The sequence below is a fragment of the Methyloceanibacter sp. genome (assembly GCF_050726195.1).
Classification (GTDB): Bacteria; Pseudomonadota; Alphaproteobacteria; order Rhizobiales; family Methyloligellaceae; genus Methyloceanibacter.
Genome location: NZ_JBOHJC010000011.1, coordinates 1 through 115,343, shown reverse-complemented (window position 1 = coordinate 115,343; position 115,343 = coordinate 1). Strand labels below are relative to the sequence as shown.

The 115,343-nt window shown below is 64.0% G+C and carries 103 protein-coding genes, 6 tRNA genes and 2 pseudogenes (1 of these 111 running past the window's edge); 34 read left to right on the top strand and 77 right to left on the bottom strand.

From position 1 onward, the window contains the following. Positions 1-1,306, bottom strand: partial view of a pyruvate dehydrogenase complex E1 component subunit beta gene (locus ACRECX_RS09685; RefSeq protein WP_431558626.1) — the 5' portion only. Its footprint begins 215 nt before the window's first position; 1,306 of the gene's 1,521 nt are visible here — the first part of the coding sequence; its start codon is at positions 1,304-1,306; the stop codon falls past the left edge of the window. A 15-nt stretch (positions 1,307-1,321) separates the two neighbouring features. Continuing rightward, the gene (pdhA, locus tag ACRECX_RS09680) at positions 1,322-2,242 is read right to left on the bottom strand and encodes a pyruvate dehydrogenase (acetyl-transferring) E1 component subunit alpha (RefSeq protein WP_431558630.1); all 921 of its coding nucleotides are present in this window, start codon (positions 2,240-2,242) and stop codon (positions 1,322-1,324) included. Between the two features lie 374 nt (positions 2,243-2,616). Here pdhA and ACRECX_RS09675 point away from each other — a divergent pair, with 374 nt between their 5' ends. Continuing rightward, positions 2,617-4,803 carry a phosphotransferase gene (locus ACRECX_RS09675; protein WP_431558625.1) on the top strand — a complete coding sequence of 729 codons (2,187 nt, stop codon included), beginning with the start codon at positions 2,617-2,619 and terminating at the stop codon, positions 4,801-4,803. Here the strand turns inward: ACRECX_RS09675 and ACRECX_RS09670 are convergent. Next, complete coding sequence (locus tag ACRECX_RS09670) at positions 4,800-5,123, bottom strand: FtsB family cell division protein (RefSeq protein WP_431558624.1); 324 nt, start codon at positions 5,121-5,123, stop codon at positions 4,800-4,802. The genes ACRECX_RS09675 and ACRECX_RS09670 overlap by 4 nt on opposite strands. Positions 5,124-5,274: 151 nt before the next feature. Next, entirely contained in the window at positions 5,275-6,555 is a 1,281-nt protein-coding gene (gene eno / locus ACRECX_RS09665; RefSeq protein ID WP_431558623.1) for a phosphopyruvate hydratase, read from the bottom strand. Positions 6,556-6,647: 92 nt separating this feature from the next. Between eno and ACRECX_RS09660 the strand changes: the two genes are divergently transcribed. The 8 genes from ACRECX_RS09660 (at position 6,648) to ACRECX_RS09625 (ending at position 12,965) form a co-directional block, all read left to right on the top strand. Further along, positions 6,648-7,007 carry a GFA family protein gene (locus ACRECX_RS09660; protein ID WP_431558622.1) on the top strand — a complete coding sequence of 120 codons (360 nt, stop codon included), beginning with the start codon at positions 6,648-6,650 and terminating at the stop codon, positions 7,005-7,007. 3 nt (positions 7,008-7,010) lie between these two features. Continuing rightward, entirely contained in the window at positions 7,011-7,745 is a 735-nt protein-coding gene (gene queC, locus ACRECX_RS09655; RefSeq protein WP_431558621.1) for a 7-cyano-7-deazaguanine synthase QueC, read from the top strand. Positions 7,746-7,863: 118 nt separating this feature from the next. Further along, the gene (locus ACRECX_RS09650) at positions 7,864-8,145 is read left to right on the top strand and encodes a hypothetical protein (protein WP_431558620.1); all 282 of its coding nucleotides are present in this window, start codon (positions 7,864-7,866) and stop codon (positions 8,143-8,145) included. A 165-nt stretch (positions 8,146-8,310) separates the two neighbouring features. Next, positions 8,311-9,771: an SLC13 family permease gene (locus ACRECX_RS09645; RefSeq protein ID WP_431558619.1), complete on the top strand. Its 1,461-nt coding sequence runs from the start codon at positions 8,311-8,313 to the stop codon at positions 9,769-9,771. A 672-nt stretch (positions 9,772-10,443) separates the two neighbouring features. Beyond that, positions 10,444-11,079, top strand: a complete 636-nt coding sequence (gene queE / locus ACRECX_RS09640) for a 7-carboxy-7-deazaguanine synthase (RefSeq protein WP_431558618.1) — start codon at positions 10,444-10,446, stop codon at positions 11,077-11,079. Positions 11,080-11,135: 56 nt separating this feature from the next. Beyond that, positions 11,136-11,516 (top strand): 6-pyruvoyl trahydropterin synthase family protein, encoded by a 381-nt coding sequence (locus tag ACRECX_RS09635; protein ID WP_431558617.1) that lies wholly within the window; start codon positions 11,136-11,138, stop codon positions 11,514-11,516. Positions 11,517-11,520: 4 nt separating this feature from the next. Beyond that, positions 11,521-11,982 carry a preQ(1) synthase gene (gene queF, locus ACRECX_RS09630; RefSeq protein WP_431558616.1) on the top strand — a complete coding sequence of 154 codons (462 nt, stop codon included), beginning with the start codon at positions 11,521-11,523 and terminating at the stop codon, positions 11,980-11,982. Next, positions 11,979-12,965 carry a hypothetical protein gene (locus tag ACRECX_RS09625; RefSeq protein ID WP_431558615.1) on the top strand — a complete coding sequence of 329 codons (987 nt, stop codon included), beginning with the start codon at positions 11,979-11,981 and terminating at the stop codon, positions 12,963-12,965. Before queF ends, ACRECX_RS09625 begins: the two co-directional genes overlap by 4 nt. Positions 12,966-12,988: 23 nt before the next feature. Here ACRECX_RS09625 and kdsA read toward each other — a convergent pair whose 3' ends face one another. The 6 genes from kdsA to tpiA form a co-directional block, all read right to left on the bottom strand. Then, positions 12,989-13,849: a 3-deoxy-8-phosphooctulonate synthase gene (gene kdsA / locus ACRECX_RS09620; RefSeq protein WP_431558614.1), complete on the bottom strand. Its 861-nt coding sequence runs from the start codon at positions 13,847-13,849 to the stop codon at positions 12,989-12,991. A gap of 48 nt (positions 13,850-13,897) precedes the next feature. Beyond that, positions 13,898-14,323 (bottom strand): GFA family protein, encoded by a 426-nt coding sequence (locus ACRECX_RS09615; protein ID WP_431558613.1) that lies wholly within the window; start codon positions 14,321-14,323, stop codon positions 13,898-13,900. A gap of 15 nt (positions 14,324-14,338) precedes the next feature. Beyond that, on the bottom strand, positions 14,339-15,967 hold the full coding sequence (locus ACRECX_RS09610) for a CTP synthase (RefSeq protein WP_431558612.1): 1,629 nt from the start codon (positions 15,965-15,967) through the stop codon (positions 14,339-14,341). Positions 15,968-16,051: 84 nt separating this feature from the next. Next, positions 16,052-16,408, bottom strand: a complete 357-nt coding sequence (secG, locus tag ACRECX_RS09605) for a preprotein translocase subunit SecG (RefSeq protein ID WP_431558611.1) — start codon at positions 16,406-16,408, stop codon at positions 16,052-16,054. Continuing rightward, the gene (locus ACRECX_RS09600; protein ID WP_431558610.1) at positions 16,405-16,989 is read right to left on the bottom strand and encodes a hypothetical protein; all 585 of its coding nucleotides are present in this window, start codon (positions 16,987-16,989) and stop codon (positions 16,405-16,407) included. The genes secG and ACRECX_RS09600 overlap by 4 nt, the downstream gene beginning before the upstream one ends. Before the next feature lie 94 nt (positions 16,990-17,083). Continuing rightward, positions 17,084-17,857 (bottom strand): triose-phosphate isomerase, encoded by a 774-nt coding sequence (tpiA, locus tag ACRECX_RS09595; RefSeq protein ID WP_431558609.1) that lies wholly within the window; start codon positions 17,855-17,857, stop codon positions 17,084-17,086. Between the two features lie 202 nt (positions 17,858-18,059). Here tpiA and ACRECX_RS09590 point away from each other — a divergent pair, with 202 nt between their 5' ends. The 9 genes from ACRECX_RS09590 (at position 18,060) to lexA (ending at position 27,239) form a co-directional block, all read left to right on the top strand. Then, a complete protein-coding gene (locus ACRECX_RS09590; protein ID WP_431558608.1) occupies positions 18,060-19,961 on the top strand; it encodes a peptidyl-prolyl cis-trans isomerase in 1,902 nt (633 codons plus the stop codon). Beyond that, positions 19,958-21,523: an anthranilate synthase component I gene (gene trpE, locus ACRECX_RS09585; RefSeq protein WP_431558607.1), complete on the top strand. Its 1,566-nt coding sequence runs from the start codon at positions 19,958-19,960 to the stop codon at positions 21,521-21,523. The genes ACRECX_RS09590 and trpE overlap by 4 nt, the downstream gene beginning before the upstream one ends. A gap of 17 nt (positions 21,524-21,540) precedes the next feature. Continuing rightward, entirely contained in the window at positions 21,541-22,062 is a 522-nt protein-coding gene (locus ACRECX_RS09580; RefSeq protein WP_431558606.1) for a SixA phosphatase family protein, read from the top strand. A gap of 48 nt (positions 22,063-22,110) precedes the next feature. Next, positions 22,111-22,731, top strand: a complete 621-nt coding sequence (locus tag ACRECX_RS09575; RefSeq protein ID WP_431558605.1) for an anthranilate synthase component II — start codon at positions 22,111-22,113, stop codon at positions 22,729-22,731. After that, positions 22,721-23,776, top strand: a complete 1,056-nt coding sequence (gene trpD / locus ACRECX_RS09570; protein ID WP_431558604.1) for an anthranilate phosphoribosyltransferase — start codon at positions 22,721-22,723, stop codon at positions 23,774-23,776. Before ACRECX_RS09575 ends, trpD begins: the two co-directional genes overlap by 11 nt. A 4-nt stretch (positions 23,777-23,780) precedes the next feature. Next, entirely contained in the window at positions 23,781-24,599 is an 819-nt protein-coding gene (gene trpC / locus ACRECX_RS09565) for an indole-3-glycerol phosphate synthase TrpC (RefSeq protein ID WP_431558603.1), read from the top strand. Further along, positions 24,596-25,075, top strand: coding sequence for a cyclic pyranopterin monophosphate synthase MoaC (gene moaC, locus ACRECX_RS09560; RefSeq protein ID WP_431558602.1), 480 nt, complete (start codon positions 24,596-24,598; stop codon positions 25,073-25,075). Before trpC ends, moaC begins: the two co-directional genes overlap by 4 nt. Before the next feature lie 6 nt (positions 25,076-25,081). After that, positions 25,082-26,278 (top strand): molybdopterin molybdotransferase MoeA, encoded by a 1,197-nt coding sequence (locus ACRECX_RS09555; protein WP_431558601.1) that lies wholly within the window; start codon positions 25,082-25,084, stop codon positions 26,276-26,278. A gap of 259 nt (positions 26,279-26,537) precedes the next feature. Further along, entirely contained in the window at positions 26,538-27,239 is a 702-nt protein-coding gene (gene lexA / locus ACRECX_RS09550) for a transcriptional repressor LexA (protein WP_431558600.1), read from the top strand. Positions 27,240-27,255: 16 nt separating this feature from the next. Here lexA and ACRECX_RS09545 read toward each other — a convergent pair whose 3' ends face one another. Beyond that, the gene (locus ACRECX_RS09545) at positions 27,256-29,406 is read right to left on the bottom strand and encodes a ComEC/Rec2 family competence protein (RefSeq protein ID WP_431558599.1); all 2,151 of its coding nucleotides are present in this window, start codon (positions 29,404-29,406) and stop codon (positions 27,256-27,258) included. A gap of 115 nt (positions 29,407-29,521) precedes the next feature. Between ACRECX_RS09545 and gltX the strand changes: the two genes are divergently transcribed. Both gltX and gltA read left to right on the top strand, forming a co-directional pair. After that, the gene (gene gltX, locus ACRECX_RS09540) at positions 29,522-30,952 is read left to right on the top strand and encodes a glutamate--tRNA ligase (protein ID WP_431558598.1); all 1,431 of its coding nucleotides are present in this window, start codon (positions 29,522-29,524) and stop codon (positions 30,950-30,952) included. A 161-nt stretch (positions 30,953-31,113) separates the two neighbouring features. Beyond that, positions 31,114-32,433, top strand: a complete 1,320-nt coding sequence (gene gltA / locus ACRECX_RS09535) for a citrate synthase (protein ID WP_431558597.1) — start codon at positions 31,114-31,116, stop codon at positions 32,431-32,433. A gap of 9 nt (positions 32,434-32,442) precedes the next feature. Here gltA and ACRECX_RS09530 read toward each other — a convergent pair whose 3' ends face one another. The 19 genes from ACRECX_RS09530 to mce all read right to left on the bottom strand — a co-directional run bounded on the left by ACRECX_RS09530 (position 32,443) and on the right by mce (position 54,413). Next, the gene (locus ACRECX_RS09530) at positions 32,443-33,327 is read right to left on the bottom strand and encodes an LpxI family protein (protein WP_431558596.1); all 885 of its coding nucleotides are present in this window, start codon (positions 33,325-33,327) and stop codon (positions 32,443-32,445) included. 17 nt (positions 33,328-33,344) lie between these two features. After that, positions 33,345-34,151: an acyl-ACP--UDP-N-acetylglucosamine O-acyltransferase gene (lpxA, locus tag ACRECX_RS09525; RefSeq protein WP_431558595.1), complete on the bottom strand. Its 807-nt coding sequence runs from the start codon at positions 34,149-34,151 to the stop codon at positions 33,345-33,347. An 11-nt stretch (positions 34,152-34,162) separates the two neighbouring features. After that, entirely contained in the window at positions 34,163-34,636 is a 474-nt protein-coding gene (fabZ, locus tag ACRECX_RS09520) for a 3-hydroxyacyl-ACP dehydratase FabZ (protein ID WP_431558594.1), read from the bottom strand. A 31-nt stretch (positions 34,637-34,667) separates the two neighbouring features. Continuing rightward, positions 34,668-35,738 carry a UDP-3-O-(3-hydroxymyristoyl)glucosamine N-acyltransferase gene (gene lpxD, locus ACRECX_RS09515; protein WP_431558593.1) on the bottom strand — a complete coding sequence of 357 codons (1,071 nt, stop codon included), beginning with the start codon at positions 35,736-35,738 and terminating at the stop codon, positions 34,668-34,670. 66 nt (positions 35,739-35,804) lie between these two features. Continuing rightward, entirely contained in the window at positions 35,805-38,138 is a 2,334-nt protein-coding gene (gene bamA / locus ACRECX_RS09510) for an outer membrane protein assembly factor BamA (protein ID WP_431558592.1), read from the bottom strand. A gap of 195 nt (positions 38,139-38,333) precedes the next feature. After that, entirely contained in the window at positions 38,334-39,479 is a 1,146-nt protein-coding gene (gene rseP / locus ACRECX_RS09505; RefSeq protein WP_431558591.1) for an RIP metalloprotease RseP, read from the bottom strand. Positions 39,480-39,528: 49 nt separating this feature from the next. After that, positions 39,529-40,734 (bottom strand): 1-deoxy-D-xylulose-5-phosphate reductoisomerase, encoded by a 1,206-nt coding sequence (gene dxr / locus ACRECX_RS09500; protein ID WP_431558590.1) that lies wholly within the window; start codon positions 40,732-40,734, stop codon positions 39,529-39,531. A gap of 23 nt (positions 40,735-40,757) precedes the next feature. Beyond that, positions 40,758-41,549: a phosphatidate cytidylyltransferase gene (locus ACRECX_RS09495; protein WP_431558589.1), complete on the bottom strand. Its 792-nt coding sequence runs from the start codon at positions 41,547-41,549 to the stop codon at positions 40,758-40,760. Between the two features lie 68 nt (positions 41,550-41,617). Further along, entirely contained in the window at positions 41,618-42,364 is a 747-nt protein-coding gene (locus tag ACRECX_RS09490) for an isoprenyl transferase (RefSeq protein ID WP_431558588.1), read from the bottom strand. Between the two features lie 62 nt (positions 42,365-42,426). Continuing rightward, complete coding sequence (frr, locus tag ACRECX_RS09485; protein WP_431558587.1) at positions 42,427-42,984, bottom strand: ribosome recycling factor; 558 nt, start codon at positions 42,982-42,984, stop codon at positions 42,427-42,429. A 78-nt stretch (positions 42,985-43,062) separates the two neighbouring features. Then, positions 43,063-43,809, bottom strand: coding sequence for a UMP kinase (gene pyrH / locus ACRECX_RS09480; RefSeq protein ID WP_431558586.1), 747 nt, complete (start codon positions 43,807-43,809; stop codon positions 43,063-43,065). 76 nt (positions 43,810-43,885) lie between these two features. Continuing rightward, entirely contained in the window at positions 43,886-44,815 is a 930-nt protein-coding gene (tsf, locus tag ACRECX_RS09475; RefSeq protein ID WP_431558585.1) for a translation elongation factor Ts, read from the bottom strand. A 47-nt stretch (positions 44,816-44,862) separates the two neighbouring features. Next, positions 44,863-45,762 carry a 30S ribosomal protein S2 gene (gene rpsB, locus ACRECX_RS09470; protein ID WP_431558584.1) on the bottom strand — a complete coding sequence of 300 codons (900 nt, stop codon included), beginning with the start codon at positions 45,760-45,762 and terminating at the stop codon, positions 44,863-44,865. A 201-nt stretch (positions 45,763-45,963) separates the two neighbouring features. After that, on the bottom strand, positions 45,964-49,431 hold the full coding sequence (gene dnaE, locus ACRECX_RS09465; RefSeq protein WP_431558583.1) for a DNA polymerase III subunit alpha: 3,468 nt from the start codon (positions 49,429-49,431) through the stop codon (positions 45,964-45,966). A gap of 167 nt (positions 49,432-49,598) precedes the next feature. Then, complete coding sequence (locus tag ACRECX_RS09460; RefSeq protein WP_431558582.1) at positions 49,599-50,291, bottom strand: ABC transporter ATP-binding protein; 693 nt, start codon at positions 50,289-50,291, stop codon at positions 49,599-49,601. Positions 50,292-50,323: 32 nt separating this feature from the next. Then, positions 50,324-51,589: a lipoprotein-releasing ABC transporter permease subunit gene (locus ACRECX_RS09455; protein WP_431558581.1), complete on the bottom strand. Its 1,266-nt coding sequence runs from the start codon at positions 51,587-51,589 to the stop codon at positions 50,324-50,326. Then, positions 51,586-52,935: a proline--tRNA ligase gene (gene proS, locus ACRECX_RS09450; protein ID WP_431558580.1), complete on the bottom strand. Its 1,350-nt coding sequence runs from the start codon at positions 52,933-52,935 to the stop codon at positions 51,586-51,588. The genes ACRECX_RS09455 and proS overlap by 4 nt, the downstream gene beginning before the upstream one ends. 789 nt (positions 52,936-53,724) lie before the next feature. After that, a complete protein-coding gene (locus ACRECX_RS09445) occupies positions 53,725-54,003 on the bottom strand; it encodes a DUF1467 family protein (RefSeq protein ID WP_431558579.1) in 279 nt (92 codons plus the stop codon). A 5-nt stretch (positions 54,004-54,008) separates the two neighbouring features. After that, positions 54,009-54,413 (bottom strand): methylmalonyl-CoA epimerase, encoded by a 405-nt coding sequence (gene mce, locus ACRECX_RS09440; protein WP_431558578.1) that lies wholly within the window; start codon positions 54,411-54,413, stop codon positions 54,009-54,011. 241 nt (positions 54,414-54,654) lie between these two features. Here mce and ACRECX_RS09435 point away from each other — a divergent pair, with 241 nt between their 5' ends. Further along, complete coding sequence (locus ACRECX_RS09435) at positions 54,655-58,080, top strand: class I SAM-dependent DNA methyltransferase (RefSeq protein ID WP_431558577.1); 3,426 nt, start codon at positions 54,655-54,657, stop codon at positions 58,078-58,080. 138 nt (positions 58,081-58,218) lie between these two features. On the opposite strand, the gene ACRECX_RS09430 is transcribed toward ACRECX_RS09435, so the two are convergent. From ACRECX_RS09430 to ACRECX_RS09300, 27 genes are all read right to left on the bottom strand, one after another. Further along, on the bottom strand, positions 58,219-59,832 hold the full coding sequence (locus tag ACRECX_RS09430; RefSeq protein WP_431558629.1) for a ribonuclease J: 1,614 nt from the start codon (positions 59,830-59,832) through the stop codon (positions 58,219-58,221). Between the two features lie 86 nt (positions 59,833-59,918). Then, the gene (locus ACRECX_RS09425) at positions 59,919-60,689 is read right to left on the bottom strand and encodes a biotin--[acetyl-CoA-carboxylase] ligase (protein WP_431558576.1); all 771 of its coding nucleotides are present in this window, start codon (positions 60,687-60,689) and stop codon (positions 59,919-59,921) included. Continuing rightward, positions 60,690-62,120: an NADH-quinone oxidoreductase subunit NuoN gene (gene nuoN / locus ACRECX_RS09420; RefSeq protein WP_431558575.1), complete on the bottom strand. Its 1,431-nt coding sequence runs from the start codon at positions 62,118-62,120 to the stop codon at positions 60,690-60,692. 12 nt (positions 62,121-62,132) lie between these two features. Then, a complete protein-coding gene (locus tag ACRECX_RS09415; protein WP_431558574.1) occupies positions 62,133-63,647 on the bottom strand; it encodes an NADH-quinone oxidoreductase subunit M in 1,515 nt (504 codons plus the stop codon). After that, complete coding sequence (nuoL, locus tag ACRECX_RS09410) at positions 63,644-65,569, bottom strand: NADH-quinone oxidoreductase subunit L (RefSeq protein WP_431558573.1); 1,926 nt, start codon at positions 65,567-65,569, stop codon at positions 63,644-63,646. The genes ACRECX_RS09415 and nuoL overlap by 4 nt, the downstream gene beginning before the upstream one ends. A gap of 13 nt (positions 65,570-65,582) precedes the next feature. Further along, positions 65,583-65,891, bottom strand: a complete 309-nt coding sequence (gene nuoK / locus ACRECX_RS09405) for an NADH-quinone oxidoreductase subunit NuoK (protein WP_431558572.1) — start codon at positions 65,889-65,891, stop codon at positions 65,583-65,585. Further along, the gene (locus tag ACRECX_RS09400) at positions 65,888-66,496 is read right to left on the bottom strand and encodes an NADH-quinone oxidoreductase subunit J (protein ID WP_431558571.1); all 609 of its coding nucleotides are present in this window, start codon (positions 66,494-66,496) and stop codon (positions 65,888-65,890) included. The genes nuoK and ACRECX_RS09400 overlap by 4 nt, the downstream gene beginning before the upstream one ends. Positions 66,497-66,711: 215 nt before the next feature. Next, on the bottom strand, positions 66,712-67,203 hold the full coding sequence (nuoI, locus tag ACRECX_RS09395) for an NADH-quinone oxidoreductase subunit NuoI (protein ID WP_431558570.1): 492 nt from the start codon (positions 67,201-67,203) through the stop codon (positions 66,712-66,714). 13 nt (positions 67,204-67,216) lie between these two features. Then, positions 67,217-68,239, bottom strand: coding sequence for an NADH-quinone oxidoreductase subunit NuoH (gene nuoH, locus ACRECX_RS09390; protein ID WP_431558569.1), 1,023 nt, complete (start codon positions 68,237-68,239; stop codon positions 67,217-67,219). Further along, positions 68,232-70,340: an NADH-quinone oxidoreductase subunit NuoG gene (gene nuoG / locus ACRECX_RS09385; RefSeq protein WP_431558568.1), complete on the bottom strand. Its 2,109-nt coding sequence runs from the start codon at positions 70,338-70,340 to the stop codon at positions 68,232-68,234. Before nuoG ends, nuoH begins: the two co-directional genes overlap by 8 nt. After that, on the bottom strand, positions 70,333-70,788 hold the full coding sequence (locus tag ACRECX_RS09380; protein WP_431558567.1) for a hypothetical protein: 456 nt from the start codon (positions 70,786-70,788) through the stop codon (positions 70,333-70,335). The genes nuoG and ACRECX_RS09380 overlap by 8 nt, the downstream gene beginning before the upstream one ends. Before the next feature lie 26 nt (positions 70,789-70,814). After that, on the bottom strand, positions 70,815-72,113 hold the full coding sequence (nuoF, locus tag ACRECX_RS09375) for an NADH-quinone oxidoreductase subunit NuoF (protein WP_431558566.1): 1,299 nt from the start codon (positions 72,111-72,113) through the stop codon (positions 70,815-70,817). Beyond that, positions 72,113-72,865 (bottom strand): NADH-quinone oxidoreductase subunit NuoE, encoded by a 753-nt coding sequence (nuoE, locus tag ACRECX_RS09370; protein ID WP_431558565.1) that lies wholly within the window; start codon positions 72,863-72,865, stop codon positions 72,113-72,115. Before nuoE ends, nuoF begins: the two co-directional genes overlap by 1 nt. Positions 72,866-72,981: 116 nt before the next feature. Then, the gene (locus tag ACRECX_RS09365) at positions 72,982-74,208 is read right to left on the bottom strand and encodes an NADH-quinone oxidoreductase subunit D (protein WP_431558628.1); all 1,227 of its coding nucleotides are present in this window, start codon (positions 74,206-74,208) and stop codon (positions 72,982-72,984) included. After that, positions 74,208-74,645, bottom strand: a complete 438-nt coding sequence (locus ACRECX_RS09360) for a thioesterase family protein (RefSeq protein ID WP_431558564.1) — start codon at positions 74,643-74,645, stop codon at positions 74,208-74,210. The genes ACRECX_RS09365 and ACRECX_RS09360 overlap by 1 nt, the downstream gene beginning before the upstream one ends. Next, positions 74,642-75,268, bottom strand: coding sequence for an NADH-quinone oxidoreductase subunit C (locus tag ACRECX_RS09355; protein ID WP_431558563.1), 627 nt, complete (start codon positions 75,266-75,268; stop codon positions 74,642-74,644). Before ACRECX_RS09355 ends, ACRECX_RS09360 begins: the two co-directional genes overlap by 4 nt. A gap of 28 nt (positions 75,269-75,296) precedes the next feature. Then, positions 75,297-75,854: a NuoB/complex I 20 kDa subunit family protein gene (locus ACRECX_RS09350; RefSeq protein WP_431558562.1), complete on the bottom strand. Its 558-nt coding sequence runs from the start codon at positions 75,852-75,854 to the stop codon at positions 75,297-75,299. After that, a complete protein-coding gene (locus ACRECX_RS09345; protein WP_431558561.1) occupies positions 75,845-76,210 on the bottom strand; it encodes an NADH-quinone oxidoreductase subunit A in 366 nt (121 codons plus the stop codon). Before ACRECX_RS09345 ends, ACRECX_RS09350 begins: the two co-directional genes overlap by 10 nt. 41 nt (positions 76,211-76,251) lie before the next feature. After that, positions 76,252-76,328, bottom strand: a tRNA-Asp gene (locus ACRECX_RS09340). Between the two features lie 127 nt (positions 76,329-76,455). Further along, positions 76,456-78,006 (bottom strand): phytoene desaturase family protein, encoded by a 1,551-nt coding sequence (locus ACRECX_RS09335; protein ID WP_431558560.1) that lies wholly within the window; start codon positions 78,004-78,006, stop codon positions 76,456-76,458. A gap of 157 nt (positions 78,007-78,163) precedes the next feature. Beyond that, positions 78,164-78,239 (bottom strand) — tRNA-Val (locus ACRECX_RS09330). A gap of 120 nt (positions 78,240-78,359) precedes the next feature. Further along, positions 78,360-78,635 carry an HU family DNA-binding protein gene (locus tag ACRECX_RS09325; RefSeq protein WP_431558559.1) on the bottom strand — a complete coding sequence of 92 codons (276 nt, stop codon included), beginning with the start codon at positions 78,633-78,635 and terminating at the stop codon, positions 78,360-78,362. A gap of 205 nt (positions 78,636-78,840) precedes the next feature. After that, the gene (gene lon / locus ACRECX_RS09320) at positions 78,841-81,270 is read right to left on the bottom strand and encodes an endopeptidase La (protein WP_431558558.1); all 2,430 of its coding nucleotides are present in this window, start codon (positions 81,268-81,270) and stop codon (positions 78,841-78,843) included. Positions 81,271-81,536: 266 nt separating this feature from the next. Then, on the bottom strand, positions 81,537-82,802 hold the full coding sequence (gene clpX, locus ACRECX_RS09315) for an ATP-dependent Clp protease ATP-binding subunit ClpX (RefSeq protein WP_431558557.1): 1,266 nt from the start codon (positions 82,800-82,802) through the stop codon (positions 81,537-81,539). Between the two features lie 310 nt (positions 82,803-83,112). Further along, complete coding sequence (gene clpP, locus ACRECX_RS09310) at positions 83,113-83,763, bottom strand: ATP-dependent Clp endopeptidase proteolytic subunit ClpP (RefSeq protein ID WP_431558556.1); 651 nt, start codon at positions 83,761-83,763, stop codon at positions 83,113-83,115. 127 nt (positions 83,764-83,890) lie between these two features. Beyond that, entirely contained in the window at positions 83,891-85,342 is a 1,452-nt protein-coding gene (tig, locus tag ACRECX_RS09305) for a trigger factor (protein ID WP_431558555.1), read from the bottom strand. Between the two features lie 72 nt (positions 85,343-85,414). Next, positions 85,415-85,499, bottom strand: a tRNA-Leu gene (locus ACRECX_RS09300). 245 nt (positions 85,500-85,744) lie between these two features. Between ACRECX_RS09300 and ACRECX_RS09295 the strand changes: the two genes are divergently transcribed. From ACRECX_RS09295 to metC, 3 genes are read left to right on the top strand one after another with little or no spacing between them, the layout of a single operon-like run. Next, positions 85,745-86,782, top strand: a complete 1,038-nt coding sequence (locus tag ACRECX_RS09295; protein WP_431558554.1) for a cysteine synthase A — start codon at positions 85,745-85,747, stop codon at positions 86,780-86,782. 42 nt (positions 86,783-86,824) lie between these two features. Continuing rightward, the gene (gene sseA / locus ACRECX_RS09290) at positions 86,825-87,655 is read left to right on the top strand and encodes a 3-mercaptopyruvate sulfurtransferase (RefSeq protein WP_431558553.1); all 831 of its coding nucleotides are present in this window, start codon (positions 86,825-86,827) and stop codon (positions 87,653-87,655) included. Between the two features lie 39 nt (positions 87,656-87,694). Continuing rightward, positions 87,695-88,870 (top strand): cystathionine beta-lyase, encoded by a 1,176-nt coding sequence (metC, locus tag ACRECX_RS09285; RefSeq protein ID WP_431558552.1) that lies wholly within the window; start codon positions 87,695-87,697, stop codon positions 88,868-88,870. On the opposite strand, the gene ACRECX_RS09280 is transcribed toward metC, so the two are convergent. After that, entirely contained in the window at positions 88,867-89,772 is a 906-nt protein-coding gene (locus tag ACRECX_RS09280) for an SMP-30/gluconolactonase/LRE family protein (protein WP_431558551.1), read from the bottom strand. The two genes, metC and ACRECX_RS09280, sit on opposite strands and share 4 nt — an antisense overlap. 398 nt (positions 89,773-90,170) lie before the next feature. Between ACRECX_RS09280 and ACRECX_RS09275 the strand changes: the two genes are divergently transcribed. Further along, positions 90,171-90,830 (top strand): sulfotransferase family 2 domain-containing protein, encoded by a 660-nt coding sequence (locus ACRECX_RS09275; protein WP_431558550.1) that lies wholly within the window; start codon positions 90,171-90,173, stop codon positions 90,828-90,830. 61 nt (positions 90,831-90,891) lie between these two features. Here ACRECX_RS09275 and ACRECX_RS09270 read toward each other — a convergent pair. From ACRECX_RS09270 to ACRECX_RS09250, 5 genes are all read right to left on the bottom strand, one after another. Next, positions 90,892-90,967: transfer RNA gene (locus ACRECX_RS09270), tRNA-Arg, on the bottom strand. A 36-nt stretch (positions 90,968-91,003) separates the two neighbouring features. Next, the gene (locus tag ACRECX_RS09265; protein WP_431558549.1) at positions 91,004-91,309 is read right to left on the bottom strand and encodes an ETC complex I subunit; all 306 of its coding nucleotides are present in this window, start codon (positions 91,307-91,309) and stop codon (positions 91,004-91,006) included. A 31-nt stretch (positions 91,310-91,340) separates the two neighbouring features. After that, positions 91,341-91,417 (bottom strand) — tRNA-Pro (locus ACRECX_RS09260). A gap of 99 nt (positions 91,418-91,516) precedes the next feature. After that, complete coding sequence (locus ACRECX_RS09255; RefSeq protein WP_431558548.1) at positions 91,517-91,999, bottom strand: DUF192 domain-containing protein; 483 nt, start codon at positions 91,997-91,999, stop codon at positions 91,517-91,519. Positions 92,000-92,010: 11 nt separating this feature from the next. Next, complete coding sequence (locus ACRECX_RS09250; protein ID WP_431558547.1) at positions 92,011-92,583, bottom strand: cold-shock protein; 573 nt, start codon at positions 92,581-92,583, stop codon at positions 92,011-92,013. Positions 92,584-93,045: 462 nt separating this feature from the next. Here ACRECX_RS09250 and ACRECX_RS09245 point away from each other — a divergent pair, with 462 nt between their 5' ends. After that, entirely contained in the window at positions 93,046-93,465 is a 420-nt protein-coding gene (locus ACRECX_RS09245) for a VOC family protein (RefSeq protein WP_431558546.1), read from the top strand. A gap of 6 nt (positions 93,466-93,471) precedes the next feature. Here ACRECX_RS09245 and ACRECX_RS09240 read toward each other — a convergent pair whose 3' ends face one another. The 8 genes from ACRECX_RS09240 to ACRECX_RS09205 form a co-directional block, all read right to left on the bottom strand. After that, the gene (locus ACRECX_RS09240; RefSeq protein WP_431558545.1) at positions 93,472-94,533 is read right to left on the bottom strand and encodes a GNAT family N-acetyltransferase; all 1,062 of its coding nucleotides are present in this window, start codon (positions 94,531-94,533) and stop codon (positions 93,472-93,474) included. Further along, a complete protein-coding gene (locus tag ACRECX_RS09235) occupies positions 94,530-95,426 on the bottom strand; it encodes a hypothetical protein (protein ID WP_431558544.1) in 897 nt (298 codons plus the stop codon). Before ACRECX_RS09235 ends, ACRECX_RS09240 begins: the two co-directional genes overlap by 4 nt. A gap of 107 nt (positions 95,427-95,533) precedes the next feature. After that, positions 95,534-95,608 (bottom strand) — tRNA-Glu (locus ACRECX_RS09230). 37 nt (positions 95,609-95,645) lie between these two features. Further along, entirely contained in the window at positions 95,646-97,556 is a 1,911-nt protein-coding gene (recJ, locus tag ACRECX_RS09225; protein ID WP_431558543.1) for a single-stranded-DNA-specific exonuclease RecJ, read from the bottom strand. A 6-nt stretch (positions 97,557-97,562) separates the two neighbouring features. Then, positions 97,563-98,552, bottom strand: a complete 990-nt coding sequence (gene glpX, locus ACRECX_RS09220; RefSeq protein ID WP_431558542.1) for a class II fructose-bisphosphatase — start codon at positions 98,550-98,552, stop codon at positions 97,563-97,565. Between the two features lie 60 nt (positions 98,553-98,612). Further along, entirely contained in the window at positions 98,613-99,935 is a 1,323-nt protein-coding gene (locus ACRECX_RS09215; RefSeq protein ID WP_431558541.1) for a homoserine dehydrogenase, read from the bottom strand. A gap of 8 nt (positions 99,936-99,943) precedes the next feature. Then, positions 99,944-101,176 carry an LL-diaminopimelate aminotransferase gene (locus ACRECX_RS09210; protein WP_431558540.1) on the bottom strand — a complete coding sequence of 411 codons (1,233 nt, stop codon included), beginning with the start codon at positions 101,174-101,176 and terminating at the stop codon, positions 99,944-99,946. Between the two features lie 114 nt (positions 101,177-101,290). Beyond that, complete coding sequence (locus ACRECX_RS09205; RefSeq protein ID WP_431558539.1) at positions 101,291-101,521, bottom strand: hypothetical protein; 231 nt, start codon at positions 101,519-101,521, stop codon at positions 101,291-101,293. Between the two features lie 164 nt (positions 101,522-101,685). Between ACRECX_RS09205 and ACRECX_RS09200 the strand changes: the two genes are divergently transcribed. Both ACRECX_RS09200 and ACRECX_RS09195 read left to right on the top strand, forming a co-directional pair. Beyond that, the gene (locus tag ACRECX_RS09200) at positions 101,686-103,506 is read left to right on the top strand and encodes a PHA/PHB synthase family protein (RefSeq protein ID WP_431558538.1); all 1,821 of its coding nucleotides are present in this window, start codon (positions 101,686-101,688) and stop codon (positions 103,504-103,506) included. Positions 103,507-103,627: 121 nt separating this feature from the next. Further along, positions 103,628-104,596, top strand: a complete 969-nt coding sequence (locus tag ACRECX_RS09195) for a hypothetical protein (RefSeq protein WP_431558537.1) — start codon at positions 103,628-103,630, stop codon at positions 104,594-104,596. 60 nt (positions 104,597-104,656) lie between these two features. Here ACRECX_RS09195 and argC read toward each other — a convergent pair whose 3' ends face one another. The 3 genes from argC to rplM form a co-directional block, all read right to left on the bottom strand. Next, a complete protein-coding gene (gene argC, locus ACRECX_RS09190) occupies positions 104,657-105,706 on the bottom strand; it encodes an N-acetyl-gamma-glutamyl-phosphate reductase (RefSeq protein WP_431558536.1) in 1,050 nt (349 codons plus the stop codon). 122 nt (positions 105,707-105,828) lie between these two features. After that, positions 105,829-106,305 carry a 30S ribosomal protein S9 gene (gene rpsI, locus ACRECX_RS09185; protein ID WP_431558535.1) on the bottom strand — a complete coding sequence of 159 codons (477 nt, stop codon included), beginning with the start codon at positions 106,303-106,305 and terminating at the stop codon, positions 105,829-105,831. A 5-nt stretch (positions 106,306-106,310) separates the two neighbouring features. Beyond that, positions 106,311-106,775 (bottom strand): 50S ribosomal protein L13, encoded by a 465-nt coding sequence (gene rplM, locus ACRECX_RS09180; RefSeq protein WP_431558534.1) that lies wholly within the window; start codon positions 106,773-106,775, stop codon positions 106,311-106,313. Between the two features lie 207 nt (positions 106,776-106,982). On the opposite strand from rplM, the gene ACRECX_RS09175 reads away from it, so the two are divergent. The 4 genes and pseudogenes from ACRECX_RS09175 to ACRECX_RS09160 all read left to right on the top strand — a co-directional run bounded on the left by ACRECX_RS09175 (position 106,983) and on the right by ACRECX_RS09160 (position 110,071). Next, on the top strand, positions 106,983-107,801 hold the full coding sequence (locus ACRECX_RS09175) for an enoyl-CoA hydratase (RefSeq protein WP_431558533.1): 819 nt from the start codon (positions 106,983-106,985) through the stop codon (positions 107,799-107,801). Between the two features lie 38 nt (positions 107,802-107,839). Further along, entirely contained in the window at positions 107,840-108,364 is a 525-nt protein-coding gene (locus ACRECX_RS09170) for a CoA-binding protein (RefSeq protein ID WP_431558532.1), read from the top strand. Then, positions 108,361-108,771, top strand: coding sequence for a hypothetical protein (locus tag ACRECX_RS09165; protein ID WP_431558531.1), 411 nt, complete (start codon positions 108,361-108,363; stop codon positions 108,769-108,771). The genes ACRECX_RS09170 and ACRECX_RS09165 overlap by 4 nt, the downstream gene beginning before the upstream one ends. Before the next feature lie 14 nt (positions 108,772-108,785). Beyond that, positions 108,786-110,071 (top strand): annotated as a pseudogene (locus ACRECX_RS09160) (O-acetylhomoserine aminocarboxypropyltransferase). Here the strand turns inward: ACRECX_RS09160 and ACRECX_RS09155 are convergent. Then, positions 110,050-111,159 carry a COX15/CtaA family protein gene (locus ACRECX_RS09155; RefSeq protein WP_431558530.1) on the bottom strand — a complete coding sequence of 370 codons (1,110 nt, stop codon included), beginning with the start codon at positions 111,157-111,159 and terminating at the stop codon, positions 110,050-110,052. The pseudogene ACRECX_RS09160 and the gene ACRECX_RS09155 overlap by 22 nt on opposite strands. An 84-nt stretch (positions 111,160-111,243) precedes the next feature. Between ACRECX_RS09155 and ACRECX_RS09150 the strand changes: the two genes are divergently transcribed. Next, a complete protein-coding gene (locus tag ACRECX_RS09150; RefSeq protein WP_431558529.1) occupies positions 111,244-111,450 on the top strand; it encodes a DUF2842 domain-containing protein in 207 nt (68 codons plus the stop codon). Between the two features lie 3 nt (positions 111,451-111,453). Here the strand turns inward: ACRECX_RS09150 and ACRECX_RS09145 are convergent, their stop codons facing one another. Beyond that, on the bottom strand, positions 111,454-112,515 hold the full coding sequence (locus ACRECX_RS09145; protein WP_431558528.1) for a polysaccharide deacetylase family protein: 1,062 nt from the start codon (positions 112,513-112,515) through the stop codon (positions 111,454-111,456). 157 nt (positions 112,516-112,672) lie between these two features. Between ACRECX_RS09145 and ACRECX_RS09140 the strand changes: the two genes are divergently transcribed. Then, positions 112,673-113,932 (top strand): GNAT family N-acetyltransferase, encoded by a 1,260-nt coding sequence (locus ACRECX_RS09140; protein ID WP_431558527.1) that lies wholly within the window; start codon positions 112,673-112,675, stop codon positions 113,930-113,932. On the opposite strand, the pseudogene ACRECX_RS09135 reads toward ACRECX_RS09140, so the two are convergent. Beyond that, positions 113,906-115,343, bottom strand: a pseudogene (locus ACRECX_RS09135) (hypothetical protein); the annotation flags it as partial. The gene ACRECX_RS09140 and the pseudogene ACRECX_RS09135 sit on opposite strands and share 27 nt — an antisense overlap.

Below are 115,343 nucleotides of genomic sequence, written 5' to 3'. Positions count from 1 at the left end.
TGCGGTTGGTCTTCTTGACCGACGCGATCACGGTGGCGATGTCGAGCGGCCGCAAGGTGCGCAAGTCGATCACCTCTGCCGCGATGCCCTCCCCGGCAAGCCGATCGGCGGCGTCGAGCGTGTAGGCAAGCCCGCGCGAATACGACACCAAGGTCACGTCGCGACCGGCGCGGGCGATGCGCGCTCTGCCGATGGGCAGCACGAAGTCGTCCAACTTCGGCACCTCGAAGCTCTGGCCGTAGAGGATCTCGTTCTCCAGGAACACCACCGGGCTGTTATCGCGAATGGCCGCTTTCAGCAGCCCCTTGGCGTCGGCGGCTGTGTAGGGCGCGATCACCTTCAATCCCGGCACATGGGCGTACCACGCCGAATAGTCCTGGCTGTGCTGCGCGGCAACGCGCGCCGCCGGGCCGTTGGGTCCGCGAAACACGATGGGGCAATGCATCTGTCCGCCCGACATATAGAGCGTCTTGGCGGCGGAGTTGACGATGTGGTCGATGGCCTGCATGGCGAAGTTCCACGTCATGAACTCGACGATGGGCCGCAAGCCGGCGAAGGCCGCGCCGACGCCGACGCCGGCAAAGCCGTATTCGGTGATCGGCGTGTCGATGACCCGGCGCGGGCCGAACTCTTCGAGCAGACCTTGGGTCACCTTGTAGGCGCCCTGATATTCGGCGACCTCCTCGCCCATGACGAACACGTCGGGATCGCGCCGCATCTCCTCGGCCATGGCGTCACGCAGCGCCTGGCGCACCGTGATGGTGACCATCTCGGTGCCCGGCGGCACCTCAAGCTCGGGACCAGGCTCCGGCGGCGGGACTTGCGGGCCTGCCGGCGCCTCCTCGACCAGGGGCGGCGCCTCGCCGAGGTCCGGCGGCGGCTCTGCGTCGCGGAATACCCCCTCTCCCCATTGGGGAGAGGGTTGGGGTGAGGGGGTTCCAAAGCCGGTTTGAGTCCCCTCACCCGTGTCGCTTCGCGCGTCGACTCCCGGGTCGTGGCCCGGGGGCTGGCTCTCTCCCCAATGGGGAGAGGTGGAGGATGCTGCTGCTCCTGGCGTATCCTCGCCGTCCGTCAGAAGCAGAGCGATGGGGCGATTGACGGGGATGTGCTCGGTGCCTTCGGGCACCAGGATCTTGCCAAGCCTGCCGTCGTCGCTCGCCTCGACCTCCATGGTGGCCTTGTCGGTCTCGATCTCGGCGATGACGTCGCCGGCCCGCACCTCGTCGCCTTCGCTGACATGCCACTTGGCGAGCTTGCCCTCCTCCATCGTGGGGGAGAGCGCGGGCATCAGGATTTCAGTCGGCATGGTTCAACGGCCCGCCTACGCCGTCACGTCGGTGAACAGTTCGGCCGGGTCCGGCTCCGGCTCGGCTTGCGCGAACTCCGCCGCCTCGCCGATCTGCGCCCGCACGGCGCGGTCGATCTCCTTCAGCTCGTCGTCGCTGCGGCCGGCCTCCAACAGGCGTTTGCGCGCGAGCTCGATCGGGTCGCGATGCTCGCGCATGCCCTGCACCTCTTCGCGCGTGCGGTACTTGGCGGGGTCGGACATGGAGTGTCCGCGATAGCGATACGTGAGCGCCTCGAGGATCATCGGCCCCTTGCCGCTGCGTGCATGCGCAAGAGCGCGCGCGCCGGCCGCCTTCACCTCGGCCACGTCCATGCCGTCGACCTGCTCGCCGGGAATGCCGAAGGCGAGCCCGCGGAGATACAGCTCCTCGGCCTGCGCGCTGGCGCGCTCGACCGCCGTGCCCATGGCGTAATGGTTGTTCTCGATGATGTAGACCACGGGGAGCTTCCACAACGACGCCATGTTGAAGCTCTCGTAGACCTGGCCCTGATTGGCCGCCCCTTCGCCGAAGAAGGTCAGGCACACACGGTCGTTCTCGCGGTATTTGTTGGCAAAGGCGATGCCGGAACCGAGCGGCGCCGGGGCACCGACGATGCCGTGGCCGCCATAGAACTGCTTCTCCACCGAGAACATGTGCATGGAGCCGCCCTTGCCCTTGGAGTAGCCGCTGCGGCGGCCGGTCAGCTCGGCCATGACGCCTTTGGGGTCCATGCCGGTCGCCAGCATGTGGCCATGATCGCGATACGCGGTGATGACCTGGTCGCCCTCCTCCATGGCCATGAGCATGCCGACCACCACCGCCTCCTGGCCTATGTAGAGGTGGCAGAAGCCGCCGATGGCGCCCATGCCGTAGAGCTGCCCCGCCTTTTCCTCGAAGCGGCGGATGAGCAGCATCTTGCGGTAGGCGGCGAACTCCTCGTCGGGCGAGAGGCTCGGCTTTCTGGCGCTGGCGAGCTGCCGCTCGCGCGCTTGGTCCAGCCAGAAATTTGTGGCTCCCGGCGTCAGACTTGGGCTGGTCACTCCTGGCCTCCTTCGACTCGTCCTCGCGCGCCCGCGGAAAAGCTAGCACGGCGGGAAAGGCCGCCAAAAGGTTCGGAATTGGTCTTGGTGTGCGGTTCCCTGAGCAAAGAAACTTCTGCCGGTGTCCTTGTAAGGCCGCCGAATAGTCTTGAGGGCCATGTCACAAAGCTGCGATAATTCGTGTCACTACCAGCGGCTGCAAGGTTTCGGCCTTGGGCTTACTGCTCCGAGGTCAAGGCTAAGTGCGCTTGAAATTCGTCATAGCGCGGACATGGATGGCGGTTGCAGCCTATCGCGCCGCTGTCGTCTGGGACGATGGCAACGCCGAGTGGCACCACCGGCTTGGGAGCGCGCGGGGAGCACGCGGGGACTGGAAAGGTGCCGCGTCAGCCTTTGAGGCCGCGCTTGCCCGGGACGACCGCAACGCTGCGTGGCATCAGCGGCTGGCCGCGGCGCGGGCGAAGCTTGAAGACTGGCGGGGGGTGGCGTCCGCCTACGAGGCGGCGCTTGCCCGGGACGGCAGCAATGCAGAGTGGCATCGACAGCTCGCCGCGGTGCGGGCGAAGCTTGAAGACTGGCCCGGGGTGGTGTCGGCCTACGAAGCGGCACTCGCGCGGGACGGCAGCAGTGCCGTGTGGCACCAGCGGCTGGCCGAGGCGCGGGCGAAGCTTGAGGACTGGGCCGGAGTGGCATCAGCTTACGAGGCGGCGCTCGCCCGGGACGGCAGCAACGCCATGTGGCACCAGCGGCTGGCCGAGGCGCGGACGAAGCTTGAGGACTGGCCAGGAGTGGTGTCGGCCTATGAAGCCGCACTTGCCCGGGACGGCAGCAGTGCCGTGTGGCACCAGCGGCTGGCCGGGGCGCGGACGAAGCTTGAGGACTGGCCCGGAGTGGCATCCGCCTATGAAGCGGCGCTCGCCCGGGACGGCAGCAGTGCCGTGTGGCACCAGCGGCTGGCCGAGGCGCGGGCGAAGCTTGAGGACTGGCCCGGAGTGGCGTCAGCTTACGAGGCGGCGCTCGCCCGGGACGACAGCAGTGCCGTCTGGCACCAGCGGCTGGCCGAAGCGCGGACGAAGCTTGAGGACTGGCCCGGAGTGGCATCAGCTTATGAAGCGGCGCTCGCCCGGGACGACAGCAATGCCGTGTGGCACCAACGCCTGGCCGGGGCGCGGGCGAAGCTTCGGGACTGGCGCGGTGTGGCGTCGGCCTATCAAGCGGCGCTCGCCCGGAACGCGCTCAAGCCCTATTGGCATGCACGGCTCGCGGATGCCCGCGCAAGGATGCACGATTGGCAGGGCGCGGCTGCTGCTTATGAGGCAGCCCTCAACCTAGATGCCTCGAACGCGAACTGGCATGTCCAGCTGGGGATTGCGCGAATGAGGTTGGAGGACTGGTCGGACGCTGCGAAGGCGTACAACGCGGCTCTCACCCTCGATCCAAGTCTCGATCGTTGTCGCTACAGGCTCGGGGTATGCCTGTCGCGCGCCGGTCGAGAAACGGAAGCGTGCGATGTCGTGGCGCCGTTGATCGCCAACGGCGAAACGCAGTTGGACCAGTTCCTTTCGCTTCGGGGTCTTGATCGGCGCCTACTGGAGGAAAAAGTGCAGTTTGTGATCGGCGCCCACACACGATTAGCACGCCGCATCACCGTGGCGCACGGTTCCGAGCGAAGCGTCTATTTTGAGCATTCCAGAGTTGGCGCCGAGAGCTGCAAGCGCGTGGCTGCGTTCTATGCGTCAGTGCAACGGGAGCATGGGAACGAAGTCCCGGCCTTCCTGCCGCGCCTCCACTACCATCTCCTCGATGACGAACATGGGTACTTTTTATACGATTACTTGGAGTCCCTGCCGCCTCCCCTGTCCGACAGCGCGATCGAAGGAGTTAATGCGCAACTGGGAAAGCACATCGTAGACTGTCTCATCGAGATCAGCACCCAGCTCCATGGCCTTTTCGATCGCAGTATCAAGGCCCGCGGTTTCATCCCGGCGAGGCTTTCGACCTGCGACGGACAGGCTCATCTGGAAAGCCAACTCCACAAGTTCCACGAGGATCGGGAGCACATTGATCTGCTCAAGACCGTCGTCGAGAAGTGGGATGTGAACTATGCGAAATCGCTGCCGACCGCGTTCGCGCACGGCGACCTCAACACAAGGAACCTGATGCTTTCGAAACACGGGAGGATCGGCATTGTGGATTGGGAGAATTACGGCCAGGCGCCGATCGGGTTTGATCTCGTCCGCTTCTTCTACGATCGGCTGGGGTGTTCCGCGTTCGCGCCGCTCATGGAGCGGTACTTCGACGGAGTCGCCCCGCGGACCACGCCACTCCAAAGAAAGTACTCGGTCGCGGTGCTGGCGGTCATTGTCGGGACCGTCTTGAATCGGCCCATACCAAAAAAGATGATCCGCGACCTTGCAAATTGCCTTGAGACTTAGCGCGGCGTCAGGGGGCCGGTCGGGTCGGGCTCGCGGCGCTTCCTCATCACGAGGTCGTCGGGATGAGCGAGGTTCAGAATGGCGCGGGCCCGCTCGTCCAGCATGTCAGGGTCGAGGCTCTCAGGCCGCAGCAGCGCCACGTCGCGCTCGATCCTCTGCTTCACCTCGCGAAGCCCGGCCAGCTCGCCTTCGAGCACGTCCTTGCGCCGCTCGAGGTCGGCGCGCGCCGTCAAGCCATGGTCGCCGTTCTGGAGGTGGTAGCCGAAATAGCCGCCGACGCTCAACGCCACGATTGGAAAGATGAAAGCCCGGAACCGCACGGTTTCCCCCGTAGTAGTTGTCATTCCCGCGAAAGCGGGAATCCAGTAACCCAGGACGTCGATGATCTGGGATGCAGGGGTTACTGGATTGCCCGGTCAAGCCGGCAATGATAAGGCTCGAGAGAATCGCCGACAGACGGTTAAGCTGAAGTTACTGCGGGCGCTTCAGCACCGCGGCGCCGGCGTAGCGCGCCTTTGGACCCAGCTCCTCCTCGATGCGGATGAGCTGGTTGTACTTGGCGACCCGGTCGGAGCGGGCGAGCGAGCCGGTCTTGATCTGCCCGCAATTGGTGGCCACGGCGAGATCGGCGATGGTCGCGTCCTCCGTCTCGCCGGAACGATGCGACATCACCGCGGCATAGTGCGCTTCTTGCGCCATGCGCACGGCGTCGAGCGTCTCGGTCAAGGTGCCGATCTGGTTGACCTTGACGAGGATGGCGTTGGCGATGCGCCGCTCGATGCCTTCTTTTAGCCGCGCAATATTGGTCACGAAAATGTCGTCGCCGACGAGCTGGATGCGGTCGCCGAGCGCCTCCGTAAGCCCGCGCCAGCCGTCCCAGTCGTCCTCCGCCATGCCGTCCTCGATGGAGAAGATGGGATAGTTGGTCACGAGCTCGGTGTAGTACGAGGTCATCTGGTCGGCGGTCAGGCTCCGCTTCTCGCCTTTGAGGAAATAGCGATCCTCGCCGTAAAGCTCCGTCGCCGCCACGTCGAGCGCGAGGTAGATGTCCTCGCCAGGCCGGTAGCCGGCCGCGGCGATCGCCGCCATGACGAAGTCGAGCGCCTCGCGGGTCGAGGCGAGATTGGGCGCGAAGCCGCCCTCGTCGCCGACATTGGTGTTCTGGCCGGCGCCCTTCAACGCGTGGCGCAGCGCGTGGAACACTTCGGCGCCCATGCGCACCGCCTCGGCGATGCTGGTCGCGCCGACCGGCACGATCATGAATTCCTGGAAGTCGATGGGGTTGTCGGCGTGCACGCCGCCGTTGACGATGTTCATCATCGGCACCGGCAGAAGAGTTGCGTCCTCGCCGCCAAGATAGCGGTAGAGCGGCTCCTCCTTGGAAGCAGCCTCGGCCTTGGCCGCCGCCAGCGACACGCCGAGAATGGCGTTGGCGCCGAGCCGCTTCTTGTTGTCGGTGCCGTCCAGCTCGCACAACAGCTTGTCGAGCCCCTTCTGGTCGCCGGCGTCGAAGCTCTTGAGCGCCTCGCGGATCTCGCCGTTGACCGACTCGACCGCGCGCCGCACGCCCTTGCCGCCGTAGCGCTCGCCGCCGTCGCGCAATTCGTGCGCCTCATGCGCGCCAGTGGAGGCGCCGGACGGCACGGCGGCGCGGCCGTGATGGCCGTCCTCCAGCACGACGTCGACCTCGACGGTCGGGTTGCCGCGGCTATCGAGGATTTCCCGGCCGACGATGGTGGCGATGGCGGTCATGAGTGCGTTGCCCTCAAAATGTGCGGCCGTCTTAGCCTAGGCGGCCGGGAAGCGAAAGGCGTATATAGGCGCATCTGCGAAGGGAGGTTCTAGTGACGGAAACGGCAAGCTACAGCGGCGGGTGTCACTGCGGGTGCGTGCGCTACGAGGTGGAGACCGACCTTGCGGCGGTGATGTCCTGCAACTGCTCGATCTGTCAGAAGCGCGGGGCGCTGCTGACCTTTTTGCCCACCGGGCAATTCACGCTGCTGTCGGGCGAAGAGGGCCTCACCGATTACCAGTTCAACCAGAAGATCGTCCATCACCTGTTCTGCGGCACGTGCGGGGTCGGCTCCTTCGCGCGCGGACGCGCACCGGACGGGTCGGAGATGGTGGCGGTCAATGTCCGTTGTCTCGATGACGTCGACCCTGCCGCCCTGACGGTCCGGCCGTTCGACGGCAGGAGTCTTTGACCCATGGCGTCCCCGGCGGCGCTCGTGCTGTTCTCCGGCGGTCAAGACTCCACGGTCTGCCTTGCCTATGCCCTCGACCGTTACACGCGGGTCGAGACCGTGGGCTTCGACTACGGCCAGCGCCACGGGGTCGAGCTTGCGTGCCGGCAAAAGGTGCGGGACGAGATCGCGCGCCGCTTCCCGGAGTGGGGCGAGAGGCTCGGCCCCGACCACATGCTCGACGTCAAGAGCTTCGGCGCCATCGGCGACACCTCCCTCACCTCCGACACCGAGATCGTGATGTTGGACTCAGGCCTGCCCTCCACCTTCGTGCCGGGGCGCAATCTCGCGTTCTTCGTCTATGCCGCCGCGCTCGGCTATCGGCGGGGTCTCACCACCTTGGTCGGCGGCATGTGCGAGACCGACTATTCCGGCTATCCCGACTGCCGCGACGCGACGTTGCGCGCACTTCAGGAGGCGATCAGGCTCGGCACCGAAATCCCCTTCTCAATCGACACGCCGCTGATGTGGCGCTCGAAGGCGGAGACCTGGGCGTACGCGCAAGAGCTCGGCGGCGCGGCGCTGGTGCGCCTCATCATCGAGGAGACGCACACCTGCTACAAAGGCGAGCGTGGGTTAAGGCACGATTGGGGCTATGGCTGCGGCGCGTGCCCCGCGTGCCAGCTCCGCGCCAAGGGCTATGCGGCGTGGCAGGCCTCCCAGCAAGGCGAACGCCGGCAACGCAACGTCTCAAGCTGAACGGCGGACAACGACGGGTTCAGGCGGCATACAGGCGGGTTGTACGAGACTCCATCCATCAACCGAGTGAACAACGGACGAAACCGGGCTCGGGGATGCGTTGAACAGGAGCAAGACCATGACCAAGCACAGCCGCATCGGCCTGATCGTTATCGCCGCGGTGTTCGGGACTGCTTTCGCGCAGAGCGCGTTGGCGGCGCCGAAGCCGCTTTGCCAGAACTACGCCCAACTCGCCGTGAACTCGTACCATCGTATGCAAGCGCTTGACCTCGGGTGCCAAGGCTTCCGCTGGCATGCCTGGTACAATGGCCATTACGAGTGGTGTCGTTCGACATCCGGGGTATCGGCGCAGTCCGAGACCATCGCCCGCAAGCGGACCCTCTTCAGCGGTCAGTGCTAACCGTCTCACGACGATTGCCTTTCGTGCATCGCCCGGCTACGTGCCGGGCGATGCTTTTTCGAACCCTGCCAACGGCTTCGCTCGGCCGGTCAGTAAAGCGCGTGCAGAATCACCCCGCATGGGCCAGTCTGCCGCTGACCTTGGTTCAAGGATCGGTCGGGGGACATGCTTGAGCAGGGGAAGACCGGGGCCGGCTACAAGACCTACCAATTGATCGGCCTCTTCTTGGGGCCGGCCTGCTTCGTGGCGCTCTTGCTGAGCCCTGCGCCTTCCGGCCTCTCGCCCGCGGGCTGGGCCACGGCGGCGCTTGCCGTATGGATGGCCATCTGGTGGGCGACCGAGGCGTTGCCGCTGTTCGCCACGGCACTGTTGCCGCTGATCCTCTTGCCGGTGCTCGGCATCTCCGACATCCACGCCGCCGCCACGCCGTTCGCCAACCCGGTGGTGTTTCTCCTGCTCGGCGGCTTTCTTATCGCGTTGGCCGTGGAGCGGTGGAACCTGCACCGGCGCATCGCCTTCCATATCATCTTGCGCGTCGGCAACCGGCCGCTGAACCTCGTGGGCGGGATCATGCTGGCGACGGCCGCACTCAGCATGTGGATCAGCAACACCGCCACCACCGTCATGATGCTGCCCATCGCCGTCTCGCTGATCACCGTGGTTCTGCCGAACGGGGCGAATCGCGGACGCGACGAGATCAATTTCGCCGCCGCCATGATGCTGGGCGTCGCCTATGCCGCCTCGATCGGCGGCACCGGCACCATCATCGGCTCGCCGCCGAATGCGCTCGCCGTGAGCTATCTCGACCAGGCGTTCCATGTTCAGGTGACGTTCGCCGAATGGATGGCCGTGGCGCTGCCGATCGCCGTGGTGTTGCTCGGCTGCGCGTTTTTGGTTCTGACGCGCATCGCCTTCCCATTCTCGGACAGGCTCGGAGGCACCGAGGCTCATGTCGTCGCCGATATGTTGCGGGCCATGGGACCGGTGAGCGCGCCCGAGAAGCGGGTCGCGGCGGTGTTCGCAACCGTCGCCGCGGCCTGGGTCTTCTACCCGCTGGTCGACGATTGGATCGGTCTCAAGATCAGCGATACCGGAATCGCCATCGCCGGCGCCGTGGCGCTGTTCGCCATTCCGGCCGATTGGCGGAGTAGAACGTTTCTCTTGGATTGGGCGACGGCGCGCCGCACGCCCTGGGACATTCTTATCCTGTTCGGCGGCGGCTTGAGCCTGGCTCAGGCGATGGACAGCTCTGGCCTCGCGGTCTGGATCGGAAACAGCCTCTCCTTCCTGCACGGCACGCCGCTCATCGTGCTCGTGTTCGGCGTCGCGCTGCTCGTCGTGTTCCTCACCGAGCTGATGAGCAATACGGCGACGGCCGCGGCTTTCCTGCCGGTGGCGGGGAGCCTCGCCATCGGCGCGGAGGTGGCACCCTTCCTGATCGCCGTGCCGGTCGGACTCGCAGCCTCTTCCGCCTACATGCTGCCGGTCGCCACCCTACCCAATGCTCTCGTGTTCGGCACGGGCTACGTCACCCTGCCGCAAATGCTCCGCGCCGGATTCCTGCTCAGCCTGATCGGCGCGGCGCTGATCGCGGTGGGCATCACCATCGCCGCGCCATTCCTGTAGCCCGGATGGAGCGCAGCGCAATCCGGGGGCTGAGTCCCTCCCCTTCAGGGGAGGGTCGCTCGACGCGCGGAACGCGACGAGACGGGTGGGGTGTGGGATTTGATTCTACCGCTTCGATTCTTGAGAGCGACGCCCTGTCGCACAGTATGTAGCCCGGATGAAGCGAAGCGAAATCCGGGTCTGCATCCCCGCATTCCGCTTCGCTCCATGCGGGCTACATTGCCTGTGAAACTATTCCTAGACCTCCGCCTCAGCCTCCGCTACACTGCACCTACCTCGTCCTTCTGAAGGGGCGTTGCTCTAAAGGCGTCTTGAGTGGCGGGACGGGGTGCGGCGCCTGCGGGTTTATGCACGCAGCATGAGCACTCGGGCGGCGCCGGGGCTCCGCCCGGGACCATTAGGAGTCCCTGTCAGGAGCTGACTGACCGACCGGCCATAGCCGGCAACGGAAAGCGCGGCCCGGCGCCGCATAGACGCCGCGATTGGCGCGCCGGAAGGCGCCCGCCGCGGTCCCCAAAAAGGAACGCGGACACCATTACGGACTGCGCCTCTCGGCGCGCCACCCCCTCGTGTCCAGAGGGGGAGAAAAGGAGCATCTGCCGGACGCGACCGCGCCGCGGCAGCGCTGTCGCGCGACTTGCGTCGGCCGGGCGAAAGGACCAAGTTTCGGGCATGTATGCAGTCAAGGAGATCTACTACACCTTGCAAGGCGAAGGCGCCCAAGCCGGGCGTCCGGCGGTGTTCTGCCGCTTCGCCGGCTGCAATCTGTGGTCGGGGCGCGAGGCGGACCGCGCCGAGGCGACTTGCGATTTCTGCGACACGGATTTCGTCGGCACCGATGGTCCGGGCGGCGGCAAGTTCGCGGACGCCGAGGCGCTCGCGCACGCGTGCCGCGCGGCGTGGCGCGGCAACTCCGGCACGCCCCCCTTCGTGGTGCTGACCGGCGGCGAGCCGATGCTGCAAGTCGACGAGCCGCTCATCGCCGCGCTGCACCAGGCGGGCTTCGCGGTGGCCATCGAAACGAACGGCACGCTACCCGTGCCGCGCGCGATCGACTGGATCTGCGTGAGCCCCAAGGCCGGCGCGCCGCTCGTGCAGCGCTCGGGCGACGAATTGAAGCTCGTCTATCCGCAAGAGGCCCTTATAATTGAGGAGCTTGGCGTGCTCGACTTCACCCATTTTCTCATCCAGCCTAAGGATGAGGGTGCGAATAACCCGCTAAACCTCCGCGCCGCCATCGATTATTGCCTTGCCCACCCCAAGTGGCGCCTGAGCCTCCAGACGCACAAGCTCCTGGGCATCCCTTAACTACGGATTGGGCTCAAGCCCTGGCCCAGACACGCGAAATCCCCTAAACAGCGGCCATGCGGATCTACAAGGAATTCTTCTTCGAGGCGGCGCACTTCCTGCCGTCGGCGCCGCCGGGTCATCCCAATGCGCGGGTGCACGGACATTCGTTCCGCGTGCGGGTCACGGTCGACGGCGAGCCGGACGAGGATACCGGCATCCTCGTGCATTTCGATGAGTTAGAGGCGGCGGTGTCGGACGCGCGCGCCGCGCTCGACCACCGCCTACTGAACGAGGTGGAGGGGCTCGCCTCCCCCACTCTGGAGCGCATCGCCATGTGGCTGTGGGACCGGCTGCACAACCGGCTGCCCGGCCTCGCCGAGATCGTGGTCGCTCGCGATTCATGCCACGAAGGCTGCATCTATAACGGGCCGCCGATGCGGCTCGCCGCGGAGTAGGACGATGGCGCGGAAGATCACCGGCTTGAAGCAGCTCGGCCACGAAGTCCCTGTACCGAAATCGCCGGCCGAGGCCGAGCTCGAGCGGGTGCCCAACCCGCACGCCGACACGGCCTATGTGGCGCGCTTCACCGCGCCGGAGTTCACCTGCCTCTGCCCGGTCACCGGCCAGCCCGACTTCGCGCATTTCGTCATCGACTACGCGCCGGGCAAATGGCTGCTCGAATCGAAGTCGCTCAAGCTTTATCTGGCGAGCTTCCGCAACACGGCGGCGTTCCACGAGGACGCGACCATCACCATCGGCAAGCGCGTCGCCGATCTGGTGGAGCCGGCCTGGCTCCGGATCGGCGGCTATTGGTTCCCGCGCGGCGGCATCCCCATCGATGTGTTCTGGCAGCACGGCGCGCCGCCCGACGGCGTCTGGATCCCCGAGCAAGGCGTCGCGCCCTATCGCGGGCGCGGGTGAGCGCCACGGCCGATCTCGTCATCACCAACGGCGACGCCGCGGGCGAGCTGTTGCGGCATACTTTGCAAGGGGCCGAGGTCCTACCCTGGCGCGACGTGCTGCATGAGGGGCCGGTCCCGTTGACGGCGACGCTCGAGGAGCTGACCGCCATTCGCATCGAGTATCTGGCGGGCGCCGGCGGCGGGGACATCGGCGCCATCGAGTTCGAGCTGACGGCGCGCGACCGCGGGCTCGCGATGAGTCCCGATTTCGGCCGGGTGGTGCTGTGGTTCGAGCACGATCTCTACGACCAGCTTCAACTGTTGCAGGTGCTCGATTGGTTCGCCGCGCATCCAAGGAGCGAGGCCGATACCTTGGTCCTCGTTCAGACGGAAGACTACATCGGACGGCAAGAGCCGGAAGCGATCGAAGAGCTGGCATCAACCGGGGAGGCCGTGACAGAAGGGCAGCTCGCTCTTGCCAACGGCGCCTGGGCGGCGTTTCGCCAGGCGACGCCGGAGGCCTGTACCAGTCTTCTCGGTCAGGACCTTTCGGCGCTGCCCTTCCTGCGGCCCTCGGTCTTGCGCATGCTGGAAGAGCTGCCCGGTACGGATGGCCTGTCGCGCACCGAACGGCACATGCTGGCGATTGCCGACGCCGGCTCCGTCACCGCGCTCGCGCTGTTCGTCGCCGTGCAGAAGCAGGAAGAGGCCGTGTTCATGGGCGACTGGAGCTTCTGGCGCTTGCTCGATGCGCTCGCCCTTGCCGACGAGCCGCTGATCGCCGGGCTCGAGGCCGCGCCGTTCCAGCACGATGTTCCCGAGCTGGCTAAAGCCTACCTCACGAGCAGACTTGGCCACCTCTCTCGGCAAGGCGGTCCTCTCCGGTGCCACCGACTGGGCGGCGCATCACGACGTCGATCGGTGGTGGGGCGGCACGCATCTCACCAACGATGCGCTATGGCGCTGGGACCAGACGGCCGAGAAGCTCATCCCCGCAGCTGACCTGCGATGATGGTCAGGTTAGTTCAGTCGGGGCGGCCGGTGCGCTTCACGAGACGATCGATTTCCATCAGTTCGGCAAGCAGCGGTTCCAGCGACGCAAGTGGCAGCATGTTCGGCCCGTCCGACGGTGCGCGGTCTGGGTCTTGGTGCGTCTCGATGAAGAGTCCTGCCACCCCCACAGCCACGGCGGCGCGGGCGAGCACCGGTACGAAGCGGCGTTCGCCGCCGCTCGACCCCCCCTGTCCTCCGGGCTGCTGCACCGAATGGGTCGCGTCGAAGATGACCGGCGCGCCGGTCTCGGCGAGGATCGGCAGCGCGCGCATGTCGGACACGAGGGTGTTGTAACCAAACGACACGCCGCGCTCGGTGACGAGCACGTTGGGATTGCCGGCGCCGACCACCTTGGCCACGACGTGGCGCATGTCCCATGGCGCGAGGAACTGGCCCTTCTTGACGTTGACCGGCTTGCCGGTGCGCGCCGCGGCAACAAGAAGGTCGGTCTGGCGGCACAGGAAAGCGGGGATCTGCAGCACGTCGACCGCCTCGGCCACGGCGGTGCATTGCTCTGGCTCGTGCACGTCGGTGACGACGGGAAGCCCGATCGATTCTCGTATCTCGGCGAAGACAGGGAGCGCCTGTTTGAGGCCGAGCCCGCGCGCGCTTCCCGCGCTGGTGCGGTTCGCCTTGTCGAACGACGATTTGTAAACGAGGCCGATGCCGAGCCGGTTCGCGATCTCTCCGAGCGCCGCCGCAGTTTCAAGCGCGTGCGCCCGGCTTTCCAGCGCGCACGGGCCTGCCATCAGCACGATCGGCAAGCCGTTGCCGAACTTTGCTTTTCCGATTGCGACGGTGGCGGCGGGGGCCGGCTTCAGGGCTTCGTTCATGGCCGGACCATGGGCCTCCGTCTTCGCACCGTCAACTGGGCGGGAAGCTCACTCGCTTTCTGTCCGCTTCCATTGCGGCCGCTCCTTGTCGTAGCGCCGGACGACGCTCGGGAACTCAGGCAGCCATGGCTCGCGCCTTATGGTCCACAGCTCGTATTGTGGTTGCCACAGTCCGGTCTCGTCGAACGAGCCGGGATAAAGATAGATCTCGTCCGGCCGGCCGTAGCTCGAATAGACCGGCGCGCCGCACGACGGGCAGGCGTAGCGCCTACCCTTTTCCGAGCTCTCGAACAACAGCACGTCCCCCTCGACCGTTACGGCCTCGGTCGGGAACACGGCGAAGAAGCCGAACGGCGCGCCGTGCGCCTTGCGGCAGGTGAGGCAATGGCAGACGCCTACGCGGTAGGGCTCCCCCCTCGCCTCGAAGCGCACCTTGCCGCACGCGCAGCCGCCTTTGTGGACGTTGTCAGACATTGTGCAGTCCAGGAGTTAAACGAGGCGGCTCTGCTCGACGGCGGCGCCGATGAAGGACTTGAACAGCGGGTGGGGCGCGAAGGGTCGCGACTTCAGCTCGGGGTGGAACTGCACGCCGACGAACCAGGGATGGTCGGGGATCTCGACGATCTCCGGCAGGAGGCCGTCCGGCGAAAGGCCGGAGAAGCGCAGGCCCGCCCCTTCGAGCTTGTTGCGGTAGCGAGTATTCACCTCGTAGCGGTGGCGATGGCGTTCGGAGATGTGGGTCGAGCCGTAGATGGCCGCCGCGTTGCTGTCCTTGGCGAGCACGGCCTCGTAGGCGCCGAGGCGCATGGTGCCGCCGAGATTGCCGTTCTGCTCGCGGCGCTCGAGCTCCTCGCCCTTCATCCATTCTGTCATGAGGCCGATCACCGGCTCGTCAGTGGGGCCGAACTCGGTCGAGCTTGCGTCGTCGATGCCGGCGAGATCGCGGGCGACCTCGATCACCGCCATCTGCATGCCGAAGCAGATGCCGAAATATGGAAGCCGCCTGGTGCGCGCGTAACGGGCCGCGTGAATCTTTCCTTCGGCGCCGCGCTCGCCGAAGCCGCCGGGCACAAGGATGCCGTGCACGTCCTCAAGATAGGCGGCGGCGTCCTCTCCTTCGAAGGTCTGCGACTCGATCCACTCGAGATTGACCTTGACCTTATTGGCGATGCCGCCGTGGACCAGCGCCTCGTTGAGCGACTTGTAGGCGTCCTTGAGGCCGGTGTACTTGCCGACAATGGCCACGGTGACCTCGCCGTCCGGCTCGGCGATGGTCTGGGAAATCTCCTGCCACATGCGCAAGTCGGGCTCCGGTGCATTGGTGATGCCGAAGGCCGCCAGCACCTCGCGATCGAGCCCTTCTCGATGATAGGCGACCGGCACGTCGTAGATGCTCGGCACGTCGAGCGCCTGGATCACCGCCTCGGGCCGCACGTTGCAGAACAGCGCGATCTTGCGCCGCTCGTCGCGCGGCAACGGGCGGTCGGTGCGGCACAGAAGCACGTCGGGCTGGATGCCGATGGAGCGCAGTTCCTTGACGGAGTGCTGGGTCGGCTTGGTTTTGAGTTCGCCCGCGCTCGGGATGAACGGCACGAGCGTCAAATGGATAAAGGCGGTCGAGCCCCGCGGCAGCTCGTTGCCGAGCTGGCGGATCGCCTCGAAGAAGGGCAGTCCCTCGATGTCGCCCACCGTGCCGCCGATTTCGCACAGCACGAAGTCGACGCCTTCGTTGCCTGCGGTGATGAACGCCTTGATGGCGTCGGTGACGTGGGGAATGACCTGGACGGTCGAGCCGAGATAGTCGCCGCGGCGCTCCTTGGCGATGATCTCCTGATAGATGCGCCCCGTGGTGATGTTGTCGGCCTGGCTCGCCGGACGTCCGGTGAAGCGCTCGTAATGGCCGAGGTCGAGGTCGGTCTCGGCGCCGTCGTCGGTGACGAACACCTCGCCGTGCTGATAGGGGCTCATGGTCCCCGGATCGACATTGAGATAGGGGTCGAGCTTGCGTAGACGAACGCTAAACCCCCGCGCCTGCAGAAGCGCCCCTAGCGCCGCCGAAGCGAGCCCCTTGCCGAGTGAGGAAACCACGCCGCCGGTAATGAAGACGTACCGCGCCATGGGCCTCGACCATACACCGAGTCCGCGCGGCGGCGTAGCCCCAAACACGCAGGCGGAGGGTCGTCTTGCCGCAGGCGGGCGAGCCTATTCGGACTGGGGTGCTTGCGGCGCGGCGGGCGCCGGCGGGGCCTCTGGGGCAGCGGGAGCCGGCGCGGCCGGGATCTGCAAGGGCGCGAGGCCGTCCGAGCCGGCCGGCAGAATCGACGGCGTGCCCGTGCGCTGGCTTGCCAAGATCCCAAGCGTGAGGCTCGTCACGAAGAAGCAGGCCGCAAGGATTGCCGTGGTCTTGGTCAGGGCATTGCCGGCACTGCGGCCGGTCATGAAGCCGCCGCCTCCGCCGCCGCCGATGCCGAGCGCTCCGCCCTCGGACCGCTGCAGCAGCACGACGCCGACCAGCGCCACGGCAATCATGACGTGAATCAGGAGAATGACAGTACTCATTGGGTCGCCTTGATGCTTTCAGGCGCTCTCTTATCCGAATCCGCCACGGTTTGGCTAGGCCCTGGCTCCAGGGTTCCCGAGGTTGTGACCCCCTCTGAATCGCCGGCTTCTTGCACTTCGTCTTGCCCGGTATCGGCGGCGACTGTCTCCTCCGCATCGGCCAAGGACGGCTTGCGCAGCGGCAGGAGCGAGGTCGAGGCCGCGTCGGCAAGAATCTTGGGCGCCTCCGTGGCGGCGACCTCGGTCGGCGGCAGATCAGGCTTGCGGTCCGGCAAAGGCACGGGTTGCGGCTTGGGCATCACCACGCCGTCGCTGCGGCAGCGGAAGGCAAGTTTCTCTTCGACCAGCAAATACTGCCTGACCTTCTCGATCTCTTCGGGGGTGTGGAGATGGTCCTTGACCCAGTCGGGACCGCGCTCGAGCGCCGCTTTGATGTCATTGGTGAAGAGGCTGCGGCGTTCCGACTCGAGGCTGGCGCAGGCGTCTTTGTTGAGCGGCTCGGCCAAGGCGTTGCCCCCAAGCACGAGGGCCAAGCCTCCGACGAGCAGCGCCCCGCCGATGAAGCGCGAGATCGATATCATGGCTCTGGGACCCCCCCTGCCGTGATCGACTAATCACAATGACCAAGATAGCCTGATTTGCCAAGCCCCGTCCCGATAAGAGTTTTCCTTGTCCTCAAGCGGTCCGTTCCCGGCCATAGACGGCCAAAATCGCATAAAAATCATCGGCCTTGAGGCTCGCGCCGCCGACCAGCGCGCCATTAACGTCAGGCACGTACAGGAGCTCGCCGGCATTGGCAGGCTTCACCGAGCCGCCATAGAGAATGCGCATCGCCCCGCTCTGCCCATTGCCAAGCAGTTGGCCGAGCACGCTGCGGATGAAGCCATGCACCTCCGCGACATCGGCTGGCGTCGGCGTGAGGCCCGAGCCGATTGCCCAGACCGGCTCGTAGGCGATCACAGTGTTGGCGGCGCGGGCTTCTTCCGGTACCGAACCCTGAAGTTCGCGTTTGACCACGGACATCGTCGCGCCCTCGCTGCGCTCGGCTTCCGTCTCGCCGACGCAGATGATGGCCGTGAGGCCGGCGCGATAAGCCGCAAGCGCCTTTGCATTAACGAGCGCATCGGTCTCGCCGTGATCCATACGTCGTTCGGAGTGTCCGACGATGACGGCCTTGGCGCCGGCATCGGCCAGCATCTCGGCGGAGATATCGCCGGTATGGGGTCCCGAAGCCAGAGGGTGACAGTCTTGCGCCCCGAGGACGATCTCGGACCCCTGAAGCACCTCTGGCGCCCGGGTAAGAAGGGTGGCGGGCGGGCAGACCATGACTTCAACCTCCGGAATCGGGGCTTGAGCCAGGCGCTTCCGAAGCGTGCTGAGTTCTACCAGGGAGGATCCCGTGCCGTGCATCTTCCAATTGCCGGCGACAAGCGGCCTGATCGCTGCCACGTCCCCTACCCCCGCTTTCCGCTTCAAACGCTTTCGCGCCTATGCGGTTTCCCCGCTTCACCAAGTTTTCGGCACTTAATCGCGGCTGCCTTGCCGCGCTTGACCTTGCTACCTATGATGCGCCCCGCCGCGCTGGACCGTCCTAGCATCGGACGCCTGCGCGGCTTTGGCAAACGATGAAATAATAGAAGGTCTCCGAGGCGTGGCACTCGACACACTGCGCAAAGGCGCGGCACGAACACTTGGCCTGATCCTGGTCGGTCTCCTGGTCGTCAGTTTTGCGATCTGGGGCATCGCCGACATCTTCACGGGCTATGGCCAGCAGACTTTGATCCGCGTCGGCGACACCGAACTCACGTCGCAAGACTACCTGCGGGCGCAACAAGAAGTACTTCGGTCCATGAGCCAGCAGGCGGGCCGCAGCCTCAGCATCCAGGAAGCGCGCGCGCTCGGTCTCGACGCGCGAGTCTTGGAGCGGCTCATCGGCGGCGCAGCGGTCGACACGCATGCCAATCATCTCGGCCTCGGCGTCAGCGACGACGCCTTGCTGGGGCAGATCATGAAGGACCCCGCCTTCCAGGATCCGACAGGGAACTTTAGCCCGATCGCTTTTCAGGCCGCCTTGCGCAATATCGGCATGAGCGAGGCCGGTTACCTCTACTCCCTGCGCGAGCAGAACCTGCGCCGTCAGCTTCTCACCACGATCGGCGAAGTAGCCGATAGTCCTCAAGTGCTGATCGACGCGCTCAATCGCTACAACGAGGAGCGGCGCATCCTGCGTTACGTGCTGGTGCCGCAATCGGCGGCGGGCGAAATCGGCAACCCCACCGAAGAGCAGCTGAAGAGCTACTACGACAACCACCACGCCAAGTTCACGCAGCCGGAATATCGCAAGCTCGGCGTGCTCGCCGTAACGCCTGAGACGGTCAAGGACCAGGTCAATATCAGCGAGGCCGATCTCAAGGCGGCGTACGAGGCGCAAAAGAATCAGCTCGGCAATCCCGAGCGCCGGCATATCCAGCAAATCGCCTTCCCCGACATGGAGGCAGCCAAGGCCGCGCACGAGAAGATCAAGTCGGGCACCGACTTCGTCGAGGTGGCGAAAGAGCGGGGCCTAAGCGACAGCGACATCGACCTCGGGACGGTTGCGCGGAACGAGCTGGCCGATCCCGTGATCGCCGAGGAGGCGTTCAAGCTCGAAGCGAACGGCGTCAGCGAGCCGATCACGGGCAAGCTCGGCAGCGTCGTGCTGGTGCGGGTGATCGAGATCGAGCCTGGCAAGACCCCGACATTCGAAGAGGCCAAGGCCGACCTCGAGGAGAAGATCCTGAAGGATCGCGCGTCGGGCGCCATCTTCGACTTGCATGATCGGATCGAGGACGAGCTTGCAGCAGGATCCACGCTTGCCGAGACCGCTGCCAAGCTCAAGCTGGACTATGTACTCATCGACCAAGTCGATCGCGAAGGCCGCAAGCCCGACGGTTCAACTGTCACATTGCCGGCGCAAAAGGACGTGCTCAACGGCGCCTTCGCCACCGATACCGGGATCGAGAACGATCCCATCGATGCGAGGGACGAAGGCGTCATTTGGTATGAGGTGCTGGGCATCACGCCCGAGCAGCTCAAACCGTTCGATCAGGTGCGGGACGAGGTCGAGAAGGACTGGCTTGCCGATGAAGCGCGCAACCAGGTCGCCAAGTTTACCCAAGGCCTGGTCACCGCACTGAGCAGCGGTAGCAAATCGCTTGAAGACATGGCGAAGGAGCTTGGTACCGAAGTGTTGCCGACCGAGGCCCTGAAGCGCGACGACATCACCGTGAACGTGCTGCCGGCCGCGGTAGCGCAAGCCTTCACCCTGCCGAAAGGGGGCTACGGCTCGGCGCCATCGGGTGTCGAAGAAGGGCGTATCGTCTTCAAAGTCGAGGATATCGTCGCCCCGCCCGCGATCGACGAACGGGCGATCGAGCGGCTCAAGTCGCGCATCGGGCTTCTCATCAGCGAAGACACGATCGCGGAATATTTCGGGGCGCTGGAAAATCGCTACGGCGTAAGCGTCAATCAGCAGGCCTTGGCCAAGCTGGTGGGCACCGGCGAGGAGCCATGAGCCCAGCGCAGGCTTCGGTCACGCCCCTGCCGCAAAGGAACGGGTCCGCTCCGATCGAGCCAGACTTTACCGACTTCGCGCGGCTCTACGACGAGGGGGTGCCGCAGGTGGCTTGGACGCGGCTCGTGGCCGACCTCGAGACGCCGGTCTCCGCGATGCTGAAGGTCGCCAACGAGCGGCCGCACAGTTTCCTCCTGGAGTCGGTCGAAGGCGGCGCCGCGCGCGGCCGCTACTCCATCATCGGCTGCGAGCCGGACCTCGTGTGGCGAGCAGAGGGGAACAGAGCGGAGATCAACCGGTCGCCGCAGTCTGATCCCGACGCCTTCGCGCCCTCCCCTTTGCCCGCGCTCGCCTCGCTGCGGGAGCTGCTGGCGGAGTCGGCCATCAAGCTTCCGCATGAGCTGCCCCCCATGGCGGCCGGCATCTTCGGCTATATGGGCTATGACACGGTTCGGCTCATCGAGGAGCTCCCAGGAGGCAGGTCCGACCCGCTTGGTCTCCCGGACAGCATCCTGGTGCGGCCGACGCTGATCGTCATTTTCGACAGCGTCAAAGACGAGATGACGGTGGTGACCCCCGTGCGGCCGCTCGCCGGTGTCAGCGCCAAGGCCGCCTATGCGCGGGCCGCCGACCGGCTCAATCTGGTGGTGGAGCGTCTCGACCGGCCGCTACCGCATGCGACCGAGCTCGCCGTCGAGGCGGAGCATCCCAAGCCGGAAGCCGCGACGGCGCCTGACGCCTATAGGGCCAAGGTGGCGCGCGCCAAGGAGTACATCGCGGCGGGTGACATTTTTCAGGTCGTGCTCAGCCAGCGGTTCGAAGCGCCATTTACGCTGCCTTCGTTTGCGCTCTACCGGGCGCTGCGCCGGGTCAACCCCTCGCCATTCCTCTACTACCTCAACTTCGGCGCATTTGCCGTCGTGGGCTCCAGCCCGGAGATCCTCGTGCGGGTGCGCAAGGGCGAGGTCACCATCAGGCCAATCGCCGGCACGCGACCGCGCGGCGCCACGCCGGACGAGGACAAGGCTCTTGCCGAGGAGCTGCTCGCCGACGCCAAGGAGCGCGCCGAGCATCTGATGCTGCTCGACCTCGGCCGAAATGATGTCGGCCGCGTGGCGGAGGTTGGCAGCGTGCGCGTCACCGACAGCTTCTTCCTCGAGTATTACAGCCAAGTCATACATATCGTTTCCAATGTCGAAGGAAAGCTCGATCCAAAGTTCGATGCGGTCGACGCACTGATGGCGGGGTTTCCGGCGGGCACCGTATCGGGGGCGCCCAAGGTGCGCGCCATGGAGATCATCGACGAGCTCGAGGACGAGGCGCGCGGCATCTATGCGGGCTGCGTCGGCTATTTCTCGGCGGACGGCGAAATGGATAGCTGCATCGTGCTCCGCACGTCGGTGGTCAAGGACGGCGTCATGTACGTGCAGGCAGGCGCCGGGGTGGTGGCCGATTCCATCCCAGAGCGCGAGCAGGCGGAGTGCGTGAGCAAAGCGGGCGCGCTGTTCAAGGCGGCCGAGGTAGCCGTGCGTTTCGCCGCACGCGCCAGGCGCGGCCAATAGTGGCGGGTGTCGGAACGATGCTCACCCTCAGCCTGCTGCGCCATGCGAAGTCGAGCTGGAAGAACCCCACCTTGCCGGACCGCGAGCGGCCGCTCGCCACGCGGGGCATGGCCGATGCGCCGCTGATGGGCCGGACGATGGCCGAGCGCGGCATCGACCCGGAGCTCGTGCTGTGTTCGTCGGCGCGGCGCACGGTGGATACGCTGGCGCTCGTACTACCCCAGCTCAAGGTCGAGCCGAAAGTCACCTACGAGGATGCGCTCTATCACGCGAGCCCCGCCGAGATGCTGGAGATACTGCGCGCGATCCAGCCAGGCGCAAGCCGGGTGATGATCGTGGGTCACAATCCGGAAATCCAGGCGCTGGCACTCGATCTTGTCGGCTCGGGGCCGAAGCACGTTCGCGACCGGCTCAGGGAGAAATATCCGACCGCCGGACTTGCCGTGATCAACTTCACGGCGGGGCTATGGTCGAGCATCGACGTGAACAGCGGGAGCTTGAACCTGTTCCTCGTGCCAAGAGAGCTCCGCGCCGGCTGATCCCCCTCGACCTTGACGGGCTATCGGCCCGGGGCGTAACACCAAGCCATGCTGACCCTGATCGATAACTACGATAGCTTCACCTACAATCTCGTTCATTTCCTTGGGGAATTGGGCGCGAGTACGGTCGTCTACCGCAACGACAAGATCACCGTGGACGAGGTGCTGGCGGAAGCGCCAGAGGCGATCGTGCTTTCGCCCGGGCCATGCGATCCCGACCGTGCCGGCATCTGCCTCGAATTGATCGCCCGCGGCGGCCCCGTGGTGCCCATCCTCGGGGTATGCCTCGGCCACCAGGCCATCGGCCAAGTCTATGGCGGCCGCGTGGTGCGGGCGCCTTATCTCATGCACGGCAAGCTGTCCAAGGTGCACCATACCGGCAAGGGCGTGTTCGCCGGCCTGCCGCAGGACTTCTCCGCCACGCGTTACCACTCGCTCGTGGTCGAGCGCGACACCCTCCCCGCCGATCTCGAAATCACGGCCGAGACGGCCGACGGCATCATCATGGGCGTGCAGCACAAGCGCTATCCCGTGCATGGCGTGCAGTTCCACCCGGAGAGCATCGCCTCGGAGCACGGGCACCAGCTGCTCGCTAACTTCCTCGACCTCGCCCGCGTCGAGCGGCGGGCACGCGGGGCCGGGCATAGAGAAGCGGTCGGTGCCCTCTAACCCTGCGCCTGCCGCCAGCACGACGTCCCCAGACTTGCGGGCGGCGATCCGCAAAGTCGCGGCAGGTGAGACCCTCAACCAATACGAAGCCGCCGGAGCCTTCGAGCTGATCATGTCGGGGGCCGCGACCGAGGCGCAGATCGGCGCGCTGCTGCTCGGCATGCATGTGCGCGGTGAAACGGTGGAGGAAATCGCCGGAGCGGCGCGCGTGATGCGCGCCAAGGCCGTGCCGGTACGCGCACCCGAAGGCGCCATCGACACGTGCGGCACCGGCGGCGATGCTAAAGGCACGCACAACATTTCCACTTGCACCGCCTTCGTGGTGGCCGGCGCGGGCGTGCCGGTCGCCAAGCACGGCAACCGGTCGATCTCCTCGCGCTCAGGCTCGGCGGACGTGCTGACCGCGCTCGGAGTGAATATCGAGTGTAACCCTCAGGCCATCGAGCGCTGCATCGCGGAGTGCGGGCTAGGCTTCATGTTCGCGCCGGCCCATCACGCCGCCATGCGCCATGTGGCGAAGGTCAGAAACGAGCTCGGCACGCGTACCATCTTCAATCTCCTTGGGCCGCTCGCCAATCCAGCCTCCACTAAGTACCAGGTGGTCGGCGTGTTTGCGGAGAAATGGGTGGAACCGCTCGCGCACGTGCTGGGGCTGCTCGGCGTGGAGCGCGCCTGGGTGGTGCACGGCGCCGACGGGCTCGACGAACTCACCACCACCGATGTCAGCCATGTGGCGGTGCTCGACAAGGGCAAGGTCTCAACCTTCAAGCTCTCGTCGCGAAACGCAGGACTGCCGGACGCAAAGTCCGAAGATCTGGTCGGCGGCGACGCCACCGAGAACGCCGCTCACCTGCGCGCCGTGCTGCAAGGCAATCAGGGGCCGTTGCGGGATATCGTGCTTTTGAATGCGGCGGCAGCGTTGCTTGTCGCTGGCAAGGCCAAGACCCTGCGGGACGGCGTGGCGTTGGCGGCGGACTCCATCGATAGCGGTAAGGCAAAGGCCGTGCTCGAGGCGCTCGTTAAGCTCAGCCATGATAAGGTCTGAGGCGATGGCGAACGTCCTCGACAAAATCCTCGCTTACAAGCGCGAGGAGATCGCAGCGGCCAAGGCTGCTGTGCCCGAACCGGCCTTGCGCGCGAAGGCGGAAGCCGCGCCGCCGGTTCGGCCGTTCGTAGGCGCCCTGCGTGACCGCATCGCCAGGGGCGGCTTTGGCCTCATCGCCGAGATCAAGAAGGCGAGCCCGTCCAAGGGCCTCATTCGCGCGGACTTCGATCCCCCGACGCTCGCAGTCGCTTATGAGGCGGGCGGCGCGGCCTGCCTCTCGGTCCTAACGGACGGGCCTTCGTTCCAAGGATGCTCCGAGTATCTGACGATGGCGCGCGCGGCGTGCGGACTGCCCGTGCTGCGCAAGGACTTCATGATCGACCCCTACCAAGTGCTTGAGGCCCGCGTGCTTGGTACCGACTGCATCCTCATCATCATGGCGGCGGTGGACGACGCACTTGCGCACGATTTGGAAAATGCCGCGCAAGGTCTCGGCATGGGTGTCCTTGCCGAGGTACATGACGAGCAAGAGCTCGACCGCGCGCTCCGTCTCGACACGCCGCTCGTCGGCATCAACAACCGCGACTTGAAGACCTTCGACACGACGCTTGCTACCACGGAGCGGCTCAGCTCCCGCGTGCCGGCGGACCGCATGGTGGTGGCCGAGAGCGGCATCTTTAGCCACGTCGACCTGACACGACTCGCAGGCGCGGGAGTGCGGGCCTTCCTGGTGGGCGAGAGCTTGATGCGGCAGAAGGACGTCGCGGCGGCCACGCGCGCGCTTCTTACCGGCGCGCCAGTCTCTGCGGAGGTGGCGCCATGAGTGCGCGGCTGTCTCACCTCAATGACAAGGGCGAGGCGCGCATGGTCGACGTCTCGGACAAAGCCGTGACCTCGCGTACTGCGATCGCCGAAGGCTTCGTCGCCATGGCGCCGGAGACCCTCGACCTCATCCTCGAAGGCAAGGCCCCGAAAGGCGACGTGCTCGCCACGGCGCGCATCGCCGGTATCATGGCCGCCAAGCGCACGGCCGAGCTGATCCCACTCTGCCATCCCCTGCCCTTGACGCAAGTCACCGTCGACTTCACGCCATCGCGCGAGCCGGCCGGCCTCAGGGTGGAGGCGACGGCCAAGGTTGAAGGCAAGACCGGCGTTGAGATGGAGGCGCTAACGGCAGTGTCGATCGCCTGCCTCACCATCTACGACATGTGCAAGGCAGTGGACCGGGCGATGTCGTTCTCCGGTATCCGCCTCGTCGAAAAGACCGGCGGCCGCTCCGGCGATTTCCACGCGCGCTGAAGCAAGATGCTGTCTGTCGATGAAGCTCTCGCCCGCGTGTTGAAGGGGCTCGCGCCGCTCGGGACAGAGCGCGTGCTGATTGGCCAAGCGCACGGACGAGTGCTTGCCGAGGATCTCGCCGCCAGACTCACGCAGCCGCCATTCGATGCATCGGCCATGGACGGCTATGCCGTCCGCGCCGCCGACGTGGCTGCCTTGCCGGCGACGCTCAAGGTCGTGGGCGAGTCCGCGGCAGGCGCCGGCTTTAGAGGACGCCTGGAGCGCGGCGAAGCGGTGCGTATCTTTACCGGCGCGCCGGTGCCGGACGGCGCCGACACCATCGTCATTCAGGAGGATGCCGAGGCGGCGGGAAATGGGGTCGTCGTGAAGCACGCCGTGCCAGGCCAGCACATCCGCCCGCGTGGGCAGGACTTCAAGGAGGGTGAGGTGCTTCTCCGCGCCGGCACGCGGCTCAACCCCCGGGCGCTGATGCTCGCGGCTTCCATGAACCACGCCGAGCTTACCGTGCGCCGCAAGCCCAAGGTCGCCATTCTCGCCACGGGGGATGAGGTGGCATCGCCGGGCACCGTGCTTGGCGCAGACCAGATTGTCTCCTCGGTTCCATATGGGCTCGCAGCCCTCATCGAGGCGCAAGGCGGCGAGGTGGTGCTTCTCGGCATTGCCAAGGACGATCCGGAGAGCATCGTCACACTCGCGCGGACGGGCGGGGGGGCTGACATTCTCGTCACCATCGGCGGCGCCTCCGTGGGTGAGCACGATCTCGTGGTCGAGACCCTCCGCGGTGAAGGTCTTGACCTCGCCTTCGCGAAGGTCGCGATGCGGCCTGGCAAGCCGACATTCTTTGGCCGGCTCGGCGAGCAGCGGCTGCTCGGCGTGCCCGGCAATCCCGTCTCGGCGCTGGTCTGCGGCTATGTGTTCCTGGTGCCGATGCTCCACGCGTTGCTTGGGCTTACCGTAGACGACCGGCCGTTGCCTCTGGCGGTTCTCGGCGAGGACTTGGAGGCGAACGGCCCGCGCCAACATTACATGCGGGCGACGTCCTCCTGGCGCGAGGACGGAGAACGAGTTGTGCGCGCCCTGCCCTCGCAGGACTCATCCCTGGTCGCAGCCTTCGCCGAGGCCGACTGCCTCATCGTGCGGCCGCCGCACGCGCCGCCGGCGCCAAAGGGGGCGCGGGTGAAGATCATCCCGCTCAAGGCGTGAATGCGTCCGCCAACGCCGCCAATGCCGCCAATAGCATCGCCAATGCCGCTAATAGCGCCGCCAATGCCGCCAATTAAGACGCCGGAAACCCGAATCGCGCGAGCAAGCTCCGCGCTGCCCCTCTGGCCACCGCATTTTGTGGTCAAGCGGCTTGCGGAACACAAATAGAACATATAAACTGTTCATGATTTGTACAGGCGAGGCACCGAATCGCGCCAGGCTTGGAAGGCGCGCTTCCTGATCGCTCAAAGGGGACCAGATGCTCACACCGAAGCAGAAAGAGCTTCTCATGTTCATCCATGAGCGGTTGAAGGAGTCGGGCGTGCCGCCGTCCTTCGATGAGATGAAGGAGGCCCTAGACCTTAAGTCGAAATCGGGCATCCACCGGCTGATCACGGCGCTCGAGGAGCGCGGCTTTGTGCGCCGCCTGCCCCACCGCGCGCGGGCCATGGAGATCATCAGGCTGCCGGAATCTGTACCCCAGAGCATTGCCGCACGCTCACGCGGCTTCTCGCCGAGCGTGATCGAAGGGAGTCTGGGGCGGGTGCCGCAAGTGGCCGAGGGCGAGGCCATGCCCCAGACCGTCGCCGTGCCCGTCATGGGCCGGATCGCCGCGGGCGTTCCCATCGAGGCGATCCAGACCAGGCTTTCGACCATCGAGGTGCCGCCAGAGCTCTTGAGCAGAGGCGAGCACTACGCGCTCGAGGTCAAAGGCGACTCCATGATCGAGGCAGGCATCCTCGAAGGCGACACCATCATCGTGCGGAAATGCGAGGACGCCACCAATGGCGATATCGTCGTGGCCCTCGTCGACGAGGAGGAGGCAACCTTGAAGCGCTTGCGCCGCCGGGGCGACTCCATCGCGCTCGAGGCGGCCAATCCGGCTTACGAGACCCGCATCTTCGGCCCGGACAGGGTGCGGGTGCAAGGGCGCCTCGTGGGGCTCATCCGCCGCTACTAGCCGGTTCCTACTTCGCTCAATCGGCGCTACGCGCCCAGGGCCGCTTGCCGCGGGCCTGCGCCACCGTCTCGGCACGGATCGACAGGCCTTCGATATAGAGCGCGTGCGCGCCGGCCTCCCGCAACATGCGCCGGTCGACGATGACCCTGGTGCGGCATCTCTTCTGGATGGTGAACGGGGCGATGACGATGTCGGCCACGCGGCAGTCCTCCTCCAGCGCGCCGGGATGGCGCACGAGGGCGACGGTCTTGCCCTTCACCTGGCCGATGCAGCCAAGCGGGTCGCAACGAAATGCCCCCTCGCCCGAAATCGTGTTTGGGTCGCGGTCGTCGCCGTCGGCGAGGAGCCAGTTCTCCACGCTATAGGTCGCAGCCGTCGCCGGCGGGAAGACCAGATTGCCGCCGTCCGACCGCAGCGCGGCGGTCGCACCTTCCCGCTCGATAAGGACATCGGGACGGTTAGATGCAGGCGCGAGGACGAGACCGAGCGCGGCGATGACGAGGCCGAGGGCGCGCATGCGCGTCCGCCACAGACAAAGCCACAGCCCGCCGAGAACGATGAGCGCGAGCGCCGTGCCCGAAATTCGGGGCAGGATGGAAACGGCGCCCGGCCATGACGCCACCCATCGGCCGGTGCCGACCATAAGCTCGATGCCGAAGCCCATGGCGTAGAGCGGCCACGCCTCGAGGCCGAACGGCATGGCGATTAGTGCGAGCAACGCCATGGGCATAATCAGAAGGCTGACGAGCGGCGCCGCCACCAGGTTGGCCACGAGGCTGAAATGGGTCATGCGATGGAAGTGATAGACGGCGAACGGTGCCACGGCCGTACCGGCGACCAAGGTGGTGGCGGCAGCGCCGAACGCGAGGGCACCGCCTTTACGGAGGCCGCGCCAGAGCGGGCTCACGTCGAAAAGGCGAATCCTGTTGCGAGCGGAGAGCCACTCATAGAGGGCCACGAGCGCGACCACCGCCGCGAACGACATCTCGAAGCTCGGATCGAACAGCGATTCCGGCGCCACGACGAGAATGGCGATGGCCGCAAGCGCCACGTTGCGCATGGTGATCGCCGGGCGGTCAAGCATGACGGCGATGAGCATGATGCCCATCATGATCCAGGCGCGGACCGTCGGCACCGAGGCACCAGAGAGTGCGAGGTAGAACGTCGCGGCTGCCAGAGCGACGGCCGCAGCCCATTTCTTGATGGGGGAGTGAAGCGCAAGGCCCGGCGACAGCGCGAGCAGCGCGCGCACCAACCAGAACACGGTGCCGGCCATAATCACCATGTGCAGTCCCGAGATGGCGAGGATATGGGCGAGGCCGGAATCACGCATGGCCTGGGTAAGCTCTTGCGGAATGCCGCCCCGCTCGCCTGTTATGAGGGCCATGGCGACCGCGCCGGTCTCTGTGGGCAACGCTGTATGGATGCGCGCGTTGACGCGCGCGCGGAGCGCGTCGATCACGGACCAGGCGCGCAAACTCCAAGGCGGTACTGGCGCTCCTTCGAGGGGCGCGATGCGACTGGTGGCGTAGCCGACCGCGCCGATCTGCGCGAACCAGGCTTGCCGCCCGAAGTCGAAGCCGCCAGGTTCTACGGGCTCCGGCGGCGGGCCGAGCGTGGCGCGCAGAGCGACGGCCTCACCGGTCGCAGGTCCTGCATCATGAGAGGTCGGGAAGCTCACGCGCACGCGATGGGGACGCATGCTCGCGTCGAGGTCACCGAGAGTGATGATGCGCAGGGTCAGTCGCGCGCGTCCATTAGGACGGCGCTCGACTTCCTCGACAAAGCCGGTGACGGGAACGTAGCGGAGCTCGTTTACGAGCACCGGCGCGTGTACCATCTCCGTGCGAAGCTTGGCGACGGCGAAGCCGAGCGCGAATGCGAGGAACGCGCCGCAGAGTGCAACACCCAAGGGCGCATGGCGAAACGTGAGGCAAAGCCCGAGCGCCCCAATCACGAGGGCGACGGCGATGCGTGGATCAGGCTCGTCGGTCAGCGCGAAGTAGGCCACGATGCCGGCAGCGAAGAGCACCGGGAGCCACAGGAACCAGCGGTCGGCCTCAGCTTCAAGCGCGCGCGCGGCGGAGAAGAGACCGGCCTCGATAAGGCCGCCTCGCCCCCGCCTAGGGCCTTCGACGCCCCATGCCTCTTCGTCCCGGTCCGGCATGGCCCATGCCCAGAACCGGCAGAGGGACCTCGCCCCTGCCCTTACCCCGCACCGCGTCCCCATGCTACACCACGCGCAACTTTGCCCCTAGACCGCAGAGAACTCCCTCCATTCCATGGCTGAAACCGTCATCACCCGCTTTGCGCCGTCGCCGACCGGGTATCTTCACATCGGCGGTGCACGCACAGCCCTGTTCAACTGGCTCTACGCCAAGGCCAAGGGCGGCAAGATGCTGCTCCGCATCGAGGACACCGACCAGGCGCGCTCCACCGAAGGGGCGATCCTCGCCATTCTCGACGGGTTGCGCTGGCTCGAGCTGCACTGGGACGGCGAGCCCGTCTATCAATTGTCGCGGGCTGAGCGGCATCGGCAGATCGCCGAGACGCTGCTCGCCGAGGGCAAAGCCTATCGCTGTTACGCGACGCCGGAGGAACTCCAGGCGATGCGCGACAGGGCCCGGGCTGAGGGCCGCGCTCCGGGTTATGACGGCACGTGGCGCGACCGCGCTCACAGCGAGGCGCCGGCCGGTAGAGCACCCGCGATCCGCTTCAAGGCTCCGCGCGAAGGCGAAACCGTCATCGAGGATCGGGTCCAGGGGCGCGTGGTTTTCGCCAACAAAGATCTCGACGATCTCGTCCTGCTCCGCAGCGATGGCTCACCGACCTATATGCTTTCGGTTGTGGTCGACGATCACGACATGGGTATCACCCACGTGATCCGCGGCGACGATCATCTCACCAATGCCGCGCGGCAGACTCAAATCTTCAAGGCGCTCGGCTGGGAGACGCCGGTCTACGCCCATGTACCGCTGATCCACGGGCCCGATGGCGCCAAACTCTCCAAGCGGCACGGCGCGCTCGGCGTCGAGGCGTACCGCGAGATGGGCTATCTACCCGCAGCGCTCCGCAACTATCTCGTGCGCCTCGGCTGGAGCCACGGCGATGCCGAGATCATATCGACCGAGGAGATGATCGCCTGGTTCGACCTCGATGCCATAGGCCGTTCGGCGGCGCGGTTCGATTTCGCCAAACTTGAAAACCTGAACGGCCATTATCTGCGGGCTATGTCGGACCCGGAAATCGTCGGCCACCTTAAAGCGCTGGTCCCAGACCTCCCCGACGGCGGAGCGCTTGCCGAGCGCATCGGACCGGACGGCTGGCACAAATTGGAGCGCGCCATGCCTGGACTGAAGGAACGGGCCAAGACGCTGGTCGAACTCCTCGATAATGCGGCGTTCCTCTTCGCCAAGCGTCCGCTTCAGCTGGATGAGTCTGCCACTAAGTTGCTGGATTCGGCCGGGCGTGAGACGTTGGCGGATATGCTGCCCAAGCTCGCAGCCGTCGAGCCATGGACGGCGGAAGTACTCGAGGCCTGCGTTCGCGGATTCGCCGAGGAGACCGGCCGCAAGCTTGGGAAAGTCGCCCAACCGGTGCGTGCGGCCTTGACCGGCCAGTCGACCTCTCCTGGGATCTTTGATGTGCTTGAGGTTCTTGGGCGAGACGAGGCCCTCGGGCGCATCAGCGATCAGATTTCGCCAGTGTCATGATGCTTAACATTTGAGCATGTATCTGTGTTGCGCTGCGATAGATTCAACGCGATTATGCGGCAGTGCAAAAATCCAATTCGCGGGGCCTGAACTGCGGCCGGAAGTGATATGTCGTAGGCGCATTCGGTCCCTTCGCCCCTAAGGGGGCAGGAGGTTTTGAGATGAGCGTCGCAGAGGACTACCGGCCGAAGGAAGCCGCCGATGAGGCGTCCCTCACGGTCGCGAGCGCGCGGCATGATCTGCCCGTCCGCAAGGGTACGCTCGGCCCAGACGTAATCGACATCACGTCGCTTTACCAGGACACCGGCTGTTTCACTTACGACCCTGGCTTCACCTCGACGGCGAGCTGCGAGTCGAAGATCACCTTTATCGACGGCGACAAGGGGATTCTGCTCTATCGCGGCTACCCCATCGACCAGCTCGCGGAGCACTGCACCTTCCTCGAGACGGCCTATCTCCTGCTCTACGGGGAACTGCCTACCTACGAGCAGAACGAGGCTTTCAAGCAGCGCATCACGCGGCACACTATGGTGCACGAGCAGATGACCCGGTTCTACACCGGCTTCCGCCGTGACGCGCATCCCATGGCCGTCATGGTGGGCGTGGTCGGCGCGCTCTCGGCCTTCTATCACGACTCGATCGACATCAGGGATCCGAAGCAGCGCGATATGGCAAGCGTGCGCATGATCGCCAAAATGCCCACGATCGCCGCGATGGCCTACAAGTACTCAATCGGCCAGCCCTTCGTTTATCCGAAGAACGATCTCGATTACTCGGCCAACTTTCTTAGAATGTGTTTTGCCGTGCCGTGCGAGGAGTATGTCGTCGACGAGGTGCTGACCCGCGCCATGCGGCGGATTTTCATCCTCCATGCCGACCACGAGCAGAATGCCTCGACGTCGACGGTGCGGCTCGCTGGCTCGTCCGGGGCCAACCCGTTTGCCTGTATCTCGGCCGGCATCGCGTGTCTCTGGGGACCGGCTCATGGGGGTGCCAACGAGGCGGCGCTGATGATGCTACAGGAGATCGGCACGGTCGATCGCATCCCGGAATACATTGCGCGCGCGAAGGACAAGAACGACTCCTTCCGGCTCATGGGATTCGGCCACCGCGTATACAAGAATTACGATCCGCGGGCGAAGATCATGCAGAAGACCTGCCACGAGGTGCTCGAGGCGGTCGGCCATCATAACGATCCGATTCTCAAGGTGGCGCTGGAGCTGGAGCGGATCGCGCTTTCCGACGAGTACTTTATCCAGAAGAAGCTCTATCCGAATATCGACTTCTATTCCGGCATTACGCTCAAGGCGCTTGGGTTCCCGACCGACATGTTCACGGTGCTGTTCGCGATCGCACGTACGGTGGGTTGGATCGCCCAGTGGATGGAAATGATCGAAGACCCATCACAGCGAATCGGCCGGCCGCGCCAGCTCTATACGGGCGCCACCGAGCGCAAGTATGTGCCGATGGAAGCACGCTGACCCCGGCAGTCAGTCGAGATTTGAGGGCTCCCGCGCGCCGTTGTCGTCCCAAGGCTCTCCCACGAGGAACAGCTTGGCCTCGTTCGCGGCTTCGATGGTCGCCGCGCGTTCGGCCATCAACACGTGGCCTGCTGCGACGGCAATGCCGGCGAGCCCAGCGGCCGCCGCCTTGCGCACAGTCTCCGGGCCGATCGTGGGCATGTCGACTCGCTCCTCCTGTCCCGGCTTCGGCGCCTTGACCAGAACGCCAGACCGCGCGCCACGCGTGCGCCCCAGTCTGCGCAAGTCCGCGCAGCGCTGGAGCATCGCATCGGTCCCCTCGGCGGCCTCTACTGCTATCACATGGCCTTTGGCGACGACGGCGGCTTGGCCCACGTCAAGAGGGCCAAGAGCGCGCACGACCTTCATCGCAATGTGGATATCGGCCTGCTCCTCGACGGAGGGGCCTTTGGCGCTGAGAGATCCCTCGCCTGCCAAGAGCTCCGGCGCGACATCGCCGGCGCCGTGCACGCGGTAACCTTCATCCTCGAAGAATTGCACGATTCGCGACAGCACGTGATCGTCGCCGCCTTGGCCGAGGCTAAGGATAAATGGGACGGTCTTGATGGCGCCGAGATCGAACCGGATATTGCCGAAATCGGGACGGTTTACACCGCCAATGATGACAAGATCACCGCAACCGTTCTTTTCCAGCGCCCGAAACATCTTGCCGATTTCACCCCACTTTATCCAGGTGTGGGGAAAGCGCTCGATGTCCTCGCGCGCTTCGCCACGGATCCCGACGATGTGCAGCGGAATCTCGCGCGCGATTGCCGCCTCGGCCAGGACGCATGGCAAGGGACCTCGCCCTGCGATGATGCCTAGGGGCCCCTGGATTCTCGTTGTGTCAGGCACGATCGGTTCCGCAACTGTCAGCGGCTCGGCGTTGAGACATTGTTCGGTACGCAGAAAGACCGGTCGGAATCGCTCTTGATGAAGTCGATGATCTGTTTCGCGAGCGGATTCTTGGCAAACATGGACTCGACGTCCTCCAGGCGCTCCTTCAGTGTTCCCTCGCTTGAGAACAACATACGGTAGGCTTGGCGCAGCTCGTGGATCTGCTCGCGTGGAAAACCTTTGCGCTTCAGGCCGACGATGTTGAGGCCGCTCAAGTTGGCGCGGTTGCCAAGCGCCATGCCGAAGGGAATGAGGTCGGCGGCGACGCCGGACATGCCGCCGACGAAGGAGTAGGCGCCGATGCGCACAAATTGGTGAACGGCGGAAAGACCGCCGATGATGGCCCCCTCCCCGATCGAAACATGACCCCCCAGAGTCACGCCGTTGACCAAAGTCACATTGTCGCCAATCTGACAGTCATGCGCCACATGGGCGCCGATCATCAAAAGGCAGTTGGACCCCACGCGCGTCGCCATCTCGCCCCCTTCGGTTCCAGGATTGATGGTGACGTGCTCGCGAATAGTGGCATTCGCGCCGATGGTAAGCGTGCTGGGCTCATCATGAAACTTGACGTCCTGAGGTGTTTGGCCGACCGAGGCGAAGGGAAACACCTTGCAACCGGGACCGAGGGCGGTCCGGCCCACGATCACAACATGGGAATGCACGACCACGCCTTCGCCAAGCTCGACATGGGGGCCGACGAGGCAGAAGGGGCCGATTTCGACATTCGCTCCAAGTCTGGCGCTTGGATCGACCACAGCGGTCGCATGGATATTTGCCATGCTGCGCCCGGCTACGTCTCGGTCTCTACAATCACGGCACTAACCTCCGCCTCGGCAACGAGATTGCCGTCGACGTGGGCCTGGGCGCGAAAGCGCCACACGCGTCCGCGATTGCGCATCTTCTGCACGTGATACTTGATCGTATCGCCTGGGACTACGGGGCGGCGAAAGCGCGCCTTGTCGATCGCCATGAAGTAAACGAGAGGGGGCTCTTTGAACTCGTCAAGAAAGCGCATGCAGAGCGCACCGGCGGTCTGAGCCATGCCTTCGATGAGAAGCACGCCGGGCATGACGGGATTACCGGGGAAATGCCCCTGAAAATATGGCTCATTGGCGGTCACGTTCTTGATGCCTGTAGCCGAGCGGTCTCCATCCATGTCGACGATGCGGTCGACGAGCAAGAAAGGATAGCGATGCGGCAAAAGCTTCATGATGTCGGCGATTTCCGCCGTACCGGGCTTCGCCTTGACCCCGCTCTCGTTCATTCGGACCGGCTCCTTCGGTACAGGTTCACGGCTACTCGCCCTTCCCGCCTTGGCTCTGATCAAGTTTCAAATCCTTGCGCTCGGCGAGCAGCCGCAGAAGCGTCAGCTCCCTGAACCACAGCCTTACCGGCTTGGCCGGGGTGCCGCCCCAACGTGCGCCCGGTGGCACATCGCCCCTTACATTACTGCTCCCGGCGATCTGGGCGCCAGCGCCGATCTTGACGTGGCCTACGACGCCCACCTGCCCGCCAAGAGCCACAAAATCCCCAAGTTCAGAGCTGCCCGAAATACCGGTTTGGGCCACGATGATGCAATGCCTTCCGATCACGACGTTGTGCCCGATTTGCACAAGATTATCAATTTTCGTGCCCTCGCCGACAATTGTGTCGCGCAAGGCTCCGCGGTCGATGGTCGAGTTGGCCCCGATCTCGACGTCGTCCTGGACTATGACCCTGCCGATTTGGGGCACCTTGAGGTGACCCGCCCTTCCCATGGCAAAGCCGAATCCGTCCTGGCCGATGGCGACCCCGGCATGGATCGTGACCCGGTTGCCGATTAGGGCGTGGGTGATGGACGCATTCGGCCCGATATAGCTGTCGCGGCCAATATGCACGCGGTAGCCCACAACGCTCCCCGCGGCGATGGTTGTACCCCGCCCAATGTGCGCTTCCGGCCCGATCACTGCTCCAGGTTCGACGGTGACATCGGGCTCGATATGCGCACTCGGGTGGATATGACCAGCGGTCGCAGGAGAGCCACTATGTGCGGTTTTTGGCCGCAACGCGGCCGGGTAGAACAGGGTGAGCGCCTTGGCGAAGCCCTGGTAGGGCTCGGGCGTGACAAGCGGAACGACGGCGGACGGGACTTTGTCGACAAATTTCGGCGCGACCAGGCAGGCGCTGGCGCCAGCCTTGTCCAGGAGTGGCAGATATTTCGGATTGTCGATGAAAGACAGGTCACCCTGACCTGCGGTGTCGAGCGGGCGCACGTCTTTGATCAGAATGCCGGCATCGGTTCCATCCCTGACCTCGGCGCCTGTGGTTTCGGCGACCGCGTGCAAGGGGAACGGGCCTGCCCGTTCGAAAAAACCCGGGTGTTCCATCAGGTCTCCAGCTTCGGCGACGCAGCATGAACCATGGTGCGAAGCCATAAACCGAAGTCGCGTACTTTAGAAGTTTGTTGAGGCGCCGAAGCGGAAAAGCTCGGTCCGGTCGAAATCGGCCTTAAGCAACGCCTCGGCGATATCGGCGCGGAGCGGGCCAAGGGGCGACTGCCAAATGATGCTGAAGCCGGTAGACAGGCGGATATCCGAGCTATCGAAGATGAAGCTGCCTTCCTCCTCCACCGCCTGCAATGCGCGCTCGCTTGGGTCATAAAGCGTGCCGGCGTCGATAAAGATGGCACCCTGCATCCCCAAATTGTCGGGGATCAACGGAAACGGGAAGCGCAGTTCGGCCGTCGACGCCCAGAAGACCTTGCCGCCTAGAGAGTCCCGCCGGCAATCGCCCACCCGCTTGCCGGTAATGGGGTTCTCGCACGCATCGCGCGGGCCGTAGCCGGCTCTCTTGAAGCCGCGGATCGTTTCACCGCCTTTGAAAAACAGATCGGTAAGCCGCAAATCGTCGCCGCCCCATCCTTCGATGACGCCGCCCTGGACACGCCCCACCAGGGTGATTTTGTTGGTGACGGGATAATAGCCACGAGCGTCCGCCACGGACCGGATGTAATTCACATCGCCGCCGACGCCGGCAAAGTCCTGAGAGAAAGACGCAAAAATACCGCTGGATGGCGATTGCGGCACGTTGCGGGTATCGTAGGCGACGGTATAGCCGACGCTGGAGACAAGTACAGCGCCTTCCTCGGCTGCATCCTTCACTGCCAACGAGGCGTTCCTAGTCACGTCGAAGATTTCTTCTTGCTCCAATCTATAGCGCAAACCCATCTGGGTGTTGTCGGCGATTGGGAAGCCGACACGGAGATTGCCACCGGCGTTCTGCTGGCTGAACGATGCCACGTCGCGCAGGTCGACGGTCTTGTAGAAAAGATCGAAGCCGGCCGCCATGTTGCGGTCCAGGAAGTTGGGCTCGGTGAAGCTGAAGTCGACCTGCGCGCGCTCGAGGCTACCGGAGAAGCCAAGACGCACATACTGCCCCTTACCCATGAGGTTGCGTTCAGTGATGCTGATATCGCCGATCACACCCTCGCTCGTGGAATACCCGACACCGAAGGAAAGTTCGCCCGTAGGCTGCTCGACCACCTTGACCACAAGGACAACACGATCCGCCGCGCTACCGGGCTCGGTCTCAATATCCACGGACTTGAAAAACCCTAACGCCCTCAGTCTCTTACGGGCGGCTTCGACGAGCAGGCGATTATATGCATCGCCTTCGGCAAGGCGGAATTGTCGCCGGATCACATCGTCCTGAGTGCGGAAATTGCCGACGATGTTGATGCGCTCGATATAGACACGCGGGCCCTCTTCGATGACGTAGATCACGTTCATCGTGTGGGTCGCCTCGTCGCGCTCGAAGCGCGGGCGGACCTGGCCGAATGCGTAGCCCTGCTGAGAAACCTTGACGGTCAAAGCCTCAACGGTCTTCTCGACTTTCTCGGCATTGTACCAGCGTCCTGGTCTGGTCAGGATGACGCCGCGCAGTTCATCGACATTCAGCGATGGCAGCGCGCTCTCGATATCGATATAGCCGAACCGGTAGCGCTCTCCCTCCTCGATGGTGAAGGTAATGAAGAAGCCGCGCCCGTCACGATCGAGATCGGCAGTTGCCGATAGGATGCGGGCATCGGCGTAGCCGTTCTTCATATAGAACTGGCGCAAAAGCTCGCGATCGAGATTGAGGCGGTCGGGATCGTAGATGTTAGTGTTCTTGAGGAAGCTCAGCAGATTAGTGCGCGTTGTGGTGATTATGAAGCGCAGCTGAGAATCGCTGAAAGCGTGATTGCCGATGAAGTTGATGGCGCGGACCTTGGTCGACGGTCCTTCACGGATCTCGAACACGACATCAATACGGTTGTTGTCGAGGTTGATGATCTTGGGGTCCACCTGGGCGGCATAGAGCCCCGTGCGGCGGTAAAGACCGAGAATGCGCTGCACGTCGGCTTGCACCCGGGCGCGGGTATAGACGGCCCGCGGCTTGAGCTGCACCTCCGAGGCGAGCGTCTCGTCATCGATCTCCCGGTTTCCCTCGAAGGCCACCTGGTTGACGATGGGGTTTTCGACAATGACGACGACGATGGTGGCGCCGTGGCGCCTGATGCGCACGTCCTGGAACAGGCCGGTGGCAAAGAGGGTCTTCAAGGATTGGTCGACCTCGGCGGGGTCGTAAGAATCGCCGGAGGAGAAGGTTAGGTAGGAGCGCACAGTCTCCGGCTCGACGCGCCGGTTACCCTCCACGACGATGGATTGGATGACGGCGCCCTGGGCAAAGGCGGAAAGCCCGCCAAAGCTTGCGCTGACACCCAGCGAAAGCGGGACGCTATTCAACACAAGGAGGGCTGCAAGCAGCCCTCTGGCCAACGTCCACCGCACCATTGCTGGTGTCTTCCCCTCAAGCCGACCCCAAAGGCAAAAATGCCTTGAGATCGAAAGTGGCCACGTTTTGTGGCCGATTTTTGGTTCAATTCCGTCACAACTGCGGGGACCTCGCGGTCCCCGCTAAGAGCCCTTTCCTGCAACCCCTGATCACAAAAACTTCAAATGAATCAGATCGTTCCAGGTCGCGAAGATCATTAACATGAGAACGAAGGCGAGGCCAATGCGGAAACCGATCTCTTGTGTGGATTCACTGAGCGGCCGGCCTCTGATTGCCTCAATTCCGTAGAACAGAAGATGACCGCCGTCGAGCATCGGTATTGGAAAGAGATTTATTAGACCAATACTGACGGAGATGATGGCGGCGAGATTGAGTAGCGCAATAAATCCGGCGGTCGCCACCTGTCCCGATACTTGAGCGATACGGAGCGGACCTCCGAGCTGGTCGGCGGCCTCCCTCCCCGTGATCACGTCATAGAGATAACCGAGCGAGCGGGAGATGACGAAATAGGTCTCCTTGTTCGCCATGACGAAGGCCGTCAGGGGATCGTGGCGCTCCAGGGTCCAGTCGTCCGGCGAGGCGCTCCGCTGAATGCCGAGAAGACCGATTCGCAAGGTATTGCCGAAGCGGTCGGTGATCTCCTTGCGTTCCGGCGTCGCGGCAATGTCTACGGCCGCTCCACCGCGGTCGACGACGAAGTGCAGCGCCTGGTCGGGGCTCATGGCGACGATACGCTGCATCGCGGCGAAGCTATTGATTTCCGTGCCGTCGATGCTGATCACGCGATCCCCGGGCTTGAAGCCGGCACGCTCGGCGGCGCTGCCAGGGCTTATGGCATCGACCTTGGCGGCGGTGATGCGCTCGCCGAAGGCGCTGAAGATGGCGGTGAAGATGACGATTGCCAGAAGGAAGTTGGCGATCGGGCCGGCTGCGACGATGGCCGCGCGCTGCGCCAGCGGCTTGCCTTGGAAGCTCCGCTTGCGTTCCTCCTCGGGGAGAGCCTCGTAGGCCTTGCGACCGCTTGCGCTCGCGACATTCTCATCGTCGATGAACTTCACGTAGCCGCCGAGCGGAATCCAGGACACACGCCAGCGCGTGCCGTGGCGATCGTAGAATCCAAAAATCTCGGGACCGAAGCCGATCGAAAACACCTTGACGGCGACGCCGCACCAGCGGGCCACGAGGAAGTGGCCAAGCTCGTGGACGAACACCACCACGGTGAGAACGAACAGGAAAGGAATGAGGTAGCCGAGGATGGTGTCGCCGAAGCCGGAAAGCTGAATTATCGTGTCCATAAGCCAGGTTACCTCGTGAATTGGACCCTTCTTAGCCCGCTAGGGCGGGTTATGCAAACCGCGCAAGCCAGCCGCGGGCGCGCGACCGTGCCTCGGTATCGATGTCGAGCACGTCGTCCGCGGATCGAGGCGCGAGGCCGATCAAGTCGCTACACGCAACGAGCGTCGCCTCCACCAACCCGGCGATAGCGAGAAAGCCGATGCGCTTGTCGAGAAACGCGGCGACCGCCACCTCGTTGGCGGCGTTGAGGACGGTTCCGGCGCTTCCGCCTGCCGCCAAAGCCTCCTTGGCCAAACGCAAGGCCGGGAAGCGCTGGAGATCCGGCGCCTCGAACGTGAGCGCGCCCAACTCGGCGAGATCGAGGCGCCTGTTGGGAACGTGCATGCGCTCGGGCCAGGCGAGGCTATAGGCGATGGGCGTCCGCATGTCGGGACAGCAGAGCTGGGCAAGCACCGCACCATCACTCATGTAGACGAGGCAATGGACGATGGACTGGGGATGGACCACGACGTCGAGCTTCTCGGGCGGGAGATCGAAGAGATAGTGGGCCTCGAGCAATTCGAGACCTTTGTTCATTAGCGTCGCGGAATCGATCGTCACCTTCGGGCCCATGGACCAGTTCGGGTGAGCGAGAGCTTGCTCGGGTTCGGCAGCGGCCATCTGCTGCAAGCTCCAGGTGCGGAAGGGACCGCCCGAAGCCGTAATGCAAACACGCTCGATGCGCTCGGGCGCCGTGCCGGTCATGGCTTGGAGCGCGGCGGAATGCTCCGAGTCCACCGGAAGGAGTGTCGTGCCGTGCCGCGCCACCTCGGCCATGAAGATCGAGCCGGCCGAGACGAGGCATTCCTTGTTGGCGAGTGCGGTCGCGGTGCCTTGACGGACGGCGCGGAGCGTCGGCTTCAGGCCGGCCGCACCGACAATCGCCGCCATGACCCAGTCGGCCGGACGGCTCGCCGCTTCCAGCAACGACGCCTCGCCGGCGGCTGCTTCTATGCCTGTGCCGGCGAGCGCCGCTTTGAGATCGGCGTAGCCCTTCGGGTCTGCAAGCACCGCAAACTCGGCGCGATGCAGAATGGCAAGTTCGGCAAGCCTTGCCGCGTTCTTGCCGCCGGTGAGGGCGACCACTTTATAGGCTTGTGGATCACGTCCGACGAGGTCGAGGGTGCTCTCGCCAATGGAGCCGGTGGCGCCGAGGATCGAGATCCGGCGCGGCGCCTTGGCTTGCGCGCGGGGCGCGCTTTGTGTGGCTGTCACGGAGGAAAACAGGACTACCGCCTTCACCAGATAAGAAGTCCAGCGCCAGGGGATCCTGGTTGGCGCAGGGCAATGAGAGCAGCCACGACCGAAGCGAGCAAGAGGCTATCGATGCGGTCGAACAGCCCGCCATGGCCGGGGATAAGCTGGCTCATGTCCTTGGCCCCGAAATGGCGTTTGACCGCACTCTCAAGCAAGTCGCCTATCTGACACGCCAGCGCAAGGCCAATGCTTACGCCGGCCAATCGCCAGGGCGAAGTGCCGCCGAGTGCGTAGGCGAAAGCATAGCCCACCAGGGCAGGTGCGAGGGCGCCAGTGATCAACCCGCTCCAGGTCTTGTTAGGCGAGACACGCGGCGCGAGCTTTGGACCCCCAAGGCTCTTGCCGCCGATGTAGGAGGCTGTGTCCGCGGTCCAAGCGACGGCAAAGAGGTAGAGCACCGCTGCGACGCCAAGTTCCGGGTCGCCGCGAAGCCATATGAGCGCCCAGGCCGGAAATGCGACATAGGCGAGACCGGCTAGGGACCAGGCGGCGCGTTGCTTGGAACCGCCGCCGAACGCGACGGCGACGCCGGTCGCGCCGAGGATGAAGAGAGCGAGATCGGGACGGCCGAGGATGGCAAACACCGCCACCGCAGTCACGCAGACGGCTTCGATCAAGGCGGTCCCGTCGAACCCATTGCCGCGCGTAAGCTCTCCCCACTCCCAGGTGAGAATGCCGCCTCCTACGACGACGAGCGCGAGAAACGTCCAGGGGCTGAGGATGACCGCGCCAAGCGCGATGGCCGCGAGTACCAAGGCAGAGGCCAGACGCAAGATGACTTCCGATGTTTGGCGGGCCCCTGGTCGCGTTTGATCGCTCTGGGGAGGCGCTCCTTGTGGCGTCACGCGGTGGATCTCGCCGAAGTTCCGCCGAAGCGGCGGCTTCGCCGCTGATACTCGGCGATGGCGGCTTCGAACAGCTCCTTGGAGAAATCGGGCCAATAGACGTCGACGAAGACGAATTCGCTATAGGCGAGCTGCCAGAGCAAGAAGTTCGAAAGGCGCAACTCGCCGCTGGTGCGGATCAAGAGATCCGGATCCGGCAAGCCGGCCGTATCGAGATAGGAAGCAAAACGCTCCGGCGTCACGTCCGATGGGTCGATTGCGCCTACCTTTGCGTCCTCGGCGATACGTTGTGCCGCGCGCGCGATCTCGTCCCGTGCGCCGTAGTTGAAGGCGATGGTGAGGTTGAGCGCCGTGTTGTCCTTGGTGAGCTCGACGGCGTCATCAAGCATCCTCAAAATATCGTCTTCGAGCCCCGTGCGCGCACCGATGACCCGGATCTTGACGCCATTCTTATGCAACTCAGCCAGATCCCTTCGGACGAAGCGGCGCAGCAACCCGAATAGGTCATGAATCTCCTGCTGCGGACGCGACCAATTCTCGGAGGAAAAGCTGAACAGGGTGAGATGGGTGATGCCAAGCTCCATTGCCGCCTGGACAGTGCGCCTGACGGTTTCGACCCCCTGACGGTGGCCTTCGACGCGCGGGAGGCCACGCTCAGCCGCCCAGCGCCCGTTGCCGTCCATGATGATGGCGACGTGACGCGCGAGCGGCCTCTCGGCGTCACCCCACTCAGGCTTATTCATGGCAAGCGTCACGGTCGGCTGCTCCGATTCAAGGCTATGGACGTGGCTCTACGTTTTCCAAACTACACCTGCATGATCTCGGCTTCTTTGGTGGCCAAGGCTTCGTCGATCTCCTTGATGATCTTATCGGTCAAGTCTTGCACCTTGGTTGAAAGCGTATGGTGCTCGTCCTTGCCCATGTGGTCCTCTTTTTCAGCCCGTTTGAGGTGCTCCATGCCGTCACGGCGGACGTTGCGCACGGCGACTCGAGCCTGTTCGGCATATTTGTGGGCGACTTTGGCGATCTCGTGCCGGCGCTCCTCGTTCAGCTCGGGGATCGGCAGGCGCAAGAGTTGGCCGTCCACGACGGGATTGAGGCCGAGCTCCGACTCCCGGATGGCCCTATCGACGGCCGCCACTTGGGTCTTATCCCACACCTGAACGGTGATCATGCGCGGTTCAGGTACATTGATGGTCGCCACCTGATTAAGGGGCATCGGATTGCCATAGGCCATCACCATAATCGGATCGAGCAAGCTGGCGCTGGCGCGGCCTGTGCGCAGACCGCTGAACTCTTGTTTCAGTACGGAAAGTGCGCCGCGCATGCGCCGCTCGATGTCGCTGAGGTCAAAGCTAGACATGTTGCCTTCCCCGCTTGCCTTCGCCCTGCTTTCGACGTGACAGGGCAAAGCTCTGTTGGGCGTTCCGGAGGGACGCTCCTAATTTCCCTTTCCGCCGTCTATGGTGGTCGAGGAGCCCTCCCCTTGCAACACAAGAGCCAAACCGTGTTGGCTCTTGATTGAGAACACAATTATCGGAATCCGGTTATCTCGGGCAAGGGCGATTGCAGCCCCGTCCATAATCCGCAGATCCTGCTTTAGCACATCGTCGTAAGTCAGCCTGTCGTAGCGACGGGCGTCCTTTACCTGAGCAGGGTCGGCGCTGTAGACGCCGTCGACCTGCGTGCCCTTGAACAGGGCGTGGCACTCCATCTCGGCGGCGCGGAGCGCGGCTGCCGTATCGGTCGAGAAGAACGGATTGCCGGTGCCGCCTGCGAAGATCACCACCCGGCCCTTCTCCAGGTGATCGAGGGCCTTGTCGCGGATGTAAGGCTCGCACACGGTGGGCATGGGAATGGCCGAAAGAACGCGCGCCGAGAGGCCAGCGCGTTCGATGGCGGTCTGCAGGGCAAGCGCGTTCATGACCGTGGCGAGCATGCCCATGTAATCGGCGCGCGCGCGGTCCATGCCCCCTTCCGCCGCCATCAGGCCGCGATAGATGTTGCCGCCGCCGCTCACGAGGCAAATCTCGGTGCCCATGGCAGCTGCCTTGGCGATGTCCTTGGCGATGGGCTCGATCACGGAGAGGTCGATGCCATAGCCCTTGCCGCCCGCCAGCGCCTCGCCGGACAGTTTCACGAGGACGCGTCCGTAGCGCAGCTTGTCGGTCGCAGGCGGTTTTGCCATCAGCGCAAACTCCGGCGGCGGGGTGTCCCTGAGCCCAAGTTCGGCGGTAGATCCATCGCGCGGCCCCGACCCGGTCCTAGGACCCTGACGCGGCGGCGGCAACCTCGGCGGCGAAATCGCTCTCGCCCTTTTCGATGCCCTCGCCGAGTGCGAACCTGTAGAAGCCAGTAATCTTGATCGGCGCGCCGACGTCCTTCGCCGCAGCCTCCAGCGCCTTCGCGACGGTCAGCTCCGGATCATGGACGAAGGGTTGCTGAAGCAGCACGACCTCCTCATAGAATTTGCGCAAGCGCCCCTCAACCATCTTCTCGATCACTTGCGCGGGCTTGCCAGACTCCTTGGCCTGCTCGGTCAGAACCGCGCGTTCGCGCTCGATCAAATCCTTGTCGAGATCCGCGGTGTCGACGGCTTGCGGGTTGGCCGCAGCGACATGCATGGCCACCTGCTTGCCAAACGTCTTCAGAATCTCCTGGTCGCCCGTCGATTCGATAGCGACGATGACGCCGATCTTGCCGAGGCCAGGGGATACCTGGTTGTGGATGTAGGTGGCAACGACGCCCTTACCGGCAGCAAGATACGCGGTGCGGCGGAGGGTCATGTTCTCGCCGATGGAGCCGATCATCTCTTTCAACGTGTCGGCAACGGTGGACTTGGTGTTGCCGTAGGTCTCGGCGCCGAGCTTCTCGACATCGCCCTTGGCTTTGAGCGCGGCGGCAGCGATCTCGCGCACCATTTGTTGGAACGTCGTGTTGCGCGCCACGAAGTCGGTCTCGGAATTGACCTCGACCAAGGCTGCCGCTTTGTCGTCGCCGGACAGTCCGATCAATCCTTCGGCCGCGACACGGCCGGCCTTCTTGGCGGCCTTGGCCAAGCCCTTAGCCCGCAGCCAATCGACGGCGGCCTCCATGTCGCCGCCGGTCTCGTTAAGCGCCGATTTGCAGTCCATCATGCCCGCGCCGGTCTTGTCGCGCAGCTCTTTGACCATGCTTGCGGTTATCGTCGCCATGGGATCCTCTTGCCTTTGGTCTCGCGACCTGGCGAGACGTCTTGCTGTCAGTCTTTCTGCGCCTCGGGCGTGGCCTTAGTCTCGGGCTGGCCCTCGGCCCTCTTCGGGGACCTCCTGCCGTCTGGCCTGGCCTTGGCAGAACCCCTGGCCGGCTTCTTCTTAGGCGCGCGATCTGCGTGTCTCGGCGCCTCCTCGCCTTCCAGTCCGGGCTCCGACATAGGCTCCTCGGCGCCGCCGAGATCGATGCCCACCGACCCTTGCGCCCGCTCGATGCCGTCGATCGCGGCGCGGGCAATGAGGTCGCAGTAAAGGGTGATGGCGCGGCCGGCGTCGTCGTTGCCAGGGACGGGATGGCTGATGCCATCAGGATCGCAGTTGGAATCGACGATGGCCACGACCGGCATGTTGAGCTTGCGGGCCTCGGCGATGGCAATCGCCTCCTTATTGGTGTCGATCACGAACATCAGGTCGGGCGGCGCGCCCATATCCTTGATGCCGCCGAGGGAGCGCTCGAGCTTGTCCTTCTCGCGGGTGAGCTGAAGCAGCTCCTTCTTGGTTAAACCGTGATGGTCGCCCTCGAGAAGCTCTTCGAGCGACTTGAGGCGCTTGATGGAATTGGAAATGGTGCGCCAGTTGGTCAGCGTGCCGCCGAGCCAGCGGTGGTTGATGAAGTACTGGGCCGACGATTTGGCCGCGTCGGCGACCGCCTCGGCCGCTTGGCGCTTAGTGCCGACGAAAAGCACGCGGCCGCCTTTGGCCACCACATCGGAGACTGTGAGCAGCGCCTGATGCAGCAGCGGTACGGTCTGGGTCAGGTCGATGATGTGGATGTTGTTGCGGGAGCCGTAGATATACGGCGCCATCTTCGGGTTCCAGCGATGGGTCTGGTGACCAAAATGCACGCCAGCTTCCAGGAGCTGGCGCATAGAGACATCGGGCAGTGCCATTGGACTGCTTAACTCCTTTTTCCGGTTCTGCCGCCGCGGGACAAGAGAGACCAGCCGAAAGCCGGTCACCGGAGCGAGCGCGCAAGCCTGGGAGGCTTGAGTGACGCTTAGCATCCCGCGTGTGAGATGTGGCGGGTTATAGGGGTGGGTGGGGAGCTTGGCAAGGGCGGAAAAGCGCTGAAAGCCGAGGCTCCGCAAGGCCTAGAGCGCGCTGACGGAGGCCACCCCCTCAACGAGCTTGAGCTCGCTTCTTTGCCGCGGCGTGGTGTCGATCCCTTGTGGGAGGACGAATTCCACCTCTTTGGAGAGATCCTCCAGCCGGAGCACCAAGCGGAACTGGCCCTCGCCGCCCTTGGCCCCGACCCGCGTGGCCAGTGGCCCGAGCGCCCTGGCGTCCTCTATGTAGACCTTCATGCCCGCGGAGCGTGCTTCTGCGGCACGGTCGAGCGAAGAAATGCGCTGTACCCTGACCCGCACGGTCTCGCCATCGGCCTCCGCCTCCACGTCGAGCAAGACCGCCGTCCCCGGCTCCAGCAGAGGCCGAGAGGCCAACAGCGCTTCGGAGAAAACCACGGCCTCGAACTGGCCGGTGGGGTCGGAAAAGGCGACGAAGGCGTAAGGATTGCCGCTCTTGCCCTTCCGCTCGCGGGCGGAGAGCACGGTGCCCGCCAAGCTGCCGACGACCCGGCGCTGGCGCGCCTTGATTGCGAACTCCGCCCAAGTCTCGGCGCCTAGGCCCTCGAGAACCTCCTGGTAGTCGTCGAGCGGATGGCCGGTGAGGAAGAAGCCGACAGACTCGAACTCCTTGCTGAGACTGTCCGTCGGCACCCATGGCTTGGCGGCGCGCAACTCGATCGGCGGCGGCGCATGTTGTGCGCCGGAGAAGAGGTCCTCTTGGCCTTCGGCGCTCGTCTCCAACGACCGGTTCCCGGCGGCAATGATCAAATCGACATTGGCGAAAGCGGTGGCGCGATCAACGCCAAGCTCGTCGAGCGCGCCGGCGGCGGCAAGCATCTCGAGCGCACGCTTGTTGACCGTGCGCGGGTTGATGCGCCGGGCGAAGTCCGAAATATCGCGGAATGGACCCCGCTCCTCGCGCTCCACACAAATGTGTTCGACGGCGTGGCGCCCGACGTTCTTCAAGGCCGCGAGCGAATAACGGATCGCGCCATCACTCGGCGCGAAGCCGACTTCCGAGCGATTGACAGATGGTGGCTCCAGGCGGATGCCGAGACGCCGCGCCTCCTGGGCGAAACTGTTGAGCTTGTCGGCGTTGCCCATATCGAGCGTCATCGAGGCGGCGACGAACTCGACCGGATAGTTCGCCTTGAAATATGCTGTCTGATAGGCAATGAGCGCGTAGGCGGCGGCGTGCGACTTGTTGAAGCCGTAGCCCGCGAACTTGGCCACCAGCTCGAAGATGTATTCGGCCCGTCCCTTATCGACACCGTTTGCGATCGCGCCGGTGACGAAGCGCTTCCGCTGCGCATCCATTTCCTTCTTGATCTTCTTGCCCATGGCACGGCGCAGCAAATCCGCCTCGCCCAACGAGTAACCGGAGAGGACCTGCGCGATCTGCATCACCTGCTCCTGGTAAATGATGACGCCGTAGGTCTCCGCCAGGATCGGCTCGATCATGGGGTGTAGGCTCTCGATCTCCTCGCGTCCGTGCTTGCGGTTCACGTAGGTATCGATGTTGTCCATCGGACCGGGCCGGTAGAGCGCCACGATGGCGATGATGTCCTCGAAACGATCTGGCTTCAGCTTGCGCAGGGCATCGCGCATGCCTTGACCTTCGAGCTGGAACACGCCGACCGTGTCGCCACGCTGCATCAGCTCGTAGGCGGCGGGATCGTCGAGGGGGATCTTCGACGGGTCGATGTCGGGACCGTGCCGGGCAATCAGCCTTCGCGCCGTGTCGATCACGGTGAGCGTCTTTAGGCCAAGAAAGTCGAACTTCACCAAGCCGGCGGCCTCCGCCCACTTCATGTTGAACTGGGTGGCGGGGAGCTGCGCGCGCGCGTCGCGATAGAGCGGCACGAGGTCGATCAAGGGCCGGTCGGCGATGACCACGCCCGCGGCATGGGTCGAGGCGTGGCGGTAGAGGCCCTCGAGCCGCTGGCCGATGTCAAGGAGCTTGGCGACGATGGGCTCCTTGTCGCGCTCTTCCTGCAGGCGCGGCTCGCCGGCGATGGCTTGCGCCAAGTTGACGGGATTGGCCGGGTTCATGGGCACGAGCTTGCACAGGCGGTCGACTTGGCCATAGGGCATCTGCAAGACGCGGCCGACATCGCGCAGGACCGCCCGCGCCTGAAGCTTGCCGAAGGTGATGATGTGCGCGACCCGGTCGTCGCCGTAGCGCTCGCGGACATAGGCGATCACCTCGTCACGCCGGTCCTGGCAGAAGTCGATGTCGAAGTCGGGCATGGATACCCGCTCGGGATTCAAGAAGCGCTCGAACAGGAGCCCGAAGCGGATGGGATCGAGATCGGTGATGGTAAGCGCGTAGGCGACGAGCGAGCCCGCGCCGGAGCCACGGCCGGGGCCGACGGGGATGCCCTGCCCTTTCGTCCACTTGATGAAGTCGGCCACGATCAGGAAGTAGCCCTGGTAGTTCATGCCGGTGATGACATCGAGCTCGAAGGCGAGCCGCTTGGCGTAGGACTCCGCGTCATGTCCTGGGGCGACGCCATGCTGGGCGATGTGGTCCTCGAGGCCCGCCTCTGCTTGACGCCTGAGCTCCGCAGCCTCCGTCTCGGCAAGCGCGTTCGTGGCCTCGCCGCGGGTGAGGAACGGCGGCAGAATGGGCTCGCGCAGCATGGGCCGAAACGCGCAACGCTGAGCGATCTCGACGGTGTTCTCGATCGCCTCGGGGAGATCGGCGAACAGAGCCAGCATCTCCTCCGCGGTTTTGAAGTAGTGATCGGGACTTAAGCGCCGGCGCTCGTCCACGGCGACGTAACTGCCTTGCGCGATGCAGATGAGCGCGTCATGGGCCTCGAAATCATCCTTGGTGGCGAAGAATGGCTCGTTGGTGGCGACGAGAGGCAGGTCCGAATCGTAGGCGAGCTTCACGAGTTGCGGCTCGACTGCCCTTTCCTGCGGCAGCCCGTGCCGCTGGACCTCCACGTAGAGCCGATCGCCGAACAAGGCCTGCAGCGCTTCCAGGCGGCTACGGGCAAGATCCGGATTATCATCGATCAGCGCAGCATCGATGACCCCTTCCGGCCCGCCCGTGAGCACGATCAAGCCTGCCGCGTGGTGGGCGAGTTCGTCGATGGTGACGAGCGCGTCCCCCGTCTCCGCCGCGGTGAAATAAGCGGCGGTCGAGAGGCGCATCAGATTGGCGTAGCCAGTGTCGTCCTTGGCGAGCAGTGCGATGCGGCCATCGGCCTTCGGCCCGCGCTGTTCGGCGCCGGGCATCGGCTCGCGCGCCGTGACGAAAGACAGTGCGAGGGTGCAGCCGATAATGGGCTGGATCCCTGCACCAGCCATAGCCTCGGAGAACTCGAGCGCACCAAAGAGATTGTTGGAATCGGTCAGCGCCAGCGCAGGAGCCGCGTCGGCGGTGGCGAGCGCCACGAGCCGCGGGATCGTGAGCGCCCCTTCGAGCAGCGAGTAGGCTGAGTGCACCCGGAGATGCACGAAGGGTTGGGGGCGATCGCTCACGGAAGGTCCCTCGGTGTGTCTAGATTCAGTAGCTCTCCTGTTGTCATTCCGGCGAAGGCCGGAATCCAGTTCCCACGGCCTTTCATCCACTGGATACCGGCTTTCGCTGGCATGACGCCCGCTGGGCTGATAGTGTTCCCGTTATGTTCTTTTTGCAAGCAGGTAGATTAGTCGGCGTCCAGCACGACGACTTCTTCCTCGACGAGGTGACCCTCGGTCAGGCGCAAAATGCGGTCCATGCGGGCGGCGAGGTCGAGGTTGTGGGTCGCCACCACCGCCGCCACGCCTTCCTCGTTGACGAGCCTGAGAAGCTCCTCAAACACGCGTTCTGCCGTATGGGGATCGAGGTTGCCGGTCGGCTCGTCGGAAAGCAGGACTTTGGGTCTATTGGCCACGGCACGGGCGATGGCGACGCGCTGCTGCTCGCCCCCGGAAAGCTCAGCCGGCCGATGGTCCCAGCGATCCTTCAGGCCAAGCGTCTCCAAGAGACCACGCGCGCGGGCCTCGGCCTCTTCCTTGCTAAGGCCGAGGATAAGCTGAGGCAGGGTGATGTTCTCGAGCGCCGAGAACTCCGGCAGCAGGTGATGGAACTGATAGACGAACCCAACCTCCATGCGGCGCAGGCGGGTTCGCTCGTTGTCCGAGAGGGCGCCGCAGTCGGCGCCGTCGATGACGACCCTGCCCGCGTTCGGCCGCTCCAAGAGTCCGGCGATGTGGAGCAAAGTCGACTTGCCGGCGCCCGAGGGACCGAGCAGTGCCACGGTCTCGCCGGGATAAAAGGCGGCAGTCGCGCTTTTCAACACGTCGATGCGCCGGTCGCCTTGCGTAAAACTGCGATCCACACGTTCGAGGCGCAGCACGGGGGCTCGTTCAGGATTATCCACCTCGCCCCCTACTCGTAGCGCAGAGCTTCGACCGGATCGAGTCGTGACGCCCGCCAGGACGGATAGACCGTGGCGAGCACCGACAAGAGGAGGGCCATAATAACCACGGATGCGGTCTCGCCCGTGTCCATATCGGCCGGAAGCTGCGAGAGGTAGTAGAGCTCGGCCGGAAACAGCTCGGTATCGGTAAGCCAACCGACGAACGCGCGGATACGGTCGATATTGAGGCAAACGAGCACGCCGAGCGCGAAGCCGGCGATGGTGCCGACGATGCCGATGCTGGCGCCGGTGATGAAGAAGATGCGCATGACGGCAGCGCGCGTCGTTCCCATGGTGCGCAGGATGGCGATGTCACGGCTCTTGTCCTTCACCAGCATTATGAGGCCGGAGATGATGTTGAGCGCCGCCACGAGCACGATGAGCGCGAGGATGAGAAACATCACGTTGCGCTCAACTTGGAGCGCGGTGAAGAAGGTTGCGTTCCGTTGGCGCCAATCCGTAACATAAATGGTCGGGCCGCCCGCGGTGATGATTTTGGGGGCAAGTACGGCGACTTCGTCGGGGGAATCGAGCACAACCTCGAGCACCGTGACGCTGTCGGGCTGGTTGAAATAGCGTTGCGCCTCCTCAAGCGGCATGAACAGGATGCTCGCGTCATATTCGGACATGCCGATCTCGAAGATGGCGACGACCGGATAACGTTTGGTACGCGGTGCGGTGCCGAGCGCTGTGGAGGCGCCACGCGGGGTGAGAATGGAAACCTCATCGCCAACCCTCACGTTGAGGTCGTTGGCCATGCGGGTGCCGATAGCAAGCCCCGGTTCGTCGTCGAAGCCGTCGAGCGTGCCAAAGCGAATGTTGCTGGAAATCGCCTTGAGGCTTTTGAGATCCTGCTCCCGCAAACCCCGTACCAAAGCGCCGCTTGAGGTATGCGGCGTGGAGATCAGAACCTGACCCTCGACCAGAGGCAGGGCGTATTTGACGCCATCGACGTCGCGGATCCGACCGGCCACGTCATCGTAATCGGTGAAAGCTCCGAGGCTGTGCACCACGACATGACCGTTGAGACCGAGCATCTTGTCGAACAGCTCTTGGCGGAAGCCGTTCATCACTGCCATAACAATGATGAGGGTCATGACCCCCAGCGTGATGCCGATGAAGGAGAAGCCGGCGATCACCGAGATGAAGCCTTCGCGGCGGCGTGCGCGCAAGTAACGCAGCGCCACCATCCATTCGAAAGGCGCGAAGGCCCGTGTGCCCGAGGTTGCGTTCATGCCGCTTCCTTTCTCGCCTGATGCGCCGACGCGACGAGGCGATTCAAAGCGGCATCGAAGGTAAGACTATGGCGCGCCCCGGTGGCGCGCTCCTTCAGCTCAATCTCGCCCGTTTTTAGGCCTTTAGGGCCGACGATAAGCTGCCACGGAAGGCCAATAAGGTCCATGGCCGCGAACTTGGCCCCCGCCCTGTCGTCACGGTCATCGTAGAGAACCTCGAGCCCCGCGTCCTTGAGCCGGGCGTAAAGGTCCTCGCACGCCCGGTCGGTCTCTGTATCGCCGACCTTCAGATTGATGAGCCCGACATCGAAGGGCGCGACTGCCGCGGGCCAGATAATGCCAGCATCGTCGTGAGAGGCTTCGATGATAGCGCCGACAAGCCGTGATACGCCGATGCCGTAGGACCCCATCTGCACCGTCACAAGCTCTCCGTCCGGGCCTTGCACCTTCGCGCCCATGGGCTCCGAATACTTCGTTCCAAAGAAGAAGATGTGCCCGACCTCGATACCACGCGCGGTCACCCGATCGGCCGGCGGTACTGCCTGCTCGAAGCGTGCGGCGTCATGCTTCTCGATGGTCGAGGCATAGTTATCGGTCCATGCCCGAATCAGGGGCGCAAGATCGCTTTCGTAGTCGAGCTCGGGTCCAGGCGGCTCAAGCGTGAGATAATTTCTGTGGCAGTAGACCTCGCTCTCCCCCGTATCAGCCAAAATTATGAACTCATGGGAGAGATCGCCACCGATGGGTCCTGTCTCCGCCGCCATGGGAATCGATTTCAGTCCCATGCGGCTGAAGGTGCGCAGATAGGCGACGAACATTTTGTTGTAGGACCTTCGTGCATCCTCGACCGTCAAATCGAAGGAGTATGAGTCCTTCATGAGGAACTCGCGGCCGCGCATGACGCCGAAGCGCGGCCTGATCTCGTCGCGGAACTTCCATTGGATATGATAAAGGATGCGCGGCAGATCCTTGTAAGACTTTACCGCATCGCGGAAGATCGCCGTGATCAGCTCCTCATTGGTTGGGCCGTACAGCATGTCGCGCTCATGGCGGTCAGCGATGCGCAGCATCTCCTTGCCATAGTCGTCGTAGCGGCCGCTCTCGCGCCACAGCTCCGCCGGTTGGATGGTGGGCATCAGCAGTTCGATGGCGCCGGCGCGATCCTGTTCCTCGCGCACGATCTGCTCGATCTTGCGCAAAACGCGGTGGCCGAGCGGGAGCCAGGAATAGATGCCGGCGCTCGATTGGCGGATGAGTCCGGCCCTGAGCATCAGCCGGTGAGATACGATCTCCGCTTCCTTGGGATCGTCGCGCAAGAGAGGCAAAAAATAGCGGCTGAGGCGCATTGGTAGCTGTTCGGCGTTAGGAGCGGGGCTAAAGGACCGCCCGTGACCATGAGGCATGATTCAGCGTGAAAATCGACCTCGCGCCGGCCCCCTAGCGGGCTAATAGCCAGTTTCGGCCGCGAATTCCAGCGGTTCGGTGATTCGGCCTGCCGCGCAAAGTCCGCAGGCAATCGAGGCGCGGTACAACGAGCGGTGGTGCAAGGTTTCCCCGCCCCCGGGCCGTGGCGGCAAATGTCGCCGCGGCTCCAGGTAGAATTGTCGGGACCGACACTAGAGACTTGTCCCGGTTCGTCTTGTGTCCTCCTGGCTCCGAACGATAAATCTGCGGCGACCGGTCACAATCATGGTGACAATTTGGCGCGCCTAGGCTAGTGTCCCCGGCACAACGTAGGAGCGTTCGGGACCGGCGACGATCTCGGAGTTGCGCGTTGAGATTGGACGAGGTCCAAGTCTTGGGAGGAAGTACTCCTGGCGCGCCAACATGGCGCCGCCGCCCTTCAGCAGACGTTTTTTGGTTGTCATCCGTGGCAGCGAACATGTCAGCTTGAGGGGATAAGGAGTCGCAAAGACTGAAAGCAAGGTCATTCGACCTTGCTTTTTTTTGCTCCATTCTACTTGCGGCAAGCTACTTGCGGCAAGTCCGTTTGATCTTGCCCAGAACCAGCGCCAAAACCAGTGCATGCGCGCAATTTGGCGCGCATGGCGGCGGATTCGGCGTGTAAGGCGGCGGAACTGGCGTGTAAGGCGGCGGAATCGGCGCGCAAGACTCGGGTTCTGGCGCCTAGCCCCCTATTGCACCTTCTCGTAGCGCGGAAAGAACGGGATGTCGTCGAGCGCGATCACGCGATGCACGATGACCGCGTAGATGCCGGCGAAGATGACGCTGGCGATCACCGTCGTCGCCACCATCTTGGGCAGGAGGTTGGGCCGATGCGGCGCGCTCTCGGCCGAGCCGGGCGCGCGAGTCTCCCCCGCCTCCTCGGAAGTGCGCACGCCGATCGGCAACATGGCGAACAGCACGAGCCACCAGATGATGAAATAGATCGCGGCGGCGAAGCCGAGGGTCATGGCTCTTACGCCTCTTCGAGCTCGACCAGGGTGCCGCAAAAATCCTTCGGGTGCAGGAACAGGACGGGCTTGCCGTGGGCGCCGATCTTCGGCTCGCCATTACCGAGCACGCGCGCGCCTTGCGCCACGAGACGGTCGCGCGCCGCCCTGATGTCCGGCACTTCGTAACAGAGATGATGAATGCCGCCGTTCGGATTGCGCTCGAGGAAGGCGGCGATCGGCGAGTTGTCGCCGAGCACCCCGAGCAGCTCGATCTTGGTGTTGGGCAATTCGATGAACACGGTGGTCACGCCGTGCTCGGGCTGGTCCTCTTCGGCCGACACATGAGCGCCGAGCGTGTCGCGGTAGATTTCGGTCGCGGCCTTCAGGTCAGGGACGGCGATGGCGACATGGTTCAAGCGGCCGATCATTTTCAACAGTCTCCTTTGGCTGCTGCTTGCGAGCAAGCACGTAGCGCGCTCCCGGACCGTCGTCGAGCCCCCTCACCCGGCTCGCGCCCCCCCTAAAGCGAGGTCTCGAAGGGTGCCTCTCGCCACAACCAAGGGCTCGTCATGGCCGGGCTTGGCCCGGCCATCCACGATTTTTCAACCCACACCTTCCGGTTGCCCAACCCCCCGCGGCGGGACACACTGCGCGCCGGGAGGAAAAGGTGTGAACGAAGCGTCTGGAAAGACGGAAGAACTCCAGGTTGAGGCGTTTGTTGCCCACTGGAGCCAATCCAGCGGGGCCGAGCGCGCGAACTTCCAGAGCTTCGCAAAAGACCTTTGCAAGCTGCTCGATCTTCCTGAGCCAGAACCGACCAGGGGCGATGCTTCTCTCGATAGCTACGTCTTCGAGTATGGCGTGAAGTTCAAGGAAGCCGACGGTTCGGAGAGTCCCGGCCGCATCGACCTTTACAAGAAGGGGAGCTTCGTCCTCGAAGCCAAACAGAGCAGGCTCGAAGGCCGACCTAAGGCAATCCCGGGACAAGAAGATTTGTTCGTCTCCGACACCCAGTCGCAAGGGCGACGTTCGGCCAATCGCGGCTGGGACGTTCTCATGATGAACGCGCGGCGCCAGGCGGAGGAGTATGCGAAGGCCTTACCCGCCAGCCACGGCTGGCCGCCCTTCATCCTCGTCTGCGACGTTGGTCACTGCATCGAGGTCTACGCCGACTTCTCAGGACAAGGAAAAAACTACGCGCAGTTCCCTGACCGCCAGGGCTTCCGCATCTTTCTGGAGGATTTGCGGAAGGAGGATGTTCGCAAGCGGCTGAAGCTGATTTGGACCGATCCGCAGGCCCTCGATCTTTCACGGCAATCGGCGAAGGTGACGCGCGAGATTGCGGCGCGGCTCGCGCAGGTGTCCAAGGCACTCGAAGCCAAGGGTTACGACGCCGAGCAGGTCGCCTTGTTTCTGATGCGCTGCCTCTTCACGATGTTTGCCGAGGATGTCGAACTTCTGCCGAAGGAGTCTTTCACAACGCTCCTCGCCAAGTGTGCCGACGATCCAAGCAAGTTTGCGCCGATGGTCGAGCAGCTTTGGGTCGCCATGGACAAGGGCGAGTTCGCCTACGCTATCGAGCGTAAGGTGCCGCGTTTCAACGGGCGCCTATTCGCCGATGCAAAGGCGCTTCCACTCGGCAGGGAGGAGATCGGCGAATTGGTCGCCGCGGCCAAAGCGAATTGGCGCGAGGTCGAGCCTGCCATCTTCGGCACGCTGTTGGAGCAGGCGTTGGACAAAGAAGAACGGAAACGCCTCGGTGCGCACTATACACCGCGGGCCTATGTCGAGCGCCTCGTCGTTGCAACAATCATTGAGCCGCTTCGTGTTGAATGGGCGAACGTCCAGGCAACTGCAGAACGATTGAGGAAGGAGAAGCGCGGCAAGGATGCTCTCGCCGTGGTCAAGGCCTTCCACGACAAGCTGTGTGATACACGCGTACTTGATCCCGCGTGCGGCACCGGAAACTTCCTCTACGTCTCGATGGAGCTGATGAAGCGCCTCGAAGGCGAGGTGTTGGAGTCATTGCTCGATCTCGGCGGCCAGGAGGCGCTGTCGAGTCTCGAACGGCATACTGTCGATCCTCATCAGTTCCTTGGTCTTGAGCTCAATCCGCGTGCGGCGGCGATCGCCGAGCTTGTGATCTGGCTCGGCTATCTGCAATGGCACTTCCGGACCAAGGGAAGCGCGCCGTCGGAGCCGATCCTGCGCGACTTTAGGAACATCGAGGTGAAGGATGCCGTGCTGACTTGGGAGGGATGGCCGGTTCCTCAAATCATTGAAGGCAAAGTAACCTATCCAAAGGCGCGCCAGCCCGACTGGCCAGAGGCAGAGTTCATAATCGGCAATCCACCATTCATTGGAAACAAGCGCCTAAAGGCACGCCTCGGCAGCGAATACGTGAAGGCGCTGCGCAGTGCGTACCCAGCCGTGCCTGGTAGCGTCGACTTAGTTATGTACTGGTGGTTTCGATGTGCGGAGTTCCTGAAGCGGGCGAGGATTACTAGGTTCGGGCTTATTGCCACCAATAGCATAGTTCAACCACTCAATCGCCCCGGCTTGGCTTATCTTTCAGAGACGGAACCCAGATGTAGCGTGATCTTTGCGATTCCAGATCACCCGTGGGTGGACGTTGAAAAAGGGGCTCAGGTCCGAGTTGCCATGCTCGCGGCGAAGTTGGGAGTCTCACCGGGAAAGCTCGTTGAAATTCAAACAGGAAGGTCGAGACGGGGCAATGCCCCAGTGACCAGCTACCGGGAAACTGAGGGACTGATTAACGTTAGACTCACCATAGGCGCGGACACGTCAAAGACCAACCCACTCATCTCCAATCGATCGGTATCTCAACAGGGGGTGATCCTCGTCGGCGAGGGTTTTCGGCTTAAACCACCCGAGAGGCGCCACTTGATCGATATCAGTCCTGAGTATCAGACAATCATTCGTCCATATCGAATTGGCAACGATCTCACAGACGTTGCAGAAGAACGCTATGTAATCGACGTCAATGCCTGGAGTGAAACCGAGCTGAGGGACAAGTATCCTCACGCATATGAAATCCTCTTGGAGCGGGTGAAGCCAGAGCGCGCAACCAATAACGATCCTGCGTTCCGCGATTATTGGTGGAGGTTTGGACGACGACGGCCTGAGATCGTCGATCTAAGCATGGGACAAGAACGCTACATCGCCACCTGCAGAACGGCTCGATATCGCTTCTTCACCTTTCTAGATTCGGCGATCGTGCCTGACGCCAAGATAATCTTCATTGGACTAGGCGACGGGTACTCTCTTGGGGTGCTCAGTTCGTCGACACATGTAAAGTGGTCGTTGGCCGCTGGCGCCTGGTTGGGCGTTGGGAACGACTCTAATTACAATCATTCTGATTGTTTTGATCCCTTCCCCTTTCCTGAGGTTGGCAGCGAAGTAAGAGCTGAGGTGTGTGCCCTAGCTGAAGCACTCGACAGGCACCGCAAAGACCGTCAAGCGGAGCATCCAAAGCTTACGCTTACACAGGTGTACAATGTACTTGAGAAGCTGAAGGCTGGCGAGGCTCTAAGCAAGGACGAAGAGCGCATCAAGGATGAGGGCCTCATTCTGATTCTGAAGGAGCTACACGAGCGGCTCGATAAGCTCGTATTCCAGGCTTATGGCTGGCCCGACGACCTGAGTGACGAGCAGATTCTGGAGCGCCTTGTCGCGCTCAACCAAGAACGAGCTGCCGAAGAGAAACAAGGCAAGGTACGCTGGCTCAGACCCGATTATCAGATTCCACGTTTCGGCTCTGACGCGGAGAAGGCGCGGCTCAAGGCTGAGAAAGAGAAGGCGCGTGCAGCCCAGGACGCTCTTGCACTTGAGGCCGAACCCGTGAATGGCAAGCCGCGCTACCCGACCGACGACGAGCTTGCCGAGACTGCCGCCGTCATGTCGGTCCTGGCTGCTGCGCCACGACCTCTGACGATCAATGAAATCGCCGCGAGCTTCGCCCAAGGCAAGCGCATCGAGAAGCGTGTCGCGCTTACCATCCTCGCGCTTGCGCGACTTGGCCATCTCGCATCGACTGATCGAGGCGAGAGCTTCTCGCTCCGCCGCAGCGCCTAATCGTGGATCGCCGGGTCAAGCCCGGCCATGACCCTCGGGTCTCGCCCCACCCGCCGCGCCGGCCGACTTCGCTTCGCGAAGATCGGGGCGCGACTACCCTCCCCTCCGGGGAGGGATTCGATGCGGAAGTACTAACCCCTAAATCACCGTGAGGAGGACGGAGCACACGGGCTTCTTGCCCCAGGCCTGATTGACGGCGGCGCGCACGCCGCGGCGCACCGCCTCGCTGACGAGCGCGGGGTCCTTGCGGCGCGGGCGGGGAATGCTCTCCACGGTGCCGATGGCGGCGTCGCGGACGATCGTCTCGAACGGTGTGCCGTCGACGCTGGTGGCGGGCAGTCCTGAGAGCGCGACTTCGGGATCGGCAAGGAGTTCCCCCTTCTCGGAGAGAACGAGCGACACGACGACCGACCCGGCGAAGCTCAGCTTGCGCCGTTCGCGGACTTGGCCGTGATCGGCGTGGGTGATGATGGCGCCGTCGCGGTAGAGCCGCCCCACCGGCACGTCGTCGATGATCGCGGCCGGCTGCGGCAGCAGCCGCACCATGGTGCCGTTGCGGGCCCGCACCACCTGCTTGACGCCAAGCGCCTCGGCGAGCTTGGCATGGGCCTCGAGATGGCGCCCTTCGCCGTGCATCGGCACCGCGATCGCGGGCTTCACCCAATCGTAGAGCTGCTCGAGCTCGCCGCGCCGCGGATGGCCGGAAACATGGACCGGCGCATCCTGGTCGGTGATGATGTCGACCTCGTTGTCGGCCAAGGCATTGAGTAGGCGCCCCACAGCCTTCTCGTTCCCTGGGATCGTGCGCGAGGAGAAGATGGCCCGGTCGCCTGCATCGAGGGTGACGTTGGGATGCTCGCCGGCGGCGATGCGGGCCATGGCGGCGCGCGGCTCGCCCTGGCTGCCGGTACAAAGAGCCACGACCTTGCGGGGCGGCAGCTTTTCGAACGCCGTCTCCTCGTGGAAATGGAGATCGGGATCGAGATAGCCGGTCGCCTGCGCCGCCTCGATGACACGATACATGGCACGGCCAACGACGACGAGCTCGCGGCCGGCAGCGCGGGCGGCATTGGCTACCGAGCGGACCCGCGCCACGTTCGAGGCAAAGGTCGTCACGGCGACGCGTTGCGGCGCTTCGGCGATGAGCTTGGCGAGAGCAATGGCGACATCGGCCTCCGATGGCGAGATCCCGTCGCGAATGGCATTGGTGGAGTCGCAGATCAGCGCCGCCATGCCGTTGCGTCCAAGCTCCTGGAGGCGGGCGACATCGGTCGGAGCGCTGGTTAGCGGATTCTCGTCGAGCTTCCAGTCGCCCGTGTGCAGCACCGTGCCGAGCGGGGTGGTGATCGCCACCGCAGACGGCTCGGGAATGGAGTGAGACATGCTGATGAGCTCGACGTCGAACGGGCCGATAGCGCGGCGGCTCTCCATGGGGATGACTTCGAGCGGGAAACCATTGACCATGCCCATCTCGCCGAGCTTCGATTTCAGCATCTCGGCGGTGAACGGGGTGGCGTAGACGGTGACGCCGCCAAGCAACGGCCAGAGATCGGCCACGGCGCCGAAATGATCCTCGTGCGCGTGGGTGAGCAGGAGGCCCACGATGTTATGGCGCTCCTCCTCGAGGAAGCGGATATCAGGCAGGATGACGTCGATGCCCGGCTCGTACTCGCCGCCGAACGTTACACCCATGTCGACGATCAGCCATTGGCGCGCGCCGTCGCGCCCGAACCCGTAGAGATAGAGGTTCATGCCGATCTCGCCCACGCCGCCGAGCGGCACGAACACGAGTTCGTCTGTTTTGCGGTCCGATTTTCGGGTCACCGAGCGCGAGCGCCTCACCGGAAGAAAACGTCGCCGGCGGTGATGCGCTGCTCGCCGTCAGCCGTCTTGAGACGGAGCGCGCCGTCGGAGTCGAGACCCGCGTAGGTACCTTCGGTCTCTTCGCCGTTGAGCCTGACGTGGAGCTTCCGACCCGTGGGCCCGGCGCGATCGAGCCAAGCGCGGCGAATGGTGGGAAACGTCGCACCCTCGCCCCAACGCATGAGCCATTCATGGGTGGTCGTCGCCAGAACTTGCAGCGCTTCTCCCGGGCTCACGCTGAGGCCATAGGCGGCGAGGCTTATGGCAGGCTGGGGCAGGTTCGGCGGGTGGTTGGCGAGATTGATGCCGGTGCCGATCACCACCACGGATCCGCTGCCTTTGGTGCCGCTCACATTTTCGAGCAGCATGCCGGCCACCTTCTCCTCGGCCAACAGGACATCGTTCGGCCATTTGAGCAGAAGATCGGAACGGCCCTCATAGGCAATGAGCTTGGCGACGGTGTCGTGGGCGGCAATCCCCGCAACGAGCGCAAGTTGGCTTGCCGTCTGCAGGTTGCATTTCGGCCTGATCAGAAGGCTGGCAAATAGGTTGCCGACCTGGGAGGTCCACTCGCGGCCGGCGCGGCCGCGGCCCTTGGATTGGCGCGCAGACCAGATCCACAACGGGCCCGGCTCGCCCATTTCCGCGCGGCGCCTCGCCTCGGCGTTGGTGGAGTCGACCGTATCCAGCTTGAGCAGCCGGTAGCCGGCCGGCATCTTGGGTGACGTGGAAGCAAAATAGCTCATCTAGAACAAGGACTTTGCGGCTGCGCCGGCAAACGCTACCAAGGGCGCGGGATACACGAAGTAAAGCAGGATGAACAGGCCGCTCACCCCGAGCACGGCGGCTAGAGACGCCTGCATGGGCTCGAAGCGCTCGGCTGGGTCGTCAAAATACATGATCTTGACGATGCGAAGATAGTAGTACGCCCCCACCACGCTCAGGAGCACGCCGATCACGGCGAGCGCATAAAGGCCTGCCTCGATGGCGGCCAGGAACACGTAGAACTTGGCGAAGAAGCCTGCAAGGGGCGGAATACCGGCGAGCGAGAATAAAAGAATGGCCAGCATCAGCGCCATGAGCGGGCTGGTGCGCGAGAGGCCTGACAATTGGTCGATCTCCTCGACCATTTTGCCGTCCCGGCGCATGGCCAGGATGCAAGCGAAGGTGCCGAGGGTCATCACCAGATAGATAGCGAGATAGACGATCACGCCTTGCACGCCCGCCGGCGTACCGGCGGCAAGTCCGACCAAGGCATAGCCCATGTGGCCGATCGAGCTATAGGCCATCAGCCGCTTGATGTTGCGCTGGCCGATCGCCGCAAACGAGCCGAGCGCCATGGAGGCTATGGCGAGGAACACCACGATCTGCTGCCATTCGAGGGTCACGGCGGGGAACGCCGAGATCAAGACCCGCACGGTGAGCGCCATGGCGGCGAGCTTCGGCGCCGCGGCGAAGAACGCGGTGACCGGGGTCGGCGCGCCTTCATAGACGTCGGGCGTCCACATGTGGAACGGCACGGCCGAGATCTTGAAGGCGAAGCCCGCCATGAGAAACACCAGGCCGAAGATCAGCCCAAGATTGGCGCCGGACGGCTGCACAGAAGCGGCGATCTGGGCGAACTCGGTCGAGCCGGTGAAGCCGTAGACCAGCGACGCGCCGTAGAGCAGCATGCCAGAGGACAGCGCACCGAGGACGAAGTATTTCAAACCGGCCTCGGCCGAGTGCGCCGAATCCCGGCGGAAGGCAGCAACGACATAGAGCGCGAGGCTTTGCAGCTCGAGGCCGACATAGAGGGCAATGAGATCGTTGGCCGAGATCATCATCAACATGCCGGTCGTCGCGAACAGCACGAGGATGGGGAATTCGAACTTCACGCCGCCGGCGCTGCGCCAGTAGCCGACGGACATGACGAGGGCCACGGCCGCCCCCGTCAGGGTGAGGAGTTTGAGGATGCGCGCATAGGGGTCGATGATGAAGCTGCCGGCAAACAGGGTCTCCGTCCCCTCGCCCGACGCGACGAAGATGCCGGCGACGACGAGAAGAACCACGGCCAGCCAAAGGATCAGCTCGCTACGGTCACGCTTTGTGGCGACGCCCAGCATAAGGAAGGCCATGGCGCCGATCGCAAGGACCAGCTCCGGCAAGATCAAGCCAAGATCGAGCGGCTGCGGCACGTGGCGCGTCCCTCACGGCATGAGCGCGAGCCGCGCCCCTTCGGCGGCGGCAAGGCTCGATTGGAAGTTGGTCATCAATGCCTCGACGGACACCGAAGAGACGTCGAGGACGGGGTTCGGGTAAAAGCCGAAATAGACGGTGATGACAATGAGCGGCGCCATCACCGCCACCTCGCGCCAGCTCAAGTCCTTGATATTGCGAAGCGCGGACTTCTCCAGCTTGCCGAAGATGATCCTGCGGTAGAGCCACAGCGCGTACGCGGCCGACAGAATGATGCCGGTGGTGCCGAGGAAGGCGACCCAGGTATTGACCTCGAAGGCGCCGAGCAGGCTGAGGAACTCACCGACGAAGCCCGTGGTGCCGGGCAGGCCGACATTGGCCAAGGTGAAGAGCATGAAACAGAAGGCGTAAAGCGGCATGCGGTTGACGAGGCCACCGAACACCGAAATCTCGTGGGTGTGCATGCGGTCGTAGAGCACGCCGACGCAGAGGAAGAGCGCGGCCGAGACGATGCCGTGAGAGAGCATCATGAAGATGCCGCCCTGGAGGCCCTGCATGGTGATGGTGAAGAGGCCGATGGTGACGACGCCCATATGAGCAACCGAGGAGTAGGCGATCAGCTTCTTCATGTCTTCCTGCGCAAGCGCGACGAGCGAGGTGTAGATGATCGCCACGACGGAAAGCGCAAAGATGAGTGGCGCAAACTCGGCGGAGGCGAGCGGGAACATGGGGATCGAGAAGCGCAGGAAGCCATAGCCGCCGAGCTTCAAGAGGATGCCGGCGAGGATCACCGAGCCGGCAGTCGGCGCCTCGACATGGGCGTCGGGCAGCCAGGTATGCACCGGCCACATGGGGAGCTTCACGGCGAACGAGGCGAGGAAGGCGAACCACAGCCAGGTCTGCATCTGCGGCGGGAAGTCGTGCTCGAGCAGCGCCGGGATGTTGGTGGTGCCGGCCTCCCAGTAGATCGCCATGATAGCAAGCAGCATCAGCAACGAGCCTGCCAAGGTGTAGAGGAAGAATTTGAAGCTGGAGTAGACGCGCCGCGGGCCGCCCCAGATGCCAATGATGAGGAACATCGGAATGAGCCCGCCCTCGAAGAATAGATAGAACATGACGAGGTCGAGGGAGGTGAACACGCCGAGCATCAAGGTCTCGAGCACGAGGAAGGCGATCATGAACTCCTTCACCCGCACCTTGATGGCGCCGAAGCTCGACAGGATGCACAGCGGCAGAAGCAGCGTGGTGAGGAGGACGAACGGCATGGAGATGCCGTCGATGCCCATGTGGAAGGTGATCGCCCCGAGCCAGGGGCGGAGCTCGACGAACTGGAATTGCGCCGTCGAGGGATCGAAATCGCGCCACAACAGGAGCGAGATGGCGAAGGTGATGAGCGTGGTCCACAGCGCGATGTAGCGGGCGTTGCGGAACGCGCTCTCGTCGTTGCCGCGCAAGGTTAGGATCAGGAGCGCGCCGAGCAGCGGCAGGAACACCACGGTAGAGAGGATCGGCCAGCTATAGCTCATGGCTTGATCCCCCCGCCGGTGAAGATGAAATAGGTGATGAGCAGCGCCACGCCGATCAGCATGATGAAGGCGTAGTGATAGATGTAGCCGGTCTGCAGCTTGACGACGCGGTTGGTGATGTCGATCACGCGGGCAGCGACGCCGTTGGGGCCGATGCCGTCGATGACGGTGCCGTCGCCGAACTTCCACAAGAAGTACCCGAGCCGCCTGGCCGGCCGCACGAACAGGAAGTCGTACAGGGCATCGAAGTACCAGGCGTTGAGGAAGAACCGGTTGGTCGCCGGGAAGCGCTTGAGCAGCGCGAACGGGAGCAGCGGCTGCCACATGTAGCAATACCAGGCGATGAGGAAGCCAATGGTCATGGCGAGGGTCGGCGACAAGGTCAGCCAGAACGGGATGTCGTGGTGGGCGGCTTCTTGCAGCGCAATGGCGTCGCGCCAGAACGACGCCTCGTCCGCGCCGATGAACAGGTGCCGGAAGGCGAGACCGGCGAACAGCGCGCCGGCGGCGAGGATCACCATGGGCACGCCCATGGTCCACGGCGCGTCGTGGACGTGGTCCATGGCCTGCTTGCCGCCGCGGAAGTTGCCCTCGAAGGTCATGAACATGAGCCGCCAGGTGTAGAGCGCGGTAAGAAACGCGGCGATCAGGGTCATCCAGTAGGTGTAGAGACCGACGGGGGTGTGATCGAACCAGGTCGTCTCGATGATGTAGTCCTTGGAGACGAAACCGGAGGTGAGCGGAAAGGCGGTCAGCGCCAGCGAGCCGATCAGCATCATGGCCCAGGTGAAAGGCATCAGCTTGCGCAAGCCGCCCATGCGGCGCATGTCGCGGTTGTCGGCAAGCGCGTGAGTCACCGCGCCGGCGCACAGGAAGAGCAGCGCCTTGAAGTTGGCATGGGTGAAGAGGTGGAACATGCCGGCGCCGAAGGCGCCGACGCCCTCCGCCGCGAACATGTAACCGAGCTGCGAGCAGGTCGAGTAGGCGATGGTGCGCTTGATGTCGGTCTGCACCACGGCGGCGGTGGCGGCGAAGAAGGCGCTGGTGGCGCCGATGATGGCGACGAAGGCGAGCGCATAGGGCGCAAGCTCGAACAGTGGCGAGAGCCGCGCCACCATATAGACGCCCGCCGTCACCATGGTGGCCGCATGGATCAGGGCCGAGACGGGGGTCGGGCCCTCCATGGCGTCCGGCAGCCAGGTATGCAGCAGGAACTGCGCCGACTTGCCCATAGCGCCCATGAACAGGAGGAAGCAGATCAACTCGAGCACCGGCACCTGGTAGCCGAGGAACGCCATGGTCTTGCCCACCTGGTCGGGAGCGGCGGCGAAGATCGTGTCGTACTGCACAGCGCCAAACACGACGAAGATGGCGAAGATGCCGAGCGCGAAGCCGAAATCGCCGACCCGGTTGACGATGAAGGCCTTGATGGCGGCGGCGTTGGCGGCGGGCTTCTGATACCAGAAACCGATCAGGAGGTAGGACGCGAGGCCCACCCCCTCCCAGCCGAAGAAAAGCTGCACGAGGTCGTTCGCCGTCACGAGCGACAGCATGGCGAAGGTGAACATCGACAGATAGGCGAAGAAACGCGGCTTGTGCGGATCCTCGTCCATGTAGCCGACGGAATAGAGGTGAACAACGCTCGACACCGTGTTCACCACCACGAGCATCACCGCGGTGAGCGTGTCGACGCGGATGGACCAGAACGTCTTCAGATCGCCGGAATGAATCCAGCCGAGCAGTTCGATGTGGACGTCGTGGCCCTCGATGGCCACTTGATAAAAGGCAATCCAGGAGAGGAACGCGGCGATGAACATCAGCGCGATGGTCACCACCTCGCAGGCGCGCGCGCCGACGAAACGGCCGAAGAAGCCGGCGAAAATGGCGCCAAGCGCCGGGAGGAAGACGATCGCTTCGTACATCGCGCGTCCGCAGTCAGCCTTTCAGCAAGTCGATTTCGGCGACGTCGATCGTGCCGCGGTTGCGGAAGTAGACGACGACAATGGCAAGCCCGATGGCTGCCTCTGCGGCTGCCACGGTGAGCACAATCATGGCGAAGACCTGGCCGACGAGATCGCCATGGAAGGAGGAAAACGCGACCAGATTGATGTTGACCGCGAGCAGCATCAGCTCGATCGCCATCAGAATGACGATGACGTTCTTGCGATTGAGGAAGATGCCGAAGATGCCCAGCGTAAACAGGATCGCGGCGACGGTGAGATAGTGCGAAAGGCCGACGGTCATTTGAGGCCCCTCCCCGACTCGACCTCGACCAGCTCGACGGCCTGCTCGCGCGTGCGGCCGACTTGCGCCGAGGGGGACTGACGGCGCACGTCACGCTTATGATGCAAAGTGAGGACGATGGCGCCGATCATGGCGACCAGAAGGATGAGGCCGGCGGCTTCGAACAGATAGACGTAGCGCGTGTAAAGAATCTCGCCCAGCGCCCTGGTATTGCTGACCTCCGCGGCAGGGGGCACCGGCACATTGGTCACGAGGTCAGGCGCAGTGACCCAAGCGCCGACGATGAAGATGAGCTCCACGAGCAGAAGGAGCCCGACCGTGGCGCCGATCGGCAGATATTTCAGGAAGCCGGCGCGGAGCTCCGCAAAATTGACGTCGAGCATCATCACCACAAACAGGAACAGTACGAGCACGGCGCCGACATAGACCACGACGAGGATCATGGCGAGAAACTCGGCGCCGAGCAGCACGAACAGGCCTGCCGCGTTGAAGAAGGCGAGGATCAGGAACAGCACCGCGTGCACGGGGTTCTTGGCGGCGATGACCATGAAACCCGCGCCAATGCACATGATGGAGAAGAGATAGAAGAACAGCGCCGCTAGCATGCAATGGTCTCAACACATGATGATTTCGTCATGGCCGGGCTTGTCCCGCCTGCGCGGGCCGAAGCCGTGCTTTGCGCGACGCCGGCCATCGCTTCGGCGGGCGAAGGCCCGGCCATCCACGTCTTGCTTGGCGGTCGAGCCGCAAAACGTGGATGCCCGGCACAAGGCCGGGCATGACGGTGAATGTGATTGCATTGATAAACCAACTACCCCCCTCACCGGTACGGCGCATCGAGCGCTAGATTCTTGGCGATCTCGCGTTCCCAGCGGTCGCCGTTCGCGAGCAGCCGTTCCTTGTCGTAGTAAAGCTCTTCCCTCGTCTCTGTTGCGAACTCGAAGTTCGGTCCCTCAACGATGGCGTCGACGGGACAGGCCTCCTGGCAGAAGCCGCAGTAAATGCATTTCACCATGTCGATGTCGTAGCGCGTGGCGCGGCGGGTGCCGTCATCGCGCCGGGGGCCCGCCTCGATCGTGATGGCCTGGGCCGGGCAGATCGCCTCGCACAGCTTGCAGGCGATGCAGCGTTCCTCACCGTTGGGATAGCGCCGGAGCGCGTGCTCGCCGCGGAAGCGGGGACTGAGCGGGCCCTTCTCGTAGGGGTAGTTGAGGGTCGCCTTGGGCGCCACGAAGTACTTCATGGCGAGCCAGAACGCTGACAGAAACTCCATCAGCAAAAGGGACTTCGCGGCTTGGGCCAAGCGCTTCACGCGCCAACTCCTCTCAAATACCGTATTCCCAAAGTCGCAACACCACGGCGACGACCACCACGGCAGCGAGCGACAAGGGCAGAAACACCTTCCAGCCAAGCCGCATCAGCTGATCGTAGCGGTAACGCGGCACCATGGCCTTGACCATGGAGACCAGGAAGAACAGGAATGCAACTTTCAGCACGAACCATAGCACGCCCGGTATCCAGGTGAAGGGCGGCACCGGAAATGGCGGGAGCCAGCCGCCGAGAAACAGCACCGTGCCGAGCCCGCACAGAAGGACGATGGCGACATACTCGCCCAACATGAACAGCATATAGGGCGTCGAGGAGTATTCGACCATGAAGCCGGCGACGAGCTCTGACTCCGCCTCGAGCAGGTCGAAGGGCGGCCGATTGGTCTCGGCGAGGCATGAGATGAAATAGACCACGAACATGGGGAACAGCGGCAGCCAGTACCAACCGAAGAGCCCGAGCCCCCGATCCTGCGCCGCGACGATCTCGCTCAGATTGAGGCTGCCTGCGGCGAGCAGCACGGTGACGATGACGAAGCCGATCGAGACTTCGTAGGAGACCATCTGCGCGGCGGAACGGAGCGCGGCGAGGAAGGCGTATTTCGAGTTCGACGCCCAGCCGGCCATGATCACGCCATAGACCTGAAGGCTCGAGATGGCGAAGATGTAAAGCACGCCGACATTGATGTCGGCCACGGCCCAGCCTTCGGCCACCGGCAGCACCGCCCAGGCGGAGATCGCGAGCCCGGCCGTGACGATCGGCGCCAGCAGGAAGATGCCCTTGTTGGAGCCGGCCGGGATGATGACTTCCTTGAACATGAATTTGAGCAGGTCGGCGAAGGACTGCCACAGCCCGAACGGACCGACCACGTTCGGCCCGCGCCGCATCTGCACCGCCGCCCAGACTTTGCGGTCGGCGTAGAGGATGAAGGCGACCGCGATCAAAAGAATCACGATGAGCGCGACGCTGTGCGCGATGATGAGCGCGGTCGGCAGCCCATAATCGGTCCAGAATTCAGCCATGGGTGCCGGTCGCCTTCTCGCCCGCGCTCGCGTGCATGGCGCTCAGGGCCGCCATGATGGCCGAGGCCCGCGCCACCGAATTGGCGAGATAGTAGTCGGCGATGGCGCGACCGAAGCGCTCCTTGCCAGGCTTGGCGGCCCGCGACGCGAGCTTCTCGATCGCCGCAGCGTCCGCCGGCTCGATGAGATCGAGCAACGCCAGATTCGGGCAGGCGTCGTACATCTTGGCGCGGAGGGCTTGCAAGTTGTCGAAGGGTAATGGGTTGCCGAGGACGCCAGAGAGCGCGCGGACGATCTTCCAGTCTTCGCGCGCTTCGCCGGGCGGGAAGATGGCGCGGGCGGTCATCTGCGCCCTCCCCTCGGTATTGACGTAGGTGCCGTCCTTCTCGGTATAGGCGGCGCCCGGAAGGATCACATCGGCGCGATGCGCGCCGCGGTCGCCGTGGCTGCCCTGATAGATGACGAAGGCATCACCCAGAAGGTCCATGTCGATCTCGTCGGCGCCGAGCAGGTAGACCACGTCGAGATCGCCTTTGCCCGCGGCGTCGAGCATGGCCTCGACGTCGAGTCCGCCCTTGCCGGGGACGAAGCCCAGATCGAGACCGGCGACGCGCGCGGCCGCCGTGTGCAGCACGTTGAAGCCGTTCCAGCCCGGCTTGACCGCGCCCATCTGCATGGCGGCCTTGGCGGCGAGCGCCAGCACCGCGGCGCCGTCGGGCCGCGCCAGCGCCGCCTGGCCGACGATCACCATGGGCCGTTCCGCGCCCTCAACCGTTTTCAAGAAGGGGTGAGAGCCGTCGGCGACCTTGGCCAAGGTGTCGGGCCCGGCGCCGAGATAGTCGTAGCCATAAGTGAGATCGACTTCGGTCCCAATCAGGCCGATGGCAAGGCGCTCCTCAACCTGCCGCCAACGTTTGCGGAGGCGGGCGTTGAGTACGGGCGCCTCGACCCGCGGGTCGGCGCCAATCAGCAGCACCGCATCCGCCTCCTCGATACCGCCGACGGTCGTGTTGAAGAGATAGGTGGCGCGGCCGAGGGTGGGATCGAGCTTGGCGCCGTCCTGGCGGCAGTCGATATTGGGCGAGCCGAGCTGCTCGGCGAGCAGCTTAAGGGCGAACAGCTCCTCGGCGGCGGCGAGATCGCCGGCAATGGCGCCGAAGCGGTTGCCGTCGAGCCCCTTGAACCTACCGGCGATCACCGCCAACGCCTCGTCCCAGGTCGCCGGCGCGAGCTTGCCGTTCCGCCGCACATAGGGCCGGTCGAGGCGCTGGGTGCGCAAGCCGTCCCAGACATGGCGGGCCTTGTCGGAGAGCCACTCCTCGTTCACGGCGTCGTTGATGCGCGGCAGGATGCGCAGGACTTCGGGGCCGCGCGCATCGACCCTGATGGCGCTGCCAAGCGCATCCATGACGTCGATCGACGGCGTCTTCGACAGCTCCCAAGGCCGCGCCACGAAGGCATAGGGCTTCGAGGTCAGCGCCCCGACGGGACACAAATCGACGATGTTGCCCGACAGGTTCGACATCATGCCGCGCTCGAGATAGGTGGTGATCTCCATGTCCTCGCCGCGGCCGATGGCGCCAAGCTCCTCGACGCCGGCGACCTCGGTCATGAAGCGAACGCAGCGCGTGCAGTGGATGCAGCGATTCATGTACGTGTCGATGAGCGGCCCGAGATATTTGTCCTCGACGGCGCGTTTGTTGTCCTGGAAGCGACCGGCGTCGAAGCCGTAGGCCATGGTCTGATCCTGAAGATCGCATTCGCCGCCTTGATCGCAGATCGGGCAGTCGAGCGGGTGATTGATCAGGAGAAATTCGAGCACGCCTTCGCGCGCCTTCCTCACCGTCTCGGAGTCGGTGATGACGGTCGGTAAGGTGCCGTCGCGGCCGGGCCTGAGATCGTTGACGGACATGGCGCATGAGGCGACCGGCTTCGGCATGCCGGCGATCTCGACCAGGCACATGCGGCAATTGCCGGCGATGGACAGGCGCTCGTGATAGCAGAAGCGCGGGATCTCGATGCCGGCAAGCTCGCAGGCCTGGATCAAGGTGATGCCGTCCGGGAAGTCGTGCTCCTTGCCGTTGATGATGAGCTTAGGCATGGCTGTCCGGGGTTTGGCTCAAGGCGTCGTGCATGAAGGCGCGGAACTTCGGCGTGTATTGCTCGAGATAGCCGGAGGACTGGAAGTGGCGTGACAAGAGGTAGCCGCTATGGGGCTTGAGCTGGATGCGCACGGCCGTCACCCACTCCTTGGTCGGCAGCACCGATAAGATCTCCTCGCTGGCGTTGAGCACGGTGTCGACATACATCTCGTATTTCTGAAACGTCTCCTTGCTACCGTCGATGGTCAGCGTCTCGTAATCGAACTTGGCGAGGCCGAGCGTGGGATCGGACAGTTTCGGGTTGTCGAAGGCGAGCCTCAGGGTCTCTCTCCACAGTTCATTGGCATTAGCGCGGTGCTCGGCCTTGCGGCCTTCGGTGATCTGCAAGTGCGCATAGATCAGCGCGGCGATGCCGGCGATGCCCATGGCGATGGTCGCGATCGTCACGGAATTGTCCCATAGCCACACGGCCCCTACTCCGCCGCCACCGGCACCGAGGGCGCGATCGGCTTCGCCGCCTGCGCGTCGATGCGCGCCTCGATCTCGTGGCGGAAATGGCGGATCAGTCCTTGTACCGGCCAGGCAGCGCCGTCGCCCAGCGCACAAATCGTGTGGCCTTCCACCTGGTGGCTCACGTCGAGCAGCATGTCAATTTCGGCCTTCTCCGCTTCGCCCTTGGCCATGCGCTCCAGCACGCGCCACATCCAGCCGGTGCCTTCGCGGCATGGCGTGCACTGGCCACACGACTCATGCTTATAGAAATAGGCGATGCGGCCGATGGCGCGGATGATGTCGGTCGATTTGTCCATGACGATCACGCCGCCGGTGCCAAGCGCCGTGCCCACGGCCTTCAGGCTGTCGAAATCCATGGGCAGGTCGTCGCATTCGCTCGTCGGGATGCAGGGCACCGACGAGCCGCCGGGAATGACGGCAAGGAGATTGTCCCAACCGCCGCGCACGCCGCCGGCGTAATGGTCGATCAGCTCGCGCAGCGGCACGCCCATCTCCTCCTCGACGGTGCAGGGCGTATTCACGTGGCCGGAGATGCAATAGAGCTTGGTGCCGGTGTTGTTGGGACGGCCGAGGGAAGCGAACCAGGTGGCGCCGCGGCGCAGGATGTCGGGGACGGAGGCGATGGTCTCGACATTGTTGACGGTGGTCGGCGCGCCATACAGCCCGCAATTCGCCGGGAACGGGGGCTTCAGGCGCGGCAGACCCTTCTTACCTTCAAGGCTTTCGAGCAGCGCCGTCTCCTCGCCGCAAATATAGGCCCCTGCGCCGTGATGCAGATAGAGATCGAAGTCCCAACCGTTGACGTTATTCTTACCGATCAGCTTGGCGTCATAAGCCTCGTCGATGGCCGCTTGCAGGATCTCGCGCTCGGCGATGAACTCGCCGCGAATGTAGACGTACGAAGTGTGCGCGCGCATGGCGAAGGCGGCGAGCAGCGCGCCTTCGACCAGAAGATGCGGGTCGTGGCGCATGATGTCCCGGTCCTTGCAGGTACCGGGCTCCGACTCGTCGGCATTGACGGCGAGATAGCTCGGACGGCTGTCGGCCTTCGGCATGAAGGACCATTTGAGGCCGGTGGGAAAGCCGGCGCCGCCGCGGCCGCGCAAGCCAGAGGCCTTGACCTCGTCGATGATGGCGTCATGGCCGCGGGCGATCATGTCCTTGGTGCCGTCCCAGGCGCCGCGGGCGCGCGCCGCCGGAAGCCGCCAGCTGTGAAGGCCGTAGAGGTTGGTGAAGATACGGTCCTTGTCCTCGAGCATCACGACGGCCTCGGCTTTCTACCCTTGGCGAGCGGCGGCTTGGGGACAGCAGCTTCGCGCACATTGGCGGCGGCGCCGGGCAATTTCGCGCGCTCGTCCAAGAGAGCGGCGCCGGCGCATCCGGGCTCAGGCCCGGACTGGTCCTTGGCATAAAGCGAAGGGTCCGTGAGCGTATTGGGGCCGCCGAGCGGCGCCGACGTTTGCCGCCCATTCTGCGGGCCAGGCTCCACATCGCGTCCTGCCCGCAGATTGTTGAGTATCCACTCGAAGTTCTCGGGCGTGAGGTCCTCGTAGTAGTACTTGTTGATCTGGGCCATGGGCGCGTTCACGCAGGCGCCGAGGCACTCGACCTCGGTCCAGGAGAACATGCCGTCTCCGCTCACCGTGTCCTTCGGGCCGATATGTTTGCGGCATGCGGCCATGATGTCCTCTGAGCCGCGCAGCATGCAGGGGGTCGTGCCGCACACCTGCACGTAGTGCCGCCCGACCGGCGCTAGATTGAACATCGTGTAGAAGGTCACGATCTCGTAGACGCGGATATAGGCCATGCCCAGCATGTCGGATACGTAACGGAGCGCAGGCTCAGGGATCCAATCGCCCATCTGCTCCTGGGCGCGCCACAGAAGCGACAGCACGGCAGAGGCCTGACGGCCTTCCGGGTATTTCTTGATCTCCGCCTTGGCCCATTCAAGGTTCTGGGGCGTGAAGGCAAAGCCTTCAGGCTGCTCGGCGGCGAGGCGGCGGACGCTCATGTTCGTCTTCTTGGTCTCGCGTGGTGTTGCCCAGGCCGACGCAGGTGCCAACGCATGCACGTACGCCGTCATCTTCTAGTGCATATACGTACTCGGTGTATTGTGCACTGCAATAGTCAGCGGTCAATTTCCCCAAACACGATATCGATCGATCCGATTACGGCCGCCACATCCGCCAGCATGTGGCCTTTGCACAGGAATTCGAGGGCTGCGAGATGGGCGAAGCTCGGCGCCCTGATCTTGCAGCGGTAAGGCCGGTTGGTGCCGTCGGAGACGAGATAGACGCCAAACTCGCCCTTGGGTGCTTCGATGGCCGCATAGGCCTCGCCTTTGGGCACGTGGTAGCCCTCAGTATAGAGCTTGAAGTGGTGGATCAGGGCCTCCATGGAGGCCTTCATGTGGGCGCGGCGTGGGGGCACCATTTTGTGGTTCTCGACGGTGACCGGCCCAGGCGTCGTGGTCAGCCGCTCGCAGCATTGCTTCATGATGCGGATGGCCTGGCGCATCTCCTCCATGCGGACGAGATAGCGGTCGTAGCAATCGCCGTTCTTGCCGATGGGGATGTCGAACTCAAGCGCGTCGTAGCACTCGTAGGGCTGCGCCTTGCGCAGATCCCAGGCGGCGCCGGAGCCACGCACCATGACGCCGGAAAAGCCGTGCGCCCAGGCGTCCTCCAAGCTCACCACGGCGATGTCGACGTTGCGCTGCTTGAAGATGCGGTTGTCGGTGAGGAGGCCCTCGATGTCGTCGCACACCTTCAGGAACGGGTCGCAGAAGGCATAAATGTCGTCCACTAGCTCCGGCGGGAGATCCTGATGCACGCCGCCGGGACGGAAATAGGCCGCGTGCATGCGGCTGCCGCTGGCGCGTTCATAGAACACCATGAGCTTTTCGCGCTCCTCGAAGCCCCACAGCGGGGGCGTGAGCGCCCCGACATCCATAGCTTGCGTGGTGACGTTGAGAACATGGGACAGCAGCCGCCCGATCTCGGAGTACAGCACGCGGATGAGTTGGGCCCGCTTCGGCACGGTGACGCCGACAAGCTTCTCGACGGCAAGCGCGAAGGCGTGCTCCTGATTCATCGGCGCGACATAATCGAGCCGGTCGAAATAAGGCACCGCCTGGAGATAAGTCTTGTGCTCGATCAGCTTCTCGGTGCCGCGGTGGAGCAGGCCGATATGCGGATCGACGCGCTCGACCACCTCGCCGTCGAGCTCGAGCACGAGGCGCAGCACGCCGTGGGCGGCCGGGTGCTGCGGGCCGAAATTGATGGTGAAGGTGCGCTCGTCGCCTTCGCGCTTGCCGCTGTCGATCGAAGGAGCCTTGGTCTCCATCTCTGCCATCATGCATCAACCTTGGCTTGAGACTTGGCGAGCTTCGCCGTGACGCCGCGATTGAAACGGTCCCAGCCGATGATGAAGCGCTCATGGGTGCCGGAACCAATCTCCTCGACATCGTCATGAGCCCTGAGCTTGAAGCGGGCCCGCGGTCCTCGTACCTCGGTGCACTCCGCCTCGACGGTCACGGTGAAGCCCGGTGGGGTCGCAGCCTTGTGGGAGACGTCGATGTGCACGCCAAGGCTGCCCTCCCCCTCGTCCAGATGCGGCTCAAGCAACTGGACGCAGGTCCACTCCATGAGCCCGACCATGAAGCCGGTGGCGAAGACCTCGGGCATGGCCTGAAGCTGCGGCGCCTCAGGATAGAGGTGCGGCACCGTCTTGGTGACCGGGACCGTGTAGGAGAAGCTGTGTTTCAGGCCGGCTTTGAGGGAAGGCTTCACTGTTCCCCCTTCCGGTCAGGGGCCTCGCCAGCCTTTTCGTCGCCGGGAATGGCGGTGCCCATCCCTTCCCAGGGGCTCAGGAAATCGAAAGTCCTAAATTCCTGGTGGAGATCGACGGGCTCGTACACGACACGCTTGAGCTGATCGTCGTATCTCAGCTCGACGAATCCGGTGAGCGGGAAGTCCTTGCGCAGAGGATGGCCCTGAAAGCCGTAGTCGGTGAGGATGCGGCGCAAGTCGGGATGACTGTCGAACAGGATGCCATAGAGATCGTAGGCCTCTCGCTCGAACCAGTTGGCGGCGGGAAACAGCCCGACAATGCTGGGCACCGGCGTCTCGGCGCTCGCCGTGGTGCGCACGCGGATGCGGTGATTCAGCCATGGGCTCAGCAGGTGGTAGACCACATCGAAACGCTCGTCGCGCTCCGGGTAGTCGACGCCGCAAATGTCGATCAGGCAGCCGAAGCGGCAGCGCCCGTCGTCGCGCAGGAAGGTGATGACCTCCGGAATGCTGTCGCGCTTCACCTCGATGGTGAGCTCGCCGAGGGCCACCTGAAAGCTCGTGAGCTTCGGCCCAAGTTTTCCGGCGAGATAGGCGCCGAGCTTATTGAGGGCGTCGTCCATCAAGGCTCCAAAATCAGAGCGGGCCATTTTAGCGTTCGATCGTTCCGGTCCGCCTGATTTTCTTTTGCAGGAGCAGCACGCCGTAGACGAGCGCTTCGGCCGTCGGCGGGCAACCCGGAACGTAAATGTCCACCGGCACGATGCGGTCGCAACCGCGAACCACAGAGTAGGAGTAGTGGTAGTAGCCGCCGCCATTGGCGCACGAGCCCATAGAGATCACATAGCGCGGCTCGGGCATCTGGTCGTAGACCTTGCGTAATGCCGGCGCCATCTTGTTGCAGAGCGTGCCCGCGACGATCATCACGTCAGACTGGCGCGGGCTGCCGCGCGGCGCGAAGCCGAACCGCTCGAGATCGTAACGGGGCATCGACGCCTGCATCATCTCGATGGCGCAACAGGCTAACCCGAAGGTCATCCACATGAGCGAGCCGGTGCGCGCCCAGTTGATGAGATCGTCGGCGGTGGTGAGGAGAAAGCCCTTGTCGGCGAGCTCGTCTGAGAACACGCCGAAGCTCGTGGCGCCCGGGGTGATCAGGCCGCCAGCCTTCCCTTCGTTCTCGAACCGTGGCTCGGGCATCAATTCCATTCAAGCGCGCCTTTTCGCCACTCATAGATGAAGCCAATGGTCAAAACGGCCAGGAACACGATCATCGACCAGAAGCCCAGCGCGCCTACGTGGTCGAAGGCGACGGCCCAGGGGAACAGGAACGCGACCTCAAGATCGAAGATAATGAACAAAAGCGACACGAGGTAGAAGCGGACGTCGAATTTCATGCGCGCGTCGTCGAAAGCGTCGAAGCCGCATTCATAGGCAGAGACCTTCTCGGGGTCCGGCTTCCTGACGGCGATGACGAACGGCACGAGCAGCAGGATCGTGCAGATCACAAACGCGATGCCGATGAAAATGACGAGTGGCAGATAATCTTGAAGCAGCTGGCCCATGGCTTTTCCGAAGCCTTCTTTTGCGTCCACGGGGCCAAGAATGGCGGGAGTGACGGGACTCGAACCCGCGGCCTCCGGCGTGACAGGCCGGCGCTCTAACCAACTGAGCTACACCCCCTACCGGGCCGTAACCCACGGCCAGAGGCGATATTCCAGCATGTACGGCCTCGGATTCGCCAAGTCAAGGCGAGGCGGAGAAGGGGCATGGGGCGGTTTTCCGCCGTTGCACGGGGACCACGGGCCTCCTACGGCCCCGCGCTTCCGAACCGCTTCAGGTCGTCGAGAATGCTCAAGGCCGCGTTCCGCCCAGGCATCATTGAGACGCCCGGCCCCGGATGACTGCCTGCTCCGCACAGATAAAGCCCTTTCATCGGCCCCCGGTATTGCCCCAAACGCAGGGTCGGCCGCATGGCGCCTTGCTGATAGAGAGTCATGGCGCCGTGCGTCACCGTACCGTGCAAGGCTGAGGTGAGGTCAGCCTCGTAGTCCACGGGCGACATGATCGCCGTGCCGATGATCTTCTCTTGGAGGTCGGGGATGTAGTCCTGGGCAATTTTCTCCAGAACGGCCGTTGCATACGAAACGCGCTCTTTGTGCCAGTCGACGGCGAACGGCACCGTCGTCAGGATGATCTTGAGCGAGGATTTGCGGTGCGGCACGCGGCTCGAATCGAGGCTCGCCTCGTTGACGACGAAGAGCGACGGCTCGCCGGGCAGCCGATCGGCGCGAATGGCGCAGAAGGCCTCGGCGAGCCCGTCCGTCGACCGCGGCATGAGATGGACCTGCGTCGCCCGCGACGGTTCGTCGCCGGCGCGGTAGGTCGCCGGCGCGGAAAGCGCAAGATAAATGCCCATCTGCGAGACGCCGAGCTCGTACGCTTCGATCTCCTCGACCATGGGTCGATCGAGGCCGGCCCCCTGCAACAGTTGCAGGATGAGATGGCGAGGGTGGATGCTGGAGGCGATGCATCCGGCGCGGACGCATTCTCCGCCGGCAAGCTCTACGCCGGCGGCGGCCCCGTTTTCTATGAGAATTCGCGCTACGGGGGCGCCCGTGCGAATTTCGCCGCCGTACCGGGCGAGGCAGGCCGCCAGCGCCGCCGGCAGGCGCCCCATGCCGCCTTTGACCGCGCGGTTGCCTGCATCCTGAATGACCGAAAGGAAGAGAAGGGCAAAGGCCGCGCCACCGGCGTCGTCCGGCGCAAATCCCGCATGGCCGGCAAAATCAGCCATCAGGTCGCGCATCGCTTCCGATTCGAAGGTCTCCGCGGCCCACGAGCGCACTGACTGCAGGCGAAGACGGAGGCGTTCCTGGCCGTGCGGATCGTTCTCGAGCCCCGTGGTTATGGCGCCAGGGGGACGCGGCGGGCTCTCGAGTTCCTGGCGCAGATGCTGCTTATCCGACAGGTACCCGGCATAGAGCGCCCGCCATGCATCGGCATCGCGCGACGAGAACTTGGCGATACTCGCACAGGTCCCATCAAGGGTTGCATGGATGCTGAGGCAGCGGTTGTCCGGGAAGACTTTGCTGAGGGACACCTCGGGGCGGATCAGCTCGAGCCCGAGGCCCTGTAAGCCAAGCTCGTCCGCGGCCGAGGAGAGGTTGGCGAGTTGGTATCCGCTGGCATGGACGTCCGTGTGGAACCCAGGGAGGACAAGCTCCCTGGTGCTCGTCATGCCACCGATGGCGGCTTTCGCCTCAACCACCAGCACGCGCAGTCCTACCTTTGCCAAATAGCACGCGCAGGTCAGGCCATTGTGCCCGGCACCGACGACGATGGCGTCATAGTGCGTCATTCAATCCTGGATTCCCTCAACTCCGGCCTGACGCTACGCGCAGCCAGAAGCGCGAAGCGAAAATGGCCTGCCAAGCCGAAGCTCGCGAAGGAAATGCCCGCCGTCGGCCTAACGGGCTCCGCGCGGCTGCGCCACGCGAAGCCCGAAGGGCGAAGCGTGGTGGGCGGTGACAGGCTCGAACTGCCGACATCCACGGTGTAAACGTGGCGCTCTACCAACTGAGCTAACCGCCCATGCCAAGGGACCAGCGATAGAGCAACCGGGCGCGGTTGCCTATGCTGCAAATAAGAAGGGCGAAGCCCCGCGCAAAGCGGCGAGGCCCCGCCCTTCGAAAAACTCTGCGCGGTCAGGCCTTAGCCGTTGACGGCCTCTTTGAGAGCCTTGCCGGCGCGGAACTTCGGCACACGGGAGGCCGGAATATGCACCTCAGCGCCGGTGCGCGGGTTGCGGCCAGTGGAGGCTTTGCGCTGCGCGACCTGGAAATTGCCAAAGCCGACGATGCGCACAACGTCTCCGCCCTTCAGGGCTCTCTCGATGTTCTTGAACGTCGCGTCCACGGCCTTCTCGGCCGCATCTTTCGACAATTCAGATTCCTTCGCCACGTGGGCTACCAGCTCAGCTTTGTTCACGGGTCATCATCCTTTCGCTCGGCCCCAATCGCAGGGCAGCCATATCATGCCCTCGAGGCCGCTTTGGGTACGCTCCGATTCACAAACAAGTGGTGTATGACTGGCGCAAAAAACGCGGAAAATCAACAAATATGGACCAGCCCTGTGCACAAGGCCGGACCACGCGATTGAGGCAAATCGACGGCGGAATGCGCCGTCACAGCGATCAGTGGGCCGTGAGACCGGCCGACGGCTCGTCCTTTGACGGGACGACCTGCGCTGCCCCCTCGCCCTCCTCTTCCCAGACGATCGGCTGGGGCGGACGGGTGAAGGCGATCTTCAGCACCTCCTCCACGCGCGACACCGGTAGAATATCGAGCGCATTCTTAAGCGCATCTGGTATCTCCGTGAGATCCTTGACGTTTTCCTCAGGGATAATCACGGTCTTAATGCCAGCGCGCAGCGCCGCAAGGAGCTTCTCCTTGAGCCCGCCGATGGGGAGCACACGGCCGCGAAGGGTGATCTCGCCGGTCATGGCCACCTCCCGCTTCACCGGGATTCCGCTCATCATCGAGATGATGGCCGTCACCATGGCGACGCCGGCGGACGGACCGTCTTTCGGGGTGGCCCCTTCGGGTACGTGAACGTGGATATCCCGCTTTTCGAACAAAGGCGGCTCGATGCCGAAATCCACGGCCCTTGAGCGCACATAGGCGTTGGCGGCCTGGATCGATTCCTTCATGACATCGCGCAGGTTGCCGGTCACGGTCATCTTGCCCTTGCCGGGCATCATCACGCCCTCGACGGTGAGGATCTCGCCGCCGACCTCGGTCCAGGCAAGGCCGGTGACCACGCCGACCTGGTCCTCAAGCTCGGCCTCGCCATAGCGGAATTTCGGCACGCCAAGATAGTCCTCAAGGTTCTTGCGCGAGACGCGCACCGACTTCTTCTTGGTGGTGAGCAGCTCCTTCACCGACTTCCGAGCGAGCTTGGCGATCTCGCGCTCGAGGCTGCGAACGCCCGCCTCGCGGGTGTAGCGACGGATCATCTCTTGCAGCGCGTCGTCCTCAAGGGTGAACTCCTCGGCCTCGAGGCCGTGGTTCTTGGTCTGCTCGGGGATCAGGTGGCGACGGGCGATCTCGACCTTCTCGTCCTCGGTGTAGCCGGCGATGCGAATGATCTCCATGCGGTCCATCAAGGCCGGCGGGATGTTGAGCGTGTTCGCCGTGGTCACGAACATCACGTTGGAGAGGTCGTAATCCACCTCCAGATAGTGGTCGTTGAACGTGTGGTTCTGCTCCGGATCGAGCACTTCGAGCAGGGCCGAGGCCGGATCGCCGCGGAAGTCGGCGCCCATCTTGTCGATCTCGTCCAGCAGGAACAACGGGTTGACCTTCTTGGCCTTGCGCATCGACTGGATCACCTTGCCGGGCATCGAGCCGATATAGGTGCGGCGGTGGCCCCTGATTTCGGCCTCGTCGCGGACGCCGCCAAGGCTCATGCGCACGAACTCGCGGCCCGTCGCGCGGGCGATCGACTTGCCGAGCGAGGTCTTGCCGACGCCGGGCGGGCCGACCAGGCACAGGATCGGACCTTTCAGCATGTTGGTGCGGTTCTGCACCGCGAGATACTCGACGATGCGGTCCTTGACCTTCTCGAGCCCGTAATGGTCCTCGTCGAGGATTTTCTGGGCGTCGTCGAGGTCGCGCTTGATCTTGTTTTTGACGCCCCAGGGGATCGTCAGCAGCCAGTCGAGATAGTTGCGCACCACCGTGGCCTCGGCCGACATCGGGCTCATCTGGCGGAGCTTCTTGAGCTCGCCAAGAGCCTTCTCGCGTGCCTCGCGGGACAGCTTGGTCTTCTCGATCTTCTGCTCGATCTCGGCGAGGTCGTCGCGGCCCTCCTCGCTGTCGCCAAGCTCCTTCTGAATCGCCTTCATCTGCTCGTTCAGGTAGTACTCGCGCTGCGTCTTCTCCATCTGACGCTTGACGCGGCTCCTGATCTTGCGTTCGACCTGAAGGACCGAGATCTCGCTCTCCATCAGGGTGAAGACGCGCTCCAGCCGCTCGGAGACCGAGGTGATCTCGAGGAGCTGCTGCTTCTCGGCGATCTTGATGGCGAGATGCGAGGCAATGGTGTCGGCGAGCTTGGAATAGTCCTCGATCTGGCTCGCGGTGCCGAGCACCTCGGGCGAGATCTTCTTGTTGAGCTTCACATAGCTTTCGAACTGGGACACGACCGAGCGGGCGAGCGCCTCGATCTCCTCCTCCGAGCCAAGGGTCTCCGCGACACGCTCCGTCTCGGCCTCGAAATAGGCTTCGTTTTCGGTGTAGCGCTTGATGACGGCGCGGCGGGTCCCCTCGACCAGCACCTTCACCGTGCCGTCCGGCAGCTTGAGCAGCTGGAGCACCGAGGCAAGCGTGCCCATGTCGTAGATGCCGTCGGCGGCGGGTTCATCGTCGCTCGCGTTCTTCTGGGCGACGAGCAGGATATGCTTATCCGAGCGCATCACTTCTTCGAGAGCCGCGATCGACTTCTCGCGGCCGACGAAGAGCGGCACGATCATGTAGGGGAATACAACAATGTCGCGGAGCGGCAGCACCGGGTAAAGCTCCGGCGCACCTTCTGTGGTTACGGCCGGTTTCGGATCAGTCATGGGCAGTTCCGTCGCTTTCTTTTTGGGCGGTACCGTGACGGCAGTCCGCACCTACGTTCTAAGTCCCCTCCCCAAGGGCCGCTACCTGGAAGCATTGTCCCGGCAACGGCCGGGGCAGGCACTGCGGCATGTTGGCTCGCCGGCCCTCGTAAGTGGCGACCTCCGGTGCCGCAGTCAAGTGGCCTTTCCCAGGAGACGCAAGCCGAATTCCAGCCAATTTGAGCGGGATTCGCGCCTCCCTTCAAGCGGTGATTGGCGGCCTATGCTCAGGCGCTCGAGCCGAGCTCCTCATGCCGCTCGGAATAGATGCGCAAGGGACGCGCCTTGCCCTCAACCACTTCGTGGCTGATGACGATCTCCTCCACCCCACGCATGCTCGGCAACTCAAACATCGTATCGAGCAGAATGCCTTCCATGATGGACCTGAGGCCGCGCGCGCCCGTCTTGCGATCGATCGCCTTCTTGGAGATGGTCCGCAGCGCCTCCTCGGCGAAGGAGAGCTGCACGTCCTCCATTTCGAACAGACGTTGATACTGCCTGACCAGCGCATTCTTCGGCTCGGTCAGGATACGGATCAAAGCTTCCTCGTCGAGGTCGTCGAGTGTGGCGATCACCGGAACGCGGCCGATGAACTCGGGAATAAGACCAAACTTCAGCAGGTCCTCGGGTTCGACACCTCTCAGGATGTCGCCGGTGCGCCGCTCGTCGACGGCCTCCACCTTGGCGCCGAAGCCGATCGACGTGGACCGGCCGCGGGCGGAGATGATCCTCTCGAGACCGGCGAACGCGCCGCCGCACACGAACAGAATATTCGTCGTGTCGACCTGGAGAAATTCTTGCTGCGGGTGCTTGCGTCCGCCTTGCGGGGGTACCGACGCAACGGTCCCTTCCATGATCTTGAGCAGAGCCTGCTGCACGCCTTCGCCCGACACGTCGCGGGTAATCGACGGGTTGTCCGACTTGCGGCTGATCTTGTCGACCTCATCGATATAGACGATGCCGCGCTGCGCGCGCTCGACGTTGTAGTCGGCGGCTTGAAGCAGCTTCAGAATGATGTTCTCGACGTCCTCGCCGACATACCCCGCTTCAGTGAGCGTCGTGGCATCGGCCATGGTGAAGGGCACGTCGAGAATTCGAGCGAGCGTCTGCGCGAGCAGCGTTTTGCCGCAGCCGGTGGGCCCGATCAGAAGGATGTTCGACTTGGCAAGCTCGACGTCGGAATTCTTGCCCGAGTGCGCGAGCCGCTTGTAGTGGTTGTGCACGGCGACCGACAACACGCGTTTGGCGTAGTCCTGGCCGATCACGTAGTCGTCGAGGACCGCGCAGATCTCCATGGGAGTGGGCACGCCGTCCCGCGACTTCACGAGGGAGCTCTTGTTCTCCTCGCGAATGATGTCCATGCAAAGCTCGACGCATTCATCGCAGATGAACACGGTCGGCCCGGCAATAAGCTTGCGAACCTCGTGCTGACTCTTGCCGCAGAAAGAGCAGTAGAGGGTGTTCTTCGAATCTGTGCCGCTCACCTTGCTCATTCGCTCATCCAATTCTTCTTAGTTTCCTCGGCGCCGGCGGCCACCCGCCCACGCGCCAGCCGCTTTCTGTCCTGCCTTGCAAGTGTGAGCTTCTCCTCTCGGGAAGGCTGCCCGTTGAGCAATCTCAGCATGCTAAGGCGTCACTGATCAAGGATTGATTAATCCCACTGACAGCTTGGGGACGCGTCCCCGTGGGCGCCTGACCATGCAGGCTCCATGCCTTACACGCACGCTACGTGAACGAGGTCCCCAATTCGTCGGTTAGCCCTAACGGAGGCTGGACCAGCTCCGGGGGCGATGCGAGCCGGCTCTAGGAGACGGGAGTGAGTTTCTCGAGCTTCTCCTCGATCGGGTGCCGCTTGTTGATCACCTCGTCGACGAGGCCGAACTTCCGCGCATCCTCGGCCGACATGAAGTAATCACGGTCGAGCGTCTTCTCAATGGTCTCGTAGTCCTGGCCGGTGTGGCGCACATAGACCTCGTTGAGACGCCGCTTCATCTTGATGATGTCTTCGGCATGACGCTCGATGTCGCTCGCCTGGCCTTGGAAGCCGCCCGAGGGCTGATGCAGCATGACGCGTGCGTTGGGTAGCGCATAGCGCATGCCCTTCTCGCCGGCGCACAGCAGCAACGATCCCATGGAAGCGGCCTGACCTATGCATAGCGTGGCCACCGGAGGCCGCACGAACTGCATGGTGTCGTAAACCGCCATGCCGGAGGTCACGACGCCGCCGGGCGAGTTGATATACATGGAGATCTCTTTCTTCGGGTTCTCCGCCTCCAGAAACAGAAGCTGCGCGGTGATCAGCGAGGCCACGTGATCCTCGATCGGGCCGGTGACGAAGATGATCCGCTCCTTCAGCAGGCGTGAATAGATGTCGTAGGCACGCTCGCCGCGGTTGGTCTGTTCAACCACCATGGGAACGAGGGTGCTCATGAAAGTGTCGGCCGGATGCTTCATGGGTTGTCTCTTCGCCTCTTCGGCGCACTGGAGGGCAGCGATTCTCTCGGATTCGCCCTACTACATATGGGGTCGGGCCCCGAAACGGAAGAGGCCATAATGCCCCGCCCCCGTGCGTTCCATTCGCTCAGTCGTGCTTGTGGCCGTGGTGATGACCATGGTCATCGCCATGGTCATGACCGCGATGATGGTCATGGTCATGATCATGGTCGTGACCATGGCGATGATGATGGCCGTGCTCGTCGTCCGGATCGGCGTAGAGGTCCTCGCCGCTAACCGGCCTCTCCGTCACCTTCGCCAGCTCCAGGATATAGTCCACCACCTTGTCCTCGAAGATCGGCGCCCTGAGCTCCGCCAGCACCTCCGGATGGTTGCGGTAGAAGTCGTAAACCTGCCGCTCTTGCCCGGGGAACTGCCTGATGCGCTCGAGAAGCGCCCGGTTTACCTCCTCGTCGGTGACGGTGATTTGGTTGCGTTGGCCGATCTCCGACAGCAGCAGTCCCAGCCTGACCCGCCGCGCGGCGATGTCATGATACTCCTGGCGCGCCTTCTCCTCCGTGGTGCCCTCGTCTTCAAAGGTCTTCTTGGACTGCTCAAGGTCCTTCGTCACCTGTGTCCAGATCGCCTCGAACTCGTTGTCGACAAGGGTCGGGGGAAGGTCGAATGCATGGGCCTCGTTGAGGGCATCGAGCAGCGCACGCTTGACCTTAAGACGCGAGGCCATGGCGCGGTCCTGCTCCATGCGCGCCTTGACGGTCTCGCGCAGCTTGTCCACGGACTCCACGCCGAGGCTCTTGGCGAACTCGTCGTCCAAGGCCGGTGTCTCCGGCGCGGCGACCTCTTTCACCTTGACCTCGAACCGCGCGGTCTTGCCGGCGAGTTTGGTTTCCGCGTAATCGGCGGGAAAGGTCGCGTCGACGTCGCGTGCTTCGCCTGCCTTGACGCCGATCAGCCCCTCCTCGAAGCCCGGAATGAAGCCACCGCGGCCGAGCAGGATCGGCGCGTCCTCGGCGCTGCCACCCTGGAAGACCTCGCCGTCGATCTTGCCAACGAAGTCGATGGTCACCCGGTCGCCCTTCTGGGCGGCGCCGTCCTTCGGCTTGTAATTCTGGTTGGTGGCAAGGATGCGCTCGATCGACTTGCCGACGTCCTCGTCGGTGACAGGGGCGACCGGGCGCTCCAGGGCAAGCTTGCCGAGGTCCATGACCTCGACCTTGGGCAACACCTCGAAGGACAGCGTGTAAGCAAGGTCGCCGGTGCCGGCGAAGATCTGATCGATCTCGGCCTCGTCCTCGGGGAGGGCGACCTTCGGTTGAAATGCCGGCCGCTCTTCGCGCTGGGACAGCGCCTCGCGGCTCGTCTCGGCCACGGCCTGCTGCACGACCTCGGCCATGACCGAGCGGCCATAGACCTTGCGCAGATGCTCTTTGGGCACGTGGCCTGGCCTGAAGCCCTTGATCTTCGCCTTGCCCTTGAGCTCGTCGAGGCGCGCGGAGAGCCGCTGTTCGAGCTCGGCTGCGCCGATGACGACTTTCAACTGACGGCGCAAACCGTCTTCATTCGTTTCAATGACGTTCATACCCGTCTCAATCCACCATCGTTCAGCGCCTTGGGCGCCTCAATTTGCTTCAAACCATCCAACGAGGTTGGTTGGTGCGGGCGGAGGGAGTTGAACCCCCACGGCCGAAGCCACCAGAACCTAAATCTGGCGTGTCTACCAGTTTCACCACGCCCGCGTCCAAGGATCACCGGCACGGGACGCGCCGGGACCCCGCCCCGGCGGTCTATATACACAGCGGGTTCCCCGGCTGCTAGCCCATGGGGCCCTCGTTTTGTCCCCCCGCATCCCATCCATGGTTCGCCTCGCCGGGGGGGCGTGGAACGGTATGCTTCCGGCGTCGCCTTTCGTGCAATTTCCGCGTCTTGCGGTGGCTGATCGCCCTCATTAGGTTGCACGGGAAGAAGATTCCGAAGGCCCCCCGTGTCCTACCGCAACGGCATTATCGAGGCGATCGGCAACACGCCGCTGATCAAGCTCAAGCGCGCGTCCGAGGAGACCGGCTGCACCATCCTCGGCAAGGCCGAGTTCATGAATCCCGGCCAGTCGGTGAAGGACCGCGCGGCGCTCTTCATCATTCGTGACGCGCTCAACGCGGGCAGGCTCAATCCCGGCGGCACGGTGGTCGAAGGCACGGCCGGCAATACCGGCATCGGCCTCGCCCTTGTCGGCAACGCGCTGGGCTTGAAGACTGTCATCGTCATCCCCGAGACGCAGTCGGACGAGAAAAAGGACATGCTGCGGCTGACCGGCGCTGAGCTGATCGAGGTCCCCGCGGTCCCCTACAAAGACCCGAACAACTACGTGAAATATTCCGGCCGCCTCGCCGAGCAACTTGCGCGCACGGAGCCGAACGGCGCGGTCTGGGCGAACCAGTTCGACAACGTGGCAAACCGCCAAGGCCATATCGAGACGACGGCGCAGGAGATTTGGCACGACCTCGATGGCAGAGTGGACGGCTTCATCTGCGCGGTGGGGACCGGTGGCACCCTTGCCGGCGTGTCAATGGGCCTCAAGGAGCACAACAAGGACGTGGTGATCGGTCTCGCCGACCCCATGGGGGCTGCGCTCTACAATTACTACAAGCACGGCGTGCTGAAGGCGGAAGGCAGCTCCATCACCGAGGGCATCGGCCAAGGGCGCATCACCGCCAACCTCGAAGGCGCCCAGATCGACGAGGCCTACCAGATCCCCGACGCCGAGGCGCTGCCCGTTGTCTTTGATCTGTTGAGCGAGGAAGGCCTTTGCCTCGGCGGCTCGAGCGGCATCAACGTGGCAGGCGCCGTCCGCCTTGCCCGGGACATGGGGCCCGGCCATACCATTGTCACCGTGCTTTGCGACTACGGCACCCGTTACCAAAGCAGGCTGTTCAACCCCGAATTCCTGCGCGAGAAAGGTCTGCCGGTGCCCCAATGGCTCGACCAGGGACAGGCGGTTCCGGCGCCCAGGGTGTTCGTTTAGCGAAGAATTGGAGTTGGGAATTTGTCGACGCCGAAGACATGGTTGATTGAGACGGACGAACTTGAGCGTGAGTTGGATGCGCCCGACGTCGTGATCATCGACGCCACTTGGTACATGCCGAACGAGGGCAAGGACGCGCGCGCCGAATATGTAGAGGAGCATATTCCCGGCGCGATCTTCTTCGACATCGACGAAATCGCCGACACCAAGAGCTCCATGCCCCACATGCTGCCGCCGCCGGAGAAGTTCTCCTCGCGCATGCGCAGCATGGGTGTTGGCGACGGGTCGCGCATCGTGGTCTACGATAGGGCGGGCATGTACAGCGCGCCGCGCGTGTGGTGGATGTTCCGCGTCATGGGTGTCGACGACGTGAGCGTGCTGAACGGCGGCCTGCCAAAATGGAAGCGGGAGGGCCGTCCGCTCGTGACGGGAGAGCCGGCGGCGCGGACCACCCGGCACTTCACGGCGCGGCGCAATCTCGACCTCCTACGCGACGTCGATGACATCAAAGGCGTGATCAACGACAAGTCGGCAATCATCGTCGACGCACGCTCGCCGGAAAGGTTCGCGGGACGAGCGCCAGAGCCGCGTCCTGGCCTGCGCTCCGGCCACATACCCGGGGCGCACAACGTACCCTACAGCCAGGTTCTCAACACCGACGGCACACTCAAATCGGCGGCGGAGATACAAGAGGTGTTCGAGGCGGCAGGGGTCGATCCGCAAAAGCCGGTGGTGACGAGTTGCGGGTCCGGCATTACCGCCTGCGTATTGGCGCTCGCACTCGCCGAGTCAGGCCATCGCCGCGCCTCGGTCTATGACGGCTCGTGGGCGGAATGGGGCGCTAATGAGAGCCTTCCCATCGAGACCGGTTGACGCCGGTCAAAGGACCCCTTACCCCGGCCAAAGGCTCACATGAGCAAACCCAAAAGGCCTCGAAAACAGGATACGACGCTGGCGCACGGCGGCCGCGACCCAGCGCGCTATCATGGCTTCGTCAACACGCCGATCTTTCGCGGCTCAACCATTCTGTTCCCCAGCCTCGCGTGTCTCGAAGAGAATTCACAGGAGTATAGCTACGGGCGCCTTGGCACGCCCACGGTGCAAGCGCTCCAGTCGGTGATCGCCGAGTTGGAAGACGGGCATGCCACGTTGCTGACGCCGTCCGGGCTTACCGCGATCGCGACGGCGCTGCTCTCCTTCGTCTCCGCCGGAGACCACATCCTTGTTTCTGACAGCGTCTACCGGCCGACGCGGCGTTTTTGCGACAACGTGTTGAAGCGGCTCGGAATCACGACGACGTATTACGATCCCCTCGTCGGTGGCGGCATCGCCGAACTGATCACCGACAAGACGAAGGTCGTGTTTGCCGAGTCGCCGGGGTCGCAGACCTTCGAGGTGCAGGACGTTCCCGCCATCGCCGAAGCGGCGCATGCACGCGGCGCTATTGTCATTCTCGACAATACCTGGGCGACACCGCTCTATTACAAGTCCTTCGACCACGGCGCCGACGTGTCGATCCAGTCGGCAACCAAATATATCGGCGGTCATGCCGACGCCATGCTCGGCGCCATCACCATGACAAAGGACACGACGCAAGCGGTGGCAAAGACGCACGACGAGTTTGGCTTATGTCCGGGGCCGGAAGACGTCTATCTCGGTTTGCGCGGCTTGCGAAGTCTCAGTGTCCGGCTCGAGCGTCATCAGAAATCGGGGTTGGCCCTAGCCGAGTGGCTCAAGGCGCGCCCTGAAGTGGCGCGCGTCATCCATCCGGCGCTGCCCGGCGACAGCGGGCACGCGCTGTGGCAACGCGACTTTACCGGCGCGTCCGGCCTCTTTTCGATTGTGCTGAAGCCCTGCTCGCATGAGGCGGTGGCCGCGATGGTCGACAGGCTCGAATTGTTCGGCATGGGCTACTCGTGGGGCGGCTTCGAGAGCCTGATTTTACCCTTCGATCCACGCACTTATCGCACGGCAACCACGTGGGATGAGAAAGGCCCGGCGCTCCGCCTGCATGTGGGGCTGGAAGACGTCGAAGACTTGAAAGCCGATCTCGAGGCGGGCTTCGCCAGGCTCGCCGCCCGCGCCTAGCGCTTCTTCTTCTTTGCGGGGACCGGCTCCGCGGGCTCGGCTTCTTCGAGCCGATAGGCTGCGAGAGTATTGTCCAGCATCATCGGAATCAGCACCGTGTTTGTCCCGGGGATGAGGGTGAGGTTGGCGCTTCCCTGATTGAGGTTGATGAGCTGATCCGCCTTGCCCTTGGAGTCGATGCGGTAAAGGGCTCCCGCCGCCCAATCAGTGACGAGGTAGACGCCGGGTTCTAGCGCCTCGAGCCCATCGAGATTGCCGATCGGCTCGCCTTTGCCCAGAGGCGTCACGCTCTGGTCCTCGATCGTCACGGCGAGCAGGCCGGCAAGCTCCTGCTTTTGACCTTGGCTCGGCATTCTGCCGAATGAGGCGACGATAAGCTTGTCGCCTTGGACGAGGAGGCCGTTCGGCCCCTTCAACGCGTCGTCGGCGAACCACGGTTCGAAAGCGCCGTCCTTGAGCCGCCAGATCGCGTTCATGGGCGTGTCGGTGACGTAGACCGTTCCGTCTTCGGCGACAGCCACGTCATTCAGGAAGATCGCGCCATTTGCCTTGTGACGCTTGGCGATGCGGCCAGAGGCTGCATTGATCTCGACGAGCTCATCGACGTCGGCGACATAGAGGGTACGGTCGCGTAGCGCGAGACCGGCCGGCGCATTCAGGCCCTTCACCCATTCCCGCTCGAGGATCGTGCCGTTCGGCTTGATCCTGGTGATGAAGCCGTTGCCGTCCTTCTGCATGACGGCGCCATTGATGTTGCTGACATAGAACACGTCGGTGACCGGGTCGTAGACGACGGATTCGGGCTGGGCCAGACCCTTGGCTTCCCATATGAGCTTCGGCCCGGCGGCGTGCGCGGCGTTTACGAGGATCAGAGTCAGAACAAGGCCAAGAATCAGACGCATGACGCCACCCTGCGCGGTCTCTCCAAAGAAATGGCGATCCCGGCAGGATTCGAACCTGCAACCCTCTGTTTAGAAGGTTGCCGGGCATCGAAAACGCCGCGATCCGCAACGCTTGTATTCGCCAGAAGTGTACCCTGCTGGGCCGGGATGCGCCATGACGGCGCAGCGGTGGTGGGCGGCGAAATCTATCCCCCGGGTGAAGTGTCCCGGCATGCCGATTGAGGCAGCTCCGCGACGTGAAGTTCTACACCGGAGTTCTTCCATTGATGAAGGCGTGAAAAACTGCGAAAAATCCAAGCGCGCCTTCGTCTGGATTCGCGACACTCAGTGGCGTTACATTGTACGTCCTCAATCAGCACCGCAGGTAACGTAACTAAGATCGGTGACTATTTTGCGTTATGTCGGCAGTCACTTTCATTCACATCCGCAAGACCGGAGGCAGCGCAATCAAGTCCATGTTGCGCGGCGACAGCCGCTTCGCCCTGCACAGCCACGACATGACCCTGCCGCTCCTGTGGCGCGAGGCGCCCGACACCAAGGTGTTTTTCGTCGTCCGCGATCCAGTAGAGCGCTTCGTGTCCGGCTTCTATTCGCGGCTGCGTAAAGCTCCGCCCGCGAGGGACACGAACTGTCGGCCAGAAGAGGCCATGGCGTTCACCGCGTTTCCGACGGCGAACTCCTTGGCCGAAGCGCTGTCCTCAACGGACCGTTGGGAACGCATGGCGGCGGCGCTGGCGATGCATGCCATCAATCACGTCAAGCATCCACTCCACCTGTGGCTGCGCGCGTCGCCGTTCCTTGAGCGGCACAAAGGGAAAATTCTCTTTGTCGGGTGGACCAATGACCTGGACCGCGACCTTCCGGAGTTGCGCGACCGGCTCGATCTTGAGGACAGCGCTGCGCTCCCTTCTGACGATGAGTCCGCCCATCGTGGCCCAAAGGACGCGGAGCGATCGCTGTCAAACACAGCACGTAGAAATATCGCCGAATGGTACAAGGCCGACAGGGAGACATTGGACTGGTGTCTCAAGTGGCGAGCCGAGCAGGGACTGGCTTAGCTTTAAACTCTCGAGCCCACCAAGAATGTCGCGGCGGCGCAGGGCTATTCGCTGGAGAAGCTGGCGATCCCGGCAGGATTCGAACCTGCAACCCTCTGCTTAGAAGGCAGATGCTCTATCCCTTGAGCTACGGGATCACTCTTGCCGGCCACTATAACCCGAAACACGAGACTTCAGTGTGTCCAGCGGTCGGGCCGGCCGAACTTGAAGTTCTCGGCATAGGACTTCGGCCGGAGCTTGGTCGGCGCCGGCTCCTCGAGGCGGAAGGCGATGCCGTTCTCCGTAGCGAAGGCGATGGCCTCCTCCTTGGAGCCGAAACTGATGCGGACCTGCCGTCTCGTGTCGCCGGAGCTGGTCCAGCCCATGAGCGGTTCGATCACGCGCCGCTCGGCCGGCACATATTCGAGGACCCAGTCGCGCGAGGCGGCCTTGCCTTGCTGCATCACGTTCTGGGCGGGCTTGTAGATGCGTGCGGCCATGATCCTTCTCTTCCTTCGACCGGGAGGCGAATGGTCGGGGCAGCAAGATTCGAACTTGCGACCCCCTGCTCCCAAAGCAGGTGCGCTACCAGACTGCGCTATGCCCCGAAACAACTCGCCGGCGATGGCTGGGCAAACGGGCAGAACCGGAACAGCCATGCAAGACATACATAATTGTCCCGGCTGTGTCAGGCTAGTGCCAAGGGGTTAAGGCCGCGTCATTCCCTTAGGGGCAGCAGCGCCGGCCAGCCCCGGGTAGACCACGCGGTCGCCCCGTTTCAGCCCGATCTTTTCGGCCTGCCCGGCATTGAGCTCGAGAACGCCGACCACCTCGCCGCTCGAGGAGATTACTTCGGTGGAGAACGGCTCGGTGTTGGCCTCGATGCGGTGCACCCGCCCGCCCGCCGAAATGAAGATCATGTCGAGGGGGATGTACGTGTTCCGCATCCACATGGCGGCCGGCTGTGGACGGTCGTAGAGGAACAGCATGCCGCCTGTCTCGGGCAGCGAGCGGCGGAACATCAGGCCGAGCGCGCGCTCGCCATCGCTCGTTGCCACCTCCACCTCGAAACGATGCTCGCCGGTGTCAGTCTCAAGCACCACCGTGCCGGTGCCAGCGCCGAAGCTGCCTGCCCCCGACTCCAAGACCGTGAGTGCAAAAAGGCATGCGGCGGCGAGGCGTGCGAGCAAGTTTCCTTTGCTCAGTGAGAGGCAGGGCCGTTGCCGCCGTCGGGCTTGAGTTCCGCCGCCATCAGCCCCTTGGGGCCGCGGCCATAGCGCACAAGCACGGTTTGCCCCGGCCTGAGCTCGGTGAAGCCGCACCGCCGCAAGGTCTCCATGTGGACGAAGATGTCCAATGTCTGGGGACCGCGGGTCAGAAACCCAAAGCCGCGCAGCCGGTTGAACCACTTGACCATGGCCCGTTCCCAGTCGCTCCCGGGGATCACCATCACATGAGTGCGCTGCGGCAGCTGCGAGGGATGGATCGCCGTGGAGTCGTCCATCTCGAGAATCCGGAACGCCTGCAACCCCTTGGGCCGGCGCAGCACCTCGCATACCACACGCGCCCCTTCGTAGGCGGTCTGGTGGCCGTCGCGACGGAGACAGGTCACATGCAGGAGAACGTCGGGTAGGTCTTCGTCCGGAACAATGAACCCATAACCCTTTGACGCATCGAACCACTTGATCGACCCTGAAACCTCGAACACATCAACTGTGGCTTCCTCGTCGCGTTGGGTATGGCCTTCTACTTGTGGCGCGTCCTTCGCCCCCATTGCCGCATTCCCCCGCTTCACTTCCCGCAGCCGACACGACGCCTCACCAACGAATCGGCTGGAACACTCTCTTGCGAACATAGCATTGCCGCTTAAGGTGGCTACTAGAATTTTCCAGAGCGTCATCCATTCTCCACAGTCGCCGCCTGACTTCGTGACGCTTGCGCAAAGACGCGTGCAAGCGTCTGATCGGCAAGTGAATCTGTCGCAGTGCGCGCGGCACGGTGATCGCGCCGATGCGAAGGCAGAAATCTCGATGAAGCGCAGTCAAATATTTCTGCCAGCGAGTAAATTTTCATTCGGCGCATTTTGCCGGCAGCGCTGTGGACGCCGTGCAACAATCGTTGACGAATTTGCTTTTGTGAACGTGCCGGCCGGGGCGGGCGCGCCCTTGCCACGGCAGAGCCCTCCGCTTTAGGGTCGGCTCCGGCGTCGAGGCACCTACCCCAAGGAGACGACCCGATGAAGTATCTGCACACGATGGTGCGCGTTTCCGACATCGACCAGTCGCTTGATTTCTACTGCAATAAGCTCGGGCTGAAGGAAGTCCGGCGCATGGAAAGTGAGCAAGGCCGGTTCACGCTTATTTATTTGGCAGCGCCGGGCGACGAGGAGGAGAGCGTCGAGCTCACCTACAATTGGGATCCGGAGATCTATGGCGAAGGCCGCAATTTCGGCCACATCGCGTTCCAGGTCGACGACATCTATGCGACTTGCGACAGACTGATGAAGGGCGGCGTCACGATCAACCGCCCGCCGCGGGACGGCTACATGGCCTTCATCCGCTCCCCAGACAACATCTCGATCGAGCTGTTGCAGAAGGGCGGGCCGAAGCCGAAGCAGGAGCCTTGGGCGTCCATGCCGAATACCGGCAAGTGGTAGCAGGGCCTACAGATTGAGGTCGACATCGGAGTCGGAGAAACTAAGCGCCATCCTGTCGGCCGTAAGATGCGCGCCCGGACCGCGGGGCAGCCACATGAATTGCGGGGCACTCCCGGCGAGGCGCCGTCCGATTGCTGGGAAGCGTGGCGACAGGAAGCCGAGGGCCGCATAACAGGCGTCATGAGTTGGGATCGTGGTTGCCGCGAGGACGACGAAGGCCCTGAGGTCGCCGGCAAACGACACAGCCTTGGCGACGAGGGCGCGGGCAACGCCAGGATCATTCTCCGGCGCCACCAGATCGGTGATCATGGCGCCCTCCCGCTTACCGAGAATGCGGCTCGACCCCGGTGTCATGCGTCGCGCCGCGATATAGCCAACAGGCTTGCCGGATCGCGATGCCACACAGAACCAATACGATCGTGGACCGCAGACGCTGAGCCGCCACGCCCACTCATCGCGCCCGCGGCGCATGTGGGCGTACGGGCCGTGCTCCGTGACCGCTGCGATACGTTCGAGATCTGCACCAAGAGGCTCCGGCATCGCCGGCGCCTGCACCTCGTATTCGGCAAACGTGACATCCCTCTCGCGCCTCAAGAGCGCATGCACCATGCGCGCAGCGCGCGGCAACGGCAGGGCGTAGAGCGATGACGCGTAGGGACCGACCCAACCGAGACGCGACAGGTATCTGATTGCGTCATCGGACAGGGAGTAGGCGTACATGAGCCGGTCCGGCGCCTCGAAGTGACGCACCAGCCGGCGGCCAATCAGCCTTCCGCCGTGGTCCGGCGCGACGTACCAACTGCAAATGGCCACAGCAGGACAGCTGTTGCCCTCAATCATCCACGTGCTGGGCCGGCCGACGCAGAGTCCCGCTATTGTCCTCGTGCCCTGATGCAACGCGGCGACGGCTAGGGAAGGATCGGCGCGCCGCCACCAGGATTGAAGCATGCGCTCGGGGGAGGTCTCCGGCAAAACCGACGCGGCGAAAGCGAGCAGCTTGTCGTTGGAAACGGATTGCGCCGGCACGAGGGCATAGACCCCCGGCCGCTCGGCGTCGCGATCGCTCATGACGCCATTGCCGGGCTCGAGCGCTCCGTGGACTGGCTGTCGGCGTAGGCTCCCATGGTGAGTACGTCGATGTGGCCGCGTGCGGCCTCGTCCGCGGCACGCTCGAGGAACCAATCGAGGGTGTCGAGTTGCTCGTCGCGGCGATAGTAGAAATTCGACGGGTGGAACCAGACATGGAAGACGCCACCGTGGCTTCGGGCGCGGGCCAGGCCGCGTTCCAGCTTCGCCCGGGTCACGGTGGGAAGCACGAAGCGGCGGAGGCCGTTCCGCCCGATAAGCAACATGGAGCCAGGAACCTCGATCATCGCGCCCCGCCGCGCGGCATGCACCAGAGGCGGCGGAAACGGGAGGAGCTTGTCCGCCAGATTGGCCGCCTGGCCCAGGGGACGAACGGCTTTCCGCAACGTCGTCACTGGTCCCGCATCGGGCCCGCGGAAGACCCGTAGACCTGCCTTTTCGAGTTCGGGCAGGTGTCCGATCGTGTTGCGCGGGAACACCATCGAAACAAACGGCAGGTCGCTCCGCCGGTGGATGTTGCGCGCGAAGGCGAGATCCTCCCCGGCCGACGCGGCGTCGATCTCGTCGTAATAGACGTGGTGGCCGCCGTGGCTCCCGATTTCGTGTTGCGTCTTGGCGGCGAGAAGCCGCTCAACGATGTCCGGCGCATACCAGCAGCCTTTGGCCCCGGGACGCGCCTCGGAACTCTTTTCATCAAGGAGCGCGGCGACCATGGCCCAAGTGGCGCGGATGGCATGGCGATCGAAGAGTTCGATCAAGGCGGCACAGATGGGCCGTTCGGCGTCCTCGGCCAGCCGGAGTCGCTCGGGCGTGAGCTCGTCCCAAACGCCCCAGGCAAGTTCCAGGTCGACGGAGATGGTCAGCTTGCCCTTCATCCCCAACCCTCGGATCGCCCAACACAGGATGCGCGGGAGAGACCACAGGAGACAAGGCAGCCAGCGCATCTTGGGCTCCCACGTGGAGCCTAGCACGGGCGAGCCGATGGCGCCCCCTAGGGGGATCGAACCCCTGTTTTCAGGTTGAAAACCTGACGTCCTGACCATTAGACGAAGGGGGCGGCGCCGGAGCTTGGTGATATAGAAAGCCGTTCGCCGTCAAGCAAGAACGATGGGCGCGTCGTCGCTGCCGCGCGGGTCGACGGCATCCTCGATCATCAATTCCACGCTCTCGCGACCCTGCCAGACTGACCGGCGCAGATGTCCGGCCACGTGCAGCGGCGTGCCCTCGCCGCTAGCGACGAGGTCGCCGAGCGGCGTGCCGGCAACGCGGAAGGCGCAAGCCTCGACGCGGGCTCCGTCGGGCGCGAGCAGGCTGCAGCGAATATGGGCCTGCCCGATCCCGCGGATGCGCATCGGACGATGTGACGGGAAGACGAAGCGCGGTTGCGGATAACCTGGCCCATAAGGTCCGGCGCGATCGAGCAGGTCGATCAACTCCAACGTCGCCCCGCGCGCAGAAAGAGCGCCGTCGATGGCAAGCTCGCGGTTCGCTGAGGCCAGCGCCACCGGCCGCGCCAGGCGGCTTTGCAGGAACGCCAACGCAGAGTCGCATGTCGCGCGGTCGAGCGTGAAGCCCGCCGCCATGGCATGGCCGCCACCTTTGAGAAAGACTCCCTCCTCTACCGCGGCCCGTACAACCGCGCCGAGATCGACGTTCGGCAGCGAGCGGGCCGATCCCGTCGCCGTGCCGTCCGGCTCGAAGGCCATGACGAAGGCCGGCAGATGAAAGCGCTCGACGATGCGGCCAGCCACCAGTCCGATGAGACCTTTGTGCCAGTCTTCGGCGCCGAGGAAGATCAGGGGCTGGTCTGGGGACGCCGCGACCCACGCCTCGGCGCGGGCGAAGGCCTCCTCCAACATGCGTTCCTCGATTGCCTTGCGCTCGGCATTGAGCGCTTCGAGCTTGGCGGCGATGGACCGCGCCTCGACGTCGTCGTCGCAGGCAAGGAGCCGGGCGCCGAGCTGCGACGCACCGATCCGCCCGCCGGCATTGATGCGCGGGCCCAAGATGAAGCCGAGGCCGTAAGGTGTCGGCGCCTCGTCGAGGCGGGCCGCGTCGGCAAGCGCGCGCAAGCCCGCATTATGCCTGAGCCGCAGCACTTTGAGCCCTTTGGCTACGAAGGCCCGGTTGGCATCGTGAAGCGGCACCACATCGCAGACCGTGGCGAGCGCCACGAGGTCGAGCAGGCCGAGGAGATCGGGCTCCGCTCCGCCCTGGTAGACGCCCTCCCGCCGCAGCACCTTCGTGGTCGCGACCAGGAACAAGAACACGACGCCGGCCGCCGCGAGGTGGCCTTGACCGGAGAGGTCGTCCTGCCGGTTCGGATTGATGACGGCGAAGGCCGGTGGCAGCGCCTCGCCGGCCTGGTGATGGTCGATGACGATGACTTCGGCACCGGTCGCATTGGCGGCAGCGACGGCCGCGTGGGAGGTCGTGCCGCAATCGACTGTGAGGATGAGGCGGGCCCCCTCCTCCACAAGGCCGGCCAGAGCCTCTGGCGTCGGTCCATAGCCCTCTGTGAGGCGGTCGGGGATGTAGGTCATGCATGGTCGGCCATGGGCGCGCAGGAACCGCTCGATGAGCGCAACGCAAGACGCTCCGTCCACGTCGTAATCGCCGAACACGGCGATCGCCTCGTCTGATCGGATCGCGCGCGCGAAGCGCTCTGCCGCACGCTCCATGTCGTGCAGCCGGGCGGGGTCGGGCAGCAGGGTGCGCAGCGAGGGGTCGAGATACCGATCCACCGTGTGGGGCTCAGCACCGCGGGCGGCGAGCACCCGGCCTAGCAACTCCGGCAGCCCGTAGGCTTGGGAGACGGCGGTGGCGACATGCGCGCGGCAAGGGTCGAGCCGCTCGACCCAACGGCGTCCGCGCACCGAGCGTTCCACGCCAAGCAGCGCCGCAGCGCCGTCGGCCGTTTGATATTTCAGGGCGGCTGTCACGCAGACCCACTCACGCCAATCGATCTCCTCAAGATCGGCGAGTGTAGGCTGATTCGGTCCCACGTCCGCTTAGTCGAACTTGCCGATGTCGGTGTGTTCGGTCCTGATCCAGCGCACCGTGCGGGTCGACGCGCGCATCACCACGCTATGGGTGAACACTGCATCCTTGCCGAGCCGCACGCCTTCGAGCAGCGAGCCGTCGGTAATCCCGGTGGCCGCGAAGCTGAGGTCGCCCCTGATCATGTCCTGCATGGCATATTTTCGGGTGAAATCGGAAATGCCGGCGGCCGTTGCCCGGGAGCGAAGCTCGTCATTGGTGGCGACGAGCCGGCCCTGCATCTGACCGCCGATACACGCAAGTGCCGCGGCGGCGAGCACGCCCTCAGGCGCACCGCCGATGCCCATGTAGATGTCGATCCCGGTCTCCAACGGTTCGGTGACGTGGATCACGCCGGCGATGTCGCCGTCGCCGATCAGCCGAAGCGCCGCGCCCGCTGCGCGCACCGCGTCGATCAGCTTGCTGTGGCGAGGCCTGTCCAAGATGCACACGGTGAGCTCGCTCACGGGAACGCCCTTCGCGCCGGCGAGCGCTTTGAGATTTTCGGCCGGCGATGCGTCGAGGTCGACGAGCCCGTCCGGATAGCCCGGCCCGATGGCGAGCTTGTCCATATAGATGGCAGGCACTTTGAGAAGGCTGCCGCGCGCCGCGAGGGCGAGCACCGACAGCGCATTGGGAAGGGCCTTGGCGCAGAGCGTGGTGCCCTCGATGGGATCGACCGCGAGATCGACCGCGAGCCCGTCAGCCGACCCGGCGCCGATCGTCTCACCGATATAAAGGGCCGGCGTCTCGTTCTCCTCGCCCTCGCCCACGACGACGACGCCTTGGATGGGCAGGCGTGCCAACTCGCGATACATGGCGGCAGCGGCGGCCTGGTCGGCGGCAGCTTCGTCGCCACGGCCCCGCCAGCGGGAGGCCGCTACGGCAGTAGCCTCGGTAACGCGGACGATATCGAGCGCAAGCGCGCGGTCGAGCTCGGTCTTGGCCTGAGCCTCTGACACGTCCGTTCCTCCCTAGCTCCCGCGCGGGTTAGCCCCGCGTCGACTGTTACACACTCCCTATCACAGCTTTTCGATGCGGATCATCTGCGGCTTCGCATCGACATGCCCGTCGCGTTCGATGGCGGCCAAGGCCCTTCGCACGGCGTCCTCCGTGGTCTGATGCGTGATCATGACCACGGCGGCAGGTGAACCCTTGTGCGAGCGATCGAGACCGGGCAGTTCGACGCGCGGGCGCCGCTGCACGATACTCTCGATGGAAATGCCCTGCTCGGCCATGCGCGAGGCGATGGCGGCAAACGCGCCAGTACGGTCGTAGACCGACAGTCTGATGTAGTAGCCGCCTTCATGAGCGCGCATCTCCGCCTGCTTGTAGGGCTTGAGACTGGAGGCCTTGGCGCCGAACGGCGGCAGGATGTGACCTCGGCCGATGTCGATCAGGTCGCTTGTCACGGCCGACGCGGTGGCGGGACCGCCGGCGCCGCGTCCCACCAGCACCACCTCGCCAACGAAGTCGCCGTCGATGGCGACCGAGTTGAGCACGCCGTCGACCTCGGCGATCGAAGTGTGCTTCGGCACCATGGCCGGGTGAACGCGCTGTTCGATGCCGCTGTCGGTACGCAGCGCAACGCCGAGCAGCTTGATGCGATAGCCGAGATCGTCGGCCGCCTCGATATCGGCCGGCGTGATGGCCTCGATGCCTTCAATATAGACAGAGTCGAAGCTCACCTCGGTGCCGAATGCGAGGCTCGTGAGCAACGCGAGCTTGTGGGCGGTGTCGAAGCCGCCGATGTCGAAGGTGGGGTCGGCCTCGGCATAGCCTTGCGCCTGCGCCTCCTTCAGCACCTCGGCGAAGCTCTGCCCGTCGCGCTCCATGCGGGTGAGGATGTAGTTGCAGGTCCCGTTCAGGATGCCGTAGACGCGCGAGATGTCGTTGCCCTGGAGGCTTTCGCGGATGGCCTTGACCACGGGTATGCCGCCTGCCACCGCCGCCTCGAAATTCAGCGCGACACCGCTTTTTTCGGCGAGCTTGGCCAGGCTCGTGCCGTGATGGGCAAGGAGCGCCTTGTTGGCCGTGACGACGTGCTTGCCGGCCCGGAGCGCCGCTTCGACCGAAGCCTTGGCCACGCCGCCTTCGCCACCCATCAGTTCGACGAAGACGTCGATCTCCGGGTCGTTGGCGAGCGCCACCGGGTCTTGCACGCGCCGGAAGGCAGAGATGTCGATGCTCTTGTTGCGGCGATCCTCAAGCGTCGATACCGCGACGACCTGGATCGGCCGCCCCGCCAGCGCTGCAAGCGCATCGCCGCGCGCGGCGAGAAGTTGCAGAAGGCCGCCGCCGACAGTGCCTACACCGGCCAGTCCAACCTTCAACGCATTTGCCATGGGAGAAATCAGAACGTCCGACTGGCCTTGGTGGCAATGGGAATGACGTTATGCAGTGAATTTGCCGATTCGGAGAGAAATTTCCGAATATTGCGCGCGGCCTGGCGAATCCGTTGCTCGTTCTCCACGAGCGCGATGCGCACATAGCCTTCGCCGTACTCGCCGAAGCCGACGCCCGGCGACACCGCAACCGAGGCCTTCTCCAGAAGCAGCTTCGAGAATTCGAGCGAGCCGAGATGGGCGAACATTTCGGGGATCGGCGCCCAGGCGAACATGGTCGCGGGCGGCGACGGAATCGGCCAGCCGGCGCGGGCGAGCGCATCGACCAGGCAGTCGCGGCGGCGGCGATAGATGCCTCTGATCTCGTCGATGCAACCTTGCGGGCCGTTGAGGGCGGCCGTGGCGGCCACCTGGACCGGCGTGAAGGCCCCGTAATCCAGATAGGACTTCACGCGGACGAGCGCCTGGATCAGCCGCTCGTTGCCGACGGCGAAGCCCATGCGCCAGCCGGGCATGGCGTAGGTCTTGGACAAAGTGGTGAACTCGACGGCGATGTCCATCGCGCCCGGGATTTCGAGGATCGACGGCGGCGGCTCGCCTTCGAAATAGATCTCGGCGTAGGCGAGGTCCGACAGCACGATGAGCTCGTGCTTCTGGGCAAAGGCGACCACCTCCCGGTAGAAGTCGCGGTTGGCGACAACGGCGGTGGGATTTGCGGGATAATTGAGAACGAGGGCCGAAGGTTTGGGCACGGAATGCCGCACGGCCTTGTCGAGCGACACCATGAATTGCGAGTCGGTGCGCGCCGGCAGATGCCGGATCACGCCGCCGGACATGATGAAGCCGAACTCGTGGATCGGATAGGTCGGGTTGGGCACGAGGATGACATCGCCCGGCGCGGTGATGGCCTGCGCCACGTTGGCGAAGCCCTCCTTGGAGCCGAGAGTGGCGACAACCTGGGTTTCGGGGTTGAGCTTTACGCCGAAGCGCCGCGCATAGTAGGCGGCTTGCGCGCGGCGCAGGCCGCCGATCCCCTTGGACGAAGAATAACGGTTGGTCCGCGGGTCGCGCACCGTCTCGACGAGCTTGGCGACGATATGCTCCGGCGTCGGCATGTCCGGATTGCCCATGCCGAAATCGATGATGTCGTCGCCGCGCGCACGCGCTTCAGCCTTGAGCCGGTTGACCTGCTCGAAGACATACGGCGGCAGCCGCTTGATTCTATGAAAGTCGCTGTGCACGGACGGTATCCCCACCCGAACGGGTCCCCTCCCGGGGGAGTCCGCTGTTGAACCATAAAAAGGGGCTTCGCGGCAAGCATAACGCACGCCGAGACTTAACGGTTCGCGTTGATTCTAGTTGGTTTTTGGACCGCCGTCGCCCTGGTCGAGCTGCTCCTGCTGGCGCTTCTTGTCCTTTTGAAGCTCGTTGATGGCGGCCTTCTTCTCGGACTCCGTCAAGGTGCTGTCGCGCACGAGGTCGGTAAACCGCTTGAGCGGCCGTCCGTCAGTGACGGTATCGGCGCAGCCGCCGAGCCAAAGAGCAGACAGCATCACCACGATGCAATAAGACGGTCGCAAAAACATTGGTAAGATGTTGGCTCTGGTGGACTTTACCCTGGCGATGGGCATCGCCTGACGCTTATATTGCATAGCACAATGGACCGTTGCGCGAAAGCAGTCGCGGAGGATTGGTCTCTCCGCAAGCTGGCAAGAGCATGGTCAAGTGGGGGTCAAATAAGGACATATCGATGCAGGAGCGGACGAAACACGCAGAGGAGACCGACGCAGGCACATGCCAAACCACTCAGGTCGACGCTTTGGCGCGGAACATGGTCCGCCTGTTCGATCAGGGCGCGAAGGTCTTCTCCACCTTGGCCGAGCGCACCAGCAACAACGGCAACGGCCCTTACAGCATGACGGCGGAGGTCGGCGAAGCGGCGAAGTCGCTTGGCGAGGTCGCGCGGGTGTGGTTCGCGGAGCCGGGCAAGCTCGCAGCGGCGCAAGGCGAGCTCTTCAAGAGCTACGCCGATCTGTGGGGACGCTCCGTCCGCCGGTTCCTCGGCGAGGAGGTCGAGCCCGTCGTCGAGCCTGAGCCGGGCGACAACCGGTTCAAGGACCCCGACTGGTCCAGCAGCCAGTTCTTCGACTTCTGGAAACAGGCTTATCTGATCACCTCGCGCTGGGCGGAGGATGTCACTCGCAACACCGAAGGGGTCGACGAGAAGACGCGCAAGAAAGCGCTGTTCTATCTGGATCAGATGCTGGCGGCGCTGTCGCCGTCGAACTACCCGCTCACCAACCCGGAAGTCGTGCGCGCCACGCTCGCCACCAACGCCGAGAACCTGGTGCAGGGCATGGCGCAACTCGCCCACGATCTCGAGCAGTCGAAGGACCTCCTGCGCGTCAGCCAGACCGACCTCGGCGCCTTCGAGGTCGGCCGGGATCTCGCCATCACACCCGGCAAGGTCGTGTTCCAGAACGAGCTCATCCAGCTCATCCAATATGCGCCGGCCACGGAACAGGTTTATGAGCGGCCGCTCATCATCGTGCCGCCTTGGATCAACAAGTACTACATCCTCGATCTCGTGCCGGAGAAGTCGCTGGTCAAATGGGCGGTGGACCAGGGTTTCACCGTGTTCATGATCTCGTGGGTGAATCCCGGCGCCAAGCTCGCGCAGAAGACCTTCGAGGACTACATGCACCAGGGCGTTCTCGCCGCGGTCGAGGCGGTGAACCGCCAGCTCGGACTACATCACGTCAACGTGCTAGGCTATTGCGTCGGGGGCACCCTGCTTGCGGCGACGCTCGCCTACCTGGCGGCCAAGGGCGATGACCGCATCGCTTCGGCGACCTTCCTCACGGCGCAGGTCGATTTCAGCGAGGCGGGCGACTTGCTCGTGTTCATCGACGACACGCAGCTCAAGGCGCTGGAAGAGATGATGGCCGAGCAGGGCTATCTCGATGGCTCTCGCATGGCGGCGGTGTTCAACATGCTCCGCCCGCGCGACCTGATCTGGCCCTATGTCGTTAACAACTATCTCCTCGGCAAGAAGCCGTTCCCGTTCGACCTCTTGTTTTGGAACGCCGACTCGACGCGGCTGCCGGCGGCCAACCACGCCTTTTATTTGCGCGAGTTCTATCATGAGAACCGCCTCAGCAAGGGTGAGATGGAACTCGGCGGCATCAAGCTCAACCTTTCCAACGTGAAGATCCCGATCTACGAGCTGTTCACGCGCGAAGACCACATTGCTCCGGCCAAGTCCGTGTACCACGGCAGCAAGCTGTTCGGCGGCCCGCTGCGCCACGTCATGGCGGGGTCTGGTCATATCGCCGGGGTGGTCAACCCGCCGGCCAAGAAGAAGTACCAGCATTGGACCGGCGGCGCGCCGGCGGCGACACTTGAAGAGTGGATCGCCTCGGCGACCGAAGCGCCGGGCTCGTGGTGGCCAGACTGGACTTCATGGCTCGCCGAGCGCTCTGGCGAAAAGGTCCCCGCCCGCGATCCTTCAGCCGGGCCGCTCAAGCCAATCGAAGATGCGCCGGGCGCCTACGTGAAGATGCGCAACTAGCACCAGCAGCGATCACCCGTCACGCTTGTAAAGCGCAAGTCCCTCCCCATAGGGCAAGGGATGAAATAAACGTGCGAACATGTGATTGGTCCGGCCGGCGGGGCCCTGCAAGACTCGGGGCATGACGAAGTCTGCTCTATGCTTCGGTCTTGCCCTGCTTGGCGCCCTCGCCTGCTCGCCTGCGTACGGGCAATCGGAATTCTTAAGCGAGCGCTTTCCCTACGACGCGTTCGATCGCCTGAAGACCACGCCGATCCACGCTGGCGGCAGCACGCTCAATGTCGGCTTTGCACCCGGCGCTTCCGCCCTGCCGCGCAGCGCCATCCTGGCCTGGCTCGAGACCTCGGCTAAGGCGGTCTCGGTCTATTTCGGCAAGTTCCCCGTCGCCTCGGCGCGAATTCTCATCGTCCCCGTCCCCGACGCCGGCGTGCCGGCCGCCACCACCTTCGGCTATCGCGGCGCCGCCATCCGTTTCGTGGTCGGCAGCGATGTGACGAAGACCCAGCTCGCCGACGATTGGAAGGGCGTGCACGAGATGACCCATCTCGCACTTCCCTACGTGGACGAGACCCATCTGTGGTTGGCCGAAGGCGTTGCCGTCTATGTTGAGCCGGTCGCACGCGTTCAGGCAGGCGACCTCACAGCCGAGCGCATCTGGGGCGATATGGTGCGGGACATGAAGCAAGGCCTGCCGCAGAAGGGCGACCGCGGACTCGACTTCACGCCGACGTGGGGACGCACCTATTGGGGCGGCGCCATGTTCTACTTCTTGGCCGACATCGAGATCCGCAAAGCGACCGGCAACAGAGCCGGCCTCCAGCAGGCGTTGCGCGGCATCCTCGCCGCGGGCGGCGATCATGAGCAGCATTGGCCGATCGAGCGCGTCCTTAGCACGGCCGACGAGGCAACCGGCACCACGGTCCTCTCCGATCTCTACGCCAAGATGGGCGATAAGCCTTATGCGCCGGACCTTGACGCGCTGTGGCGCGACCTGGGAATTTCAGTGCGCGCTGGCAAGGTCACCTTTGACGACAGCGCGCCGCTCGCACCTATCCGCCGTGCCATCACCGCCGCCCCGTCGCCCGGTTAGCCTTGGCCCGGATGAGCGTGGCGATGGATATTGGAACCCCCAATGGGCCCCCGATGGCGTCTACGGGAATAACGGCAGTTGCTCGAGTGCGGTGGTCTCGTCGAGGCCGTGCATCAGGTTGAAGTTCTGGAGTGCCTGGCCCGCAGAGCCCTTGACCAGATTGTCGATGGCCGAGACGACGATGGCGCGGCCGGGGAGGCGATCGGCGAACACGCCGATATGGCAATAGTTCGAGCCGCGTACATGCTGGGTTGCGGGGATGACGCCCTCCTCCACCACACGCACGAACGGGCTCGCCGCGTAGGCTTCGTTAAGCGCCTTGCGGAGAGCGGCGGCGTCCGCCTTGCCGGCGAGCCGCACATAGGATGTGCACAGCTCCCCGCGTGACATCGGCGCTAGATGGGGCGTGAAATTGACGGTCACGGTCGCGCCGGCGGCGAGACTGAGTTCCTGTTCGATCTCCGGGACATGCCGGTGATTGCCGATGCCGTAGGGCGACAGACCCTCGCCCGCTTCCGAGAACAGGATGTTCTGCTTCAGGGTACGGCCCGCGCCGGACACGCCGGACTTGGCATCGATGATGAGGTCCTCGCCGGCAATCAGCTTCGTCTTGAGGAGCGGCAGGAGCGCGAGCAGCACGGCGGTGGGGTAGCAGCCAGGACAGGCGACAAGCCGAGCGGTCTTGATTTCATCGCGATAATGCTCGGTGAGCCCGTAGATCGCCCCTTTCAGAAGTTCCGGGGCGCTGTGCGCGCCGCCATACCATTCGGAGTAAGTGCCGGAGTCGCGCAGGCGGAAGTCGGCGGACATGTCGATCACTTTCACCCGCTCAGGGAGCTTTCTGATCTCGGTGTGCGCCGTGCCGTGGGGCAAGCCGCAGAACGCCACGTCGATTTTATTCCAATCCACCTCGTCGGAGGTGACGAGGTCAGGAAGATCGAGGCTGACGAGATGCGGGAAGACCTGGGCGAGCGCCTGGCCGGCGTGGCCTTTGGCGATCAGCGCCGTGATGGCGATGTTCGGGTGTCTCGCGGCGAGCCGGATCAGGTCGGCGCCGGTATAGCCGGAGGCGCCGAGCACTGCGGCCCGGATCGGGGGTTTGCTGGCCATGATTGAACCTGTGACGGGTTCCGCTCGAAGCGGGCTTAACCGAATTCGACGCTTTGCGGAAGAAGAAGCCGCAGCCGAGCACGTGACGTGGATCGACCGTGGTTCTCAGAGAAGCGCAGTGGTTAGCGCTTGGAGAACTGGAAGCTTCGTCGGGCCTTGGCCTTGCCGTACTTCTTGCGCTCGACCGTGCGCGCGTCGCGGGTCAGGAACCCGGCCTTCTTCAACACGCTGCGAAGCTCCGGCTCGAAACGGGTCAGGGCTTTGGAGATGCCGTGACGCACGGCGCCGGCCTGGCCGGACAGCCCGCCGCCGGACACGGTGCAGACGACGTCCAACTGGCCTTCGCGCTTGGCGGTGACGAGCGGCTGCTTCAAGATCATCTGCAACACGGGGCGCGCAAAATAGGCAACGTGGTCCTTGCCATTCACCGTGATCTTGCCAGGGCCCTGCTTGACCCATACGCGGGCAACCGCGTCCTTCCGCTTGCCGGTGGCATAGGCGCGGCCCTGCGCGTCGACCTTCTTCTCGTAGACGCGCTCAGGCGCGGGCGCCTCGCCCCTGAGCTGAGACAGGTCTTCCAAGGTCGTCGTCTCGCTCATGGCTCTTAAGCGCTCCTTGCATTCTTGGGATTGAGGGCGGCGACGTCGAGCTTCACGGGGTTCTGCGCCTCGTGGGGATGCTCGGGTCCCGCATAGACCTTAAGGTTCTTGAGCTGCTTCCGCCCAAGAGGACCGCGGGGCAGCATGCGCTCGACCGCCTTTTGCAGCACCCGCTCGGGATGCTTGCCGTCGAGGATCTTGGCTGCCGAGCGTTCCTTGATGCCGCCCGGATAGCCGGTGTGCCAGTGATAGACCTTGTCGGCACGCTTGTTGCCCGTCAGCACGATGCTGCCTGCGTTGACGACGACGATGTTGTCGCCATCATCCATGTGCGGGGTGAACGAGGGCTTGTGCTTGCCCCGAAGCCTGGTCGCGATCAGAGCCGCGAGCCGGCCGACCACGAGGCCGTCGGCATCGATGAGAATCCAGGACTTTTCGATGTCCTTGGGCGTGGCGGAGAAAGTCTTCATGGTGCGCGTATTCACTTCGGGGCTCGAAAGATCGGCGCTTCTAACGACTCGCCCCTGGGAGGTCAAGCGAAATGACATTTTCCATACAAATCCGTGTCTTATCTATGTGGTATCCGAATACCGGCATAGACGGAGTGGAAATCGCGTGCGCCGCGCGCGTTTTGATGTAAGCCGTCCGCAACGTTGGAACGTATGGACTCAAGCCAAATGGCAAGCATGGCCGCCCGAGAGGCGCAAGCGACCGAGATCCTTTTATCTGAGGATCAAGGACCGGTCAGGGTTCTCACCCTCAACCGGCCGGAGGCGCGCAACAGCCTCTCTGAAGATCTGATGGCGGCGCTGCACGACGCGGTCGACGCGGCGGGCCGCACCGGCACCGTGCGCGCCATCGTGCTTACCGGCGCAGGGTCCGCCTTCTCGTCGGGCCATGACCTGAAGGAGATGACGGCGCACCGTAACGATGCCGACCGGGGCCGCGCGTTCTTCGCCAAGACCATGACCGCCTGCTCGGACATGATGCTTGCCATCGTGCGCTGCCCGAAACCCGTGATTGCCGCGGTGAACGGCATCGCCACGGCGGCCGGCTGCCAGCTCGTGGCGAGTTGCGATCTTGCCGTGGCCAGTGTCGATGCGCGCTTCGCGACGCCCGGCGTGAATATCGGCCTCTTCTGCTCCACGCCCATGGTGGCGCTCAGCCGCAACGTCGCGCGCAAGGACGCCATGGAGATGCTCTTGCTCGGCGAGATGGTGAGCGCGCCCGAGGCGAAGTCGCTTGGGCTCGTGAACCGCGTGTTCGAGGCCGACCGGGTGGTGAACGAGGCGGTGGAGCTCGGCCGCAAGATCGCAGCGAAGCCAGTTCGCACACTCAAGATCGGCAAGGAGGCGTTCTACAAGCAGCTCGACATGTCGCTGGAGGACGCCTACCGCTACGCATCCGAGGTCATGGTGGAGAACATGCTCGACGACGAGGCCAAGGAAGGCATCGGCGCCTTCCTCGACAAGCGTCCGCCAAACTGGCCGCGCTGACTTGCGCGCACGCCTTCCCTTCCCCACCTGCTCACCCGATGAATCACAACTCCTATAGCGACGCCTATATCCGGGACATTCTCGTGGGCCACCGCACCATCGCCATGGTCGGCGCGAGCCCGAACGAGTCACGGCCGAGCTATTTCGCCATGAAATATCTCCTGGCGAAGGGCTTCGAGGTCATTCCCGTCAATCCGGGGCATGCCGGTAAGATGCTGCTCGGCCAGAAGGTCTATGGCACGCTAGGAGACATCGGCAGGCCGGTCGACATCGTCGATATTTTTCGCGGCTCGGACGCGGCGCTCTGGATTACCTGCGAAGCGATCAAGATCGGTGCCAAGGTGGTGTGGATGCAGCTTGGCGTGCGCAACGACGAGGCGGCGAGGCTTGCCGAGTCCGCGGGCATCAAAGTGGTGATGAACCGCTGTCCCAAGATCGAATACGGCCGGCTCTCTGGCGAGCTCGGCTGGGCCGGGGTCAATTCGCGTATGTTGTCGAGCCGTCGTCCGATGCTCGGCCCTAAGGGCGTGCAGCACCGGACCCTCAAACCTGCGGCGACATGATGCGGACTCTACTACCGATTGCCGCGGTCCTTGCTCTCTTATGTGCCAGCGGCGCCGGGGCAACCGAGTCGGATTTTCAAACTCCCGAAACCAAGATCGTTCTCGTCTTGCAAGCCGCCGTGCGCGCCGACGATAAGGATTGGTTCGTTGCGCATCTGCACTTTCCAGTGCGCTACTTTGGGAAGACGAAGCGCACGATCCGCTCAAAGGCTTGGTTCTTGCGCCACTACGACACCATCATCGGACCTGAGCTCAAGGCCTCGATCCTCGCGCAAGGTCCTGACGACTACCTCAAGAACTATCAAGGCCTGATGGTCGGAGACGGCGGCCGCAACATTTGGTTCGCAGACTTCGGTGGCGGCGACGGCATCAAGTACGAGATCATCACGATAAACAACACCGACTAGGAGCCCCTCGATCAATGACCGAAGAGCGAAAGCCCGGCTTCAACACGCTTGCCATCCATGCCGGCGCGCAGCCCGATCCAGCCACCGGCGCACGGGCGACGCCGATCTACCAGACCACTTCTTATGTATTCGACGACGTGGACCATGCGGCGGCGCTGTTCAATCTCGAGACCTTCGGCAACATCTACACGCGCATCATGAACCCACGCAGGCGGTGCTGGAGGAGCGCCTGGCCGCGCTCGAAGGCGGCACGGCGGGGCTCGCCGTCGCCTCGGGGCACGCGGCTCAGGCCATCGTGTTCCACACGCTGCTGGAGCCAGGTGACGAATTCATATCCGCCCGCCAGCTTTATGGCGGGTCTATCAATCAGTTCGGCCAAGCGTTCGCCAAATGCGGGTGGACGGTGCGCTGGGCCGACACCACCGACGCGGAATCGTTCCGCGCGGCGCTCACGCCCAAGACCAAAGCGATCTTCATCGAGTCGATCGCCAATCCCGGCGGGATCATCACCGACATCGCAGCGATCTCCGCCGTCGCCAAGGAGGCCGGCGTGCCGCTCATCGTCGATAATACGCTGGCAACGCCTTACCTCATCCGGCCCATCGAGCATGGCGCCGACATCATCGTCCATTCGCTGACGAAGTTCCTCGGCGGCCACGGCAACTCGATCGGCGGCGCGATCGTCGATTGCGGTACGTTCGATTGGCTGAAGAGCGGGCGATACCCGTCGCTGTCGGGCCCCTGCCCCAGCTATCACGGCATCACCCTGGCCGAGACGTTCGGCAATTTTGCCTTCGCCATCGCCTGCCGCGTGCTCGGCTTGCGTGATCTTGGGCCGGCGATCTCGCCGTTCAACGCGTTCCTCATTCTCACCGGCATCGAGACCTTGCCGCTGCGCATGCAGCGCCATTGCGACAACGCGCTCCAGGTCGCGACCTGGCTCTTGGGCCACGACAAAGTTGCCTGGGTGAACTACGCCGGGTTACCGAACAATCCCTATCACCGGCTGGCCAAGCGCTACTGCCCAGACGGCGCCGGCGCCGTGTTCACCTTCGGGCTGAAGGGCGGCTACGACGCCGGCATCGCGCTCGTGATGAACGTCAAGCTGTTCAGCCATCTCGCCAATATCGGCGACACGCGGAGCCTGATCATCCATCCTGCGTCGACCACACATCGCCAACTCTCCGACGAGCAGCGGGAGCGTGCCGGCGCAGGCGCCGACGTGGTGCGGCTGTCGATCGGGCTGGAGAATGTCGACGATATCATCGCCGACCTCGATCAGGCGCTTGAGGCGGTCTGAGACCTGATCGCGGGCTCCGCTTGGTGGCGCGCAAGCCAGAAATGGTAGAGGGCGGCGACGAAGACGAAAACGGCGCCGGCCTGGTGCGCAAGCCCGAGCTCGATCGGCACGGCGAGCAGCAAGGTCCATACGCCGAGCACGGCTTGCAGCAGCGCCAGCACGGCAAGACTTATCGCAGTGCCGAGAAGCGGCTGGCCCTCGCCCCTCAAGGCGAGCCAGAGGGCTTGCGCGATCGTCGCGACCACGACGACGTAGCCAAGCATGCGATGCTGGAACTGCACGGTAAGAGGGTTCTCGAACAGGTTGAGATACCAAGGCGATGCCTCGCCAAGTCCGGTCGGGATGAAGGCGCCGTCGATGAGCGGCCAGGTGTTGAAGCCCATGCCGGCGTCGAGCCCTGCCACCAATGCGCCCGCCAGAAGCTGCACGAAGATCAGACCGAGCACCACGCCCGCAGTCCAGACGATGCCGGGAGACGCCGTGCGTCGCTGCTGCGCGCTCCCGCCAAGCCCGAACAGGAGCCACAGCGTGTAGCCGAGGATCACGACGGCGATGCTGAAATGCACCATGAGCCGGTATTGGCTGACGGACAGGCGGTCGGCAAGGCCGCTCATCACCATGTACCAGCCGATGGCGCCTTGCAGGCCCCCGAGCAGGAACAGACCGATCAGTCTCGGCATCAAGGCGCGCGGGATATAGCCGGCGAGCCAAAACACGACGAAGGGCACGAGGAAGGCAAGACCGATCAGGCGGCCGAGAAAGCGGTGCGTCCACTCCCACCAATAGATGGTCTTGAACTCCTCGAGGCTCATGCCGCGATTGATCTCGGTGTACTGCGGAATTTTCTTGTAGGCTGCGAAGGCCTCTTGCCAGTCGGTTTCCGACATTGGCGGGATCGCGCCCATCACCGGCTTCCATTCGGTGATCGAGAGACCGGACTCGGTGAGCCGGGTGGCCCCGCCAACCAGGATCATGGCAATGACGAGCAGCGCGATCGAGCCGAGCCAGATGCGCAGCGCCCGGACATGTCGCGCCGGCGACTTGGGCGCGCGGGCTTTTGTCAGGCTCGGGGCGGCAACCGAGGTCATGAAGGGGTTGATAGCCGTCTACCGGCTCAGACTCAATCGGGAGCGCCCTGCCCCAGTGCCGCAGCGCCTCTCCCAAGGGTGGCCATGATGCGCGCACGAACCCGTAAGCTGATCGGCACCGTGGCGCTGATCATCTTCCTCGGCGTCTATGCGTGGGTTGCCGCGGTCATCGGCGCGGGCCGGATCAGCCTGGCGCCCGCCTGGGCGCAGTTCGCCTACTTTCTGGCGGCTGGACTGCTATGGGTTTTGCCGGCCGGCCTTCTCATCCGCTGGATGCAGCGGGCAGATTGAGCCTCAGGCCGCGTTGACCTGCTGGAAGCGGTTCCACAACGCAAACGGTGCGCCGGAGAGATAGAGCGCCGTATAGGTCAGCGACTGGTAGTCACCGTTCAGGGAAACCCGCGGCAGGGCCGTCAGATGCTGTCGGTGGTCGGGGAATAGCATCCCCTTGCGCGTAGTCACGGCCGTCTTGAAGCCGGCTTCGGCGGCGAGCGCGAAGTCTCTGGGCCCAGCGCTTCCCGGATCGCCGTAGGGAAAGGCGAAATGGACCGGGCGCTTGCCAAGCTCAGCCTCGATGCGGTCGGCGCTGCCGGCCATCTCGTCCATCGCCTGCCGCTCAGGGAGCTTGGCGATCGCGTAGTGGCCCTCGGTATGAGCGCCGATAGTGACCAGCGGATCGTCGGTCATGGTCCTGATCTCGTCCCAGTTCATCACCTGCTCGCGGCATTCGGCGCTCAAGTCGACGCCATAGGCTTCGGCGAGCGCGCGGACCACGCGGCGCTGGCTCTCCTCGTCGATGGAGCGCAGCCACCAATAGACCTCTTCGAATGTGCGGTCCTTGTCGGCGACGGTAACAGTCGGGAGCCGCCAGGTTTCGACATCGCGGCGCAGGGCGATCTCGTCGTCTGCGCGGGCAATGATCTCCTCCAGCGCCTGCCACCACAGCTCGCCATGCCCGTCCGGGTAGTCGGTCGGCACGTAGAGGGTGAAGGGCAGCCCGCGCCGCTTGAACAGCGGATAGGCGTATTGGAGGTTGTCACGATAACCGTCGTCGAACGTGAAGCAGACGAAGCGCTTCGCATCGCTGCCGCCGAGCCGGTCGACGGCCTCGTCGAGGGTGATCACGTCGAGGCCGGCCTCCGTCACCTGATCGAGCACGGTATCGAGGAACTCCGGCGTCACCTCCAGAATGCGGTTCGGGGCGAAGGGGTTCGGCATGCGGGGTTCGGGCCGCACATGATGCAAAGTAAAGATCACGCCCACTCCTTGGGTGTAGGGCGCAAGCAGGCGGTGGGCGCCTGTATGGTAGAGTCCGGCCATCGCCGCCTTCATCATGGCAGTCTTTACCTTAGCCACGCCGCCCTCCCTTATCGCCGACCATCAACCATTAACCTCGCTCTGCCATGGTCTTAGAGCCGGGCGCGAGTGTGACGGCGGTTCCTTGCAAAACGATTGCCGGAATGGATGGGGCGGAAGAAACGTGCAAAGCGCTGCCTAGGGTGACATTTGACACATGAGCTCCACCACCTTGTATCGTCCCGAGACTGAGATCGCGCGGCGCAAGCCGGCGCGCAGCGGTCCCGCCGCCGTGAGCACGAGCCTTGGCACAATTTCTCTCCGCCTTGTCTCCGACTTGCCGAGCCTCAAAGGTCTCTGGGAGGCCATGCAATCGACGGCGCCGTGCACGGCGGCGCAGGCCTATGACTGGGCGCACGCCTGGGCCGGGGATGTGCTCGCGCCGCAAGGCCGCGAGGCCGCAATCATCGTGGGCTACGGCGCAAGCGGTGCACCGCTGTTCCTGTGGCCGTTCGAGCAGTCATCCGAATTGGGACTTCCGATACTGAAATGGCTCGGTCAAGACCACGCCAACTACAATATGGGTCTGTTCACGCCGGAGGCTGCACAGGGCCTCGCAAGCGCAGACATGTCCGGTCTCCTCAAGGAAGCTGCACGCCAAGCCGGCGCCGCCGCGGCGATTCTCATTGCGCAGCCCTTCATCTGGGACGGCATCGCCAATCCCTTCGCCAAACTCAGGCATCAACTGTCGCCCAATCGAGGCTACGCCGTGAAGCTCGATAACTTCGCGGAGCTTTATGAAAGGCGGTTCAGCAAACGGTCGCGCGGCACATTGGATCGAAAAGAGCGCAGGCTCCGCGAGATGGGGACTTTGCGTTTCGGCTGGTCCGAGACGCAGGACGAGACGCGCGCCTTGCTCGATGTCTTCTTCGCACAGAAGGCAAAGCAGTTTGCTGTCATGGGCGTGCATGACGTGTTCGACGCGCCTGCGCGCGCGTTCTACCGCGACGTCGCGCTCCTTGAGAGGAACAACCCAAGCCGCCTACGTCTGGGATACTTGAAACTTGACGAGGCGGTGCTCGCCACGTTCAGCGGGACCGTGTGTCATGACCGCATGATCGTTGCCCTGTCCTCTCTGGCCGAAGGCGACGTGCAACGGCAATCGCCTGGTGCGCTTTTGTTGCGTCATCAGATCGAGGAGGCCTCGGCGCAAGGGCTCGCCTTCTACGATCTCGGCGTGGGTCAGGCGCACCACAAGGATGAGTGGTGCGACGTGGTCCAGGACCTATTCGACAGTTTTATCGCCTTCAAGCCCCAAGGCCTCGTGGGGGCGCTACCTCTGGCCGCGGCGGCGCGGCTCAAGCGGACCATCAAGTCGAACCGCCATCTTTGGTCGTTCGCCCAGCAGGTCCGTAAGAGCCTGCTTGGGCGGGGAGAAGAGGCCGGTCCGTCAAACCGCGGCGCTGCGGCCGAATAGGCGGAGCCGGCGTGGCGTGCCCCCTCCCTCGTAGACCAGAACCGGGCAGCCGAGCGCCCGAAACGTCGACATAGCCCCGTTGGCGTCGGCTACTCCCTCGCCTTCGGCAAGGACGGCAACCATCACGGGCAGTTCGAATTTGAGGGCCGGCGTCAGCGCCTGCACTGTAGCGACGTCGGCATGGAGCACGACGCACCCATAGGCTTGGGTGAGCGCCTCGAATACGCGCATGAACCGGTCCGGCTGGTGCCCCTCGTCGCGCACCGCGGGGTGGCCCGCTGTGATCACTTGCAGCGGCGTGTCGTCGTCGATGCGAATGACCTCGGCGAAGGTCGCGCGGCCCGCTACCAGATCGGTGAAGCCCGGCGCACGCGGCATGCCGAGCGGCCCCGACACGGCCGAGGCGCCCCGCGCGAGATCGACGAGCACAACCTGTTCTTTGCGGGCGACAAGGGCGCGGGCGAGGCTGATGGCGACTTGCGTCGCGTCCGCCTTCGATGAGACGCCGGCAACCAGGAGCGCGCGCGGAAGGCCGCCGGTGACCGAAGCGAGCACCTGGTTCAGCAGCGCATCGAGCGACCGCATCACCGGCCTCGCCTTGCCGTTGCCGATTTTCGGCGCGGATGGAAACTCGGCGTCGTCATGGTCGTCGGACCCGGCAGAGGCGATTCGCTGGGTGAGATAGTGGCGAAGGTCGTTGGGGCTGAGTGCGGACATGTCTGCACCTTTCGGCGTGGGTTGGCTGCCTTCCGCGGCGGTACCCTTTTCTTCGGCGGTGCGGCGGAAACGGTCGAGGAATTTGGGGACCGAGCGTGGCTTGATCGGCGCATCGGCCGAAGCCTCGTCGTCGCTTTGGGCGAACTCCTGCCGCAGACGGTCGAGGAGCCCTGTGGCCGCAGGCTTCGGTGGCGCCGCTTGAGCCGGCGGTGTCTCAGGCCCCACTTTCGGTGATGGGGCCGGCGCTTCCGGCACGGCGCTTGAAGATTGCGGTTCGGGGTCGTCTCGCGTGCTGAGCCAGCTCGGCTTTGACGGTGCCTTCTTCACCTGCCACGGGGGCGTCACAGCGGCGGCGGACGGCGCGGCGCTCGGCACAGGCGCCGGTTGCGGTTCGGGACTCCTGGCAGGTTCGGCCGCCGGCGGAGACGCCTCGATCACGACTGGAAGGGTCCGCGCGGCAGGCCGCGATGCGGGCGGAGGCGGCGCAGGTTTTTGTGGCGGCGGCGATGCGGTCTTGGCCCGGACGGGCTCCCGTAGAACGCTCCGGCTTGGCTCCTCATGGCGCCGCCGCATGCGGGGTTCGGATTGGGGGACGTGGCGTGTGGCGGGGTACGGGGCGGCGATGAGGGTGCGGGCGAGGACGTATGCGACGGCGAGGAGCGCCGTTGCGGCCATGACGAGGAGGCTCAAGGGT

Excerpts from the sequence above, each read along its gene's own strand:
- pdhA (WP_431558630.1), bottom strand. The coding sequence starts at position 2,242 with ATGCTGCTCATCCGCCGCTTCGAGGAAAAGGCGGGGCAGCTCTACGGC.
- eno (WP_431558623.1), bottom strand. The coding sequence starts at position 6,555 with ATGACCGCCATCGCCACCATCGTCGGCCGGGAAATCCTCGATAGCCGC.
- queC (WP_431558621.1), top strand. The coding sequence starts at position 7,011 with ATGGCGTCCCCGGCGGCGCTCGTGCTGTTCTCCGGCGGTCAAGACTCC.
- ACRECX_RS09650 (WP_431558620.1), top strand. The coding sequence starts at position 7,864 with ATGACCAAGCACAGCCGCATCGGCCTGATCGTTATCGCCGCGGTGTTC.
- ACRECX_RS09645 (WP_431558619.1), top strand. The coding sequence starts at position 8,311 with ATGCTTGAGCAGGGGAAGACCGGGGCCGGCTACAAGACCTACCAATTG.
- queE (WP_431558618.1), top strand. The coding sequence starts at position 10,444 with ATGTATGCAGTCAAGGAGATCTACTACACCTTGCAAGGCGAAGGCGCC.
- ACRECX_RS09635 (WP_431558617.1), top strand. The coding sequence starts at position 11,136 with ATGCGGATCTACAAGGAATTCTTCTTCGAGGCGGCGCACTTCCTGCCG.
- queF (WP_431558616.1), top strand. The coding sequence starts at position 11,521 with ATGGCGCGGAAGATCACCGGCTTGAAGCAGCTCGGCCACGAAGTCCCT.
- kdsA (WP_431558614.1), bottom strand. The coding sequence starts at position 13,849 with ATGAACGAAGCCCTGAAGCCGGCCCCCGCCGCCACCGTCGCAATCGGA.
- ACRECX_RS09615 (WP_431558613.1), bottom strand. The coding sequence starts at position 14,323 with ATGTCTGACAACGTCCACAAAGGCGGCTGCGCGTGCGGCAAGGTGCGC.
- ACRECX_RS09610 (WP_431558612.1), bottom strand. The coding sequence starts at position 15,967 with ATGGCGCGGTACGTCTTCATTACCGGCGGCGTGGTTTCCTCACTCGGC.
- secG (WP_431558611.1), bottom strand. The coding sequence starts at position 16,408 with ATGAGTACTGTCATTCTCCTGATTCACGTCATGATTGCCGTGGCGCTG.
- ACRECX_RS09600 (WP_431558610.1), bottom strand. The coding sequence starts at position 16,989 with ATGATATCGATCTCGCGCTTCATCGGCGGGGCGCTGCTCGTCGGAGGC.
- trpE (WP_431558607.1), top strand. The coding sequence starts at position 19,958 with ATGAGCCCAGCGCAGGCTTCGGTCACGCCCCTGCCGCAAAGGAACGGG.
- ACRECX_RS09580 (WP_431558606.1), top strand. The coding sequence starts at position 21,541 with ATGCTCACCCTCAGCCTGCTGCGCCATGCGAAGTCGAGCTGGAAGAAC.
- ACRECX_RS09575 (WP_431558605.1), top strand. The coding sequence starts at position 22,111 with ATGCTGACCCTGATCGATAACTACGATAGCTTCACCTACAATCTCGTT.
- trpC (WP_431558603.1), top strand. The coding sequence starts at position 23,781 with ATGGCGAACGTCCTCGACAAAATCCTCGCTTACAAGCGCGAGGAGATC.
- moaC (WP_431558602.1), top strand. The coding sequence starts at position 24,596 with ATGAGTGCGCGGCTGTCTCACCTCAATGACAAGGGCGAGGCGCGCATG.
- ACRECX_RS09555 (WP_431558601.1), top strand. The coding sequence starts at position 25,082 with ATGCTGTCTGTCGATGAAGCTCTCGCCCGCGTGTTGAAGGGGCTCGCG.
- lexA (WP_431558600.1), top strand. The coding sequence starts at position 26,538 with ATGCTCACACCGAAGCAGAAAGAGCTTCTCATGTTCATCCATGAGCGG.
- ACRECX_RS09545 (WP_431558599.1), bottom strand. The coding sequence starts at position 29,406 with ATGCCGGACCGGGACGAAGAGGCATGGGGCGTCGAAGGCCCTAGGCGG.
- gltX (WP_431558598.1), top strand. The coding sequence starts at position 29,522 with ATGGCTGAAACCGTCATCACCCGCTTTGCGCCGTCGCCGACCGGGTAT.
- gltA (WP_431558597.1), top strand. The coding sequence starts at position 31,114 with ATGAGCGTCGCAGAGGACTACCGGCCGAAGGAAGCCGCCGATGAGGCG.
- lpxA (WP_431558595.1), bottom strand. The coding sequence starts at position 34,151 with ATGGCAAATATCCATGCGACCGCTGTGGTCGATCCAAGCGCCAGACTT.
- fabZ (WP_431558594.1), bottom strand. The coding sequence starts at position 34,636 with ATGAACGAGAGCGGGGTCAAGGCGAAGCCCGGTACGGCGGAAATCGCC.
- lpxD (WP_431558593.1), bottom strand. The coding sequence starts at position 35,738 with ATGGAACACCCGGGTTTTTTCGAACGGGCAGGCCCGTTCCCCTTGCAC.
- rseP (WP_431558591.1), bottom strand. The coding sequence starts at position 39,479 with ATGGACACGATAATTCAGCTTTCCGGCTTCGGCGACACCATCCTCGGC.
- ACRECX_RS09490 (WP_431558588.1), bottom strand. The coding sequence starts at position 42,364 with ATGAATAAGCCTGAGTGGGGTGACGCCGAGAGGCCGCTCGCGCGTCAC.
- frr (WP_431558587.1), bottom strand. The coding sequence starts at position 42,984 with ATGTCTAGCTTTGACCTCAGCGACATCGAGCGGCGCATGCGCGGCGCA.
- pyrH (WP_431558586.1), bottom strand. The coding sequence starts at position 43,809 with ATGGCAAAACCGCCTGCGACCGACAAGCTGCGCTACGGACGCGTCCTC.
- tsf (WP_431558585.1), bottom strand. The coding sequence starts at position 44,815 with ATGGCGACGATAACCGCAAGCATGGTCAAAGAGCTGCGCGACAAGACC.
- rpsB (WP_431558584.1), bottom strand. The coding sequence starts at position 45,762 with ATGGCACTGCCCGATGTCTCTATGCGCCAGCTCCTGGAAGCTGGCGTG.
- ACRECX_RS09455 (WP_431558581.1), bottom strand. The coding sequence starts at position 51,589 with ATGAACGCAACCTCGGGCACACGGGCCTTCGCGCCTTTCGAATGGATG.
- proS (WP_431558580.1), bottom strand. The coding sequence starts at position 52,935 with ATGCGCCTCAGCCGCTATTTTTTGCCTCTCTTGCGCGACGATCCCAAG.
- ACRECX_RS09445 (WP_431558579.1), bottom strand. The coding sequence starts at position 54,003 with ATGACCCTCGGCTTCGCCGCCGCGATCTATTTCATCATCTGGTGGCTC.
- mce (WP_431558578.1), bottom strand. The coding sequence starts at position 54,413 with ATGATCGGCCGCTTGAACCATGTCGCCATCGCCGTCCCTGACCTGAAG.
- ACRECX_RS09430 (WP_431558629.1), bottom strand. The coding sequence starts at position 59,832 with ATGAACCTCTATCTCTACGGGTTCGGGCGCGACGGCGCGCGCCAATGG.
- ACRECX_RS09425 (WP_431558576.1), bottom strand. The coding sequence starts at position 60,689 with ATGAGCTATTTTGCTTCCACGTCACCCAAGATGCCGGCCGGCTACCGG.
- ACRECX_RS09415 (WP_431558574.1), bottom strand. The coding sequence starts at position 63,647 with ATGAGCTATAGCTGGCCGATCCTCTCTACCGTGGTGTTCCTGCCGCTG.
- nuoL (WP_431558573.1), bottom strand. The coding sequence starts at position 65,569 with ATGTACGAAGCGATCGTCTTCCTCCCGGCGCTTGGCGCCATTTTCGCC.
- nuoK (WP_431558572.1), bottom strand. The coding sequence starts at position 65,891 with ATGACCGTCGGCCTTTCGCACTATCTCACCGTCGCCGCGATCCTGTTT.
- ACRECX_RS09400 (WP_431558571.1), bottom strand. The coding sequence starts at position 66,496 with ATGCTAGCGGCGCTGTTCTTCTATCTCTTCTCCATCATGTGCATTGGC.
- nuoH (WP_431558569.1), bottom strand. The coding sequence starts at position 68,239 with ATGGCTGAATTCTGGACCGATTATGGGCTGCCGACCGCGCTCATCATC.
- nuoG (WP_431558568.1), bottom strand. The coding sequence starts at position 70,340 with ATGCCTAAGCTCATCATCAACGGCAAGGAGCACGACTTCCCGGACGGC.
- nuoF (WP_431558566.1), bottom strand. The coding sequence starts at position 72,113 with ATGCTCGAGGACAAGGACCGTATCTTCACCAACCTCTACGGCCTTCAC.
- nuoE (WP_431558565.1), bottom strand. The coding sequence starts at position 72,865 with ATGAGCGTCCGCCGCCTCGCCGCCGAGCAGCCTGAAGGCTTTGCCTTC.
- ACRECX_RS09365 (WP_431558628.1), bottom strand. The coding sequence starts at position 74,208 with ATGGCAGAGATGGAGACCAAGGCTCCTTCGATCGACAGCGGCAAGCGC.
- ACRECX_RS09355 (WP_431558563.1), bottom strand. The coding sequence starts at position 75,268 with ATGGACGACGCCCTCAATAAGCTCGGCGCCTATCTCGCCGGAAAACTT.
- ACRECX_RS09350 (WP_431558562.1), bottom strand. The coding sequence starts at position 75,854 with ATGGAATTGATGCCCGAGCCACGGTTCGAGAACGAAGGGAAGGCTGGC.
- ACRECX_RS09345 (WP_431558561.1), bottom strand. The coding sequence starts at position 76,210 with ATGGGCCAGCTGCTTCAAGATTATCTGCCACTCGTCATTTTCATCGGC.
- ACRECX_RS09335 (WP_431558560.1), bottom strand. The coding sequence starts at position 78,006 with ATGACGCACTATGACGCCATCGTCGTCGGTGCCGGGCACAATGGCCTG.
- lon (WP_431558558.1), bottom strand. The coding sequence starts at position 81,270 with ATGACTGATCCGAAACCGGCCGTAACCACAGAAGGTGCGCCGGAGCTT.
- clpX (WP_431558557.1), bottom strand. The coding sequence starts at position 82,802 with ATGAGCAAGGTGAGCGGCACAGATTCGAAGAACACCCTCTACTGCTCT.
- clpP (WP_431558556.1), bottom strand. The coding sequence starts at position 83,763 with ATGAAGCATCCGGCCGACACTTTCATGAGCACCCTCGTTCCCATGGTG.
- tig (WP_431558555.1), bottom strand. The coding sequence starts at position 85,342 with ATGAACGTCATTGAAACGAATGAAGACGGTTTGCGCCGTCAGTTGAAA.
- metC (WP_431558552.1), top strand. The coding sequence starts at position 87,695 with ATGAGCAAACCCAAAAGGCCTCGAAAACAGGATACGACGCTGGCGCAC.
- ACRECX_RS09280 (WP_431558551.1), bottom strand. The coding sequence starts at position 89,772 with ATGCGTCTGATTCTTGGCCTTGTTCTGACTCTGATCCTCGTAAACGCC.
- ACRECX_RS09275 (WP_431558550.1), top strand. The coding sequence starts at position 90,171 with ATGTCGGCAGTCACTTTCATTCACATCCGCAAGACCGGAGGCAGCGCA.
- ACRECX_RS09265 (WP_431558549.1), bottom strand. The coding sequence starts at position 91,309 with ATGGCCGCACGCATCTACAAGCCCGCCCAGAACGTGATGCAGCAAGGC.
- ACRECX_RS09250 (WP_431558547.1), bottom strand. The coding sequence starts at position 92,583 with ATGGGGGCGAAGGACGCGCCACAAGTAGAAGGCCATACCCAACGCGAC.
- ACRECX_RS09245 (WP_431558546.1), top strand. The coding sequence starts at position 93,046 with ATGAAGTATCTGCACACGATGGTGCGCGTTTCCGACATCGACCAGTCG.
- ACRECX_RS09240 (WP_431558545.1), bottom strand. The coding sequence starts at position 94,533 with ATGAGCGATCGCGACGCCGAGCGGCCGGGGGTCTATGCCCTCGTGCCG.
- ACRECX_RS09235 (WP_431558544.1), bottom strand. The coding sequence starts at position 95,426 with ATGAAGGGCAAGCTGACCATCTCCGTCGACCTGGAACTTGCCTGGGGC.
- ACRECX_RS09215 (WP_431558541.1), bottom strand. The coding sequence starts at position 99,935 with ATGGCAAATGCGTTGAAGGTTGGACTGGCCGGTGTAGGCACTGTCGGC.
- ACRECX_RS09205 (WP_431558539.1), bottom strand. The coding sequence starts at position 101,521 with ATGTTTTTGCGACCGTCTTATTGCATCGTGGTGATGCTGTCTGCTCTT.
- ACRECX_RS09200 (WP_431558538.1), top strand. The coding sequence starts at position 101,686 with ATGCAGGAGCGGACGAAACACGCAGAGGAGACCGACGCAGGCACATGC.
- ACRECX_RS09195 (WP_431558537.1), top strand. The coding sequence starts at position 103,628 with ATGACGAAGTCTGCTCTATGCTTCGGTCTTGCCCTGCTTGGCGCCCTC.
- argC (WP_431558536.1), bottom strand. The coding sequence starts at position 105,706 with ATGGCCAGCAAACCCCCGATCCGGGCCGCAGTGCTCGGCGCCTCCGGC.
- rpsI (WP_431558535.1), bottom strand. The coding sequence starts at position 106,305 with ATGAGCGAGACGACGACCTTGGAAGACCTGTCTCAGCTCAGGGGCGAG.
- rplM (WP_431558534.1), bottom strand. The coding sequence starts at position 106,775 with ATGAAGACTTTCTCCGCCACGCCCAAGGACATCGAAAAGTCCTGGATT.
- ACRECX_RS09175 (WP_431558533.1), top strand. The coding sequence starts at position 106,983 with ATGGCAAGCATGGCCGCCCGAGAGGCGCAAGCGACCGAGATCCTTTTA.
- ACRECX_RS09170 (WP_431558532.1), top strand. The coding sequence starts at position 107,840 with ATGAATCACAACTCCTATAGCGACGCCTATATCCGGGACATTCTCGTG.
- ACRECX_RS09165 (WP_431558531.1), top strand. The coding sequence starts at position 108,361 with ATGATGCGGACTCTACTACCGATTGCCGCGGTCCTTGCTCTCTTATGT.
- ACRECX_RS09155 (WP_431558530.1), bottom strand. The coding sequence starts at position 111,159 with ATGACCTCGGTTGCCGCCCCGAGCCTGACAAAAGCCCGCGCGCCCAAG.
- ACRECX_RS09150 (WP_431558529.1), top strand. The coding sequence starts at position 111,244 with ATGATGCGCGCACGAACCCGTAAGCTGATCGGCACCGTGGCGCTGATC.
- ACRECX_RS09140 (WP_431558527.1), top strand. The coding sequence starts at position 112,673 with ATGAGCTCCACCACCTTGTATCGTCCCGAGACTGAGATCGCGCGGCGC.